At 71.9% G+C, this 112,431-nt stretch carries 113 protein-coding genes and 1 pseudogene (2 of these 114 cut by a window edge); 53 read left to right on the forward strand and 61 right to left on the reverse strand.

The genetic code is table 11. From position 1 onward, the window contains the following. Positions 1-1,925: the 3' portion of a hypothetical protein gene (locus tag KIK06_RS19805; RefSeq protein ID WP_268644648.1), read on the forward strand. The gene continues 418 nt to the left of window position 1, outside the view; only the last 1,925 of its 2,343 coding nucleotides appear in the window; its start codon lies off the left edge, out of view; the stop codon is at positions 1,923-1,925. Positions 1,926-1,955: 30 nt separating this feature from the next. Here the strand turns inward: KIK06_RS19805 and KIK06_RS19810 are convergent, their stop codons facing one another. From KIK06_RS19810 to KIK06_RS19820, 3 genes are all read right to left on the reverse strand, one after another. After that, positions 1,956-2,255, reverse strand: a complete 300-nt coding sequence (locus tag KIK06_RS19810; RefSeq protein WP_017599232.1) for a DUF2516 family protein — start codon at positions 2,253-2,255, stop codon at positions 1,956-1,958. 131 nt (positions 2,256-2,386) lie between these two features. After that, positions 2,387-3,334 (reverse strand): M56 family metallopeptidase, encoded by a 948-nt coding sequence (locus KIK06_RS19815; RefSeq protein WP_017599231.1) that lies wholly within the window; start codon positions 3,332-3,334, stop codon positions 2,387-2,389. A gap of 5 nt (positions 3,335-3,339) precedes the next feature. Beyond that, positions 3,340-3,702, reverse strand: a complete 363-nt coding sequence (locus KIK06_RS19820; RefSeq protein WP_083924217.1) for a BlaI/MecI/CopY family transcriptional regulator — start codon at positions 3,700-3,702, stop codon at positions 3,340-3,342. Between the two features lie 157 nt (positions 3,703-3,859). On the opposite strand from KIK06_RS19820, the gene KIK06_RS19825 reads away from it, so the two are divergent. Beyond that, positions 3,860-4,390: an O-acetyl-ADP-ribose deacetylase gene (locus KIK06_RS19825; protein ID WP_268644649.1), complete on the forward strand. Its 531-nt coding sequence runs from the start codon at positions 3,860-3,862 to the stop codon at positions 4,388-4,390. Positions 4,391-4,424: 34 nt separating this feature from the next. On the opposite strand, the gene KIK06_RS19830 is transcribed toward KIK06_RS19825, so the two are convergent. Then, entirely contained in the window at positions 4,425-5,738 is a 1,314-nt protein-coding gene (locus KIK06_RS19830) for a cryptochrome/photolyase family protein (protein ID WP_268644650.1), read from the reverse strand. Between the two features lie 87 nt (positions 5,739-5,825). On the opposite strand from KIK06_RS19830, the gene KIK06_RS19835 reads away from it, so the two are divergent. From KIK06_RS19835 to KIK06_RS19855, 5 genes are all read left to right on the forward strand, one after another. Further along, positions 5,826-6,803, forward strand: a complete 978-nt coding sequence (locus KIK06_RS19835) for a YbgA family protein (RefSeq protein WP_268644651.1) — start codon at positions 5,826-5,828, stop codon at positions 6,801-6,803. Between the two features lie 188 nt (positions 6,804-6,991). Beyond that, on the forward strand, positions 6,992-7,987 hold the full coding sequence (locus KIK06_RS19840) for an alpha/beta hydrolase (RefSeq protein ID WP_268644652.1): 996 nt from the start codon (positions 6,992-6,994) through the stop codon (positions 7,985-7,987). 109 nt (positions 7,988-8,096) lie between these two features. After that, a complete protein-coding gene (gene mshA, locus KIK06_RS19845; protein ID WP_268644653.1) occupies positions 8,097-9,395 on the forward strand; it encodes a D-inositol-3-phosphate glycosyltransferase in 1,299 nt (432 codons plus the stop codon). A gap of 23 nt (positions 9,396-9,418) precedes the next feature. Continuing rightward, complete coding sequence (locus KIK06_RS19850) at positions 9,419-9,931, forward strand: YbjN domain-containing protein (RefSeq protein WP_268644654.1); 513 nt, start codon at positions 9,419-9,421, stop codon at positions 9,929-9,931. Between the two features lie 289 nt (positions 9,932-10,220). Beyond that, complete coding sequence (locus KIK06_RS19855) at positions 10,221-10,967, forward strand: phosphoglyceromutase (RefSeq protein ID WP_017600632.1); 747 nt, start codon at positions 10,221-10,223, stop codon at positions 10,965-10,967. A 77-nt stretch (positions 10,968-11,044) separates the two neighbouring features. Here the strand turns inward: KIK06_RS19855 and KIK06_RS19860 are convergent, their stop codons facing one another. Beyond that, positions 11,045-11,407, reverse strand: coding sequence for a DsrE family protein (locus tag KIK06_RS19860; RefSeq protein WP_026127969.1), 363 nt, complete (start codon positions 11,405-11,407; stop codon positions 11,045-11,047). Positions 11,408-11,421: 14 nt separating this feature from the next. Beyond that, positions 11,422-12,195 carry a GIDE domain-containing protein gene (locus KIK06_RS19865; protein ID WP_268644655.1) on the reverse strand — a complete coding sequence of 258 codons (774 nt, stop codon included), beginning with the start codon at positions 12,193-12,195 and terminating at the stop codon, positions 11,422-11,424. 197 nt (positions 12,196-12,392) lie between these two features. On the opposite strand from KIK06_RS19865, the gene KIK06_RS19870 reads away from it, so the two are divergent. The 3 genes from KIK06_RS19870 to KIK06_RS19880 all read left to right on the forward strand — a co-directional run bounded on the left by KIK06_RS19870 (position 12,393) and on the right by KIK06_RS19880 (position 14,867). Then, on the forward strand, positions 12,393-12,941 hold the full coding sequence (locus KIK06_RS19870) for an FABP family protein (protein ID WP_268644656.1): 549 nt from the start codon (positions 12,393-12,395) through the stop codon (positions 12,939-12,941). Positions 12,942-13,240: 299 nt separating this feature from the next. Next, positions 13,241-14,269: a CAF17-like 4Fe-4S cluster assembly/insertion protein YgfZ gene (ygfZ, locus tag KIK06_RS19875; RefSeq protein WP_268644657.1), complete on the forward strand. Its 1,029-nt coding sequence runs from the start codon at positions 13,241-13,243 to the stop codon at positions 14,267-14,269. A 109-nt stretch (positions 14,270-14,378) separates the two neighbouring features. After that, positions 14,379-14,867 carry a GNAT family N-acetyltransferase gene (locus KIK06_RS19880; protein ID WP_268644658.1) on the forward strand — a complete coding sequence of 163 codons (489 nt, stop codon included), beginning with the start codon at positions 14,379-14,381 and terminating at the stop codon, positions 14,865-14,867. 112 nt (positions 14,868-14,979) lie between these two features. Here KIK06_RS19880 and KIK06_RS19885 read toward each other — a convergent pair whose 3' ends face one another. The 8 genes from KIK06_RS19885 to KIK06_RS19920 all read right to left on the reverse strand — a co-directional run bounded on the left by KIK06_RS19885 (position 14,980) and on the right by KIK06_RS19920 (position 23,862). Then, on the reverse strand, positions 14,980-15,696 hold the full coding sequence (locus tag KIK06_RS19885) for a type 1 glutamine amidotransferase (protein ID WP_017600626.1): 717 nt from the start codon (positions 15,694-15,696) through the stop codon (positions 14,980-14,982). 11 nt (positions 15,697-15,707) lie between these two features. Continuing rightward, the gene (locus tag KIK06_RS19890) at positions 15,708-16,964 is read right to left on the reverse strand and encodes a MurT ligase domain-containing protein (protein ID WP_026127968.1); all 1,257 of its coding nucleotides are present in this window, start codon (positions 16,962-16,964) and stop codon (positions 15,708-15,710) included. Between the two features lie 85 nt (positions 16,965-17,049). After that, entirely contained in the window at positions 17,050-19,143 is a 2,094-nt protein-coding gene (locus tag KIK06_RS19895; RefSeq protein WP_268646085.1) for a hypothetical protein, read from the reverse strand. A gap of 369 nt (positions 19,144-19,512) precedes the next feature. Beyond that, positions 19,513-19,818 carry a DUF1416 domain-containing protein gene (locus KIK06_RS19900; RefSeq protein WP_017600623.1) on the reverse strand — a complete coding sequence of 102 codons (306 nt, stop codon included), beginning with the start codon at positions 19,816-19,818 and terminating at the stop codon, positions 19,513-19,515. Further along, on the reverse strand, positions 19,815-20,660 hold the full coding sequence (locus KIK06_RS19905; protein WP_017600622.1) for a sulfurtransferase: 846 nt from the start codon (positions 20,658-20,660) through the stop codon (positions 19,815-19,817). Before KIK06_RS19905 ends, KIK06_RS19900 begins: the two co-directional genes overlap by 4 nt. A gap of 557 nt (positions 20,661-21,217) precedes the next feature. Next, entirely contained in the window at positions 21,218-21,598 is a 381-nt protein-coding gene (locus KIK06_RS19910) for a thioredoxin family protein (RefSeq protein WP_017600621.1), read from the reverse strand. Positions 21,599-21,703: 105 nt separating this feature from the next. Continuing rightward, entirely contained in the window at positions 21,704-22,402 is a 699-nt protein-coding gene (locus tag KIK06_RS19915; protein WP_026127966.1) for an LmeA family phospholipid-binding protein, read from the reverse strand. 260 nt (positions 22,403-22,662) lie between these two features. Then, on the reverse strand, positions 22,663-23,862 hold the full coding sequence (locus KIK06_RS19920; protein WP_268644659.1) for a putative quinol monooxygenase: 1,200 nt from the start codon (positions 23,860-23,862) through the stop codon (positions 22,663-22,665). 246 nt (positions 23,863-24,108) lie between these two features. Here KIK06_RS19920 and KIK06_RS19925 point away from each other — a divergent pair, with 246 nt between their 5' ends. Next, on the forward strand, positions 24,109-24,906 hold the full coding sequence (locus KIK06_RS19925; RefSeq protein ID WP_268644660.1) for an HAD family hydrolase: 798 nt from the start codon (positions 24,109-24,111) through the stop codon (positions 24,904-24,906). Positions 24,907-25,436: 530 nt separating this feature from the next. On the opposite strand, the gene KIK06_RS19930 is transcribed toward KIK06_RS19925, so the two are convergent. The 6 genes from KIK06_RS19930 to KIK06_RS19955 all read right to left on the reverse strand — a co-directional run bounded on the left by KIK06_RS19930 (position 25,437) and on the right by KIK06_RS19955 (position 30,115). After that, entirely contained in the window at positions 25,437-26,426 is a 990-nt protein-coding gene (locus tag KIK06_RS19930) for an NAD-dependent epimerase/dehydratase family protein (RefSeq protein WP_017600617.1), read from the reverse strand. A 226-nt stretch (positions 26,427-26,652) separates the two neighbouring features. Next, positions 26,653-26,751 (reverse strand): 30S ribosomal protein bS22, encoded by a 99-nt coding sequence (locus tag KIK06_RS19935; RefSeq protein ID WP_013155353.1) that lies wholly within the window; start codon positions 26,749-26,751, stop codon positions 26,653-26,655. 223 nt (positions 26,752-26,974) lie between these two features. Next, positions 26,975-27,610: a histidine phosphatase family protein gene (locus KIK06_RS19940; RefSeq protein WP_017600616.1), complete on the reverse strand. Its 636-nt coding sequence runs from the start codon at positions 27,608-27,610 to the stop codon at positions 26,975-26,977. Positions 27,611-27,651: 41 nt separating this feature from the next. Further along, positions 27,652-28,947: a glutamate-1-semialdehyde 2,1-aminomutase gene (gene hemL, locus KIK06_RS19945; protein WP_268644661.1), complete on the reverse strand. Its 1,296-nt coding sequence runs from the start codon at positions 28,945-28,947 to the stop codon at positions 27,652-27,654. A 12-nt stretch (positions 28,948-28,959) separates the two neighbouring features. Further along, positions 28,960-29,313: a hypothetical protein gene (locus KIK06_RS19950; RefSeq protein ID WP_268644662.1), complete on the reverse strand. Its 354-nt coding sequence runs from the start codon at positions 29,311-29,313 to the stop codon at positions 28,960-28,962. Positions 29,314-29,452: 139 nt separating this feature from the next. Further along, positions 29,453-30,115, reverse strand: coding sequence for a phosphatase PAP2 family protein (locus KIK06_RS19955; protein ID WP_017600613.1), 663 nt, complete (start codon positions 30,113-30,115; stop codon positions 29,453-29,455). 253 nt (positions 30,116-30,368) lie between these two features. Between KIK06_RS19955 and rraA the strand changes: the two genes are divergently transcribed. Continuing rightward, positions 30,369-30,851 carry a ribonuclease E activity regulator RraA gene (gene rraA, locus KIK06_RS19960; protein ID WP_268644663.1) on the forward strand — a complete coding sequence of 161 codons (483 nt, stop codon included), beginning with the start codon at positions 30,369-30,371 and terminating at the stop codon, positions 30,849-30,851. Positions 30,852-30,924: 73 nt separating this feature from the next. On the opposite strand, the gene KIK06_RS19965 is transcribed toward rraA, so the two are convergent. The 9 genes from KIK06_RS19965 to KIK06_RS20005 form a co-directional block, all read right to left on the reverse strand. After that, positions 30,925-31,710 carry a hypothetical protein gene (locus KIK06_RS19965; RefSeq protein ID WP_268644664.1) on the reverse strand — a complete coding sequence of 262 codons (786 nt, stop codon included), beginning with the start codon at positions 31,708-31,710 and terminating at the stop codon, positions 30,925-30,927. Between the two features lie 166 nt (positions 31,711-31,876). Further along, positions 31,877-32,539: a bifunctional DNA primase/polymerase gene (locus KIK06_RS19970; RefSeq protein WP_026127964.1), complete on the reverse strand. Its 663-nt coding sequence runs from the start codon at positions 32,537-32,539 to the stop codon at positions 31,877-31,879. A gap of 94 nt (positions 32,540-32,633) precedes the next feature. Continuing rightward, positions 32,634-33,632, reverse strand: a complete 999-nt coding sequence (gene hemB / locus KIK06_RS19975; protein ID WP_268644665.1) for a porphobilinogen synthase — start codon at positions 33,630-33,632, stop codon at positions 32,634-32,636. Between the two features lie 36 nt (positions 33,633-33,668). Beyond that, positions 33,669-35,357 carry a uroporphyrinogen-III synthase gene (locus KIK06_RS19980; protein ID WP_026127963.1) on the reverse strand — a complete coding sequence of 563 codons (1,689 nt, stop codon included), beginning with the start codon at positions 35,355-35,357 and terminating at the stop codon, positions 33,669-33,671. Positions 35,358-35,460: 103 nt separating this feature from the next. Further along, positions 35,461-36,420, reverse strand: coding sequence for a hydroxymethylbilane synthase (gene hemC, locus KIK06_RS19985; RefSeq protein ID WP_268644666.1), 960 nt, complete (start codon positions 36,418-36,420; stop codon positions 35,461-35,463). Beyond that, positions 36,417-37,976 carry a glutamyl-tRNA reductase gene (locus tag KIK06_RS19990; protein WP_268644667.1) on the reverse strand — a complete coding sequence of 520 codons (1,560 nt, stop codon included), beginning with the start codon at positions 37,974-37,976 and terminating at the stop codon, positions 36,417-36,419. The genes hemC and KIK06_RS19990 overlap by 4 nt, the downstream gene beginning before the upstream one ends. Before the next feature lie 151 nt (positions 37,977-38,127). Further along, positions 38,128-38,823, reverse strand: coding sequence for a redox-sensing transcriptional repressor Rex (locus KIK06_RS19995; RefSeq protein ID WP_268644668.1), 696 nt, complete (start codon positions 38,821-38,823; stop codon positions 38,128-38,130). A 450-nt stretch (positions 38,824-39,273) separates the two neighbouring features. After that, positions 39,274-39,540 carry a glutaredoxin family protein gene (locus KIK06_RS20000; protein WP_017600605.1) on the reverse strand — a complete coding sequence of 89 codons (267 nt, stop codon included), beginning with the start codon at positions 39,538-39,540 and terminating at the stop codon, positions 39,274-39,276. Between the two features lie 34 nt (positions 39,541-39,574). Continuing rightward, complete coding sequence (locus tag KIK06_RS20005; RefSeq protein ID WP_017600604.1) at positions 39,575-39,832, reverse strand: MoaD/ThiS family protein; 258 nt, start codon at positions 39,830-39,832, stop codon at positions 39,575-39,577. A 110-nt stretch (positions 39,833-39,942) separates the two neighbouring features. On the opposite strand from KIK06_RS20005, the gene KIK06_RS20010 reads away from it, so the two are divergent. The 9 genes and pseudogenes from KIK06_RS20010 (at position 39,943) to KIK06_RS20050 (ending at position 48,281) form a co-directional block, all read left to right on the forward strand. Beyond that, a complete protein-coding gene (locus tag KIK06_RS20010; RefSeq protein ID WP_017600603.1) occupies positions 39,943-40,710 on the forward strand; it encodes a winged helix-turn-helix transcriptional regulator in 768 nt (255 codons plus the stop codon). Between the two features lie 347 nt (positions 40,711-41,057). Next, entirely contained in the window at positions 41,058-42,191 is a 1,134-nt protein-coding gene (locus KIK06_RS20015; protein ID WP_268644669.1) for a hypothetical protein, read from the forward strand. Positions 42,192-42,246: 55 nt separating this feature from the next. After that, a pseudogene (gene mshD / locus KIK06_RS20020) lies at positions 42,247-43,248 on the forward strand (mycothiol synthase); the annotation flags it as partial. A 325-nt stretch (positions 43,249-43,573) separates the two neighbouring features. After that, positions 43,574-44,536: a phosphate ABC transporter permease subunit PstC gene (gene pstC, locus KIK06_RS20025; protein WP_017600601.1), complete on the forward strand. Its 963-nt coding sequence runs from the start codon at positions 43,574-43,576 to the stop codon at positions 44,534-44,536. Then, complete coding sequence (pstA, locus tag KIK06_RS20030) at positions 44,536-45,618, forward strand: phosphate ABC transporter permease PstA (protein ID WP_268644670.1); 1,083 nt, start codon at positions 44,536-44,538, stop codon at positions 45,616-45,618. The genes pstC and pstA overlap by 1 nt, the downstream gene beginning before the upstream one ends. A 55-nt stretch (positions 45,619-45,673) precedes the next feature. Next, positions 45,674-46,453, forward strand: a complete 780-nt coding sequence (gene pstB / locus KIK06_RS20035; protein WP_017600599.1) for a phosphate ABC transporter ATP-binding protein PstB — start codon at positions 45,674-45,676, stop codon at positions 46,451-46,453. A gap of 129 nt (positions 46,454-46,582) precedes the next feature. Beyond that, positions 46,583-47,551 (forward strand): nucleoside hydrolase, encoded by a 969-nt coding sequence (locus tag KIK06_RS20040; RefSeq protein WP_268644671.1) that lies wholly within the window; start codon positions 46,583-46,585, stop codon positions 47,549-47,551. 56 nt (positions 47,552-47,607) lie between these two features. Further along, positions 47,608-47,958, forward strand: a complete 351-nt coding sequence (locus KIK06_RS20045; RefSeq protein ID WP_083924283.1) for a type II toxin-antitoxin system RelE/ParE family toxin — start codon at positions 47,608-47,610, stop codon at positions 47,956-47,958. Then, positions 47,955-48,281 carry a helix-turn-helix domain-containing protein gene (locus KIK06_RS20050; protein ID WP_017600597.1) on the forward strand — a complete coding sequence of 109 codons (327 nt, stop codon included), beginning with the start codon at positions 47,955-47,957 and terminating at the stop codon, positions 48,279-48,281. The genes KIK06_RS20045 and KIK06_RS20050 overlap by 4 nt, the downstream gene beginning before the upstream one ends. Before the next feature lie 57 nt (positions 48,282-48,338). Here KIK06_RS20050 and KIK06_RS20055 read toward each other — a convergent pair whose 3' ends face one another. Continuing rightward, positions 48,339-48,956, reverse strand: coding sequence for a DUF47 domain-containing protein (locus KIK06_RS20055; protein ID WP_017600596.1), 618 nt, complete (start codon positions 48,954-48,956; stop codon positions 48,339-48,341). Between the two features lie 482 nt (positions 48,957-49,438). Between KIK06_RS20055 and KIK06_RS20060 the strand changes: the two genes are divergently transcribed. The 3 genes from KIK06_RS20060 to purM all read left to right on the forward strand — a co-directional run bounded on the left by KIK06_RS20060 (position 49,439) and on the right by purM (position 52,597). Further along, on the forward strand, positions 49,439-49,915 hold the full coding sequence (locus KIK06_RS20060) for a sterol carrier family protein (RefSeq protein ID WP_017600595.1): 477 nt from the start codon (positions 49,439-49,441) through the stop codon (positions 49,913-49,915). Between the two features lie 9 nt (positions 49,916-49,924). Further along, positions 49,925-51,427 carry an amidophosphoribosyltransferase gene (gene purF / locus KIK06_RS20065; protein WP_017600594.1) on the forward strand — a complete coding sequence of 501 codons (1,503 nt, stop codon included), beginning with the start codon at positions 49,925-49,927 and terminating at the stop codon, positions 51,425-51,427. 105 nt (positions 51,428-51,532) lie between these two features. Further along, positions 51,533-52,597: a phosphoribosylformylglycinamidine cyclo-ligase gene (gene purM / locus KIK06_RS20070; protein ID WP_268644672.1), complete on the forward strand. Its 1,065-nt coding sequence runs from the start codon at positions 51,533-51,535 to the stop codon at positions 52,595-52,597. Between the two features lie 160 nt (positions 52,598-52,757). Here purM and KIK06_RS20075 read toward each other — a convergent pair whose 3' ends face one another. Beyond that, on the reverse strand, positions 52,758-52,985 hold the full coding sequence (locus KIK06_RS20075; protein WP_017600593.1) for a DUF3073 domain-containing protein: 228 nt from the start codon (positions 52,983-52,985) through the stop codon (positions 52,758-52,760). 252 nt (positions 52,986-53,237) lie between these two features. On the opposite strand from KIK06_RS20075, the gene KIK06_RS20080 reads away from it, so the two are divergent. The 3 genes from KIK06_RS20080 (at position 53,238) to KIK06_RS20090 (ending at position 56,540) form a co-directional block, all read left to right on the forward strand. Beyond that, positions 53,238-54,071 (forward strand): hypothetical protein, encoded by an 834-nt coding sequence (locus tag KIK06_RS20080; protein WP_026127960.1) that lies wholly within the window; start codon positions 53,238-53,240, stop codon positions 54,069-54,071. Positions 54,072-54,776: 705 nt separating this feature from the next. Then, positions 54,777-54,980: a developmental transcriptional regulator BldC gene (gene bldC, locus KIK06_RS20085; RefSeq protein WP_017600591.1), complete on the forward strand. Its 204-nt coding sequence runs from the start codon at positions 54,777-54,779 to the stop codon at positions 54,978-54,980. 321 nt (positions 54,981-55,301) lie between these two features. Continuing rightward, positions 55,302-56,540, forward strand: a complete 1,239-nt coding sequence (locus KIK06_RS20090) for an FAD-dependent oxidoreductase (RefSeq protein ID WP_268644673.1) — start codon at positions 55,302-55,304, stop codon at positions 56,538-56,540. 54 nt (positions 56,541-56,594) lie between these two features. Here KIK06_RS20090 and KIK06_RS20095 read toward each other — a convergent pair whose 3' ends face one another. The 4 genes from KIK06_RS20095 to KIK06_RS20110 form a co-directional block, all read right to left on the reverse strand. Then, entirely contained in the window at positions 56,595-57,893 is a 1,299-nt protein-coding gene (locus KIK06_RS20095) for a hypothetical protein (RefSeq protein WP_268644674.1), read from the reverse strand. 44 nt (positions 57,894-57,937) lie between these two features. Further along, positions 57,938-58,093: a hypothetical protein gene (locus KIK06_RS20100; protein WP_161630109.1), complete on the reverse strand. Its 156-nt coding sequence runs from the start codon at positions 58,091-58,093 to the stop codon at positions 57,938-57,940. Between the two features lie 192 nt (positions 58,094-58,285). Then, on the reverse strand, positions 58,286-59,542 hold the full coding sequence (locus tag KIK06_RS20105; RefSeq protein ID WP_268644675.1) for an LPXTG cell wall anchor domain-containing protein: 1,257 nt from the start codon (positions 59,540-59,542) through the stop codon (positions 58,286-58,288). A gap of 490 nt (positions 59,543-60,032) precedes the next feature. Continuing rightward, positions 60,033-61,277: an LPXTG cell wall anchor domain-containing protein gene (locus tag KIK06_RS20110; protein ID WP_268644676.1), complete on the reverse strand. Its 1,245-nt coding sequence runs from the start codon at positions 61,275-61,277 to the stop codon at positions 60,033-60,035. 472 nt (positions 61,278-61,749) lie between these two features. On the opposite strand from KIK06_RS20110, the gene KIK06_RS20115 reads away from it, so the two are divergent. The 5 genes from KIK06_RS20115 to KIK06_RS20135 all read left to right on the forward strand — a co-directional run bounded on the left by KIK06_RS20115 (position 61,750) and on the right by KIK06_RS20135 (position 65,154). Then, positions 61,750-62,658: an N-acetylmuramoyl-L-alanine amidase gene (locus KIK06_RS20115; RefSeq protein ID WP_268644677.1), complete on the forward strand. Its 909-nt coding sequence runs from the start codon at positions 61,750-61,752 to the stop codon at positions 62,656-62,658. A gap of 70 nt (positions 62,659-62,728) precedes the next feature. Continuing rightward, entirely contained in the window at positions 62,729-62,986 is a 258-nt protein-coding gene (locus KIK06_RS20120) for a DivIVA domain-containing protein (protein ID WP_268644678.1), read from the forward strand. A 27-nt stretch (positions 62,987-63,013) separates the two neighbouring features. Further along, positions 63,014-63,694, forward strand: coding sequence for a DivIVA domain-containing protein (locus KIK06_RS20125; RefSeq protein ID WP_268644679.1), 681 nt, complete (start codon positions 63,014-63,016; stop codon positions 63,692-63,694). 129 nt (positions 63,695-63,823) lie between these two features. Continuing rightward, complete coding sequence (locus KIK06_RS20130; RefSeq protein WP_442789783.1) at positions 63,824-64,765, forward strand: peptidase M48; 942 nt, start codon at positions 63,824-63,826, stop codon at positions 64,763-64,765. Between the two features lie 128 nt (positions 64,766-64,893). After that, positions 64,894-65,154 carry a DUF6504 family protein gene (locus KIK06_RS20135; RefSeq protein WP_017600580.1) on the forward strand — a complete coding sequence of 87 codons (261 nt, stop codon included), beginning with the start codon at positions 64,894-64,896 and terminating at the stop codon, positions 65,152-65,154. A 550-nt stretch (positions 65,155-65,704) separates the two neighbouring features. Here KIK06_RS20135 and KIK06_RS20140 read toward each other — a convergent pair. Continuing rightward, complete coding sequence (locus KIK06_RS20140) at positions 65,705-66,199, reverse strand: NUDIX hydrolase (protein WP_268644680.1); 495 nt, start codon at positions 66,197-66,199, stop codon at positions 65,705-65,707. 52 nt (positions 66,200-66,251) lie between these two features. Next, positions 66,252-66,836, reverse strand: a complete 585-nt coding sequence (locus tag KIK06_RS20145) for a GNAT family N-acetyltransferase (protein WP_268644681.1) — start codon at positions 66,834-66,836, stop codon at positions 66,252-66,254. Positions 66,837-67,000: 164 nt separating this feature from the next. Here KIK06_RS20145 and KIK06_RS20150 point away from each other — a divergent pair, with 164 nt between their 5' ends. Further along, a complete protein-coding gene (locus tag KIK06_RS20150; protein WP_017600577.1) occupies positions 67,001-67,297 on the forward strand; it encodes an MTH1187 family thiamine-binding protein in 297 nt (98 codons plus the stop codon). Positions 67,298-67,384: 87 nt separating this feature from the next. On the opposite strand, the gene KIK06_RS20155 is transcribed toward KIK06_RS20150, so the two are convergent. From KIK06_RS20155 to KIK06_RS20170, 4 genes are read right to left on the reverse strand one after another with little or no spacing between them, the layout of a single operon-like run. Then, positions 67,385-68,173, reverse strand: coding sequence for a DUF1295 domain-containing protein (locus tag KIK06_RS20155; protein WP_268644682.1), 789 nt, complete (start codon positions 68,171-68,173; stop codon positions 67,385-67,387). Beyond that, entirely contained in the window at positions 68,170-69,420 is a 1,251-nt protein-coding gene (locus KIK06_RS20160) for an SAM-dependent methyltransferase (protein ID WP_268644683.1), read from the reverse strand. Before KIK06_RS20160 ends, KIK06_RS20155 begins: the two co-directional genes overlap by 4 nt. Continuing rightward, positions 69,417-70,181 carry a DUF1365 domain-containing protein gene (locus KIK06_RS20165; RefSeq protein WP_442789829.1) on the reverse strand — a complete coding sequence of 255 codons (765 nt, stop codon included), beginning with the start codon at positions 70,179-70,181 and terminating at the stop codon, positions 69,417-69,419. Before KIK06_RS20165 ends, KIK06_RS20160 begins: the two co-directional genes overlap by 4 nt. Beyond that, positions 70,175-71,455: an NAD(P)/FAD-dependent oxidoreductase gene (locus tag KIK06_RS20170; RefSeq protein ID WP_268644685.1), complete on the reverse strand. Its 1,281-nt coding sequence runs from the start codon at positions 71,453-71,455 to the stop codon at positions 70,175-70,177. Before KIK06_RS20170 ends, KIK06_RS20165 begins: the two co-directional genes overlap by 7 nt. 124 nt (positions 71,456-71,579) lie before the next feature. Here KIK06_RS20170 and KIK06_RS29270 point away from each other — a divergent pair, with 124 nt between their 5' ends. The 3 genes from KIK06_RS29270 to KIK06_RS20180 all read left to right on the forward strand — a co-directional run bounded on the left by KIK06_RS29270 (position 71,580) and on the right by KIK06_RS20180 (position 73,307). Next, positions 71,580-71,810: a hypothetical protein gene (locus KIK06_RS29270; RefSeq protein WP_327084655.1), complete on the forward strand. Its 231-nt coding sequence runs from the start codon at positions 71,580-71,582 to the stop codon at positions 71,808-71,810. 47 nt (positions 71,811-71,857) lie between these two features. Further along, positions 71,858-72,088, forward strand: coding sequence for a hypothetical protein (locus KIK06_RS29275; RefSeq protein WP_327084656.1), 231 nt, complete (start codon positions 71,858-71,860; stop codon positions 72,086-72,088). A 133-nt stretch (positions 72,089-72,221) separates the two neighbouring features. Next, complete coding sequence (locus KIK06_RS20180; protein WP_268644686.1) at positions 72,222-73,307, forward strand: barstar family protein; 1,086 nt, start codon at positions 72,222-72,224, stop codon at positions 73,305-73,307. A 161-nt stretch (positions 73,308-73,468) separates the two neighbouring features. On the opposite strand, the gene KIK06_RS20185 is transcribed toward KIK06_RS20180, so the two are convergent. Next, on the reverse strand, positions 73,469-73,945 hold the full coding sequence (locus KIK06_RS20185) for a GNAT family N-acetyltransferase (protein WP_268644687.1): 477 nt from the start codon (positions 73,943-73,945) through the stop codon (positions 73,469-73,471). Then, positions 73,942-74,460: a hypothetical protein gene (locus KIK06_RS20190; protein ID WP_268644688.1), complete on the reverse strand. Its 519-nt coding sequence runs from the start codon at positions 74,458-74,460 to the stop codon at positions 73,942-73,944. Before KIK06_RS20190 ends, KIK06_RS20185 begins: the two co-directional genes overlap by 4 nt. 70 nt (positions 74,461-74,530) lie before the next feature. Between KIK06_RS20190 and KIK06_RS20195 the strand changes: the two genes are divergently transcribed. Beyond that, on the forward strand, positions 74,531-75,028 hold the full coding sequence (locus KIK06_RS20195) for a hypothetical protein (protein WP_017600568.1): 498 nt from the start codon (positions 74,531-74,533) through the stop codon (positions 75,026-75,028). Positions 75,029-75,344: 316 nt separating this feature from the next. Beyond that, on the forward strand, positions 75,345-75,686 hold the full coding sequence (locus KIK06_RS20200; RefSeq protein ID WP_268644689.1) for a hypothetical protein: 342 nt from the start codon (positions 75,345-75,347) through the stop codon (positions 75,684-75,686). 79 nt (positions 75,687-75,765) lie between these two features. Here KIK06_RS20200 and KIK06_RS20205 read toward each other — a convergent pair whose 3' ends face one another. Then, positions 75,766-76,293: an ATP-binding protein gene (locus KIK06_RS20205; protein ID WP_268644690.1), complete on the reverse strand. Its 528-nt coding sequence runs from the start codon at positions 76,291-76,293 to the stop codon at positions 75,766-75,768. A gap of 186 nt (positions 76,294-76,479) precedes the next feature. Here KIK06_RS20205 and KIK06_RS20210 point away from each other — a divergent pair, with 186 nt between their 5' ends. The 8 genes from KIK06_RS20210 to KIK06_RS20245 all read left to right on the forward strand — a co-directional run bounded on the left by KIK06_RS20210 (position 76,480) and on the right by KIK06_RS20245 (position 81,029). Further along, the gene (locus KIK06_RS20210; RefSeq protein WP_268644691.1) at positions 76,480-77,286 is read left to right on the forward strand and encodes a helix-turn-helix domain-containing protein; all 807 of its coding nucleotides are present in this window, start codon (positions 76,480-76,482) and stop codon (positions 77,284-77,286) included. Further along, positions 77,283-77,456 carry a DUF397 domain-containing protein gene (locus KIK06_RS20215; protein ID WP_268644692.1) on the forward strand — a complete coding sequence of 58 codons (174 nt, stop codon included), beginning with the start codon at positions 77,283-77,285 and terminating at the stop codon, positions 77,454-77,456. Before KIK06_RS20210 ends, KIK06_RS20215 begins: the two co-directional genes overlap by 4 nt. A 332-nt stretch (positions 77,457-77,788) precedes the next feature. Further along, a complete protein-coding gene (locus KIK06_RS20220; RefSeq protein WP_268644693.1) occupies positions 77,789-78,208 on the forward strand; it encodes a hypothetical protein in 420 nt (139 codons plus the stop codon). A gap of 115 nt (positions 78,209-78,323) precedes the next feature. Further along, positions 78,324-78,554 (forward strand): FitA-like ribbon-helix-helix domain-containing protein, encoded by a 231-nt coding sequence (locus tag KIK06_RS20225; protein ID WP_268644694.1) that lies wholly within the window; start codon positions 78,324-78,326, stop codon positions 78,552-78,554. After that, positions 78,551-78,946: a type II toxin-antitoxin system VapC family toxin gene (locus KIK06_RS20230; protein ID WP_268644695.1), complete on the forward strand. Its 396-nt coding sequence runs from the start codon at positions 78,551-78,553 to the stop codon at positions 78,944-78,946. The genes KIK06_RS20225 and KIK06_RS20230 overlap by 4 nt, the downstream gene beginning before the upstream one ends. Positions 78,947-79,077: 131 nt before the next feature. Then, complete coding sequence (locus KIK06_RS20235) at positions 79,078-79,473, forward strand: hypothetical protein (RefSeq protein ID WP_268644696.1); 396 nt, start codon at positions 79,078-79,080, stop codon at positions 79,471-79,473. Positions 79,474-79,502: 29 nt separating this feature from the next. Next, complete coding sequence (locus tag KIK06_RS20240; RefSeq protein ID WP_268644697.1) at positions 79,503-80,135, forward strand: hypothetical protein; 633 nt, start codon at positions 79,503-79,505, stop codon at positions 80,133-80,135. A 63-nt stretch (positions 80,136-80,198) separates the two neighbouring features. Beyond that, positions 80,199-81,029 carry a potassium channel family protein gene (locus KIK06_RS20245; protein WP_268644698.1) on the forward strand — a complete coding sequence of 277 codons (831 nt, stop codon included), beginning with the start codon at positions 80,199-80,201 and terminating at the stop codon, positions 81,027-81,029. Between the two features lie 14 nt (positions 81,030-81,043). On the opposite strand, the gene KIK06_RS20250 is transcribed toward KIK06_RS20245, so the two are convergent. From KIK06_RS20250 to KIK06_RS20275, 6 genes are all read right to left on the reverse strand, one after another. Then, the gene (locus KIK06_RS20250; protein WP_268644699.1) at positions 81,044-81,328 is read right to left on the reverse strand and encodes a putative quinol monooxygenase; all 285 of its coding nucleotides are present in this window, start codon (positions 81,326-81,328) and stop codon (positions 81,044-81,046) included. Between the two features lie 98 nt (positions 81,329-81,426). Then, complete coding sequence (locus tag KIK06_RS20255) at positions 81,427-82,065, reverse strand: class I SAM-dependent methyltransferase (protein WP_268646088.1); 639 nt, start codon at positions 82,063-82,065, stop codon at positions 81,427-81,429. 38 nt (positions 82,066-82,103) lie between these two features. Next, complete coding sequence (locus KIK06_RS20260) at positions 82,104-82,475, reverse strand: STAS domain-containing protein (RefSeq protein WP_026127954.1); 372 nt, start codon at positions 82,473-82,475, stop codon at positions 82,104-82,106. 349 nt (positions 82,476-82,824) lie between these two features. Then, positions 82,825-83,880 carry a methylmalonyl Co-A mutase-associated GTPase MeaB gene (meaB, locus tag KIK06_RS20265; protein ID WP_268644700.1) on the reverse strand — a complete coding sequence of 352 codons (1,056 nt, stop codon included), beginning with the start codon at positions 83,878-83,880 and terminating at the stop codon, positions 82,825-82,827. A 2-nt stretch (positions 83,881-83,882) separates the two neighbouring features. Beyond that, positions 83,883-86,105, reverse strand: coding sequence for a methylmalonyl-CoA mutase (gene scpA, locus KIK06_RS20270; RefSeq protein WP_268644701.1), 2,223 nt, complete (start codon positions 86,103-86,105; stop codon positions 83,883-83,885). Beyond that, positions 86,102-88,045 carry a methylmalonyl-CoA mutase subunit beta gene (locus KIK06_RS20275; protein WP_268644702.1) on the reverse strand — a complete coding sequence of 648 codons (1,944 nt, stop codon included), beginning with the start codon at positions 88,043-88,045 and terminating at the stop codon, positions 86,102-86,104. The genes scpA and KIK06_RS20275 overlap by 4 nt, the downstream gene beginning before the upstream one ends. 281 nt (positions 88,046-88,326) lie before the next feature. On the opposite strand from KIK06_RS20275, the gene KIK06_RS20280 reads away from it, so the two are divergent. Continuing rightward, positions 88,327-89,526, forward strand: a complete 1,200-nt coding sequence (locus KIK06_RS20280) for an alpha/beta hydrolase family protein (RefSeq protein WP_268644703.1) — start codon at positions 88,327-88,329, stop codon at positions 89,524-89,526. On the opposite strand, the gene KIK06_RS20285 is transcribed toward KIK06_RS20280, so the two are convergent. Then, complete coding sequence (locus KIK06_RS20285) at positions 89,429-90,010, reverse strand: DUF6114 domain-containing protein (RefSeq protein ID WP_268644704.1); 582 nt, start codon at positions 90,008-90,010, stop codon at positions 89,429-89,431. The genes KIK06_RS20280 and KIK06_RS20285 overlap by 98 nt on opposite strands. Positions 90,011-90,012: 2 nt before the next feature. Continuing rightward, a complete protein-coding gene (locus KIK06_RS20290; protein WP_268644705.1) occupies positions 90,013-90,636 on the reverse strand; it encodes a DUF6230 family protein in 624 nt (207 codons plus the stop codon). 344 nt (positions 90,637-90,980) lie between these two features. Here KIK06_RS20290 and KIK06_RS20295 point away from each other — a divergent pair, with 344 nt between their 5' ends. Beyond that, positions 90,981-91,805, forward strand: a complete 825-nt coding sequence (locus KIK06_RS20295; RefSeq protein WP_268644706.1) for a hypothetical protein — start codon at positions 90,981-90,983, stop codon at positions 91,803-91,805. Between the two features lie 74 nt (positions 91,806-91,879). On the opposite strand, the gene KIK06_RS20300 is transcribed toward KIK06_RS20295, so the two are convergent. The 7 genes from KIK06_RS20300 to KIK06_RS20330 all read right to left on the reverse strand — a co-directional run bounded on the left by KIK06_RS20300 (position 91,880) and on the right by KIK06_RS20330 (position 105,227). Then, on the reverse strand, positions 91,880-92,281 hold the full coding sequence (locus tag KIK06_RS20300; RefSeq protein ID WP_268644707.1) for a spore-associated protein A: 402 nt from the start codon (positions 92,279-92,281) through the stop codon (positions 91,880-91,882). A gap of 47 nt (positions 92,282-92,328) precedes the next feature. Further along, positions 92,329-93,978 carry a serine/threonine-protein kinase gene (locus KIK06_RS20305; protein WP_268644708.1) on the reverse strand — a complete coding sequence of 550 codons (1,650 nt, stop codon included), beginning with the start codon at positions 93,976-93,978 and terminating at the stop codon, positions 92,329-92,331. A gap of 176 nt (positions 93,979-94,154) precedes the next feature. Next, on the reverse strand, positions 94,155-98,558 hold the full coding sequence (locus KIK06_RS20310) for an FtsK/SpoIIIE domain-containing protein (protein ID WP_268644709.1): 4,404 nt from the start codon (positions 98,556-98,558) through the stop codon (positions 94,155-94,157). An 86-nt stretch (positions 98,559-98,644) separates the two neighbouring features. Further along, positions 98,645-98,944, reverse strand: coding sequence for a WXG100 family type VII secretion target (locus KIK06_RS20315; protein WP_017600546.1), 300 nt, complete (start codon positions 98,942-98,944; stop codon positions 98,645-98,647). Positions 98,945-99,100: 156 nt separating this feature from the next. Beyond that, entirely contained in the window at positions 99,101-99,745 is a 645-nt protein-coding gene (locus tag KIK06_RS20320) for a hypothetical protein (protein ID WP_017600545.1), read from the reverse strand. A gap of 31 nt (positions 99,746-99,776) precedes the next feature. Continuing rightward, on the reverse strand, positions 99,777-100,115 hold the full coding sequence (locus KIK06_RS20325; RefSeq protein ID WP_268644710.1) for a hypothetical protein: 339 nt from the start codon (positions 100,113-100,115) through the stop codon (positions 99,777-99,779). 33 nt (positions 100,116-100,148) lie between these two features. Further along, positions 100,149-105,227, reverse strand: a complete 5,079-nt coding sequence (locus KIK06_RS20330) for a hypothetical protein (protein WP_268644711.1) — start codon at positions 105,225-105,227, stop codon at positions 100,149-100,151. A 253-nt stretch (positions 105,228-105,480) separates the two neighbouring features. Here KIK06_RS20330 and KIK06_RS20335 point away from each other — a divergent pair, with 253 nt between their 5' ends. After that, positions 105,481-106,998: a hypothetical protein gene (locus tag KIK06_RS20335; protein WP_268644712.1), complete on the forward strand. Its 1,518-nt coding sequence runs from the start codon at positions 105,481-105,483 to the stop codon at positions 106,996-106,998. Positions 106,999-107,117: 119 nt separating this feature from the next. On the opposite strand, the gene KIK06_RS20340 is transcribed toward KIK06_RS20335, so the two are convergent. Continuing rightward, entirely contained in the window at positions 107,118-108,584 is a 1,467-nt protein-coding gene (locus tag KIK06_RS20340; protein ID WP_268644713.1) for an outer membrane protein assembly factor BamB family protein, read from the reverse strand. Positions 108,585-108,700: 116 nt separating this feature from the next. Beyond that, positions 108,701-109,321, reverse strand: a complete 621-nt coding sequence (locus KIK06_RS20345; protein WP_268644714.1) for a YigZ family protein — start codon at positions 109,319-109,321, stop codon at positions 108,701-108,703. Positions 109,322-109,412: 91 nt separating this feature from the next. Here KIK06_RS20345 and KIK06_RS20350 point away from each other — a divergent pair, with 91 nt between their 5' ends. The 4 genes from KIK06_RS20350 to KIK06_RS20365 form a co-directional block, all read left to right on the forward strand. Further along, a complete protein-coding gene (locus KIK06_RS20350; RefSeq protein WP_268644715.1) occupies positions 109,413-110,060 on the forward strand; it encodes a helix-turn-helix transcriptional regulator in 648 nt (215 codons plus the stop codon). Positions 110,061-110,092: 32 nt separating this feature from the next. Beyond that, positions 110,093-110,578 carry a DUF3291 domain-containing protein gene (locus tag KIK06_RS20355; protein WP_268644716.1) on the forward strand — a complete coding sequence of 162 codons (486 nt, stop codon included), beginning with the start codon at positions 110,093-110,095 and terminating at the stop codon, positions 110,576-110,578. A gap of 64 nt (positions 110,579-110,642) precedes the next feature. Further along, on the forward strand, positions 110,643-111,272 hold the full coding sequence (locus KIK06_RS20360; RefSeq protein ID WP_017600538.1) for a superoxide dismutase family protein: 630 nt from the start codon (positions 110,643-110,645) through the stop codon (positions 111,270-111,272). 98 nt (positions 111,273-111,370) lie between these two features. Further along, positions 111,371-112,431, forward strand: the 5' portion of a protein-coding gene (locus KIK06_RS20365; RefSeq protein ID WP_268644717.1) for an MFS transporter. 334 nt of this gene lie beyond the right edge of the window; the window shows 1,061 of its 1,395 coding nt (coding positions 1-1,061); its start codon is at positions 111,371-111,373; its stop codon lies off the right edge, out of view.

Raw genomic sequence — 112,431 nt, forward strand, 5'->3', positions numbered from 1 at the left:
CCGCCGGGATCGGGATGGACCTCATCGCGTGGCAGTGCACCGCCCAGGCCCAGACCTGTCTCCGCGCGCGGCCGTGGCTGGGCTTCCTCGCCGACCCCTCCTCCCCCCTGTCGGCCCCGGGTACCGCCCTGCTGCTGGGCGCTCTGCTGCCGATGGCCGTGGTCGTGGTGCTGTGGGTCCTGTCGCGACGCACGGAGAGCGAGTACGAGGTGGTCCGCGGGCCGATCCCACCGGTGACGAGTGACGCGGCGCCGCTCAGCCGGCCCGAGTTCTGGCACAACGGGGAGGTCCTGGCGCGGCTGCGGTCCGCGCACATCGCGATGGCCCTGGGCACCGTGGCCCTCCTGTTGGTGCTCCCGGCACTGAGGTACGACCTGGCCGTGCGCGCCGCCGCGGACGGTCCCGGGCCGGCGGCGTGGCTGGTCGGAACGGTACTGGCGGTACTGCTGGGAACCGTGATGACGGCGAGCACCGCGAGTGTCACGGTGCCGGAGGCCGACACGAAGTGGAACGCGCGCGTCGACCGCGTCTGCCGCATGCTTCGGGACGCCACGATCGCCCTCGGCGTGGGCGTGGCGGTCTACACCGCGTGGCCGCGCTCGGGCTGGGCGGCGTCGGGCCCTCTGCCAGGAGACGGCGCGACGCTCAACGCTCTGTTCACCGCCCAGGGACTGCTGGTGCTGGTGCTGCTGGCGGCATCGGTGGTGCTGTACGTGTCCGACCGGGCGCACGACCGGACGGCCATGTGGGGCATAGCCGGACCCGCGACCGCCGCCCTCGGCGCGCTGCTGGGCGGTGGTTTCTCCGCCGCCCTCGTCTACCAGGGGTCGTTGTGGCTCAGCGGGTGCGACCCGCTGGCGCCGAACGGATCGGCCTGTCTGGAGGTGCGCCCACCGGCGGCCTACTCGTGGCTCCAGCTCGCGTTCGCGCTGGAGGCGGTCATCGCGCTGGCCGTCGTGGCCGTGGTCGCCCTGGAGCTGCGGCGCGCCACCCGAGCCCACCTCCCGGAGGTCACCGAGCAGTACGCCCGCAGCGTGCGCGACCGCCGTACGTGGGAGATCGCCCGCGCGAGGGCGATCGGCCGCATGACCGAGATCCTCCCCGCCGTCATGGCGACCTTCCTGGCACCCGTGGTCCCGTTGGTGGTCCTGGTGCTGTACTCGGCCTTCTCCGGCGACGTCGTGGCGGGGCCGCGGTCGGCCGACACCGCCGTGTCCGGCGGGATCGAGGGGGTCGCGCGGGAGACGGTGGCGGTCCTGGTCAGCATGGGGGCCGTCCTGGGCGGCGCGGCCCTGCTCGGGGTGGCCTGGATCGGCCGCAGCGCCTACCGGGACCGGCCGACGCGCCAGGCGGTGGGCGCGCTGTGGGATGTGGGCACCTTCTGGCCGCGCGTGGCGCACCCCCTGGCCCCGCCCTCCTACGCCGAACGGGCGGTGCCGCAGCTGACCGCCCGGGTGGCGCGGCTGGCGCGGGACGGCACCGACGTGGTCCTGTCGGGGCACTCGCAGGGATCGGTCCTGGCGGCGGCCACGGTCTGGCAGCTGCCGGAGGACTGCGTGGGACGGGTCGCGCTGATCACGCACGGTTCACCGCTCGACCGGCTCTACGCGCGCTACTTCCCCGCCTACTTCGGCCCGTACGCCTTCGCCGACCTGCGGCGCCGGGTGTCGGGCTGGCGGAACCTGTGGCGGGTCACCGACGCCATCGCCGACCCCGTGCGCACGGTGGAGCGTTCGGCCGACGGCCCGGACGTGCCCGGGGTGATCGCCCCGGCCGAGCCGCTGCCGGACCCCCGGAGCTACGACCCGCCCCCGGGGGAGGCCCTGCGTCCGGAGATCCTGGGGCACAGCCGGTACACGGACGACCCCGCCTACGCGGAGTCGCTGTGGAAGGTCCTCAACGACGTGGGCGACCGCCATCCGTGAGCCCGCGCCGCGCGTCGGGTCGCGGGTGGCCTACCAGGGACCATAGGGGCCGTTGTTGCGTCCACCGCTCGCGCCCTTGACCGCCGGGCGCACGTCCAGGAGGAAGACGAGGGTCGCGACCAGGCCGAGGATGACGAACATGCCGCTCCCGGAGAACACGGCCAGGAGGGCGAGGCCGGTGGCGACGCCCGTGAGGATCAGCCAGAGCTTCTTGGTCTGCTTGTCCATCAACTCGAACGCCTGGGCGGGGGTGCGGATCACCTCGATCAGCGCGTACAGACTGGCCACGAAGGTGACCAGGTAGATGGCCTGCCAGATCAGTCCGAACAAAACGCACACTCCCGACGACGTGTCCCGGCGGGTGTTCCGCCCGCTCTCCACGGTAAACGCACCGGCGGCGCCGATCGTGCCCGACCGAGCCCGGGATCACATCCGTCGTGGTGCGGGCGGCCCGGAGGCCGTCAGACCGGGATGTGCCACAGGCAGGTGACCACCGCGAGGAGGAAGGCCGAGCCGCCCATGATGACCGCCCCCGCGTGGTACGGGAGTTCGTCGTCGGGGCGCAGGAGTCGGTTGACGCGGCGGACCACACCGGCCTGGGCGTTCTCGTCCAGGGCGGCCATCGCCCCGGCGGGCACCGGCGCGGGTCCGGCGGCGCCGAAGCGCAGGAGGGCCATCGCGAGCTCGCGCGAGGAACTGGTGCGGCGGGCCTGGTCGTCGGCGCACATCTCGATGAGCAGGGCGACGCTCTCGTAGTAGGTGCGGACCAGGGCGGCGCGCGGGAAGGCGCGCTTGAGCGAGGAGAACGGCAGCAGCACGAGGTCGTGGCGCTGGCGCAGGTGGGCGTGCTCGTGGGCGAGGACGGCGGCCAGTTCCTTGTGGTCGAGGACCGCCAGGGCACCGGCGCTGATGACGACCTGGGAGCGCAGGACGCCGGGCAGGCAGTAGGCGGCGGCGGCCGGGTGGTCCACCACGCGGGCGCCGGGGACGTCGGGGTGCTCGCTGGCCACGAGTTCGAGGAGGTCGTGGTGGCGGCGGCGCACGCGCACGACGTGGATGAAGGAGGAGACCAGTCCGTAGAAGAGGACGAGGGTGAGCACGATGGCCAGGGCCACGGCCACGATGTGGCTGACGCCCTCCAGGCCCCGGGAGAGCTCGGTGATCAGCAACCGCCCGGTGACGATGTCGGTGGCCAGCGCGAGCAGGCCCGCAGCGGCGCCGAGTTCGTAGGTGGACAGCCCGTAGGCGAGCAGCGCGCCGATGGTGGACACGCCCCACGCCAGGCCCAGTGCCTGCCAGGTGATCACGGCGGTGTAGGGGCCGCGCGAGGGCCACTTGGCCCGGTGGAGGGCCGCCATGGCGAGGACGCAGCCGACCGCGACGAGTGAGAGGAGGGCGGCACTGACCATTCGGACTAGTTCCTTGGCTGCTCGATTTCCGCGAGTGCGCGCCGGAGCGCTTCAGCCTCCTGGCCGTCCATGGACTGGACGAAGGCGGCCAGGGCGGCGTCACGGTCTCCCGTCTGCCCGAGAGCGTCGAACATCAGCTCGGACACGTACGCCTCACGGCTGGCTGCCGGACGGTACCGCCACGCACGACCCTCACGTGCCCGGGTGACGACCTTCTTCTTGGCCAGTCGGTCGAGCACGGTCATGACGGTCGTGTGTGCGAGGTCGCGCTCGGCGAGCGCCTTGCCGACCTCGCGAACCGTCATGGGTTCGTTCTGCGCCCACAGTACATCCATCACCGCGCGTTCGAGTTCGCCAAGCCGAGTCATACCGTCGAGTCTACCGGCGCTAGTACTACACAGTGTCGTACCCCCGGGTTAAATCCTGGTTACCCGTGGGGATGGGGCTTTCCGGCACACCGCGCCCCGCTCCGCGAGGATGGGAGCGGCCCGGGGAGGAGCCCCCAGGACCGGGAAGGAAACCAACATGAGCAGCACTCATCACACTCGCCTCAGCGTCATCAGGGGCGACATCACCGAGCAGCGGGTCGACGCGATCGTCAACGCCGCCAACAGCTCCCTCCTGGGCGGGGGCGGGGTCGACGGAGCCGTCCACAGGAAGGGCGGCGAGGCCATCCTGGAGGAGTGCCGCCGACTGCGCGCCGCCCACTACGGCGGCGGCCTGCCGACCGGACGGGCGGTGGCGACGACCGCGGGGCTCCTGCCCGCGCGCTGGGTGATCCACACGGTCGGCCCGGTGTACAGCGCGTCGGAGGACCGGAGCGCGCTGCTCGCGTCGTGCTTCACGGAGTCGCTGGGCGTGGCGCACGAGCTCGGCGCGGAGTCGGTGGCCTTCCCCGCCATCTCCACGGGCGTCTTCCGGTGGCCGATGGACGACGCCGCGCGGATCGCGGCGGAGGCGATCCACGGGTCGGAGGTACGGGTGCCGGAGGTCCGTCTCGTGCTGTTCGACGACCGCGCCCTGGCCGCCTTCCGACGGGCCTTCGGCACGACCTGACGCGCCCGCCGCGGGCGGTCGGCCGTCCGCGGTGTCACCGGCCCGGGTCGGCGATCGGCGGCGGGTAGCCCTCCGGCGGTTCGGTCTCCCGCCAGGGCGTGAGCGCCCGCCGCCCCGGGAGGCCCCGCAGCTCCGGGACGTGGCGGCGGACGTAGTCGCCCTCCGGGTCGAACCGCCGGGCCTGGCGCAGCGGGTTGAACGGGCGGTTCGGCCTGGTGTCGTTCCCGGTCCCGGCGACCCACTGCCAGTTCCCGTAGTCGTCGGCGACGTCCCCGTCCACGAGGTGGGCGTGGAAGTGCTCGGCGCCCGCCCTCCAGTGCACGCGCAGGGTCCGGGTGAGGAAGGCGGCGGTGATCATGCGCGTCCGGTTGTGCATGAACCCCTCCCGGAGGAGCTGGCGCATACCCGCGTCCACGATCGGCACCCCGGTCATCCCCCGCCGCCAGGCGTCCAGGGCGTCCGGATCCTCGCGCCACCCCCGGTCCCGCGGCCGGTAGTCGCGCACGGGGAGGTCGGGGAAGGCGCGAGCCACCTGGTGGTGGAAGTCCCGCCAGGCGAGCTGGCGGACGAACTCCTCGGCTCCGGCCCCCGCGTCCGCCGCCTCGGCGGCCTCGACGAGTTCCAGGGGCGACAGACAGCCGAACCGCAGGTCGGCGGAGAGACCGGAGGTGGCCGCGGCGGGCAGGTCGTCGCGGCGTCGCGCGTACCGGGGCAGCCCCCGGTCCAGCCAGGCGCGCAGCCGCCCGCGCGCCGCCTCCTCGCCTCCGGTCAGACGGCAGGGGGCCGGCGCGCCCACCCCAGCCCCGGCCAGGCCCTCGGGGACCACGCCGGGCTCGACATCTCCGGGAAGGCGCACCTCGCCCGGGTCGGGAAGGACGGCCCTGCGTTCGTGTTCGGCCCAGGCACGCCAGTACGGGGTGAACACCTTGTAGTGGTCGCCGCCCGCGGGGGTGACCTCGCCCGGGGGGACCACCGTCAACCCGGGAAGGGCGCGCACGGACAGGCCCGCCCCGCGCAGCAGGTCCTCCCGCCGGACCGCGCACCGGCTGACCCCCGCGCTCAGGAACACCGCCTCGGCCCCGGTCCGCTCGGCCAGCTCCCGGACGCGTTCGGCCGTGTCCCCCTCGCGGACGACCAGGTCGCCGCCGCGTGCGCGCAGCGCGGCGCGCAGAGCGGTGAGCGCCTCGGCCAGGTAGCCGCAGCGGTTGCGGGCGGAGCGCTCCACGATCCGCGGGTCGACCACGAACAGGGGCAGCACGGTGTCCCCGGCGCCGACGGCGGCCGTGAGCGCCGGATGGTCGTGGACGCGCAGGTCCTGGGTGAACAGCACGATGGTCGGCGGCACCAATCCCCCTCGCCCACGGCAACGAACGCCCTACCGACAGTACTGTGACCTCGACGGGGATTCGGCCGGATCCCGGGGTAGGAAGACCGTATGCGACCAGCGCACGAGCCGACGACCGCCACGAGACCTCTGGTGGGGGTGTCGAGCTGTCTGCTCGGCGCGCCCGTCCGCTACAACGGAGGGCACTCCCGATCCCGGTTCCTCACCGACGAGCTCGACCACCACGTGGACTGGCTTCCCGTCTGCCCGGAGGCGGAGATCGGCCTGGGCGTCCCGCGCCCCACGCTGCGGCTCCAGCGGCGCGACGGCGCCGACCGGGTGGTCTCCAGCAAGGACGGCGCCGACCACACCGACGACCTGGCGGCCGTCGCCGACCACCACGTCCTCCAGCTGCGCCGAGCGGACGGCTACATCCTCAAGAACAAGTCGCCCAGTTGCGGCCTGCTCGCCCTGCCGGTGTTCTCCACCGAGGGGAACCGCGTCGACGGGAAGGGCCGGGGCGCCTTCGCCGAGCGCCTGACCCGACTCCTGCCGCACCTGCCGGTCGAGGAGCAGGGCCGCCTGTCGGACGCCGCGCTGCGGGAGCACTTCGTCCAGCGCGTCTTCGCGCACGCCCGGCTGCGTGCACTGCTGGAGTCGGAGTGGCAGCCGCGGGACCTCGTGGCCTTTCACACCCGCCACAAGCTCCAGCTGATGTCGCACTCTCCCGAGGGATACCGGAGGACGGGGCGGATCGTGGCACGGGCGGGGTCGGCGGACCGGGAGGAGACCGCCGCCGCCTACGCGTCGGCCTTCCACAGCGCGATGGCTGTGCGGACGACCCGGGGCAAGCACGCCAACACGCTCCAGCACGCGTTCGGGATGCTCAGCCCGCTCCTGGACGACACGCGCCGGCACGACCTGCTGACCGCGATCGAGGACTACCGGGCGGAACTGGTGCCGCTCAGCCTGCCCGTCACACTCCTTCGGCACCACTGCGCGGCGGAGGATGTGGACTGGGCGCGCGAGCAGACCTACCTGCGCCCCTACCCGGACGACCTCCGGTTGCGGCACGCCCTGGCGGTCTGAGCCCGGGACGCCGAGGGCCACGACCGCACGGGCACGACACTGGGTGCGGGACCTCAGGAACGGGGATCGTGGGGCTCAAGCGACAATCTCCACACACAAAGCCCCCGGTCGACTACAGTGAGTCACATTCCGTATCGCTCCGCCCCGCTGGGAGCGGATACCGGTTGCCCCGACCCTGAGGTTTCGGTGTGTTCGCGTCTTTCTCCCGACGAGCCGTCGTGTTCGTCTCCTCGTGCACGGTCGTCGTCTCCGCCGCGGTCCTGGCCACCGCCCCGCCCGGAGGGCTCCCCGAACGGCTCGGTCACCACCTGTTCGGGGCCGACCCCGAGGTCAGCGCTGGCGAGATCCGATTCCCGCCCGCCCAGGGGGTGACCACCCCCGCACCGATCCCCGAGCCCGGCCAGGTCGCCGTCTGCGACGAGCCGGGCCGGGACGAGGTGGTCACCCTGCCCGACGCCGACGCCCCCGGAGGCGGGCGCCCGGTGTGGATCCGCCGTCCGCCCGGCCCCGACAGCGCCGACCGGCCCGTTCTGTACCTGCTGCACGGTTCCGCCTCCACGCACCGGACGCTGATGGACGAGAACGTCGGCGAACTCCTGGACGAGCAGATGTGCCGCACGGGGGTCGAGTTCGTCATCGCCGCGCCCCACGGGCAGGTGGCCTCGGGAGCCACCACCGAGTGGGGTGACGCCGCGGACGGCTCCTTCGCCCTGGAGTCCTTCGTCACCGGTGCGGTGATCCGCGCGGTGGAGGGTGACCGCGTTCGGCCGCGGAGGTTGCGCGCCCTCGGCGGGTTCTCCATGGGCGGCTACGGCGCCGCGGCCACCGCGCTGCGCAACCCCGACCTCTACGGCCAGGTGGCGAGCTGGGGCGGATACTTCCGGGTGGACGACCCGTACGGTGTGTTCGGAGGCGACACCGCGGACCACGCCCCCGACCGGCTGCTGGGCTCGACGGAGGTGCGCGACCTCAGGTTCGCGCTCGTGGAGGGTGAGGACGATCACACACCACTCCAGGAGGGAAGCATCCAGGGAGAGGCGGCGCGCTTCGCCGACCTGCTCACCGAGCGCGGTATGACGGTCGCCACCTTCCACCCGCGTGGCGGCCACGACTTCCGGACCTGGACCCGCGCGTTCCCCGACACCGTCGACTTCCTGGTGTCGGGCTGGTCCGCCACGCCCTGAGCGGGAGGGCCTCTTATAGCAGGGCCCTCGGACATTCCGCGTGGGAACAGTGTGTACCTTCGTCGCTGTTGACGACAGCGGCTGTACACACGATCGGAGAGGACCACCGGTGTCCGGAAACGCTCCCGAGGGCGAGCAGACGGCGACTCCGTCCCGCGTCGCGACCGTCAGTCTGCACACCTCGCCACTGGATCAGCCGGGCACGGGTGACGCCGGAGGACTGAACGTGTACGTGGTCGAGGTGGCCCGGCGCATGGCCGAGCGGGGCGTGGCCGTCGACGTGTTCACCCGGGCCACCGGACCGGACCTGCCACCGGTCGTCGAACTCGTCCCAGGGGTGAACGTCCGTCACGTGCCCGCCGGGCCCTACGGCCACCTGGACAAGAACGCGCTCGCCGACCACCTGTGTCCGTTCATCTTCGGGATGCTCCGCGCGGAGGCCCAGGGAGAACCGGGCCACTACGACCTCGTGCACGGCCACTACTGGCTCTCCGGCCGGGCGGGCGTCGTGGCCGCCCGCCGCTGGGGGGTGCCGTTCGTGCAGTCGATGCACACCATGGCACGGGTCAAGAACGCGTTCCTGGCCGAGGGGGACACCCCGGAACCGGAGGCCCGAGTGCGCGGTGAGGACCAGCTCGTGCGCCAGGCGGACCGACTCATCGCCAACACCGACGACGAGGCGCACCAGCTCCGCGAGCACTACGGCGCACGCGAGCCCCAGCTCAGTGTGATCCCTCCCGGCGTCGACCTGGAGATCTTCACACCGGGGTCGCGGCGCGACGCGCTGCGCCGCATCGGTCTGGCCCCCGACACCGAGCTCCTCCTCTTCGTGGGGCGCGTACAGCGCCTCAAGGCCCCCGACGTGCTCATCCGAGCCGCCGCCCGACTCCTGGAGCGCGACCCCTCACTGCGCTCGCGCCTGGTGGTCGGCGTGGTCGGCGGTCTGTCCGGCGGCGGGACACGCGAACCCGGCCTGCTGACCGACCTGGCGCACTCCCTGGGCGTGGCCGACGTGGTCAGGGTCGAACCGCCGCAGGACCGTGTGCGGTTGGCCGACTACTACCGCGCGGCCACGGCGACGGTCGTCCCGTCCTACTCCGAGTCCTTCGGCCTGGTCGCGGTCGAGTCGCAGGCCTGCGGCACACCGGTGGTCGCCTCGCGTGTGGGCGGCCTGACCACGGCGGTGGCGGACGGGTCCTCCGGCGTCCTGGTGGAGGGCCACGACCCCGACGACTACGCCGCCGAGCTGCACCGGCTGATCACCCAGCCGGCATGGCGTGCCAAGCTGGCCTTGGCGGCCCCCCGACACGCCGCCACACTGGGCTGGTCTCGGACGGTGGACGAACTACTGGACGTATACCGGTCGAGCACCGCTCCGAGCCCGCTGCCGCTGGCCGCGTGCCGGTGACGGACCGAAGGAAAGGATGGGACGTGGGAACGGATTCGGCGCGCGAGACCGCGGCCGGGGCGATCGCCGAGGCGGTGGCCGAGGCCGGGCTGGAGATGGAGCGTCCGCGCGAGGGCTCCTTCCTCGTCACCCTGCCGGGGACGGCCAAGCTCAAGACACTGGTGTGGTTGGAGGTCGGAGCGCACAGCCTGACCCTGACGTCGTTCTTCTGCCGCCAGCCGGACGAGAACCACGCGGAGTTCTACCAGTGGCTGATGCACAGGAACTCCGACATGTACGGGATGGCGTTCGCCGCCGACGACGTCGGTGACGTGTACCTGCGCGGACGCCTGCCGCTGAAGGGGATCACGCCGGACGAGGTCGACCGGCTGCTGGGATGCGCGCTCACGTACACGGACGAGAACTTCAACGCGGCACTGGAGCGCGGGTTCGCGTCGGCGATCCGCAAGGAGTGGCGCTGGCGGGCCGAGCGCGGTCACGACATGCGCAACCTGAAGGCGTTCGCGCACCTGGCGGAACCCGGCCACCACGAGTAGCAGTGCCTTCTTCGGGCCTCCGCTCCGCTTCGGCCCGTGTTCGAGCGCCCTCAGGGCAGGGATTCTTCATCCTCGGCGGCGCCTGACGCTCGTTCCTCGCTACGCGGCTCGCCTCGCCCACCCGTCACCCTCCACCACCCTCAACGGACGCCTCCGGCGCAGCCCCATCCATAAGAACCCCGCCGACGCCCGAACGACGAGCCCCCTGGGGTGACCGGCCCGGGAAACGACATCCGGCAGGTATGGGGCGCCCCCGGGGCGGGTGACCGGGATGGATACGCTTGGTGCCATGGGAACTCTGGTACTGCTGCGACACGGTGAGAGTGTCTGGAACGCGAAGGGCCTGTTCACCGGATGGGTGGATGTGGACCTGTCCGCCACGGGCGAGGACGAGGCCCGCCGCGGCGGGGAGCTGCTGAAGGCGGCCGGGATCACCCCGGACATCCTGCACACCTCCCTCCTCAAGCGCGCCATCCGCACCGCGAACCTCGCGTTGGAGACCGCCGACCTGCACTGGCTGCCGGTCCGGCGCACCTGGCGCCTCAACGAGCGCCACTACGGCGCCCTCCAGGGCAAGGACAAGGCGCAGACGCGCGACGAGTACGGCGACGAGCAGTTCATGGTCTGGCGCCGCTCCTACGACACCCCGCCACCGCCGATCGCCGACGACGACCCCTACTCCCAGGCGGGTGACCAGCGCTACGCCGACCTCCCGCAGGAGCTGCTGCCGCGCACCGAGTGCCTCAAGGACGTCCTGGACCGCGCGCTGCCGTACTGGTACGACTCCATCGTCCCCGACCTGGCCGCGGGCAAGACCGTACTGGTCGCGGCACACGGCAACTCGCTGCGCGCGCTGGTCAAGCACCTGGACGGGATCAGCGACGCCGACATCGCCGGGCTGAACATCCCCACCGGGATCCCGCTGCGCTACGACCTCGACGAGCACTTCAAGCCCACCAACCCTGGCGGCACCTACCTGGACCCGGAGGCCGCCAAGGCCGCGATCCAGGCCGTGGCGAACCAGGGCAAGAAGTAGCCCCGGCTCCCGTTCGTTCCGTGCCCGTGCCACCGGCGGTGGCGCGGGCACCGTCATGTGCGGGGTCTCCGGCCCGGTCAGTAGACGAGCGCCTGGACGCCGTCTCCCAAGGTCTCCTCGACGAACGTGGGCGCGCCGGCGATGCGCACACCCTCGATCAGGTCCTCCTGCTCCAGATTCCGCCGCGCGGCGCACTGCGTGCACACGGTGACCCGCCCCGCCGCCAGCACGGCGGCCAGGAGTTCGGCGAGGGGAGCGGCGTGCGGGAGTTCGAAGTCGTCCGCGCGTCCGGGGACGGCGAACCACGCCGACTCCCCCGTCAGCCACAGCGAGACCTCCACCCCACTGGCGAGGGCCGCCGCGGCGACCGTGAACGCCTGGTTGCACCGCTCGGGGGCGTCATCCCCCGCGGTGACCTTGATCACCATCGATCGAGCCATGGGCGCCAGCTTACTCAGATCCCGAGAGCGATCAGCACCACACCCGCCACGGTGCAGGCCACGAGGGCGGCCGAGAAGCCGATCGCCTCCCTGCGCCGGGGGGAGAGGCGCACCGGCTGGTCGTCGACACCGTGTTCAACGGTGAGCCGGCCACCCTCCGGGGCCGTGATGACCACCCGCCCGTCCCGCGTCTGGACCTGACCGGTGACGCGCACTCGGGCGCCCCTGCGGATCACCCATTCGCGGTACTCGAACTCGATGGTCTCACCGCGAAAGACGCCCGAGATCCTGCCTCGCACGCGGGGCAGGAGGTCGTCGGCCGCGGCGGCCACGCCGGGCTGGGGACGCCCCACCACGCGCTGCAGGCACAGCTCGGCGTCACGGGGGTCACTGCCGGAGGGGTCGACGAAGACCCGGTCCGCGTCCTCGGACGCGCCTTCGGCGACCAGGCCGAACAGCTCCTCGGAGCCGTACTCGGCGATGGGGTCGCAGGCCCGCTCGCGCACCGCGCTGTCGCCCCGGTCACGGGTGAGCGGCCAGTAGTGACGCAGCACCTCGTGGCCGTGCCACACGCACTCAGCCCCGGCCAGTCCGGAGGCGATGGGCCCGGCGGGACCGGGAGCCGCGACGCCGGTCAGGGTGATCCTGCGCCCGATCCGCGCGGCCAGGGCGCTCGGGCGCAGGCGGGCCAGGCCGCGCTGACGCAGCCAGCGCCGCACGGCGACGACGGTCAGCGGGAGGAGGACCACCCCGGCGACGAGCAGCACCGAACCGATCACCAGTAACACAGGCCACCCTTTCGGAGAATGCGTCGGAGGTCCAGTTCCGCGGCGGGCGTGACACCCCGTGGCCACACCGCGTCGGTGACAATCTTTACCAGTTCTTCGGGAAACCGGGGCCAATTGGGCGTGACCGGACCGATGCGCGAGGGTGGCCGGAGCGGGCTGTCACCGCCACCCTCCGGACACGGCTACGCTCGGGAGGCATGGACGCTGATGTACACCCCGATCTGGCGAAACTGTCCTTCCTGATCGGCCGTTGGGAGGGCGTCGGCGTCGCCGGATACGCCGACGTGGAGGAGTTCCAGTTCGGCCAGGAGATCGAGTTCGCCCACACGGCGGGACTGCCGTACCTGACCTTCTCCAGCAAGGCGTGGCGGATGAACGCCGACGGAACGCTGGGCGAGCTGGTCACGGAGGAGCAGGCCTACTGGCGTGCGCGCCCGGAGCCCGCCAAGGACGACGGGGGCCCCACCGAGGGCGAGGAGGTCATCCACCTGGAGGCGCTGTACGTGCACCCGGAGGGCTTCACCGAGGTGTACGTGGGCAACGTGTTCGCCAACCGGGTGGAGATGTCGACCGACGCGGTGGTGCACACCGAGACCGGGATCGACGCCACGGCCTCGCACCGGCTGTACGGCCTGTTCGGCGACGACCGGGAGACACTGGGATATGCCTGGGACCTGGCCGCGCGCGGCCACAAGCTGCGGCCGTACATGTCGGCGCAGCTGAAGAGGATCGACCAGAAGCAGTAGCAGACCCCGGGCCGTCTCCCGCCGGGGGGCGGGGCCGGTCGGACGAGTTCCGGCAGCCCGGGGTCCGGGTGTCCGTCTGGGATTCGCTGCGAGCGACGTCGCGCGAACACGCGGCGTCGCCCTAGCGGACGGCCACCTCGCCAGTCCTAGAGTCAACCATTTCTCGGACCACCTCCTTTCTTGCGTGCCTCGAAGGTACGTCGCCCGCGACGTGTGGGGCAAATGTTTTTTCTGCGAACGTAACCGCAGGTCAAAGACACATTGCCGGTGGACTCGGCGGGGCGGCTAGTCTCGGCTTTATGACATCGCCGCTGCTGACCACACCGGGCGCCGTGACCGCCGAGTCGATCGACGCGGGCGTCGCCGCGCACTACGGTGACCCCGCACACGAAGGCCGCGCCATCGAACGCTCCAGCGCGTGGGTGGACCGGAGCAACCGGGGCGTGGTCCGGGTGAGCGGACCGGATCGCCTGGGGTGGCTCAACGACCTGACGAGCCAGCTCACGCGCGACCTGCCGCCCGGCACCGCCACCGAGGCGCTGGTCCTGGACACGCGGGGCCACCTGCGGCACCACCTGTCACTGGTGGACGACGGTGAGGCCACCTGGATCCACACCGAGCCGGGGGGCGGTCCGGGGCTGGCCGCCTTCCTGGACTCGATGCGGTTCATGCTGCGCGTGGAGGTCGCCGACCTCAGCGACTCCCACTCCGTGCTGACCGTGCTCGGCCCGAAACGCGCCCAGGCCGTCGACGACGCCGATGACGTGCTCGACGGGGTCGTCCAGCGAAGGACCGAGGACGAGACCGACCTGTTCCTGCCCGCCGAGCGCCTGGTCGAGGCCGCCGAGGCGCTGACGACGGCTGGCGCCCGCCCGGCGGGCATGTGGGCCTACGAGGCGCACCGGATCGCCGCGCACCGGGTCCGGCCGGGGGTGGACACCGACGACCGCACGATCCCGCACGAGGTGGACTGGGTGGACCGCGCGGTGCACCTGGAGAAGGGCTGCTACCCGGGCCAGGAGACGGTCGCCCGGGTGCACAATCTGGGCCGACCGCCGCGCCGTCTGGTGCTGCTGCACCTGGACGGGACCGCCGAGCGGCTACCCGAGGTGGGCGCGGCGATCGAGCTGGAGGGACGCGCCGTGGGCCGGGTGGGTTCGTCGGCGCGCCACCACGAACTGGGCCCGATCGCCCTGGGCGTGGTGAAGCGGGCCGCGCCGGCCGACGCCGACTTCGTGGTCGAGGGCATCGCGGCGGGCCAGGAGGTCGTGGTGGACCCGGACACCGGCGCCAACGCTCAGATCAACCTGCGCCGCCGCCCCCGGTAGCGGCCGGGAAACCGTGCCCCGCGACGGTGATGGGGCACGCTCCTGGTGACGGCGGGGCCGCCCGAAAACCGATGGCCGCGGGACAGGTCGGAGCGCCAGACTGGGGGGCATGCACATCCGCGCCGCCGCCCCCGCCGACTGGCCCGCCATCTGGCCCTTCTTCCAACGGATCGTCTCGGCGGGTGAGACGTTCACCTTCCCCACGGATCTCGGGGAGGACGACGGACGCGACTGGTGGCTGCTGCCCGAACCCGATCGGACGGTGGTCGCCGTGGACGGGACCGGGACGGTCCTGGGCACGGCGAAGATGAACAGGAACCACCAGGGAAACGCCGGCCACGTCGCCAGTGCCAGCTACATGGTCGACCCCGCCCATGAGGGCGGCGGGGTGGGTCGTGCCCTGTGCGAGTACACACTGGAGTGGGCGCGCGCGGCGGGTTACCGGGCCATGCAGTTCAACGCGGTCGTGGCGACCAACACGCGCGCGGTGCGGTTGTACACGTCGCTCGGGTTCGACGTCCTGGGCACGCTGCCCGAGGGGTTCGCCCACCCCGAGCACGGCTACGTCGGCCTGCACATCATGCACCGGCGGTTGTGACCGGGGGTTCCTCGGACCGCGGGTATCGCGGCCCCCGCGACGGATGATCCGATCGCGGGGGCCGCGGGGCCGCGGGGCGCTCGATCGCGCAACTCGCCTCCCGCCTTCGGCGTCAGGCGTTCAGGGCCGCGGCGAGGCGCTCCTCGTGCAGGCGCTCCCCCCAGGACGGGGGCAGCTGGGGCAGCTGGCCCACACGCCAGCGCAGCAGCAGGTCGGCCAGCGCGGGGTTGCGCGGCAGCGCCGGGCCGTGCAGGTAGGTGCCCAGCACCTGCCCCTGGTAGGCGCCCTCGGTGCGGTCGTCGTTGCCGATGCCGCGCACCGTGGTGGACAGCGGGCGGGCGGACGGGCCGATGGCGGTGCGGCCCTGGTGGTTCTCGAAACCGGTGATACGGCCCACCCCGAGGGAGGGGTCGACGTCGGCGACGATCTCACCGACGGCGCGGGTCTGGCCGCGGCCGCTGCGGATGTCGAGGATGCCGACACCGGGCAGCGGGTTGGCCTCGTCGTCGCCGTAGCTCTCGCCGATGATCTGGTACCCGGCGCAGACGGCGAAGACGCAGGCGCCGCGGGCGGCGGCACGGGCCAGGCCGCCGTCGGCGCGCAGCCGCTCGGCCGCCAGGATCTGCGGGCGGTCCTCACCGCCGCCGAGCAGGTAGATGTCGCCCTGCTCGGGCACCGAGTCGCTGGAGTGGACGTGCACGATCTCGGTGCGGATGCCGCGCAGTTCGGCGCGGCGGCGCAGGATGAGGGCGTTGCCCTGGTCTCCGTAGGTGCTCAGCAGGTCGGGGTAGATCCACACGATCCGCAGGGCGCTGCTGGTGTCCGTCATGAGTCTCTCCCCTACTGGACGCGGCCGTAGGCCGTGCGGATCTGCTGGAAGGCGGTGTAGTTGGCGATGACGTCGACCTTGGTGATGCCGGGCTGCTCCGCCTTGAGGCGGCCCAGGACCTCGTCGACGCGATCAGCGGTCTCGAAGGCCACGCCGTCGGTCTCCAGGCGCAGCGCGAGGTCGGTGCGGCGCTCACCCATGACGAACACGCGGCGTCCGCGCAGCACGGTGTAGTCCACGTCCCACAGCCACGACGTGTCCTTGCCGTCGGGGATCTGCGCGTTGACGGAGAGGATCACCGGGACCCGGGGCGGGTCGAGGACGGCGAAGGACTCCAGCCACCCGGCGGGGTTCTTGGCGAGCAGCAGGCGCACCTCCACGCCCATGGTGACCACGGAGGTGTAGCGGCCCGCGACGGAGGTGATCTCACGCAGCCGCTCGACGGTGCGCATCGGGTGGATGCCGTACCCGGCCGCGGTGGCGGCGGCGATCGCGGCGTTGGAGCGGTTGGCGTCACCGGGCAGGTTGAGCTGGAGCCGGACCCGCTGTCCGTCGGGGCACACGAGTGAGTCGGTCTCGTTCTCCACCCCCCAGGTGGTCTGGGGCCGGGCCAGGCCGCACTCCGGGCACTCCCAGTACGGGTCGACGTCGCGCTTGAGGTGGCCGCCGCACTCGGGGCAGCACCAGGAGTCCTCCTTCCAGCGCTGACCGGCCGACACCCAGGTGGCGTTCGGCGCCCCCAGCCCCGCCCAGGCGACGAGGGGGTCGTCGGCGTTGGCGATGACGTGCGTGTTGGTCTCGCCGAGTGCGGTGCGCCACTTCTTGGCCAGGAGGTTGATCTCCGAGGCGCGGTCCATCTGGTCGCGGCTCAGGTTCATCAGGACGACGAAGGCGGGGTTGGTCGCGCGCAGGACCTGCGGGAGGTACTTCTCGTCGACCTCCAGCACGCCGTTGACGGCGGATCCGTTGCTGGACAACGCGGTGATGTGCCCCGTGGGCATGTTCGCGCCGAACTCGTTGGTGGCGACCTCGCCGAGCTCGCGCAGGGCCTGCGAGATGAGCTTGGTGGTGGTCGTCTTGCCGTTGGTGGCGCTGACCAGGGCCAGGCGACGCCCTTGGGCGAGCTTGGCGAGCAGGTCGGGCTCGACCTTGAGCGCGACCCGGCCACCGATCACGGAGCCGTCTCCGCGTCCGGTCGCGCGCGACAGACTGGCCGCACTCCTACCCAGTACCGATGCCAGTTGGGCGCGCAGGGGAAGCTCGCTCATCAATTCTCCAGGTCGCTGGATCGCCCGCGCCGGTACGTGGTGGTCGCGGGTGACGTGTCGGGCCAAGACTATTGTCCACCTCCGGTCAGACCCGCCAGTCCAGGCGCTCGGGGGGTGGGCCCAGGTTGGGCGGTACCCGTTCGGGCGCCTCCCCGCCGGTGACCACTCCGCCGTGGAAGGGGTCGGACGGGTTCGGCGCCGTCTCCCGGTCGGCCGGGGAGCGGTCGCCCGGCACGATCCGTGGCCGACGGCTGTCGGAGCGGTCGCCCGGCTCGGCGGCCCGTGCTTCCGCGTCGGACACCGCGTCCGCGCCGTGACCGGTGGTACGGGAGTCCGCCACCGTGGCCAGAGTGGCTGTGGACAGGGTGAGGATACCCGGGTTGGTGTCGGTGAGAACAGGCCCCTCGTCGCCCAGGACCAGCGCTGCCGTGCACGGCAGCCGCCGCAGTGATCCGGCGTCCAGGCCGATGGGGCGCAACGACCCGTCGCTCTCCGTAGCGGGCTCGGTGGGCGTGTCGATCTCCTCGGCCTGCGCGGTGGCCCTCCCCCACGCCGTGGCTGATCTCACATGGCGAACGAGGTCGAGGGGGGCGATCCCGGAGGCGGCGTCGCGGATCATCGCGCCCGACTCGGTGTGCGGGGAGGGGAAGAACCGGTCGTCGGTCTCCGCCTCGGTCTCCGGGTCCGGGTGGGGTTCGGTGACCGCGGCCCCGACCGCCTCACCGATGACCTCACTCAGACGGTGCACCTCGGCCCCGGTGCCCGGGCGCGCGGCCACCCCGGGCACAGAGGTCACCGCGCGCGCGACGGCGTCCGCCGACCCGCCGCGCTGGCGCATGACCACCGGCAGGCAGGTGGGGTCGGAGAACCGGTTGAGGGCGGCCGGGACGGGGGTACGGAACATCAGCACGATCTCCACGCCTCCGTCGGCGGCGGCCCGCAGGATCTGGTCCACCTCGCCCTCGGGCAGGGTCTCGGCCCCGCAGACCACGACCGTGCGGGTGCGGTTCGGGCGCGCCCGGCCCCGCTCGCCATGCGGCGGCTCCGCTTCCCCCCGCGGCCCGTCCTCCAGGAGTTCGCTGAGCGCGGCCACCGTGTAGGTGCCGTACACCCGGGCCGCGGCCTCACCGGAGGCCCTGTCCGTGGAGATGATCTTGACCTGCGCGTACGTGCCGTCCTCGACCCGGGTCCCGACCCCCTCGAACGGGCTCAGCCGCCGTTCCAGTTCCCAGGCCCGTTCCCAGGCGCCGGGGGTGTCGGCACAGCGCTCACGCACCCGGGCGCGCTGGCCGGCGGACAACCGCACGAGCGCCGGATCGTCCTCGGCGTCGTCTCCCTCCGGTGTGCACAGGGCGCGCAGGCCGCCGATGAGCTCCGCGATCCCGGCGCGCGGGCCGAGCACCTCGAGCAGGCGCAGGAGGAGGGTCTCGTCCGCGTCGACGTCCTCGGGGGTCCCCGACGCGGCGGCGACGGCGGACAGCACGCGGGCGCGCTGGCCCGCGTCGAGGTTGGTCCCGAGCGTCATCCGGGGCAGATCGGCGGGGAGCACCCACCGGCGTGGGGCCACGGCGCACCGTCGGGCGAGCCGGATCAGCTCCCGGGCGACCGCCCTGCCGGTGAGGTCGACGACGGTGAGGTCCCCGCCCTCCCGCAGCCGTGCGACGCCGATCGTGGTGAGCAGGGCGGACCACCCGGCGTCGGTGCCGCCGACCACGACGACGGCCTCCCGGTCGGCCGGGACGGTGACCCCGTACCAGCGCGGCTGCGCCTCGTAGGCGCGACTCGCGGCCCGCCACTCGGCGTACCGCCGCGCGTGCTCGCGCTGGCGCTCGTGCAGGGCGCGGTCGCGCTCCTCCCGTTCGGCCGCGAGCCTCTCCTTGGCCTTGGCCAGGCGTTGCGCGATGACCTGGCGGCTCTGCACCAGCGCGAAACCCACCGGGGCGGCGACGGCCGCGCAGGCGAACACGCCGCCCAGGGCCAGCGTCGCGGGCAGGATCCGCTGTGACCACAGGGCGAGGAGGAGGACGACGAGCAGGGCCAGCCCACCCAGCACCGCGTACAGGGGGCGGTTGGTCCGGGCTTCACTGTCGCGCTGACCGGCGATCCACTCCTCGCTGAGGGTCCGCTGTTCGCCGGGCGCCGGTCGGCGCGGAGCCGGACCGGGATGCGGTAGGAGCACGGCGTGCCGCCAGCCGAGGTAGGTCCTCCCGGCTTCTCCTCGGGATGAGCCGTCTGACCGTGGGTTGGGCACCGTCCGAACACCTCCTGACCGGCCTCGGTGAGGACTCCGGGCGTACCCGGAGTGGGGCATGAGGCCGTCACCAGCCCGCCGAACCAAGTCAAGCAGGCCGCACGACTGCCTGCCAGACTCTTCGTATCCCCTGTGGACAACCGGCGTGCCGCCCCCGGACACGGCGGAGCGCCGGCCCAGACGGTCGTCTCCGTCAGAACCGGCGCTCCGCGCACACGCTGGCCGGGTTCACGCCCCGCGGCCTGGCCCGACCCACACGGTCGGCTCCGCCCACGGCGGCCGTACCCCGGACGTGGGTCAGGCCTGCACCTGCAGGTCGATGACCTTGCCGACCTCGGCGTTCACCGCGTACTCGCCGGTGAAGCCCTGGGAGGCCAGGACCCGCACCTTCCAGGCTCCGTCGGCCGCGAAGAAGCGGAAGGTGCCCTCGTCTCCGGTGGCCACCTCGCCCACGAAGTCGTCGGAGTCGTTCAGGAGTCGGGCGTAGGCACCGCGCAGGGGCTTGCCGTCACGGGTCACCGTGCCCTGGATGACCGCCTGGTCACCCGCGTCAACGTCGGCGAGGGCCACGCCCCCGACCGGAGCTCCGCAGCTGTCGCTCACTTGGCCTCCGCCTCTCCGAGCTCGACCGGAACGCCCACCAGGGAGCCGTACTCGGTCCAGGAACCGTCGTAGTTCTTCACGTTCTCCAGCCCCACGATCTCGTGGAGGGCGAACCAGGTGTGCGAGGAGCGCTCGCCGATACGGCAGTAGGCGATGATCTCCTTGTCGAGGTCCACACCGGCCTCGGTGTAGAGCTCACGCAGCTCGTCGGCCGTCTTGAACGTGCCGTCCTCGTTGGCGGTCTTCGCCCACGGGATGTTGCGCGCGGTCGGGATGTGGCCGGGGCGCTGGGAGGTCTCCTGCGGCAGGTGCGCCGGAGCCAGCAGCTTGCCGGTGAACTCGTCGGGCGAGCGGACGTCGACCAGGTCCTTGGCGCCGATCGCGGCGACGACCTCGTCGCGGAAGGCCCGGATGGAGTGGTCCTGCTCCTTGGCCTTGTACTCGGTGGCGGCCCGCTCGGGGACCTCCTTGACGAGCTCGCGCGAGTCCAGCTCCCACTTCTTGCGGCCGCCGTCCAGGAGACGGACGTTCTCGTGGCCGTACAGCTTGAAGTACCAGTAGGCGTAGGCGGCGAACCAGTTGTTGTTGCCGCCGTACAGGATCACCTGGTGGTCGTTGGCGATGCCCTTGTCGGACAGCAGCTTCTCGAACCCGGTGCGGTCGACGAAGTCACGGCGGACCGGGTCCTGGAGGTCCTTCTTCCAGTCGATCTTGACCGCGCCGGGGATGTGGCCCCCGTCGTAGGCGGACGTGTCCTCGTCGACCTCGACGAGGACCACGTTCTCATCGTCCAGGTGAGCCTCCACCCAGTCGGCGTCCACAAGGACGTCGGAGCGGCTCATGGGGAACCTCCTGTGATTCGTGATGCGGTGTCGCGTGTGCTGGTCGGAACCCTCCGGGCGCACGGGGCCCGGAGAGCGGGGGTCAGACGATCAGTGTGCGGGCGGACGCGGCGTGCCCGGCCCCGAGCCGGCACGGCCGACCGGGGACACGGTGCGCTGGGCAGATACTCGGCGTTCGCTCCCGCCCGGCTCCGGACCGGGTCCCGGCGGACGCCGGATACGACGACGGAGCCGCGGATGGCGGGAGAGCGAGGTGTCGGGGCGGTGTGCCGCCCGCGAGGGCCGACCTGCATGGCGTGGAGTCCCCTACTGCGTGCACGGAGAATGGACCGGTCGCACGGAGGGAGCGAGGGCCGGGAGGCCCGTCCGCCCTAGGGACACAGACAGAGCGCGGCGGCGACGTGGCAGTAGTCCACTGCCCGTCGCTTCGTCAAAAACGCGCTCGTCAAGGAAGTCACGTCGTAGACGCTACAGGTCAATCGAGGTGTTTGTCACGGGTGTGCTGGGTCACAGAAGGTCGCGTCAGCCCCGCTGAGGCGGCCGGGGGGCGCGCGGCCTCAGAGGATCACCGAGCCGAGCGCGGCGATCACGTCGGCCTTGCGGGGCTGTCCGCCGGCGCCGCGCACGACCTCGCCGGAGGCGTCGAGGACGAGGACGGTGGGGGTGCCCCGCAGTCCCAGGCGGCGCACGAGGTCGAGTCTGGACTCGGCGTCCACCTCCACGTGCGCCACCCCCTCGACCATGCCCGCGACATCGTCGAGGATGCGCCGGGTGGCCCGGCACGGCTGGCAGAAGGCCGTGGAGAACTGCACGAGCGTGGCCCGCTCGCCCGGGTCGGCGCCCAGGTCCTCGGGGCCGAGCACCTGCCCGTCCCAGGGACGCGCGGCGTCGCCGCGGGCGCCGTCCCGTCGGCCGTGGTCGTTCACGGGTCCCTCCATGTGTGGAGCGGCACGGGTCCGTCTCCTGGAACGGTCACTTCAGGGGGTCGCCGTTCGGGCGCCCCAACACGGGCCGAAGCGAGGCGGGGCCCGAAGCGAGCACGATCAGACGGCCTCGGAGCCCATCAGCGGAACGTCCTGGCCCACGCCGGTGATCCGCAGACCGTTGGAGGTGGCCTCCATGTCGGTGACGGTCAGGCCGAAGGGGAGCTCGGGCGCCTGGACACTGAAGCTGAGCATGCCCTCGACCATGGAGCCGACGTCGATCGGCGTGTCCCCCAGCTGGACGTCGACGGGGGTGAGTCGCACGGTGTCGCCCTCGACGGTGAACTCGCCGCCCGCCGACACGGACGTGCTCAGACCCAGCTCAGGAAGGGCCAGCTCGCCGATGATGCGCGGTTCCCCGCCCTCGGTGGTGACCGTCATGCCCTCGGGCAGGTGGGCGCTGAAGTAGGAGTAGGGGACCACGAAGGACCCGTCGACCGTCCCGGCGACGACGTCGGGCTGGTCGAGCAGCTCGGACAGGGGTGCGCGGACGTCGCTCGCGGACGCCTCGATCTGCTCGACGGTCACCCCGGCCATGGCGGCGCTGTCCGCGGTGATCGTGATCTGCGAGTAGTCACCGGTGACGGCCTGGGGGAGGAACGCCCACCCCCCGATGGCCACGTCGGGCTCCTCGGCCATATCCAGCCGCTCGGCCATTCGCTCCGAGACCATGTCCTCCGCGACGCCGCGCAGCGCCACGTCCGCGACCACCGCCACGACTCCCAGGAGCAACAACAGGACGACGAGGAACTTACGCATGAGTCCCAGCACACTTTCTTTCGCTCAGGCGCGCCTGTCGGCCGGTTCGTCCCGCCGGTCTAGGTCACACGCCAACGGCACCCGACGGGGCCGGTCATGAAAAACCTGTAGAGAAGGGTACTTCACCCGGAATGCGACGTCGTGGGCTTCGTGATGGTTCTCCGACGTCCGCCGACGACACCGGTTCGAGACTTCGCACGGCAGGGCGCCGCGCGGCGCTCCGGGGTGAAGCGGCTCAGGACGTGTTCGGCGGACACACCCTAGCGGGGCATCAGCATCGCGGCGAGGCCGTCGCTGGCCGAGGCGCCGGAGAGGGAGAGTTCGATCACGTTGGTGGCCACCACGTGGCCGGCGCTCAGCTGGGCGAACTCCAGGGTGTGCGGCTGCCGCTCGTGTTCCTCGCGGGCGAGCTCGTCGCGGTAGATCGCGTAGACGATCCGCTGGAGGGGCGCGTTGGGCACCGTGTGGCACGCGAAGAGGAGGGTGTCCGGCTCCTGGTCGGCGACCTGGTCGACGATGGCGTCGGCGATCTGGTCGAATCCGCGCTCCTGCCCCTCGGCGAGGGTGTAGATCGTGATGACGCCGCGCAGCCGGGACGGCTGGCGCGACGGTGGGGCGTCGTGGCGGTCGTCTACGGGCGCGGGGTTGCGACGCCTGCGGCGCACGGGTTCCTCCTGGGGTTCGGCGTAGGACTCGAAGGGCTCGTCGGCGTCGTCGTAGCCGTCGTAGGGGCCCTCGTCGTAGGAGTCCCCGTCATCGTAGGGCTCCTCGTCGTCGTAGGGCTCCTCATCGTCGAACCGGTCGCGGCGGCGCGGGCTCGCGGCCAGCGCGGAGGCACCCCAGAGGGCGGCGACGGAACCGAGCATCAGAAGCGGCCCCAGGACGCCCAGGCCCATGCGGCCCACGACCACGCTGAGCACGGCCGCCAGGGCGACCAGGCCGAGCACCGTCAGGTCCGGGTGCGGACGGCTCCGGCCGGAGCGACGCAGGACGCCGACGACCGCGCAGACGAGGAGGACCAGGACCAGGATGTGGGCCCCGCCGACGAGCCACCGGGGGATGATGTCGTAGTGGTCGGCGAAGGCGGGATAGGAGCGCCCGAACTGACTTCTCACACGGTCGACGAACAGCACCACCATCGGAACGATGGTGAAGGCGCTGAGGAACAGGCGTGAGGTGAACCGGCCGCGCGAGGACCGGACGCCGTACTCGACCGCGCCCCAGGCCATGTACAGCGGTCCCAGGAGACTGACGCCGATCTGGTGGAGCCGGAAGGTGAGCGCACCGAAGTCGAGGATCGCGCCCAGCACGGCGGCGCTGAGGCCGACGGCGAGGCCGAGGGCGGCGACCAGCCAACCGACCCTGGCGATGCTGGGGCGGCGCTGGGCGTACGCGGCGAGAGCCGCCGTGGCGCTCCAGGCCACCAACGCGCTTGTGAATGCCAGTCCTACCGTCACCATCCCGACAATGATGCTGCACGTTCACGGGTGGATGTGCACGTCACGAAAGCGAAGGGGTCAGTGTGGGGGAAGATCCCGCAGAGTGGGAGCGCAACCCACCCATCACGATGTGACCTTCATCACCAGAATTGTGCCAGAGGCCCAGTGACCACACGCGACTCACCGGTGCCCGTAGGCTCAAACCAGCGGGGAGCGTCACCCCGGACATCGGAGGGCCGCCTCCCCCAGCCGAGCCAGGAGAGAACCGTGCCGTACGACGCGCCGCGCCCGCCCTCGGCGGGGCCGGGAGCCGCCTTCTTCGACGTGGACAACACCCTGATGCGGGGCGCGTCGATCTACCACTTCGCACGGGGCCTGGCGTCCCGGGACCTGTTCACCACGCGCGACCTGCTGCGGTTCGCGTGGGGGCAGACGGTGTTCCGGGTGACCGGCGCCGAACAGCCCGACCACATCAACGCGGCGCGTGAGGCCGCCCTGGCGTTCGTCGCCGGGCACGACGTGGGTGACCTGGTCGCGCTCTGCGAGGAGATCTACGACGACTCCATGGCCGACCGCATCTGGGAGGGGACCCGCAGACTCGTCCAGCGCCACCTGGACGCCGGACAGCCCGTGTGGCTAGTGACGGCCACGCCGGTCGAACTGGCCCAGATCATCCGCAGGCGCCTGGGGCTGACCGGGGCGCTGGGCACCGAGGCCGAGAGCGTCGACGGTGTGTACACGGGGCGGCTCAACGGCGACCTGATGCACGGGCCCGCCAAGGCGGTGGCGGTACGTGCCCTCGCCCGGAGTGAGGGGTGGGACCTGGCGGCCTGCTCGGCCTACAGCGACTCCTCCAACGACCTCCCGCTGCTGTCCCTGGTCGGCCACCCGCACGCGGTCAACCCCGATGGTGACCTACGCAGGTACGCGCGCACGCACCAGTGGCCGGTGCACGACTTCCGCAGACACAGAAAGGCGCTGAAGGTGGCCGTGCCCGCGGCCGTGGCGGGCGCCGTCGCCGGGGGTGTGGCGGTACGGGCGGTTCGGCACCGACGCCGGGCCTGAGGTCCGCCACCCGGAGAGGTCACCCCGGCTCAGCGGAGGACCAGGGCAAACACAGTTCAGGCGCCGACAGGGTGCTGCAAGACGAGTCGAGCCGCGAGCGAGGAACGAGCGACAGGCGAAGACGAGGATGAAGCATCCCTGTCTTCAGGGCGCCAGAACACGGTCCGAAGCGAAGCGGAGGACCAGGGCAAACACAGTTCAGGCGCCGACAGGGTGCTGCAAGACGAGTCGAGCCGCGAGCGAGGAACGAGCGACAGGCGAAGACGAGGATGAAGCATCCCTGTCTTCAGGGCGCCAGAACACGGTCCGAAGCGAAGCGGAGGACCAGGGCAAACACAGCTCAGGCGCCGGCGGGGTTGCGCACGACGGGTCGAGCCGCGAGCGAGGAACGAGCGTGGATCGGACTGCGCCGTAGGCGTCCGTTGAGGGCGGTGGCGGGCGACGGGCGGGCGAGGACGAGGAACCCCTGCCTCCTCGGGCGCCCGGACACGGGCCGAGGCGAAGCGGCGGCCCGAGGAGAACGCGGAGCCTCAGCGGCCCAGTGTCGCCCGGGCGAGGGCGAGGACGTGGACGGGGCGCAGCCCGGGGCCGCGCGGCGGCTGGGCGGAGGCGCGGGACGAGGCGTAGGACTCGAAGGCCTGCGCCGAGCTGTAGGAGGGCGACCAGCGCAGGACGCGCTCCAGGGGGGCGGTGTCCCAGCGAGAGGCGTTCAGACCGGCACGGACGGTATGCGCGGCGTTGGCGCTCGCGTAGGCGATCCGACCGTTCCGGGCCAGGCCGCGCAGCACCCTGAGCCCGGAGGCGGGCACCGGGAGACGTTGGCCGCCGACCCTGTGCAGGCAGTGCGAGAGCGGCACGGAGTCCTTGCCCGTGACGTCGAAGAAGCCCGTCTCCTCGCTCAACGCCATCCGCACGAGCGCCTCGGCGCCGTCGTCCTCGTGGAGGAAGCGGACACGCGGGTCGTGACCGAGAACGGTGGGGACGACGCGGGAGTCGAGATAACGGGTGAGGGGGGTGTCCGTGGAGGGGCCGATGAGGTTGGCGAACCGCAGGACCGCCACGGACAGGTCGGGGCGGCGCCGTTGGAGACCCCGGGTGTGCCGCTCGATCTCCGCGGCGTCGTCGGCGTCGAGGGTGGCGCTGGAGCGCACCACGAGCCGTCGCACGGACGCGGAGCGCTGGGCGGCGGTCAGGACACGCATCGTGCCCAGCAGGTGGTCCTCCCGGTGGGGGCCGCGGTCGGCGTCCAACCCCAGGTGGAGGACGAGGTCGGCGCCGGAGTCGGCGACGATCTGGGGGAGGCTCTCGTCGTGCAGGTCGACGTGGGCGTACTCCCGGCGCGAACGACCTTCGCCGGACGCCTCAGATCCCTCCGAGGAGTAGGCCGACCACCCCGCGCCGGAGGGCGGAGCGGAGTCCACCCCGATGACCCGGTGCACGCTGGGCGCCCCCGCCAGGGTCTGCGCGACCCCGGCTGCCATGGGGCTGGAGACCCCGGTGACGAGTACGACACGAGCCATGGCGACACGTTCCTTGGAAGACGGGAGTCGAGATTCCGGGAGGTCAACGACCGTTCACACAGAGGTGAAACGGAGGTCGTGGACCCGTGAACCACAACAGTGGCCCGCCCGGAAAATTCCTGCGCGCCGTTTCGGCGCCCACGAGAGGAAGTAGTGTCTCCGCGTCCGAGGGCGCGCTCTGGGCCCGCCCACGCCCGCGGAGAGACGACGTTCGCCGCGACCGGCCCTACTTCTTGTTGCGACGCGCCACACGCGTGCGCTTGAGCAGCTTGCGGTGCTTCTTCTTCGCCATCCGCTTACGACGCTTCTTGATGACGGAACCCATGGGATCACCTTCTCGCTGACTAGAGTGCCGGACATGCCGCACCAGTGGTCGGTGCCTACCGGCGTGGAGCTCGGATGCGGTCGCCGTGCCCGCGGGGCACCGACCGGTGCTGGGCGCGGGATGGCCCCGTGCGGCCGGGGCGAACCCCGGTGAGGCCGCCGTCTGAGGCGTACGCCCACCGCACCCGAAGCCCCAGCTTACCGGTACGGGCACGCGGTCAGGGTCACGCCCCCGGAAGAGCCATACCGTCCGTGTACAGCTCGGCGGCCGGTTCTGCGTAGCTGACGCTGGTCAACCGCTGGTCAGCGAAGGTCAGCGACGTGACGCTGGCCAGGTTGCACTCGCGCCTGTCCGGTCGGTGCCACAGGCGCTTGTTCTCGGCGGCCCGGCGGGCCATCCAGATCGGCAGCTGGTGGCTGACGCACACCGCCTCCCGGCCCCACGCGGCCTGGCGGGCGACCTTGATGGCCTCGACCATCCGGGCGACGATCTGGGTGTACGGCTCCCCCCAGGACGGGCGGAACGGGTTGTACATGCGCCGGATCACCCGGGGGTCGCGTACCGAGCGGGCCGACAGCGACATGCCCTGGAACCGGTTGGCGGACTCGATGAGCCGGTCGTCCAGGGTGACGGGCAGGTCGAGCCGCTTCTGGAGGGGGACCGCGGTCTCCTGTGTGCGGTCCAGGGGCGAGGAGAACAGGGCGGCCACGTCGTGTCCCTCGAACCACTCGGCGGCCAGTTCGGCCATCTGCTGGCCGCGGTCGCTGAGATGGAAGTCGGGCAGTCTGCCGTACAGGATCCTGTCGGGGTTGTACACCTCGCCGTGGCGGAGTAGGTGCACGACGGTGGTCGTCGTCATCGTGGTCGTCCTTTACGTACTGAACTCGTGGGCGCGCCGGGCTAGCCCTGGGCCTCCGCGGCGGCACGGGCCGCGCGGGGCAGCGCCGAGACCACGCGGTCGATCGCGGCGTCGTCGTGGGCGGAGGAGAAGAACCACGCCTCGAAGGCCGCGGGCGGCAGATAGACGCCCTGGTCGAGCATGGCGTGGAAGAAGGCGGCGAACGCCGCGGTGTCGGTGGTGCGCGCGGTGTCGAAGTCGTGGACGTCCTGGTCGGTGAAGAACACCGTGAAGAGGTTGCCGCCGCCCTGGACCCGGTGCGGTACGCCGGCCTCGCTGAGCGCCTTGGAGACCTCGGACTCGACCTGGGCCGAGACGCGGTCGATGTGGGCGTAGACCGCGGGGGTGGCGCCGCGCAGCGTGGCGATCCCGGCCGCGGTGGCCAGCGGGTTCCCGGAGAGGGTGCCCGCCTGGTAGACGGGCCCCTCGGGCGCGAGGCGGTCCATGACGTCGGCGCGGCCGCCGAAGGCGGCGGCGGGCAGGCCGCCGCCCATGACCTTGCCGAAGGTCATGAGGTCGGGGGCGACGCCCTCCAGGCCGTACCAGCCGGACGAGCTGACACGGAAGCCGGTGAGGACCTCGTCGAGGATCAGGAGGGCGCCGTTGGCGTGCGCGATCTCCCTGAGACGGGCGTTGAACCCGGCCTTGGGCGGGACGACGCCCATGTTGGCGGGGCAGGCCTCGGCGATGACGCAGGCGATGTCGTCGCCGTGCTCGGCGAAGGCCCGCTCGACGGCGTCGATGTCGTTGTAGGGCAGCACGAGGGTGTCGGCGGCACTGGCGCCGGTCACTCCCGGGGAGTCGGGAAGGGCGAAGGTGGCCAGACCCGATCCGGCCGCGGCCAGGAGGGCGTCCACGTGACCGTGGTAGTTGCCCGCGAACTTGACGATCTTGCCGCGCCCGGTGAAGCCGCGCGCGAGTCGGATCGCGGACATGGTGGCCTCGGTGCCGGAGTTGACCAGGCGGACCTTCTCCACCGGGGTGCGATCGACGATGAGTTCGGCGAGTTCGACCTCTCCGGGGGTGGGGGCGCCGTAGGAGGTCCCGGCGTCGACCGCGGAGTGGAGGGCCGCCACGACGGAGGGGTTCGCGTGGCCGAGGACGAGCGGACCCCAGGAGCACACGAGGTCGACGTACTGGCGCCCCTCGCTGTCGGTGAGGTAGGGACCCTCGCCCTTGACGAAGAAGGGCGGGGTGCCGCCGACGGCGCCGAAGGCGCGCACGGGCGAGTTCACACCACCGGGGACGACGGCGGTGGCTCGCTGGAAGAGCTCTGCGGAAGTCTGTTGAGTACCCACGTCACCAGTGTGTCAGCTGCGTCCGGTCCGGTGACCGTGACCCGCCCCGCATCGCACCCGGTGATGCCGCTGCTCAGGGGCGGAGGAGGGATCGGACCAGCGCGTGGACGCGGGTCGCGGGATCGCCGTCGGGGTGGAGCCGCCCGGCGCGTTCGCGCGAAAGGACCAGCGGACGGTGTCACGCATGAGGTCGAGCGCGTCCAGGACGTTCGACCTGTCTGAGGCGTTGGCGCCGAAGATCCCCACGACGGCGGTGGCCTCCCGGTCGGCCTCCTCGGGACGGGCGTCGTCGTAGACCGGGGTGAGGAGGAGTCGCCGCTCCTCGCGGATGGACTCGTGGTTTCCCACGCGCGAACTCAGCGGCATGGCGGATCCTCCCCTCACGATCGGATGGCCTCACGCCTTCCTACGCGGAAGAACCGCACCCCCTGAACGTGCCGCACGGACCCGAACACGCGTGCCCGGATCCGGCGGCCGGATCCGGGCACGCGGCGCGGCGCGGGGCTCAGACGCCTGCGAGGGTGCGGTCGCGGGTGTGGTCCTCGTGGTCAGGCAGAACCCGCGCCTCGGCGCGCAGCAGCGGGCGCAGGGGGTCGATCCGTTCAAGCCGTTCGACGAGCAGGGTCAGCGGGCGGGCCAGGGCGAGCGAGACCAGGGTGGCCACGAGCGCGCCGACGAGGAGGCCGACGGTCACGTCGTGGGGGTAGTGGACGCCGACGACGACACGGGAGAAGGCCTCGACCGCCGCGAAGACGGCGACCACGACGGCGATACGGCGCCAGGCGATGACGAGGGCGGCGGCGCAGGCTCCCGCGATGGCGGCGTGATTGCTCGGAAAGGACCAGTCACCGGCGGGCGGGCAGGTGGCGACGGCGGGTAGGTCGGGCATCGCCTGGCAGGGGCGCTGCTGCTCGACCACCTCCTTGAGCGAGCGGCTGACCAGGTAGGCGATGACCGTGGCGACGGGGGCGAACAGCGCCAGGCCGACCGTGCGCGCGTCGATGGAGCGCGCCCTCCACCACGAGGCGATGAACAGCAGCGCGAACGCTCCGAGGAACAGTTCGGTGCCCACGTCGAAGGCGTGCCGCGTCCAGGGGTCGAGTTCCGCGACCGCGCCGACCACGGCACGCGACCACGCGGCGCTGATGGCGAGGATCTCCGAGACCATCTCTCTCCAAGGGGTCGATCGGGGAAGAACCGCACGCTCGGGGGAAAGCTGGACAGCCGAAAAGCATCCAACAGGTGACGGGATTCCCACGGGAGGGTGAAGGGAAGGCCCTTATCTTGTCATCGAACGCGACCGATTCGCGCCCTCTGAGACATGACATCGACGAAGGAGCCGGGCGATCCCAACCGAAGAGGGCGTCCTACCAGTGAGTAGCTTTGGTGGCGTACATCTTTCTCCACCCACTGGAGTCGGCATGACCACGAACTTCACCACCGCGGACCTCATCGACGACCACGGCGACACCCTGCGCAGCTGCTCCACGCAGTTCCGGCGGTTCGGCGGCCGAGCCCGTTTCTCCGGGCCCGTCCGCACTGTCACGTGCCACGAGGACAACGGCCTGGTCAAGCAGGTCCTCAACACCCCGGGCGACGGCGCGGTGCTGGTCGTGGACGGCGGCGGCTCCCTGCGCTCGGCCCTGATGGGCGACATGATCGCCGAAGCCGCCGTGGCCAACGGCTGGGCGGGGGTGGTGATCCACGGCGCCGTCCGCGACACCGTCGCGTTGGGCGGGCTCGACCTGGGTGTGAAGGCCCTGGGCTCCAACCCTCGCAAGTCCGCCAAGGACGCCGCCGGTCGGCTGGACGTTCCGGTCACCTTCGGGGACGTCACCTTCGTGCCCGGCGAGTGGCTCTACAGCGACGAGGACGGGATCGTCGTCAACGCTGAGCGCGTGTAGGCGCGCGGGGCGGGTGGCGGCGCCCGACACGGGCGGCGGGGCGCCGCCCGGTCACCGATGGCGGGGCGCCCCCTCAGAGCACGGACACCGACGCGAGGATCGCTTCGAGGTCGGCGGTGGTGACCTCGTCCTCGGTGGGCGCGCTCCCCTCGTCGACCACCACGGACACGACCGCGAACGCGGGCGCTCCGGTGTCGACGATCAGCATCGAGAGGTCCAGGCCGGTGGTGAAGCGCATGTCGAGGCGCGAGGTGTCGGGGCTCCCCGGCACCTCGTGGGCGCCGTCCTCGCGGTCCTCGGAGCCCTCGACGAACGGGCTGTAGGCCCTACGCACCATGATCGCCGCGTCGACACTGGTGGTGGTCTGGCCGCCCGCCCCCGTCACGGAGAGCGTGGTCACGGACACGTACGCGACGATCGTGCCGTCGGCGCGCGTCAGGGCGTACGCCGTCTCGGAGCCGTCCATCCGCAACGACATGTCCTCGGGCAGTGACTCCAACGGCGCCCATCCCGCGGGGAGTCCGAAGGAGACCCCCTCCACGTCCACGGTCGAGCCGTCCGGGAACACGCCGCCGGGCTCGGCGAAGCCGTCGGCCGCCTCGGCCTCGGCGTCCTCCTCCGCGCCGTCCACGACGGCCGGGGCCCCGCCCGCGCGGCTCTCTCGCGCCGCCTCCGCCGAGGCGGACAGATCCGCCGCGGCCCGGACGCCGCCGAGCGCGAACCCGCCACCGGCCGCGGTCAGCAGCACGACGACCGCGCCACTGGCGACGAGCCACGTCGGCGCCGCGCGCCCGCGGCGCGGAGGGGGTGCCGCGAAGGCCGGCCGGGGCGGCGGGGACGCCTGGAATGGATCGGGCACCGGGGCGGACGGGGTGCGCGGGGCGGGTGGAGGGGAGGAAGGGGTCTTTCCGTTCACCCGGACGAACCTACGCCATGACCCGCTTTCCCCGGCGACGCCGCCCGTGTCAGGCCCGTCGGGCCGGTTCCGGACACCGGACCGGCCCTCCCTCGGAACACCGGTCGGGTCAGCGACCGCCCCTGGCGAACTCCTCGCTCGCGTCCGCGAGGATGTCGAGCACCGCGATCGGGTCCGGCAGCGGGACGGACCCGCCCTCGTCGTAGGGTGCCCGGATCCAGGTCACCCGGCCACCGGAGGGCAGCGCCGACGGCGCGCCCAGGACGAAACTGTCGCGGCAGTGCCACCGCAGGCCGGGGGTCTCCTCCACCGTTTCGGGGACGCAGTCCAGATGGCACGACCACCACTCGTCCTCGTCGACCGGTGAGCGCGTCGCCACGAAGAACAGGTACCGCGAGGACTCCACCGCCGCGACCGGCCCCGCGGGGACGCCCGCGTGGCTCATCCGCGCCAGAGCCATCACACCGGCCTCGCGCGGGACGTCGAACACGTCGAAGACCCGACCGGTCGGCAGGATCACGTTCGCCTCGGGAGAGGCGGTCCACCACCGGCGGATGGTGTCGGTGTCGGTGCTCGCCTCCACACCCCACGCCATGGTGACCGGATGCGCCGCGGGGTCGGGGCAGCCCATCCGGTCACACGTGCACGCCCGGTCCGCACCGGGCGCGGCCCCGCGCACGACCGGCCAGCCCAGCCGTGCGTAGCGGAGCGCGGACTCCATCATGTTCTCGGTCGTGTGCCGCCGTTTGCGTCGATACAGCACACCTGTCATGGAGCCCCCCGGTGGTCGTACGTGTCCAGACGCGGCCGATGGCTGGTGGCCCGACGCCCGGCGGCCGCGACCGGAGGCGAAAGGACCCGGTCCGTCACCGCAGCAAGCGCGCCGCCTCGGTCGCCCAGTACGTGAGGATCTGCTCGGCCCCCGCCCTGCGGTAGGAGGTGAGCGTCTCGACGATGACCCGCTCCCGGTCGAGCCAACCGCGCTCCGCCGCCGCCTCGATCATCGCGTATTCGCCGCTGACCTGGTAGGCCGACACGGGCACCGGTGAGGACTCGGCGACTTTGGCGACGATGTCGAGGTAGGCCAGTCCCGGTTTGACCATCACCATGTCGGCGCCCTCGGCGATGTCCAGGGTGACCTCGCGCAGCGCCTCGCGCGCGTTGGCCGGGTCCTGCTGGTAACCGGAGCGGTCACCGAACTGGGGCGCGCCCTCCGCGGCCTCCCGGAACGGCCCGTAGAAGGCGGACGCGTACTTGGCCGCGTAGGCGAGGATCGGCACCCCCGTGTGCCCGGCGCCGTCGAGACCGGCTCGGATCGCCGCGACCTGACCGTCCATCATCCCGCTGGGCGCCACCACTGCGGCGCCCGCCTCGGCCTGGGCCGCCGCGATGGACGCGTACCGCTCCAGGGTGAGGTCGTTGTCCACCTGGCCGTCGGTCATCAGCGGGCCGCAGTGGCCGTGCGAGGTGTACTCGCACAGGCACAGGTCCGCCATGACCACGATGTCGTCGCCGACCTCGGAGGCCAGGTCCCGCAGGGCCGCCTGCACGATCCCGTCCGGGTCGTCGGCGGCCGAACCCCGTTCGTCCTTCTCCTCGGGGATGCCGAACAGCATGAGCCCGCCGACACCCGCCTCGGCCGCGGCGACGGCGGCCTCGCGCAGGCTGTCGCGCGTGTGCTGCACCTGGCCCGGCATCGAGGAGATCGGCGCCGGATCGGTCAGCCCCTCCTTGACGAACATCGGCAGGACGAGGTTCTCCGGGAGCACGCGGGTCTGCGCGACGAGGCGGCGCAGCGCGGCGCCCCGGCGCAGTCGACGCGGCCGGGCCTCGGGGAACGCGGCGTCGTGGCCGAAGAGGGGCATGTGGGGACTCCCAGGTGGTCGGCGGATGTGGGCGGCTCAGAGCTTGCGGCGGCGGCCGCGGCGCTTCTGGCTCGGCTTCAGAACGGGCTTGCCCGCCTCGATCGCCTCACGCCGCTTGGCGGCACCGTACTCCGAAAGCGCCTCCACGAGGGCCGAAACGGAGGGTTTGGCCGCGACGACGTCGACGCGCAGACCGAACTCGATCGCGGTCTTCTCCGTCTCCGGGCCGATGACGGCGATGGCGGTCGTGTTGTGCGGCTTGCCCGCGATACCCACGAGGTTGCGCACGGTGGAGGAGGACGTGAACAGCACGGCGTCGAACCCGCCGCCCTTGATCGCCTCGCGGATCGGCGCGGGCGGCGGGGCGGCGCGCACGGTGCGGTAGGCCGTGACGTCGTCGACCTCCCACCCGAGGTCGCCGAGCCCCGCCGACAGGGTCTCGGTGGCGATGTCGGCGCGCGGCAGCAGGACCCGCTCGATGGGGTCGATCTCGGCGTCGTAGGGCGGCCACACCGACACGAGTCCGGCGCTGGACTGCACGTCGTCGGGCGGCAGCAGGTCGGGCTGGATTCCGAAGTCGCGCACCGCCCGTGCCGTGCTGTCGCCCACCGCGGCGACCTTCACCCCGGCGAAGGCGCGCGCGTCGAGCCCGTAGGACTCCAACCGCTCGCGGATCGCCTTCACCGCGTTGACCGAGGTGAACGCCACCCACTGGTAGCGGCCGGTGACCAGGCCCCGGACGGCGCGCTCCATCTGCTGCGGCGTGCGCGGCGGCTCCACGGAGATCGTGGGGACCTCCTCGGGCACGGCGCCGTGGCCGCGCAGCTGCTCGGACAGGGCGGCGGCCTGCTCCTTGGTACGCGGCACGAGCACGCGCCAGCCGAACAGCGACTGGGTCTCGTACCACGACAGCTTGCCCTGGCGACCCACCGGCGTCCCGACGACCATCAGTGCGGGGGCCGTGAGGTGGTGGCCCTTGGCGTCCTTGGCCTTGAGCTCGGCGACGAGCCGGTTGAGCGTCGAGGTGACCGTGGTCTGCCGGGTCGTGCCGCCCGCGCGCACGACCGCCACGGGCGTCGTCGGCGGGCGCCCGCCCGCGATGAGGGTCTTGCACAGCACGTCGATCCCGGGCCCCTGGTGCGCGGCGGCCTCCCCGGGGGGCGCGTCGGCGCCCAGGATGACCAGTGTGGCTTCGCTCGCCGCCGCTTCGTGCCAGTCGACCTCCGCGCCGCCGTGGTCGCGTGCGTTGAGCACCCGAACCTCGGGGTTGCCATCGCCCAGCAGGGGAATGCCCGCGAAGGTCGGCACGGAGGTCACCGCGGAGATCCCGGGGACCACGTCGACGTCGATCCCGGCCTGGTGGCAGGCGGCGACCAGTTCACCGCCCCGGCACCCGAAGAACGGGTCACCGGAGTACAGGCGCACCACGCGCTGGCCCTCGCGGGCGCGCGTGACGGCGAGGGCGTTGACGTCGCCGCCGCACTCGTCGGCCTGGATCACGGACACGTCGTCGGAGCAGTGCGTGAGCAGCCCCTCACGGAAACCGGCGAGCTCCTCCCGGGCCGGTTCGTTGAGGGTGATGACCACATCGGCGCGGCGGAGCATGTCGGCGCCGCGCAGCGTCAGCAGGTCGGCGCTGCCGGGGCCGGAACCGACCAGCGCCACGTGTCCGGACCGCGTTGCGGCGCGCGATTCCTCAGGCTGGGGGTTGGCGTTGGCGTTCACGTACTGGCTCCTCGTGTGTGGGTCGCCTGCTCCCGGAGGCACGGGGTTCCGGGTGGTGGCGGCGCGGCGGGACCGTGCGTGCGGGCGGCCCGCCGACTGGCTCCTACTGTGTCTCGTCCCTCTCGGTGAAGGCCGCGGCGACGATGCCGTCGGCGCCCTCGACGATCATCTCCCGTGCCAGGTCCCGGCCGAGGTCCGCGGCGGCCGCCACGTCCTCGGGCGAGTCGAGGCCGATCACGCGCTCCCGGCGCACGGCCTCGGTCCCGTCGGTGGCGACCACCGCGGCGCGCAGCCGGAGCCGGCCGTTCCCGTACTGGGCGTAGGCGCCGACCGGCGCGGCGCACCCGGCCTCCAGCTCGGCCAACACGGTCCGCTCCGCGACGACCTCGGCGCGGGTGGGCGCGTGGTCGACGGCGGCGAGGTGGGCGAGGTCTCCCGCGGCGCGTTCGGTGGAGCACTCGACGGCGAGGGCGCCCTGACCGGGCGCGGGCAGGACCTGTTCGGGTTCGAAGACCTCGGTGACGTCGTCGAGGCGGCCGACGCGGCCCAGTCCGGCGTAGGCCAGGACCACCGCGTCGACCTCGCCGGCGGTGATCTTGCCCAGGCGGGTCTCGGCGTTGCCGCGGATCGGCACGAAGGTGAGGTCGGGGCGGAGCGCGGCGAGCTGGGCGGCGCGGCGTGGCGAGCCCGTGCCCACGCGCGCGCCCGCCGGCAGGTCGGCGAACTTGAGGCCGTCGCGGGCGCACAGCGCGTCGCGCGGGTCGTCGCGCTCGGGGATGGCCACGAGCGTGAGACCGTCGGCGGGCGCGGTGGGCAGGTCCTTGAGCGAGTGGACGGCGAAGTCGATCGTCCCGGCCTCCAGCTCGTCGCGCAGGGCGTTGACGAACACGCCGGTGCCGCCGAGCTGGGTCAGCTGAGCCTTGGTGACGTCGCCGAAGCTGGTGATGAGCACCAGCTCGATCGCCTGCCCGGTGCGCTCGGTGATCGCGTCCGCGACCATCTGGGACTGGGTGGTCGCCATGGTGCTGCGGCGGGTGCCGAGCTTGGCGGTGGTACCGGTCATGCCTTCTCCTGGGCGGAGCGCTCCGCGTGGGTCGGGCCCGTGGGGGCGGCGAGCGCCCCCGGGGCCTGGGGGTCGAGGTCGAACAGTTCCCGGAGGGCCACCTCGTAGGACTCTCCGTCCGGCGCCTTGGCCAGCTCCTTGACCCGCACGGTGGGCCGGTGCAGGAGCTTGTCGGCGACCCGGCGCATGGCCCGGGTGATCTCCTCGCGCGCCTTGGGGCCGAGGTCGTCGGGCAGGCGGCCGTGCAGGCGGGTCAGCTCCGCCTCGACGACGTCCTGCGCCTGGGCACGCAGGGCGACCACGGTCGGGGTCACCTGGTTGGCGCGGCGGACGGCGCCGAACTCGGCGACCTCCTCCTCCACGATCCCCCGGACGAGGGTGAGGGAACCGGAGCGGTCGGTGCCGCCTCCGGCGCCGCCGGCGGCTGCCTGACGCAGGTCCTCGATGTCGACCAGGTGCGTTCCGGGCAGGTCCCGCACGGCGGGGTCGATGTCGCGGGGCAGGGCGAGGTCGAGGAAGACCAGGGGTCTGTCGCGCCCCTCGGCGGCCGGGGCGACGGTGTCGGCGGCGAGCACGACCCCCTGGGCGCCGGTGCAGGAGATGACCAGGTCGACGTCGGCGAGGGCGGTCGCGGCCTCCTCGAAGGGCACCGCGACGGCGTCGACGGCGTCGTAGGCCTCGGTGAGGCACTCGGCGAGGCGGGCGGCGCGCTCGTGGGTGCGGTTGGCGACCACCACACGGCCGGCCCCCTGGCGGGCGACGGTGTTGGCGGACAGAGCGCTCATGGATCCCGCGCCGAGGACCAGGACGCGGACACCGGCCAGCGACGCGGGGGCGGGCCGGGCGACCTCGGCGTCGGAGGCGGCGGGGACGTCGGAGTCGGCGGACACCGCGAAGGCGGTACCGGAACCCGCGGGGGCGGCGGTGGCGCCGGACATGGGGCAGCCCGGCGGGGCGGCGGCTCCCTCGGCGGGGGTGGTGCTCTCGACGGTGACCCCGGAGGGCTCCGGGGTGACGGTCGCGCCGAGGGGGCGCAGGGCCTCGCCGAGTCCGAAGCTGACCATGTCGGCTCCGGCGTGGTCGAGGTGGGTCTCGGTGTGGGCGCGCTTGCCCACGCGCAGGGCGCGCTGGCCGAGGTCGTTGAGCACCCGGCCGACGGTGGCGTGCTCCTGGCCCTCCTTGAGGGCGTCGCGGACCTGGCCGAGGATCTGGCCCTCGCCGACGACCATGGAGTCCAGGCCGCAGGTGACGGAGAAGAGGTGCTGGACGGCACGGTCCTCGTAGTGCACGTACAAGTGCTCGGAGAGTTCGCCCAGCGGGACGCCGGTGTGCCAGGAGAGGAGTTCGGTGATGGCCGCGACCCCGCCGTGGAAGGTCGCGACGTCGGCGTAGACCTCCGTGCGGTTGCAGGTGGAGACCACCATGACCTCGTTCACGGAGTCGGAGCCGAGCATGTCGCCGACCGCCTTGGTCCGCGTCTCGCCGTTCAGTGCGACGCGTTCGAGCAGCGCCACCGGCGAACTCCGGTGGCTCAACCCCACGGCCAGGACACTCATCCGCTCTCTCCCATGCGTCCTATGCGGGCCTACACAGCTTCTCTCCATACTCGGGCACGGGTCACCTTCATGTGTGCGGACCCTCCCGAGACGCGGCGCACGCTCGCTCATCGCCGCCGCTGATGCGGGCCTCACGGCCTTGGTGTCGGTCTCACGTCAGTTCCAGTCCCGCCGCCCGCGCCTCGCGACCGTCGCCGTCGGCCCTGCGCTGCGCGTGGAAGGCCAGGATCTGGAGTTCGATGGACAAGTCGACCTTACGCACATCGACACCGTCCGGCACATTGAGCACCACGGGCGCGAAGTTGAGGATGCTGGTCACCCCCGCCTCGACGAACCGGCTCGCCACGCCTTGGGCGGACGCCGCCGGTGTCGCGATGACCCCGATGGACACACCCTTGGAACGCACAACCTCTTCCAGGCTGTCAATATGCCGCACCTGGATGGACGCCACGCTCTGTCCGACCACCCCGGGGTCGGCGTCGAGCAGGGCCGCGATACGGAACCCGCGTGAGCCGAAGCCCCCGTAGTTGGCCAGTGCGCGTCCCAGGTTGCCGATGCCGACGATGGCCACGGACCAGTCCTGGGTGAGACCAAGCTCACGCGATATCTGGTACACGAGGTACTCGACCTCGTACCCCACGCCGCGCGTCCCGTACGACCCGAGGTGGGACAGGTCCTTGCGGAGTTTGGCGGAGTTCACACCGGCGGCCGTGGCGAGCGCCTCGGAGGAGACGGTGAGGATCCCGCGGTCCTGGAGTGCCTGGAGCGCGCGGAGGTAGACCGGCAGTCGGGCGACGGTGGCTTCGGGGATTCCCCTCTCCCGGGGCCGAGGTGGACGACTGGTCACAGGCGGGCGCTCCTGAGCGGCTGTGGTGCGGACGGGGTGCGGGCCGTGAGCGGCGCGCCGTGGGGGCCGGTGCGTCGTCCTTCCCCGACTGGTCTGTCGTCCACAGATTACGTGCTTGTGAAAGCACGCACAAAGTGGGGTGCCCTGTGAGGCGGGTTCCATAAGTTCCCACCCGCGGCGGACACGGGCCCCGCGGCGAGGGGCGGGAACTCCGCGGCATTCCCCCACACGAGGTCACGGCGGCGAACGGTGGTACGGGGAGGCGGATTCCGCGTTGTGCGCGTCCTCCACGCCCCCTTCGGGGAAGGCCTCCCCCGACCTCCGAACCGGTATGGCCAAGACCCCCATTCCGGACATCCGACGGGAATCCGATGGGAAGATTTGTTGCGTCCCGTTCTCGTTATCCCGAGAAGTCGCGTCCGTTCCCCCGCGGAGTGGTTCTGCGACGGCTCACGCGCTCAGCGCGGAGCGCAGACGCCCCTCCGAGACCCGCCAGAAGTCGTGCCGGCGCCCGTCGACGAAGGTCACCGGGATCTTGTCCCAGTACTCCTCGCGCTCGACCCCGCTCACCTCGTCGAGCCGTACCTCGGCCCGGGTCGCCCCGAGGTCGTCGGCGACCCGTTCGACGATCGCCCACGCCTCCTCGCACAGGTGGCATTCCGGCTTGCCGAGAACGACGACGCGCGCACGCCGCGCCCATTCTGGTGTTTCGTCCATGTCTCCTCCGTGTTCCGAACCGTTTTCGACGACCTCACCCGCCCGCGAACGGCGGTAGGACCTCGATCACAGTGCCGTCCGTGACGGTGACCTCGCCGTGCGCCCGCCGACCGACCGGCCGTTCGTCGACCAGGAGCGACGAAGCCCCGAGAACACGCTGGAAGCGGTCGTCCGGGTGCAGCCGACACGCCGCCTCCAGGGCCTCTCCGAGGGTCCCCGCCTCGACGTGTTCCTCGGCCGTTCCGGCCGCTTCCTTGGCCGCGGCCCAGTACCTGATAGTGCACTTCGCCATCTGTTGATTATCCTTGGTGTTGCTCGGAGGCGACGTATTCGACAAATCTTCACCGGGGGCAAAGGCGCCTTCGATCGTCCGCATCACGCGGGTTTGACGAGAAGAGACGCATGAGCCATCTGCTGCTACTGACGAACTCGAACGAACCGTCCGACCACGTGCTGCCCGCTCTCGGACTCCTCCTGCACTCGGTGCGGGTGGCGCCCGCGGAGGCCGGCGCGCTCCTGGCCTCCGGTGGCAACGGAAGCTCCAGTGCTCCCGTCGACGCCATTCTGGTCGATGCGCGAACCGACCTGGCAGCCGCCCGGAACTTCTGCCGTCTGCTCGACACCACGGGGCTGGACTGCCCGCTGCTGGTCGTCCTGACCGAGGGCGGCGTCGCGGCGCTGACCCCGGACTGGCAGGTCAACGACTTCATCCTGACCACCGCCGGGCCCGCCGAGGTCGAAGCGCGGCTCCGCCTGGCCGTGGGGGCGTCCGACACCGGCGCCGACGACCCGGATGAGATCCGCCGCGGTGACCTGGTGATCGACGAGGCGACCTACATCGCCCGTCTGCGGGGCCGCATCCTGGACCTGACCTTCAAGGAGTTCGAACTCCTCAAGTTCCTGGCCCAGCACCCCGGCCGCGTGTTCACGCGGGCGCAGCTGCTCCAGGAGGTGTGGGGCTACGACTACTTCGGCGGCACCCGCACCATCGACGTCCACGTCCGGCGCCTGCGCGCCAAGCTCGGCTCGGAGTACGAGTCGCTCATCGGCACCGTGCGCAACGTGGGTTACCGCTTCGTTCCGGACCCGGTCGCCAAGGCCACGTCCGGGCAGGGCGAGGCCGCGGAGTCGCTGCCCGCCGCCCGGACCCCGGAGAACAGCGGGACGTAGGGCGGCCGCCGGAAGGCGGGGGAGGACGCGCGGGGAGCACGGTCGGCATGGCCGGGATCGAAGGGGTCCCGGTCGCCGGTCCCGTGCGCCCGAGAACCCGTGTCCTGGAACGGTCGAGGGCGGTGAAGGGCGCCGAAGCGGGGAACCGAAGCCGAGAGCCGGAGCGGGAACCGTCACTCACCGTCACCACCAGTGTGAATTCGGGTGCTCATGACACTCGTCTTCCGGGCTCGCACGGCCTAGGATTCGTGGGGTAACCCGAGTCGGGTGAGGGCTGGCGCGGTGCCACTCCCCGGGCCGGGTGCGTCCCACCGTTCCGGCGCGCCACGTAGGAGTGAATCGCACCGATGCCCACCCCCACCGCGAGATTCCCGCTCACCGCGCACCCCCGGCACCTGAGCGTCGCGCTCGGCGCCGCCTTCGTGGGGTCCAGCCTCGTCGCCGTGATGGCTCCGGCCTACGCCGACCCCTCCCCCTCCCCGGAGCCCGGCACCGGCACGCCCTCGGTCACCGTCGTGTTCCGGCACTCCGCCAGTGAGGTGGACCTCGGATCGGCGGTGCCGGCCAACACCGTGACCGCCACCAACACGGGTGACCTCGCCGTCTGCCTGATCGGTCTGTCCGTCGACACCCCCGGGTTCCGCGTCGACGGGTTCGAACCGCGACGACTGGCCCCGGGCGAACCCCTTCCGGCGGGACAGGTCAACGGCGCTCCCCGGGAGTCGGTCGACGTCGTCGCCACCCTCACCTACGGCCTCCCCGACGAGCAGGACGGGTGCGCCGAACCCGGCACTCCGACCAGCGCCGTCACCGGCGCGTGGTCGATCACCGTGATCGACCCCCGCCCCACACCGAGCCCCTCCCCGAGCCCGGACCCCACCGAACCCCCGTCGCCCAGCCCCGATCCGACCGAGTCCCCCACCCCCTCTCCCTCTCCCACGCCGAGCCCGAGCCCCAGCCCCACGCCGAGCCCCAGCGCGACACCGAGTCCCTCCCCGAGCCCGAGCCCCACGCCGAGCCCCAGCCCCACGCCGAATCCCACCGGGTCCCCGTCGCCCGACCCTTCTCCCACGTCCACCGACGACGGGCGGGAGGACTCGGACGGCGGTTCCGGCGGCGACGGCCGGTCGGACTCCACCCCCACCCCGCGGGACACGTCCTCGCCGCGGACCCCCCGCCCCGGAGTGAGCTCACCGCCGACCACCGGCGGCGACGTTCCGACCATCCCCAGCGGTGCGGCCGACCTGCCCGACCTCTCCCCCGGCGGCGAGGACCTCGCCGACCTGCCGATGGTCACCCCGTCCGAGGACGACATGGACGAGACCGAGGTGGCCGCCGACCACTCCGACCTGCGTCCGTCGATGGCGCCGTCGATCCTGCTGGCCGCCGTCCTCCTGGCCCTGCTGCTCGCCACACCCCTGGCGCCCGCGCGCCGTGTCCGGACCGGAGCCCGCTACCAGGGCAAGCGCCGCCGTCCCTGACCCGTTCCACCGTTCCGCCACGCCCGGCTCGGCCCCGTGAACGAACCGTCGTAGGCTTTCGACCATGAGCACCCCGCACGTCACCGACGACCTCGACACGGACCTGGCCGACCAGATCCTGGCCCTCGCCGAGGCCGCCCGCCGCGAGGACGGCGTCGCCCCCCTGTCGGAACACACCATCCTCCGCGTCCGGCACGGCGCTCCCGCGGGCAGCAGCCGGTTCCACGTGGTCACCCAGGACGACCGGGTCGTGGGCTTCGCGTTCGTCGAGCGCGTCGAGGGCGAACCCGACTCCGGCGAACTCGTGGTCGACCCGGCCCACCGCGGCCGTGGACACGGCACCGCCCTCCTGCGCTCGGTCCGCGACGACGCCGGACCCGACGGGGTGCGCGTCTGGGCGCACGGCCGCACCCCGCAGGCGGTGTCGGTGGCCGAGGGGGACGGTTGGCGCGCCGTCCGCGAACTGCACAAGATGCGCATGCCGCTGCGTGACCTTCCCGCCGACGTGCCGGGCGGACCCCGCACCGCGCCCGAACTGCCCGAGGCCGAACTCAGGCCCGAGGTCGCCGACCGGGTCCGGGTGGGCGCCTTCGTCGTCGGCCAGGACGAGGAGGCGTGGCTGCGCGCCAACGCCCGCGCCTTCGCCGACCACCCCGAGCAGGGCCAGCTCACCCTCGACGACCTGCTCCAGCGCGAGGTCGAGGACTGGTTCGACCCCCACGGCTTCTTCCTCGCGACCGCCGCCGACGGTTCGGTCGCCGCGTTCCACTGGACCAAGACGCACGCCGACGGAGCCGGGCTCACCGACGGCGAACCGGTCGGTGAGGTCTACGTCGTGGGCGTGGACCCCGACTGGCAGGGGACGGGGCTGGGCCGCACACTCACCCTGACCGGTCTGCACCACCTGCGCGACGCCGGGCTGCCGTGGGTGCACCTGTACGTGGACGGCGACAACGAGGCCGCCGTGCGGCTCTACGCCTCCCTCGGGTTCGAGGTGTGGGACACGGACGTGATGTACGCGCCGCCGTCGGAGGCCGTCGAGCCCGGGTCCTCCTGAGGTGCGACACATCACATTCACCACCTGAACCCCTTGAGGCCACGGGAGTGCGACATGTCGTTCATCTCCCGTTCACCTTCTCTGGGATAACTGGTCACCTGCCGCGCCTACCTTCACACTCGGCGCGGAAGGGCCAAACCGCGCGTGGTGACCGTGACAACACGGTCACCGACCGGCTACCTCTGAGTCGTGGCGGACTGAATCGAAGGATCGCAGCCACCCGACCCGGATCCACGGCACCCGGAGCCGCCGCGCGACCCACGCGCGCCGATCCGGCACGGCCCAGGTGACCAGCCCTGAACCCTTTCCGAACCGGAGCCAATCCATGACGACCACGGACGCGCCCCAGGCGGCACCGCCGCCCACGGGAAAGCGCCGGATCGGCGACGCCGTCTTCGCCGGGCTCGCCCGAGGCTCGGGCCTCCTCATTCTGCTGATCCTCGCCGGGGTCGCCGCCTTCCTGATCATCCAGGCCTGGCCCTCGCTCGCCGCCAACACGACGGGCTTCCTCACCACCCAGGAGTGGGACGCCAACGTCCGGGAGAACCCCGCGTTCGGCGTCGCGGCTCTGGCGTTCGGCACCGTCCTCGCGGCCGCCATCGCGCTGCTGCTGGCCACCCCCGTGGCCGTCGGGATCGCGCTGTTCATCGTCTACTACGCGCCCCGCAGGGTCGCCTCCGTGCTCGGCTACCTGGTCGACCTGCTCGCCGCCATCCCCAGCGTCGTCTACGGCCTGTGGGGGATCGGGTTCCTCGCGCCGCAACTCGTCCCGGTCTTCCGCGGCCTGACGGAGTACCTGGGCTGGATCCCGCTGTTCTCCGGCCCCGCCTCCACCTCCGGCCGGACGATCCTCACCGCCTCCGTCGTGCTGGCGGTCATGATCCTGCCGATCATCACCGCGATGTCGCGCGACGTGTTCAAGCAGGTTCCGCAGGGCCACCGCGAGGCCGCGCTCGCCATGGGCGCCACCCGCTGGGAGATGATCCGGCTGGCCGTGCTGCCCTTCGGCCGCTCCGGTGTCGTCGGCGGCGCGATGCTCGGTCTGGGCCGCGCCCTGGGCGAGACCATGGCCGTGGCGATGATCCTGTCGCCGTCGCTCGCGATCTCCTTCGACCTGCTCCAGAGCGGCAACCAGACCATCGCCGCGCACATCGCGCTCCAGTACCCGGAGGCCACCGGGTACGGCGTGTCCGCGCTGATCGCCGCCGGTCTGGTCCTGTTCGCGATCACCCTCGCCGTCAACATGGGCGCCCGCTACATCGTGGCGCGGGGCAGCAAGGAGGCCTGATGAGCACGACGACCACGCAGCCCCCCGGACCCGAGGCCGGGTCGGCCGAGGCCTCTCTCCGGCACGCGTCCCTGCCCCGCTACTTCCCCGCCGCCCTGCTCGCGTCCTGCGCCGCCGTGGTGTCCGGGTTCCTCCTGGCCTTCTCCTCGTTCGGTGTCATGCCGTGGGCGCTGCTGACCGCGGTGTCCTACGTGGTGATCACCGTGACCGCCTCCGCGCGCGTCGAGGGCGGCCGCAAGGCCGTGGACCGGTTCGTCACGTCGCTGGTGTACGGGTGCTTCCTGCTCGCGCTGGCGCCCCTGGTGTCGGTCCTGTGGACCGTGCTCCAGAACGGCTTCGGCCGGTTCGACGGGTACTTCCTGTCGGTGTCGATGAACGGCGTCCTGCCGAGCATGGACGCGGGCGGCGTCTACCACGCGATCGTCGGCACGCTGGCGATCACCGGGATGGCCACGCTCATCTCCGTGCCGATCGGCGTCATGACCGCCGTGTACCTGGTGGAGTACGCCGAGGGCCGGATCAAGCGCCTCATCACCTTCTTCGTGGACGTCATGACGGGCATCCCGTCGATCGTCGCCGGCCTGTTCGTCGTCGCCCTGTGGATGGTGCTGTTCGGCCCCGGACACACCAACGGAGCCGCGGGCGCCATCTCCCTCTCCGTGCTGATGATCCCCGTCGTGGTCCGCTCCAGTGAGGAGATGCTCCGCCTGGTCCCGCGTGACCTGCGCGAGGCCTCCTACGCGCTGGGCGTGCCCAAGTGGCGGACGATCACCAAGGTGGTCCTGCCCACCTCGGCCGCCGGACTGACCACCGGGATCATGCTCGCCATCGCGCGCGTTATCGGTGAGACGGCGCCGCTGATCCTCACGGCGGGCTCCTCGGCGGTGTCGATCAACTGGAACCTGTTCGACGGCCAGATGATGAGCCTCCCGGTCTTCATCTACTCACAGGTCCGCATGGGCGGTGCCGTCAACTACGAGCGGGCCTGGGCCGCGGCGCTGACGCTGATCCTCACGGTGATGCTGCTGTTCTTCCTGGCCCGGATGATCGGACGCGCGTTCGCGCCGAAGTCCGCCCGCTGACCCATACCAACCGCCCCGCGCACCGCGCGTCGAGCTCACTCACGAGGAACATCCAGTGGCCAAACGAATCGACGTCTCCGGACTCCACGTCTACTACGGCGACTTCCTCGCCGTGGAGGACGTGTCCATGACCATCGAGCCGCGGTCGGTGACGGCGTTCATCGGGTCGTCCGGCTGCGGCAAGTCCACCTTCCTGCGCACCCTCAACCGCATGCATGAGGTGACTCCGGGCGCGTACGCGCGGGGCAAGGTGCTCCTGGACGACATGGACATCTACGGCCCCGACGTGGACCCCGTACTGGTCCGCAGCGAGGTCGGCATGGTCTTCCAGAAGGCCAACCCGTTCCCGACGATGTCGATCTACGACAACGTCATCGCGGGCGCCAGGCTGAACAACAGGCGGATGAGCCGCTCCGAGGCGGACGACCTGGTGGAGGAGTCGCTGCGCGGCGCCAACCTGTGGGAGGAGGTCAAGGACCGGCTGAACAAGCCCGGTTCGGGCCTCTCCGGCGGCCAGCAGCAGCGCCTGTGCATCGCGCGCGCCACGGCGGTCAAGCCGTCCGTCCTGCTCATGGACGAGCCCTGCTCCGCGCTGGACCCGATCTCGACGCTGGCGATCGAGGACCTCATTCACCAGTTGAAGGAGGACTACACGATCGTGATCGTCACCCACAACATGCAGCAGGCGGCGCGCGTGTCCGACCGGACCGCGTTCTTCAACCTGTCCGGTCCGGGCAAGCCCGGCAAGCTCATCGAGATGGGCGAGACCAACCAGATGTTCACCCGGCCGGAGAAGAAGGAGACGGAGAACTACATCACCGGCCGGTTCGGGTAACCGGAACTCCCACGTCTCCCCGGCGGGAGCGGTGATCGACCAGGGGGCCGGTCCGGGTGGCCGACCGCCTCCGAAACCGGGTGAAAACCGGTGTAGATTACCCGTCTGACCTCGGACAAGGGAGACTCCGTGCCCACACCTTTGGTGATCGACACCGACACTGCGCAGGACGACTGCGTCGCCCTCCTCGTGGGGTTGCTCGACCCGGCGGCCGACCTGCGGGCGATCACCATGGTCGCGGGCAACGTCGGCTTCGACCAGCAGGTGCGCAACGCCTTCCTCACCCTCAACGTCGCCGGTCGGCTCGGCGAGGTGCCCGTGCACCTGGGCTGCCGGGCACCGCTGACCCGCGCGTGGGTCAGCGCGGAGAACGTGCACGGCGACGGTTCCGGCGGCCTGCGCATGGACCAGTCCGGGCTGGAACCGGAGTCCGAGCACGCCGTGGACGCCCTGGTCCGGCTGGCCGCCGAGCACCCCGGGGAGCTGTCGATCGTGGCGATCGGCCCCCTGACCAACATCGCCATGGCCGTGGCCAAGGACCCCGACTTCGCCCGCAACGTCGGCTCGCTGTACGTGATGGGCGGGTCCAACAACGGGCGCGGCAACATCACCGCCGCCGCGGAGTTCAACTTCTACGTGGACCCCGAGGCCGCCAAGGCCGTGTTCGCGGCCGGGTTCGACGTGACGGTCGTCCCCTGGGACCCGCTGACGCTGCGCCAGGCCGTCTTCGGGCAGGAGCGCCTGGACCGGATCGAGGCCATCGGTACACCGCTCTCCGACTTCTTCACGGACGTGTGCGCGGCGACCCTGGAGTTCGACCGCAGCGTGGGCATCGACGGCACCACGCACCCCGACTCCCTCACCGCCGCCGTGCTGCTCCACCCGGAGCTGGTCCGCCGTTGCGCGCGCTACCACGTGGACGTGGAGACGGCGGGCGAGCTGACCCGCGGATACTCGGCCATGTCCTGGGGCGTGCACGGCCTGGAGCCGAACGCCACGGTCGTGGAGGAGATCGACGCCGAGGGCTTCCACGCCTACCTCAGCGGCGTCCTGGCCACCGAGACCGTCCCGGCCCGGAAGATCACCCGTTCGGTGTAGGGCGCCCTCGCCGCCATCACGCTCAGTACCAGCCCAACTCCTATAGCATCGATGCTATGGCTTGGGGTACGATTGAACTGGAACCTGAAGTGGAACGATGGCTTGGGGGTCTGTCCGACGAGGAATGGGCTCAGGCTTTGTTTCATCTGGACCTGCTTGAATGCCGTGGTGTCAGCCTGGGATTCCCCTACACGAGTCAGTTGGATGGCAAACTACGGGAGCTACGGTTCTATTGCGGCGGGCGCCGGGTACGCGTCACCTACTACATCGCGGCCGGGCGGCGAATCATCATGCTGACCGTGTTCCACAAGACCCGAGCCCGGGAGTCAGCCGAGGTCCGACGTGCTCTCCGCGCGATGCACGACTGTGTCAACGCTGGCCACACGGTCGATGAGGAGTCACCATGAACACTCCCCCGAGGAGAACCCTGTCCGATCTGAAGTCTTCTGAGCGGTTCGACCGCCCCGCGGTACGAGAGGCCTACGAACTCACCCGTCTGCGCTTCGAGCTGGCTGAAACGGTTCGGCTTCGCCGCGAGGAACTCGGCTGGTCCCAATCGGAACTCGGCCGCCGCGCGGGGATGCCCCAGTCCAGTGTCGCCCGTTTCGAACACGGCGGCACGCAGCCCACGCTTCCCACGCTGGAGCGTCTCGCAGATGCTCTGGGACTCGTCCTGCATGTGTGCATGGAAAACCCCGAGACACGGGATCGCGGCCTCAGCCACGTGTAGAACACGACAGGACGCTCCACATCCGGACCGGGGCGCCGACACGGCGCCCCGGAGGGGTCAGCCGTTCTTGACGACGATCGTCTCCACCGTGTTCGCCACGTGCTCGAACGCGTCCGCCGCGGTCTCCAGCTCCTCGATCACGTCCTTGAGCTTGAGCACCGTCAGCGCGTCGTACTCCCCGCTGAACAGCTTGGCGAGAAGCTTGCGGTAGATCCGGTCGGCCTGGTTCTCCAGCTGGTTGATCTCGATCCAGTACCGGGTCAGGTCCTGCAGCGTCCGCAGTCGCGGCATCGCCTCCGCGGTCAGCTCGGCGGCGCGCTCCAGGACCTCGATCTGGTCGATGATGCCCTTGGGCAGCCGCTCCAGTCCATAGAGTCCGATCAGGTCGACGGCGGCCTCCATCGAGTCCATGACGTCGTCCAGGTTCGAGGCCAGACGGTAGATGTCCTCCCGGTGGATCGGCGGTGCCGAGCTCTTGTTGAGCCGCCGCATGATCGCGTGGGTGGCGTCGTCACCAGCGTGCTCACAGGCACGCATCTTCTCGCCGATGGCCTCCCGGTCGGCCCCGTCACTCATCAGCTCCACCAGCAGGCGGGCCGCGATGACCAGGTTGTTCGCCGAGTCGGTGAACATCTCGTAGTAACTGTCATCACGCGGGCGCAGGCGCAGGCGCACGTCGTTCTCCCGATGGTGCGGTGGTCTTCCTTCGTGGATGGTAAGTGTGCTGGCCAGCCGGTTGGCTCGGCGGCCTCGCGTGGTGCGGGCCCGGAGAGCGGCGGTCGGGGAGGCGGCCGGACCGGTTCACCCTTCGTTCACCTGTTCAGTATCGGTGCGCGGAACTCCATCCTGCGGGCGTTCCATCGCATTCCTCCCAGTCTCAGTGACATCGGGACGGTTCGGGACGCTACCGTGTCACGCCCCCTCTGGCCAGCGGTGCGCTGAGACAGGAATCACCCAAGTGTGCGGAGATCGGCGGACAGGTCCACTGGAATCCCCCGATGTCCACCATCGGTCCATTCCCCAGACATGACAAGTATCCCTGTGATTCACAGATCCGATACCCCTCTGTGCCCACCCTCTCTCTCCGTCCCCCGCCCGTCACCCTCCACCACCCTCGACGGACGCCTCCGGCTCGGCGCCTTCCCTAGGCTGCTTCCATGCCTTCCGCTCTGACCGCGAGCGCCGTACGGCGGCTCCGCACGGCCCTGGACGACCAACTCCACGCCTTGGGGGATCCCCCCTTCGAGGGCTCCGACGAGGAGGCCGCCGAGGCCTGCGCCCGCGCCGTCCTGCGCGCTGACACCCCCCAGCGCGCGGCGGTCAAGGCCGCCGTACGCGCCACCCTGGCCGTGCTGGCCGACCGCGCCCCGGGCAACAGTCTGGAGGTGCGCGTCCCCCCGCACGGGGCCGTCCAGGCGGTCGAGGGCCCCCGGCACACGAGGGGGACCCCACCCGGTGTCGTGGAGACCGACCCCCTCACCTGGCTGCGCCTCGCGACCGGCCGGACCGCCTGGGACGAGGCGGTCGCGGAGCGCTCCCTCCAGGCCAGCGGCGCCCGGTCGGACCTGTCCCCATGGCTCCCCCTGTGGTCCGACCATCCCCCGGGTGGTGCCGAGCCGACGGGCAGGCACTAAGCTGTGAGTGTGTCGTACTCCGACGGCCGGCTCTCCATGGACCTCGATCCGCTCGAACGCGGCCCGCAGGACGCCTGCGGTGTTTTCGGGGTCTGGGCACCCGGCGAAGAAGTCAGCAAGCTCACCTACTTCGGTCTCTACGCTCTGCAGCACCGCGGACAGGAATCCGCGGGCATCGCGCTGAGCGACGGGGAGCGGATCGTCGTCTACAAGGACATGGGGCTCGTCTCCCAGGTCTTCAACGAGGCGACGCTCGAATCCCTGAACGGCCACCTCGCGATCGGCCACTGCCGCTACTCCACCACCGGCTCACCGGTGTGGGAGAACGCACAGCCGACCTTCTACTCGGCGCGTGAGGGCGGCCTGGCGCTCGGCCACAACGGCAACCTCATCAACACGCCGGAGCTGTCGGCGATGCTGCCGGACTCCCGGCGGGGCGCCACCACGGACACCGAGGTGCTCACCAACCTGTTGGCCGACTACGCCAACAGCGACTCCGAGCGCACCATGGAGGACGCCGCGCTGGCCCTCCTGCCCAAGGTACAGGGCGCCTTCTCCCTGGTCTTCATGGACGAGAACACCCTGTACGCGGCGCGCGACCCACAGGGCATCCGCCCGTTCGTGCTCGGCCGCCTGGGTGAGTCGTCCAACGCCGGCGGGTGGGTCGTGGCGAGTGAGACCGCCGCCCTCGACATCGTCGGCGCCACCCTGGTCCGCGAGATCGAGCCCGGCGAGTTCCTGACCATCGACGAACGCGGGGTCCGCTCCCGTCGCTTCGCCCCCGCCCGGCGCAAGGGCTGCCTGTTCGAGTACGTCTACCTGGCCCGTCCCGACACCACGATCGCCGGGCGCAACGTCAACTCCACCCGCGTCGAGGTGGGCCGCCGCCTGGCCAAGGAGCACCCGGTCGAGGCCGACCTGGTCATCCCGGTGCCCGAGTCCGGCACTCCCGCCGCCGTGGGATACGCCGAGGCCAGCGGCATCCCGTTCGCCCAGGGCCTGGTGAAGAACTCCTACGTCGGGCGCACGTTCATCCAACCCAGCCAGACCCTGCGCCAGCTCGGCATCCGCCTCAAGCTCAACCCGCTGCGCGAGGTCATCGAGGGCCGCCGCCTCGTGGTCGTGGACGACTCCATCGTCCGCGGCAACACCCAGCGCGCCCTGGTGCGGATGCTGCGCGACGCGGGAGCCGCCGAGGTGCACGTTCGCATCTCCAGTCCGCCCGTGCTGTGGCCGTGCTACTACGGCGTCGACTTCGCCACGCGTGCCGAACTCATCGCCGCGAACCTCACGGTGGACGAGATCGCGGAGTCGGTCGGCGCCGACTCGCTGGCCTACGTCGACCTCGACGAGCTCATCGCCGCCTCCGAGGTGCCCAAGAACGAGCTGTGCCGCGCCTGCTTCGACGGCGTGTACCCGATCGAGGTCGCCGACGACGCACGCGGCAAGTACCTGCTGGAGAAGTCCTGCGGGACTTCCGAGGGCACCGGTCTCGCCACGAGCGACACCTGATCGAGGCACGGCGGACGGGGGGTTCGCCGTGCCCGGGTTCCGGCGTGCCCTGATCGGGTCCGCCGTGCCCGCACCACCACCGAACACAGCACGAGGAGATCTCGCGTGGCAGCCGAGAGCACAGGGGCGAAGGGCGCGTACGCGGCCGCGGGCGTCGACATCGCCGCGGGTGAGCGCGCCGTCGACCTGATGAAGAGTCACGTGGCGCGGACCCGCCGACCCGAGCAGGTCACCGACGCGAGCGGCTTCGCGGGTCTGTTCCGCCTGGACACGGGCAAGTACAAGGACCCGGTCCTGGCGACCTCCACCGACGGCGTGGGCACCAAGGTGATGCTCGCCCAGCAGTTCGACAAGCACGACACCATCGGCGTCGACCTGGTGGCGATGGTCGTCGACGACCTGGTGGTCAGCGGCGCCGAGCCCCTGTTCATGACCGACTACATCGCCTGCGGCTCGGTCGTCCCGGAGCGCGTCGCCGAGATCGTCGGCGGTATCGCGGAGGGCTGCCACCAGGCCGGGTGCGCGCTGATCGGCGGGGAGACCGCCGAGCACCCCGGCGCCATGGAGCCCGACGAGTACGACCTCGCCGGCGCTGGCACGGGCGTGGTCGAGGGTGACGCCATCCTCGGCCCGGACCGGGTCCGCGAGGGTGACGTGGTCATCGCGATGGCCTCGTCCGGACCGCACTCCAACGGGTACTCGCTGGTCCGCAACGTCGTGGAACGAGCCGGCCTCGACCTGCACGCGCACGTCCCGGAGCTGGACGGCGTCCTGGGTGAGGTCCTGCTCACCCCGACCCGTGTGTACGCCAAGGACTGCGTCGCGCTCACGGCGGCCGTCGAGGTGCACGCCTACTCGCACATCACCGGCGGCGGCCTGGCCGCGAACCTGTCCCGGTCGCTGCCCGAGCACCTGGACGCGGAGCTCGACCGCTCCACCTGGGCGCCCGCGCCCGTGTTCGGCTACCTGGCCGACCAGGGGGACGTGGCGCGGGACGACATGGAGGCCACCTTCAACATGGGTGTGGGCATGGTGGCGATCGTCGCGGCGGAGGACGCCGAACGCGCCCTCGGTGTCCTGGCCGAGCGGGATGTCCCGGCCTGGCGACTGGGCGAGGTGACGGCCGGTTCCGGCCGGGCCCGCTTGAGCGGCGAGTACCGGAGCGCGTGAGAGAAGCGTTGCGCACCGGATCCGAACATAGCCGGTGCGAACCACGAGCGTGGTTCGCACCGGCTATATCCACCTGTCCACCGTGGCCCCCGCTCGGGGGACCGGTGGGTGGCACAGGCCTGCGGTTGTTGTCCGAGCGACCTGTCAGTCCCGGAAACGACTACTTGTCGGAGTCCGAGTACTTGTCGGCAAGATCCGCGTAACGGTCGATCAGCTCGTCGTGAGGATCCGCGTAGGGGTCGTCCGGACCCGACGATCCGGAGGGAGACCCCTCGTCCTCAGCGACACCCAGCTCCGACCGCAGCCGATCAAGATCGGTCCCGCCGGTGCTGTACTTGAGCTTCCGGGCGACCTTCTGCTGCTTGGCCTTGGCTCGGCCGCGCCCCATTGGCTCGACCCCCTCAACGATTGGGTTCCGACGAACCCCAGATCACTTACTAACCCGCGGTAACGGGCTGACGGCCGTCAAACGCGACTGACGACCGGCGTCAGCGTACGTACACGTACAACCGTACCTGGTCGCACCCCACCCTGCCTACGCCACCCGGGTGTGACGGGTGTGGCCCGCGTCCGAACGACCGTTCCGACGAGGGTTTCCGGGGTGGGTGTCACCCACAGCGATGTGTGCCACGATGCGATCGTGCTGCCCTACACCGCTTACCTCCGGGTCTATCAGCCGATCGACGCGTTCTCTCCGAGTGACCGACGGTACTGGGAGGAGTACGCGGACTCCCCCGACCGGCCACGGAGGGTCAACGCGCTGGCCGCCGAACACGCGGAGAGCCTGGGCAGGCTCATCACCACTCCCCCCGTGGTGGCCCCGACGGAGGAGAGCCGGAACGCCTACCTGCGCAGGGTGGACGGGCGGCTGTACGTATGCCCGTGGCAGACCCGGCTGCGTTCGTGGCGGGCGTTCACGGAGTTCACGAACACGACCTCGGTCCTGGTGAGCGGCGCGTTCGTCCCCGAGCACGAAGCGGACCGGGCCGAGGAGGGCTACCGGGAGTGGCGCGAGTCGGGCGCCGAGGCGCGCCCGGGCATCCTGTCGAGCAACTGGACGATCCCGGTGCCGTGGTTCGTGCCCTTCGAGTCCGCGGAACGGTGCCTGGTGCTGTCGACGGACACCACCCGCACGCTGTTCTACCTGACGCGCGTGTCACAGGCGAGGCGACGGCTGGACCACACGGTGGCGGTACTGCGGGAGCGGCTCGGCGAGCACGCGGTGTCCTCGTCGACGGAGCAGCTGGTGGACTGGTTGGCGCTGACCGCGCACCCGAACGCGCTGCTGGAACTCGACTACGGCGGCATGCCGCACCTGTTGAGCGACGACGCGCTGCGCGGGGACCACTCGGTCGCGGAGGTCTCCGAGGCCGTGGAGGCCCTCGCGACCGGCGACACGGAGCGTGTGATGGGGCTGCGCGAGCGGCTCCTCCGGCGCTGGAGGTCGGTGCGCGCCCTGGAGCACGCCAACTGAGAGTCACGGGTTGGTCAGTTTTTCGTGGACACCACACCCGCGAATGTCGTCATCTGAGATCGTGACGCACGGCACGCCACGCCGGACACCAACCTGGTACGCCAGGTTTCTTCCCGGGCGGGGACAGGCTTTCCGCACGTGACAACGGTGCGAGCCAGGACGTCATCCCCGCACACCACCAAGCCCGATGAAACTGGGCATAACGCCCGTTAGGGATCAGCGTAGACTGTAGCCGGACCATCACTGAACGCACTCTGAGTAACGACGAAACCCTTGCCACGCGGGAGATCCACGCGATCCGCCCCTTGGCCGGGACGGGCGGAGACCCGCCCCCGCCCCCACGACCCACATCCACCCACACAGCGACTGAACAGGAACGCCAGTCCACCTCCCCCAGCCCGAACCACTGTTTTCGGTCAGGACCACGTAGCAGTTCGGACGCTCCGGATCGAGAAAAACGAGGCCGGAGAACGAAGTTTTGACCGAATACGCCACATGCCACTAAACGTGTCGCTAGAATCACTTAGCGTGACGCGGCCACGGGCGGCTTTCTTGGCCTCCCACGCGCAAAGTTGCTTGGAGTGGTCGCGCTATCACCTCGGGTGATGCCAATATGGACCCAGTGGAAATATTGGACATCCGGGCCAAGCGCCAGGAATAAGGCTCAAGGATCGGCACACAGATCCAGGAGGAGAGGCCGTACACATGTCAACTCGCACGCCCGAGGCGGAGCCCCTGTTGACCCCCGCCGAGGTTGCCACCATGTTCCGCGTGGACCCCAAGACCGTGACACGCTGGGCCAAGGCGGGCAAGCTGACCTCGATCCGCACCTTGGGCGGACACCGCCGCTACCGCGAGACTGAGGTCCGCGCCCTGCTGGCCGGAATCCCCAACCAGCGTACGGAGTGATCTCCCCGGTCTGTGCCGATTCCGGGGGGAACGGCCGGGCACACTCCGGCTACTGACATTGACACAGGCGACGGGCGGGTTTCCGGGGGACGGGCCCGCCCGTCCCCTCCACCACCCTCAACCGACGCCTCCGGCGCAGTCCCCATCCCACGTCCCCTCCACCACCCTCAACCGACGCCTCCGGCGCAGTCCCCATCCCACGTCCCCTCCACCACCCTCAACCGACGCCTCCCACTTCGTCGCCCTCCCCCGCCGAACTCCCGGGTGGGTTCGTTCCCGACTCCCCGCCAACGGGTATCCCGGGGGTGAGGAGCGACGACCATGCGCGAACTGACCACCCAGTGCTGTGTCATCGGCGGCGGCCCGGCCGGGATGACCCTCGGCCTCCTGCTCGCCCGGCAGGGCGTGGACGTGATCGTCCTGGAGAAGCACGCCGACTTCCTGCGCGACTTCCGAGGCGACACCATCCACCCCTCCACCCAGGAACTGATGTACCAGCTCGGCTGGGACGAGGACTTCCACCGCCTCCCCCACGCGCGGCTGGAGCGGATCACGATCGACCTCCGGGGAGGGCCCGTCACCTTCGCCGACTTCCGGCGGCTGCCCGTGCACCACCCCTACGTGGCGTTCATGCCCCAGTGGGACTTCCTCGACTTCCTCGCCGAGAAGGGACGCGAGTTCCCGTCCTTCCGGCTGCTGATGTCCACGCCGGGGACCGAACTCGTGGTGTCCGACGACGGGGTCACCGGCGTGCGCGCCTCAGGCGAGGGCGGCGATCTGGAGATCTCCGCCGACCTCGTGGTCGCGGCCGACGGGCGGCACTCGGCCATCCGTGAGCAGGCCGGGCTCGTCCCCGTCGCCTCCTCCCCGCCGATGGACGTCCTGTGGCTGCGAGTCTCACGCAGGCCCACCGACTCCGTGCCCTTCTTCACCGCGAGCGGTCGCGGACTCGTGTCCATCAACCGGGGCGACTACTGGCAGTTGGCGTACCTGATCCGCCCCGGCGGGTTCGCGGACGTCCGCCGCGAGGGGCTGACCGCCCTGTGGGAGGGGATCACCGATCTCGCCCCCGACCTGGCGGACCGGGTGGAGGAGATCGCCTCCTGGGACGACGTGCACCACCTCGCGGTCCGCGTCGACCGGCTGCGGCGCTGGCACCGGCCGGGGCTGCTGTGCATCGGCGACAGCGCGCACGCGATGTCCCCCGCCGGTGGGGTGGGAATCAACCTGGCGGTGCAGGACGCCGTCGCCACCGCCAACATCGTGGGGCCCCGGCTGGCGGCGGGCGCGCTGGACGAGAGCGACCTCGCCCGGGTGCAGGCGCGGCGGATGTGGCCGACCCGGGTCACCCAGGCGCTCCAGATCGCGATCGGACGTCGGCTGTTCCCCCGCGACGACGCGCGGAGGGTGCTGAACACGCCCCTCGGGAGCGACGGAGCACGCGTCCCCGCGTTCGTGCGCCTGTTCCGGTGGTTCCCGTCGCTGAGCCGCGTGACGGGCCGCCTCGTCGGTATCGGCGTGCGGCCGGAGCGCGTCGAACCGGAGCGGGTCCGGGTGTGACCCCGGGCGGCCGGACGCGGCGACGCCACGCCGCGACCGCCCTCAGGTCCTCGGTCAGTCCCCGATCCGGTCGTCCATCGCGGTGGTCCGTTTCCTGGCGAGGAAGGTCGCGGTCGTACCGCCGCCGACGGCGACCACCGCCGCGACCACGAGCGCGGCCAGCGAACCGCCCGTCGTCGCCAACCGGCGGTCGGACGGGTCCTCGGTCGGGGTGGGCTTCGGGGAGGGGGTCGGGGTGGCGCTGGACGTGGGGTCCGGGGTGGGGTCCGGAGTGGGGGAGGCGGCCGGGTCGTGGGTCGATCCGAGGACCCGCGTCTCGGCGAAGTCCACGACCAGGCGGTCGCCGTCCTCCTCATCCGCTTCGCCGACCTGCACCCACACGGTCAGCCATGACCGGACGCCCCGGCCGTCCCAGCCCTCGTCCCCGTCCTCGAAGGTGGCCTCGTTGATCGCGATGCCGACGCTGACCCCGACCTCCTCGATCACGGAGCCGTCGGCGTCCAGGAAGGCCACGCTGTCGTCGACCACGTAGCCGTTCTCGGTGTCCTCCACGCCCTCCAGTTCGACGCCGGAGGCGGTCAGGTTCCCGTACTCCAGGGACGCCTCCGTCCGGCCGTCGAACCCGGCGGAGGCGGTCGACACCACGTCGGAGAGGCTGAAACCGACCGTGTCGGCCGTGCCGGACAGGGGATCGGAGTCGGTCTCGTCCAGGCGCACCGCACCGTCACCGCTCGTCGAGGGGCTCGCTGACGGCTCCGCTCCGGCTGTCGGGGACCCCATGTCCGGCGCTGTCCCGTCGCCGCTGCGCGCCCCGTCCGGAAGCCCGGAGGGGGTGTCCGAGGGACCCGCGGTGGGGTCGGCCGCGGTGGGGGTGGCCTCTGGGGCGGGGAAGGCCGTGGCCTCCGGTTCACCCGTCGTGTCGGAGCCGTCGTCGGCGTTCCCGTCGGGGTCCGCGGCGGTACTCACCGGTGACCACCCCTCCGGGGCCTCGACCAGCCCGAGGTCGACGAGGTCGGCCGCGCCCAGGCGGACGGTCGCCGAGTCCAGGGTGGTCGTGGCGTGGGCGCCGTCGGCGTCGACGGACGCGCCCGCCTCACCGGTGACCACCGCGTAGTCGGCGAGTGGACCCAGCAGGACCCCCGTGGCGGCGGTGTCCTCGATGTCGTCGCCGAAGCTGGTGGCCGTCGCGTGCCCGGCGAGGAGATCGCCGCCGGCCACCCTCGCCTGGGCGGTGCCCCAGACGAGCGCGTCCGCGCCCGCGGGGGCCGCGAACGCCGCGCCGAACACGCCCAGCCCGGCGAACAGGGCACCGGCTCCGAGGAGTCGGCGAGCGGTCAACTTGGGGGGAGTCACCACGACACTCCTGTCGTTTCAGGGGGATGCCGGTCCCGGCTCCTTCACGAGGCCACCGTGCGGGCGGTGGTCGGTGGGGGCCGGTCGGCCGGGGGGAGGGAGCCGGGGACGGGGGTCGGTTCGACCGGGGGCCGACCGTACCAGGAGCGGAACCGGGCCACGCGCCGTGCCGGAGCCACCCGCTCGGTGGTCCCGGTCACGTGTCCGCTCCACCGCACCGGATACGGCATCTCGTCGTCCTCGCTTCCTCGACGACCGGACAACGGTGGAAGCGCGCGGGAAGTTCCGCACCGCCGACCGTACGACGCGAAGGGGCCCCGGGGGCGTCGTCGCCCCGGGGCCCCAGGCCCGGATCAGCCGATCCGGCGCCTCGTCGACTCTCGCCGCTGCGCTCAGCCCTCGCTGGACTCGTCGGCGGCGGCCGCGGTCTTCCTGCGGCGCGCGAAGAAGGCGGCCAGGCCACCACCGGCCGCGACCGCGGCACCCGCCGCGATCAGCCCGACCACCGGGGAACCGGTCTGGGCCAGCGGCTCCACGCTGCGAGGGTCGGGCTTGCTCTCGGGCACGTCGCGCTCGGTCGGCGGATTCTTGTCGTCGCCCTCCTCACCGGAGCCGTCCTGGCCGTCGTCGGTGTCGGTGTTGTCGCCGCCATTACCGTCACCGTCGTCGACGACCACCTCGGCGACGCTGGCCATCGTCTCACCCAGCGGATACGTGACCACGAAGTATTCGGGGACCGAGATGTTGAGGACACCCGCAGTGTAGGCGTCGTGCCACAGGAGGTCCTCCTCCTGGGAGGAGTCGACCTCCCAGAAGTCCTCCTCGGAGGTGACGCTGACCGACGCGTCGACACTGTTGACGTTCTCGGTGACGGTGCCCGGAACGACGGAATGCGTGACCTCGCCGCCCCAGGTCTGGGTGGTGGTGATGGTCACGTCGGTGATCGTGACGTCGAGGACGACCTCGTCACCGCCGTCGGTGAGCTCGGAGTTGGTCTCGTCGAGCGTGACCACCTCGTTCTCACCACCGGCTCCGGCGGCCTCGGGCTCCTGGGTCTGCTCCGCCTCCGGAGCGGACTCCTCGGAGGAACCGTCACCCGGCTCGCTCTCGTCGGAGCCCTCATTGGACTCAGGCGTCGGCGACGGCGACGGAGCCTCCCCGTCACCCTCCGAGCCCTCACCCTCGGAACCGTCGGTGTCGGTTTCACCCTCGGACGGGGCGTCGGACGGCGCCTCCGAAGGCTCTCCGGTCTCCCCGTCGTCCTCGCCGGTGGCGTCCTCGCCGTCCTCTTCCTCCGAGTCGTCCAGGACGCCTTCGAGGTCACCGACGGTGAACTGGATTCGGGCGCTGTTCACCACGGTCGTGGCCGTCGCGCCGTTGAGGTCGGCGTGCGCGCTGGTCTCAGCGTCGATCGTCAGATAATCGCCGACCGCACCCGAGAAGGCGTTGCTGCGGCTGGAGGGCGCGTTGTCCACGACGCCGGTGTTGGTCCAGCCGTAGCCACCGGCGATATCAGCGTAGGCCCAGGTGTACCGGTACTGATCGGCGTTCACGGGAACGGCGGTGGCGACGGTGAGCGCGCCGAGGGCCGCGAAGGTGGCGCCGGCCTGCATGACACGACGCGCCGAGAAACGGGCAGTGTTCTTCAAGTCAATCCTCTTCGGATCGTCCCAGCCCGCACTGTCGGGCTGGCCTGGTCACGCGTTCCGGCACCGTGATGGTGAAGGGAGTCGGAACGCGAAACGAAACCAGGATGCTGATGGGGGACCGGAGGCGCACCAGAGCCAGGGAGCCTCCGCGAGAACAGGGGGTCGTGGCGACTCCGACATGCGCGGACACGAGCCATCCAGACAGGGACCACATCCTGTTCCTTCACACCAATGATACTTCGCCTGAATAGTCTGATTCACCCGAAAAAACATCACAGAATGGTCACATTAAGCATTTTTATGCCTTCTGCAACCATTCGTGTCGCCTTCTTTAATTCTTTGCGGAATGAGTAAACCTGACGCCGTGGCGCGCGTCGCGCGATAAACGCATCACCCGTGGCGACGCGAAGGGGCCCCGGGGGCGTCGTCGCCCCGGGGCCCCAGGCCCGGATCAGCCGATCCGACGCCTCGTCGACTCTCGCCGCTGCGCTCAGCCCTCGCTGGACTCGTCGGCGGCGGCCGCGGTCTTCCTGCGGCGCGCGAAGAAGGCGGCCAGGCCACCACCGGCCGCGACCGCGGCACCCGCCGCGATCAGCCCGACCACCGGGGAACCGGTCTGGGCCAGCGGCTCGACGCTGCGCTGCTTGGGCTTCTCCTCAGGCACCTCGCGTTCGGCGGGCGGGTTCTTGTCGTCACCACTGTTGCCGTTGTCGTCACCGTTGCCGTCGCCGTCACCGTCGGTGCCCTCGTACATCTCCTCGGTGACGCTGGCGATGGCCTCACCGAGGGGGTACTCGAACTCGAGGACCCCGGCCACGGAGACGGACACGCCACCGGCCGTGTAGGCGTCATACCAGTGGAGGCCCTCCTCCTCGACCTCCCAGGTCTGCTCGGAGTGGCCGACCCCGATCGACGACGCGTGGGTGCTGACGTCCACGGTGAGGTCACCGGGCTCGAAGGAGTGCGTGACCTCACCGCCCCAGGTCTGGGTGGTGGTGACGGTCATCCCGGTGATCGTGGCGTCCAGAACGAGCTCCTCGCCGCTCGCGGTGAGCTCGGTGTTCTCCTCGTCGAGCTGGACGGACTCGTTCGCGTCACCGGTGGCGCCCGGAGAGGACTCCGGGATGGCCGTCGGCTCCGGCGCGGGCTCCTGGGAGTCGGAGTCGCTCGGGGCGGGTTCGTCGGACGGCTGGCCGCCGGGCTCGGTGGGCTGGTCGCTCGGGGCGTCGGCGTCCCCGTCGTTCTCCGGGGCACCGGAGCCGCCGTCTCCTGTGGCACCGTCCCCCTCGGAGTCGCCGTTGCCGCGATCCGGCCCCTCCGGGGGCTCAGGACTCGCGGGGTCCGACGGCTCCACGGGCTCCTCCGGCTCAGAGTCCTCGTCGTCCTCGTTCTCGTCGAGGATACGTTCAAGGTCGTCGGCGGTGACCTGGATCCGGGCGCTGTTGACCACGGTGGTGGCCTGCGCACCGGAGGCGTCGACGGTCGCACTGGTCTCGGCGTCGATCGTCAGGTAATCCTCGACCGCACCGGAGAAGGAGTTGCTGGCCGAGTCCTCGAAAGCGACGGCGGTGGACGCCACACCGTGACCGTCGGCGATGTCGGCGTAGGCCCAGCCGTACTGGTAGACCCCGGCGTTCGCGGGAACGGCGGTGGCGACGGTGAGCGCGCCGAGGGCGGCGAAGGTGGCGCCGCCCTGCACGATGCGGCGCGCCGCGAAACGGGCAGTGTTCTTCAAGTCAATCCTCTTCGGATCGTCCCAACCCGCACTGTCGGGCTGGCCTGGTCGCACGTTCCGTCAGCACGGAGAAGGAAGGACTCGAACCGCGAAACAGAACCAGGAGACTATGGGGGACTGAAGGTGGCCAGAGACAGGGGCGCCTTCGAGTGAACGGGGGTCGCGGCGGATTCGACCTGCGCGGACACGAGCCACCTGGACAGGGACCACGCCCCATTCCTCCACACCAAGGATACTCCAACCAAATAGCCCAATTCACCCGAAACGCCATTACGGAATGGTCACATTAGGCGCATTGACACCCTTCGTAACCATTCCTGTCGTCTTTTCAGATTCTTTGTGGAGTGTGTAAACCTGCCACCGCGACACGCGTCCCAACAATGGGTGCGTCGCTCGCGAACCGCCCCGCGCCGGAGTTCACGGCCCCCGCCTCTTGGTTCCCTCACCCCGCCGAGCCGCTACGTTGTGGGGCATGCCCACCTCCGTTCCCCCTGGGCCCGCCGTCCGGCACCGCCTCGCGCTGTCCCTGACCGCCCTGGCCCTGCTCCTCACGCCCGCGTGCTCGGCGGTCTCCGACGCCGCGTCGGGCGACGGACCCACCGCCGCACCTCCGCTCCCCGCCCCTGAGGACGGTGACGGCAACGGAGCCACGGACACCGACGGCGGCGACAGCACCGGCGGTGACGGCTCCCCCGCGGACACGCCGGCGGGCGGAGGGCCGCTGAGCAGCCGGGTGGTCGTCATCGACCCCGGGCACAACGGCGGCAACGCCGAGGCCCCCGACGAGATCAACGCCCAGGTTCCCGCGGGCCCCGGGGAGAAGTCCTGCGACACGGTGGGGGCGCAGACCGCCGACGGCTACGCGGAGCACGAGTTCAACTGGGCCCTGTCCCTGCTCGTGCGCGACCGCCTGGAGGCCGACGGCGCCACGGTCGTCCTCACCCGGGACGACAACGAGGGTGTCGGTCCCTGCATCGACGAGCGGGCGCGGATCGGCAACCAGGTCGACGCGGACGCGGCCGTGTCCATCCACGCCGACGGAGGGCCGGAGTCCGGACGCGGGTTCCACGTGATCACGCCCGGCGAGGTCCCCGACTTCACCGACGACATCGTGGAACCGTCCCGTCTTCTGGCCGAGGACCTGCGCCGCGAGTACCGGGACGGCACCGGCATGCCCTACGCCGACTACCTCGCCGACGAGGGCCTGGACGAGCGGACGGACCTCGGCGGGCTGAACATGTCCGACGTTCCCAAGGTCTTCCTGGAGGCGGGGAACATGCGCAACCCCGAGGACGCCGACCTTCTCAGCGACCCCCGGTGGCGGGAGGACGCGGCGGACGCGGTCGCCCGCGGGGTGGCCATGTACCTCCTGCGGAGCTGACCGGCCGACGGCGTCCGCCACTGACCGTCTCTCCCTGGCGCGGGCCCGGGCGTCTGGGCATAATGCGGGGATGACCTCCCCCGACTCCCGCCCCGAGTTCGACGTCGTCCTGCGCGGCTACCACCGCACGCAGGTGGACGAGGCCGTCGGCCGCGCGCGTGCCGCGCTCTCCGGCGACCCCTCCCCCACCCCGATCACCGCCGGGCAGCTGCGCGCCACCCTGTTCGACGTGGTGCTACGCGGCTACGACCGCGCCCAGGTGGAGGCGTACTTCCAGCAGCTCACGGACGACCTCGCGGAGATCGAATCACGGAATACCCAGGGATAACCCTCTGAGAACCTCCTGAACTGCACAATGGGGACCATGCCTCTGACACCGGCGGACATCCGCAACAAGAAGTTCCACACGGTGCGTCTGCGCCCGGGGTACCACGAGGAGGACGTCGACGATCTCCTCGACCGTATCGAGGCCACTCTGGTGGCCCTGGAGGGTGGACCCCGGAGTGGTCCGCTGCTGACCGCCGACGACGTGCGCAACTCTCGGTTCCGGACCACCCGGTTGAGCCCCGGATACCGGGAGGACGAGGTGGACGACTTCCTCGACATCGTCGCCGCGGACCTGGCCGGACGCGGTCTCGGCGGCCCCGGTGGCCACGGCGGTCCGCCACCGCTGCCGACCCACCCCTCCCCCGAGGCGGCCTACGGCCACGGCGGCCACGAACCGGCCGCTCCCCAGGAGAGGCGACGTGAGCACCGGCCACGGCTCACCGCCGCCCACATCAGGGAGCAGCAGTTCGCCACGACCCGGCTGACCACGGGCTACAACGAACAGGAGGTGGACGACTTCCTGGACCGGGCCGAGTTCACGATGGACGTCATCCAGCAGGGCCGCCCGGAGCGGGCGACGCTCACCTCCGCCGAGGTCGAGAGGGTCCAGTTCGCCACGACCCGCGCCCGGCCGGGGTACGACCCGGCACAGGTGGACCGGTTCCTGGACATCCTCGCCGAGGAGCTCCGAAGGCACGAGGAGCGCTGAGCGCACACTCGGTGACCGGACACGCCGTCCCCCGGCAACCCCATACCCAGGGCAGCGAAAAGTAATATTCCGTTACAGGGAGTGGCGAGCTTCCGCTGTTCACGGATCCGCGGCCCGAGGGGAGGCGGGATGCCACACGCGACGCCCCAGGGCGGCGGTGCGCCCGCCCGTGCGTCCCGCGGGGCACCGTACTGCTCGCCGTCGGTGGCGCCGGGGTTCGCGCACGCGTGCGCGAACGGCGTCCGCGCGGTCGGGATGTGCGGGCACGGGGCCGAGGAGCCCGACGAGGAGTTCGTCCCGACCAGGGCGCACCCGTGGGAGACACCCCTGCTGGTGGTGTGCGTACTGGTGGGGGTGGCGCTGGTCGCGGCCGCCGTCCACACCCTGTGGACGGCGACGGGGTCGTGGGCCTGGACGGCGATCGCCGCGGCCGCGATACCCGCCGCGTGTTGGACGGTACGGGGCCTGCGGTACGCCCGCGAACGCGCGGAGTCGGTGAAGATCTCACCGACGCAGTTCCCCGAGGCCTACCGGTCGGTGGTGACGATGTCCTCCGCGATGGGCCTGGCCCGACCGCCGGAGGCCTACGTCCGGCCGACGCGCGGCCGGATCGTCACGGACGCCGCCGCGCACGGCCTGCGGCGGTACCTCGTCCTGCCGCAGGAGCTGTTCGGCCCCGACGGTCGGCCACGCGATCCGGACGTGCTGGCGTTCCTCGTGGCGCACCAGTTCGGGCACGTGGCCGCCGGGCACACGTCGTTCTGGCGGAGGGTGGCGACACTGGGCGCGGAGCTCGTGCCGGGTCTGGGGACGGCACTGGCGCGGACCATGGAGTACACCGCCGACAACCACGCGTACGCACACCACCCGGAGGGTGTGCACGCCGTCCGGTTCCTCGCGGCGGGTCCCGACCTGTACACGCGGGTGAACATGGGCGAGATGGCCGACCGGGCGCGGACGGACCGCGGGGGTTCGCTGCTGCTGTACCACCTGCTGACCCGGCGCCCGAGCAACACGCGGCGGATGGCGGCGCTGCGGGACCGAAGGAGACGCGGCCGGGTGCTCCTGTGACAGATGTTTCCGTTCGGGGGTGGAGGCAGCGGTGGTGGCTCTGAGGTGGGACGACATCGTCCGAAGCCGGTGAGGTCCTCCCGCCGAGAACTTGACTTGTTCGAACTCATGTTCGATAAACTGTACGCGTGAGTCTTCTGAACGAACGGATCGACGTCCGCTCCACCGACGACGGGCACCCCGCCCGGTTCACGTGGCGCGGTCACACCTTCCGCGTGCGCAGGATCATCGGCGACTGGCCCGCCCGCCCGGAGCGGCCCGGCGTCCCCGCCACGCAGACGCACCTGCTGCGGGTCTCGGCGGAGTCGGAGTCCGGCGAGCCCAACATCATCGACATCACCCGCGACGTGTCCTCCGACCACTGGACGATGCGCCGCAGATGGCACTAGGCGGTGTTTTTTGGGTCCTCCGCTTCGCTTCGGACCGTGTTCGGGCACCCTCAAGGCAGGGATTCTTCATCCTCGTCCTCGCCTGTCGCTCGTTCCTCGCTCGCGGCTCGACTCGTCTTGCACAACCCTGCCGGCGCCCGAACGACACCCCCTCGGGTGACCGTTCCAAGAAACAGGCCCTAGGTCGTGTTCCGCGAACACGTACTCCGCCGCGCGACGAGCGGCATCCGCGGAACACGCCCCCGGCGGTGTCCTTCGGGGCCTCCGCCGCGCCCCGTCCCGCCCACGGACGTCCACGGCGCGGCGCCCACCGTTCGCAATCCCGGACGGCACCCCGGACGACCGCCCCGAAGAACGGAACCCGGGCCGGTGTGACCGCCCTTCCCGCCGTCCGGGGGAAGGGCGGTCGCACGTTCGGGGACGGCACCGGCGGAACGGAACGCGCGGCCCCCGGAGCGCGGGCGTTCGGGGGGCAGTTGGGGGCGGAAGACGGCGCCGAGTGTGGTCATGGGAGCGTTCCTACCGCCCGGCCCCGGCCGCGCGACGGGGTTCAGCGCGCCCGGGAACCGGAGGGGGCGAGGTGGAAGTAGGGCTCGGCCCGGTCCTCACGGGCCCAGGTGATCCGGTCCAGGATGCGCCGGGGCATCTCCGGCAGGTCGGCCACGGGGAACCACCGCACGTCCATCGACTCGTCCCCGGAGGCGTCCGGTTCGCCGCCGACGTAGCGGCAGCGGAAGGAGATGTCGAGCATCTGCACCACGTCGCCGTTGGGGTAGGTGTAGGGCTCCTGGGCGACGACGCTGGTCATGCGCTCGACCTCGACCGTCAGTCCCGTCTCCTCCCACACCTCGCGGACGGCGGTCACGGCGGGCTGCTCGCCCGGTTCGAGGATGCCGCCGGGGGTGCACCAGCGGCCGTCGTCGAGGCGCTGGTGCAGGAGTACGCGGTCGTCGTCGCCGAGGACCACCGCCGTCACCCCGGTGAGCGGCAGGAGTCCGTGGCCGACGTGGCGGCGCAGTTCCAGGATGAAGTCCGGGACGGGCATGGTCGGCAGCCTATCGGTGACGGGGTGCGCGCGCCGGGCTCGCGGCCGGGTGTCAGCGGGATCGCGCCGCGCGCAGGTCGGCGTACTCGTGGGCGAGGATCGACATGAGGACGGCGTCGTGCCACTCGCCGTCCCAGTACAGGTGGTCGCGCCAGACGCCCTCGCGGACGAAGCCCGAGCGGGCGTAGGACCTCTGGGCGCCCGTGTTGAAGTCGAACACCTGGAGCGCCACCCGGTGCAGGCCCGCCACGGTGAAGGCGTACTCCAGGACGAGGTCGGTGGCCTCGGTGCCGTAGCCGTTGCCGGTGAGGGACATGTCGTTGAGGGCGATGCGGTAGTCCACGCCGCCGTTGTCGGCGTCGAGGTCGATGAGCGCGCAGCCGCCGACGCAGCGGCCGTCCTCGTTCCGGAGGATCACCCAGTCGGCGCGGTCGGCGTGGGACGGGCGCGAACGGGCCCAGTCGCGGACCTGCCGCTCGGTGAACGTGGTGTGGGTGCCGGTCAGGCGGCGCACGTCGGGGTCCAGGTCGGTGAGGACCGGGACGAGGTGCTCGCCCGTCCGCTCGTCGAGGGGTTCGAGGCGGACCCGGTCGCCGATGAGGGCGGGCTGGTCGCGGAAGACGTCGGAGGGCACCATGCCCGGGATCCAACCACGGGGCCGGAGCCCGGGCCAACCGGTTTTCCGGGGTGCCGGGTCACCGCCGGAGGGGTTCCCGTGTCGCGGATCGCACTGTGGGGCGGGGGACTCGGTTACCGTACCCGTGGCACCGACAGCGACCCCGACACAGCCAAGGAGTGCCCATGCTCGTCGCGTTCTCAGTGAGCCCCCTGGGTGAGGGGGAGTCCGTGGCGGAGTCCGTCGCCAGGGCGGTCAAGGTCGTCCGCGACAGCGGGCTCCCCAACCGCACCGACGCGATGTTCACCACCGTGGAGGGTGAGTGGGACGAGGTGATGGACGTGGTCAAGCGCGCGGTGGAGGCGGCCGGCGAGGGCGCCGCCCGGACCTCCCTCGTGCTCAAGGCCGACATCCGACCGGGCGTCGAGGGGGCGCTCGACGGGAAGGTGGCGGCCGTCGAGGAGCACCTCCGCGACATGTGACCGGGGAACGCCGGGCGGGCGACGGAAACATCACGGAGGTCAGGTCACGGGCCCGTTGACGTGCGTCGACCGCCGCCCCGCCGGCGGTCACCTCCGCCGGGGCGGCCGGGGCAGGAAGGCACTGGTCCGGTCGGCGTACTCGGTCCAGCCGGGCCGGTCCGACATGTACTCGTCCAGCAGCCGCTGCCCCGACCCCCGGGTAAGCAGGTAGGTCATCACCGCCAGGGAGGGCAGCGTCAGCAGCGCCCACCAGGACCCGCAGGCGACCAGGAACAGCCCCCACCACACGCAGGCGTCCCCGAAGTAGTTGGGGTGGCGGGTCCACGCCCACAGACCCCGGTCCATGATCCGGCCCCGGTTGGCCGGGTCGGCCTTGAACCGGCGCAGCTGGGCGTCGCCGACCGCCTCGAAGGCGAACCCGAACAGCCACAGGGCCGCGCCCGCGAACGCGACCGGGCCGAGCTGCGACGACGTGTGCGCGGACACCTGGACGGGGAGGGAGATCAGCCAGATCAGGCCGCCCTGGAGCAGGTACACCATCCGCAGGGCGTAGGCGTCGCGGCTGCCCGGCGCGCGGGACAGGAGGCGGTCGTAGCGGGGGTCCTCCCCGTGGCCGAGGGCGCGCGTGCCGATGTGGGCGGCGAGCCGGACACCCCACACGGCCGTGAGCGCGAACAGCAGCCAGGCGCGGGCGGGGTCGGCGGTCGCGAGCAGGGCGCTGATCCCCGCGACCGCGACGAAGCCGATCCCCCATGCCACGTCGATGACGCTGTGCCGTCCCACCCGTCTGCCGATGACGAAGGCGCCCAGGACCAGGGCCAACAGGGCCGCCGCGGTGGCGGCCAGGTTCACTCCGAGCGCGGCCACGGCCGTCACGCCCTCCGCTCCATGACGAACTGCTCGACGTCGAGCATCCCCGCCCGGAACCCCGCCTCGCAGTAGGAGAGGTAGAAGGTCCACATGCGGCGGAAGACGTCGTCGAAACCGAGCGCGGCGACCCGGTCGGCCGCGCCCTCGAAGGCCTCGCGCCACAGGCGGAGGGTGTCGGCGTAGTCGGCGCCGAACGCCGTCCGGTCGACGATCTCCAGGGAGGTGCGTTCCCGCAGCTCCCGCTCGATCACCGTCGCCGAGGGGATCAGCCCGCCGGGGAAGACGTACTTGTGCATCCAGGTGTAGGAGCCGCGCGAGGCGCGCATCATGGCGTGCCCCATGGTGATGCTCTGGAGTCCGACCCGTCCGCCGGGGCGCGTCAGGCGGCCGAGCGCGGTGAAGTAGACGGGCCAGTAGAGGTCGCCGACGGCCTCGATCATCTCCACGCTGACCACCGCGTCGTAGGCGCCGGTGACGTCCCGGTAGTCGCACAGCTCGACGGTGACCAGGTCGGACAGGCCGGCGGCGGCGACGCGCTCGCGGGCCAGGTCACGCTGCTCGGCCGAGAGCGTGACCGAGGTGACCCGCGCGCCGCGCCGGGCCGCGCGCAGGGCGAGTTCGCCCCACCCGGTGCCGATCTCCAGCAGCTCCGTGCCCGACGTGACCCCGGCCCCGTCCAGGAGGCGGTCGATCTTGCGTCCCTGGGCCCCGGCGAGGGTGGCGCGGGTGCGCGGCTCGTCGGGGGCGAACAGGGCGCTGGAGTAGGTCATGGTCGGGTCGAGGAAGGTGGCGAACAGGTCGTTCGACTGGTCGTAGTGGTGGCTGACGTGCCGCTTGGCGCCGCCGCGCGTGTTGCGCTCCGAGGCGGGGCGCCGGGGAAGGGTGACGTGCCGGAGCGGCTGGAGGGGGCGCGGCACGAGGTCCTCGTAGACGCGCGCGAGCGCGGTGAGCAGCCCGACCAGGTCGGGGGAGTCCCACTCGCCCGCCATGTAGGACTCGCCGAGGCCGATGAGGCCGTCGGCGGCCAGTCGGCGGTGGAAGGCGTCCGGATCGCGCAGGAGGAGGACGGGGGCCTCGCCGCCACCGGTGGGCTCGCCGTCACCGACGTGCACGTGGACGCCGAACCGCTCGGACACCCGTCTGGTCAGGAGGCGGGCCAGACGGGCGCGCACCCCGGCGGCGGGAACCCGCGCCACGTCGGGCCAGCGCTGGGCGTCCACGGTCGGGGGCGGCGGTGTGCTGATCGTGTTCATGGTGTGTGTCCTGCCTGTTCGTGGGATGCGTGGTCGTCGGACGCGCGGGGCTGGCGGGACTGGACCGGGAGGCCTCGGAGGTAGAGGCCGATCCCCTGGATCCGGATCCGCAGCGCGTCGGTCAGGGGCGCGACGGGGTGGCGCAGGGCCAGCCGTGCCAGCGACGCGGCGTTGACGGGCCGGTGCGTGCCGCGGACGGAGGCGGTGAGGGGCGGCCGCCCCTCGCGGTGCAGGGCGACGGTGAGGGCGAGACGGCTCCCCGGGGACGGGAGGCTGAGGCGGTAGCGGCCCTCGACCCGGTTGAAGGGGGACACGTGGAAGACCTTGTCCGCCTCCGCGCGGCCCCGCGCGTCGGTCTCCAGGAGGTAGCGGTGGCGGCCTCCGTAGGTGTTGTGCACCTCGGCGACCACGCACCGGAGGGAGCCGTCGCGGCCGTGGCACCAGTAGACGGTGAGCGGGTTGAAGACGTGGCCGAGCACCCGAGCATGGGCGAGCATCAGGACCCGGCCGCCGCCGAGGTCGACACCGTGCCCGGCGAGGAAGGCCTCGAGGTCGGCGCGCAGGGTCGGCGCCGAGCCGGCGCCGTGGTCGGCGGCGCGGAAGTCGCACCACAGCCGCAGGGGCCACCGGGGGCGCGGGACGTCGTCGAGGTCGACGAGCCAGTAATAGGTGCCGTACGCGAAGGCGTTGCGCACCGGTTCGGCGCGTACGTGGCGGACGGTGGCCTCGTACAGGGCCGGAACCGGGACCGTGTTCACCAGCGCACCCCCAGGCTCGCGGCCGCCACGACGCCCGAGCGGCACCCGTCCTCGTGGAACCCCCAGCCGTGGTGGGCGCCCGCGAAGGCCACCAGGCCGTCGTTCAGCTCCCCCAGTCGGCGCTGCGCGGCCACGGACTCCGGGGTGTAGACGGGATGGGCGTAGTCCATCCCGGCGATGACGGCGTCGGGTTTGACCGCGCCGTCGTCGTTGAGCGTGACGACGTACTGTTCCGCGCCGTCCAGGCGCTGGAGCCGGTTCATGTGGTAGCTGACGCGCACCGGGTCGCCGTCGGGGTCGCACGAGGCCAGGCGGTGGTTCCAGCTCGACCACGTGCCGCTGTCGCGCGGGAGCACGGAGGTGTCGGTGTGCAGCAGGGTGCGGTTGCGGGAGTAGCGGAAGGCGCCGAGCACCTCGCGCTCGGTGGGGGTGGGCGCCTCCAACAGTTCCAGTGCCTGGTCGGCGTGGGTGGCGACGACCGCCGCGTCGTAGTCCTCCTCCTCGCCGTTCACCCGCAGCCGGACCCCCGAGCGGGTCCGCGCCAGGGAGGTGACCCGCGCTCCGGTGCGGACGCTGTGCAGGTTCTCGACCAGCCGCTCCACGTAGACGCGTGAGCCTCCCGAGACCGTCCGCCACTCGGGCGAGCCCCACACGCCGAGCATGCCGTGGTTGGCGAGGAAGGCGAAGAGGTAGCGGGCGGGGTAGTCCAGCGCGGTGCCCGACGGGCACGACCAGACCGCCGACACCAGCGGCAGCAGGAAGTGCGCGACGAAGTAGGGGCGGAAGCGGTGGGCGCGGACGAAGTCGCCGAGCGTGGGCTCCCGGGGTCCGACGTGGTGCCGCACGCGCAGGACGCGCCGGGCGGCGCGGTGGAAGCGGGGGATCTCGGTGAGCATGTGCGCGAAGGCGGGACCGCGCCCGGAGCGGCCGGGCAGCAGGGCGAGCGGGCCGCGCGCGCCCGCGTACTCCAGGCCGCAGCCGTCGCAGCTGACGGACATGCTCATCTCGGTGGGCCGGGTGGCCACGCCGAGTTCGTCGAACAGCCGCAGCAGCCGGGGGTAGGTGCGGCGGTTGTGCACGATGAAGCCGCTGTCGACCCAGGTCCCGGGGGCGGGGCCGACCCGGTGCGTGTGCGCGTGTCCGCCCGGGCGGTCGTCCGCCTCCAGCAGCGTGACCTGGAAGTCGTGGCGCAGCACGTGGGCCGCCGTCAGTCCGGCGACGCCCGCGCCGATGACCGCGACCCGCCTGCGCGCGGATGTGTTCTGGCCGGTGACCATGCGTCCTCTCCGCTCGTCCTCTCATGGGGTGTGGGGGATTCGGAGCGACCACCGTGGTCGGATTGCCCGTCATCGGTCACGAAACGGCGGCGGAGGTGTCCGCGGGCCGGGCTATCTTTCCGGCATGGACGAGCTGGAGTTTCCCCCGATGCTGGCCGACCTCGTGCGGGTCACCGGCCGCCTGGTGGCCGACCTGGAGCTGTTCGAGCGGTTCGGGCACCCGGACGAGACCGCGCAGTGGTTCCGGGCCTGGACCGACAGCGACGAGGCCGACGGCCGGGAGTTCCGCCTGTTCGCGATGGAGGGGGCGGCGGGCTCGTCGGTCTGTGGCTGGTCCGCGAGGGGCGGCCCCTGACCGAACAGCCCGTCGTCTTCGTCGGCTCCGAGGGGGAGCTGGCGGTCATGGCCCCCGACCTCGGTTCCTACCTGTGGCTGCTGGCGCACGGGGTCCACCCCTTCGTGGCCCTGGGGGAGGAGCCCTGTCCCACCGGCACCAGCCCCGAGGTCGTCGCGGTGGCCGAGCGGCACGCCCCGGGCGCGCGTCGCGGCCCGGAGGAGATCCTCGAACTGGCCCGGGAGGAGTTCCCGCGTTTCCGGGAGCACGTGGACGCCCAGGACGCGAACCGCCGGTAGGAGCGGGCGTGTGCCGTGGCTCCCACCGCACGGGAGGTCCTGGCCGCGATCGCGGCCAGGAGCGGGTCCCGGGACACCCTCGAACGCGCCCTCCCGCCGCCGGCGTGACACCCGGTGCGGCATGATTCCCGTCGTGCGTGGGAATGGAGACCGCCGCCGACACGGGCGGTACGAACTGGCGGAGACGGAGCACGGCCACGTCTGGGGCGTGTGCGCGGAGGTGGACGGGCTGTTCGGGGAACCCCGGCGCGGGACGTACGAACTGTTCGGCTGGGGACCGGAGGGCGCCGGGGCACACGGCTGGGTCGGGGACCGGGTGTGGCTGGTGCCGGAGGACGAGGAGCTCGGTCCCTGGCTCCTGGAGGACGCGGAGAGCCTCGGGCGGCACTCCGGGGCGGGCGGTCTCGTGCTCACCGGGCTGGACGACCACGAGGGCCCGCCCGAGGGGTACAGGGGCGCCGTCCGGGTGCACGACCAGCACCGGTGGCTGGGCTCCTGCCGGGAGTTCGCCCGTGTCCTGCCGCCCGAGCGGGCGGCGCCCCCGCTCGTCCTGCGGGGACTCGCCCCGGGTGACCGGCTGCGGGCGGCGTTGGCGAAGGGCACCCGGCGGGCTCTGGACCTGGAGGAGGCCGCCCTGGCGGTACGGGACGACCGGGGCGAGCCGCTCACCGAACGGCTGCTGTGGGCCCGGGTCGTCGACTGGTGGCCGCACGCCCACGGGACGGACCTGATCGACCTGGCGCTCGACGGGGAGTCGTTCACCCCCGTCCCCGAGCACGCACGGCCCCTCTGGGAGCGGTGGTTCACCGGGCCGCCGGATGCGTCCGGGGCCTGGAGCGGCCTCGGCACCCGGGAGCGGTGGGCCTGGCTCGACCTCGTCCGGGAGCGGGGCTGCCGACAGGCCGACCAGGACCGGCCCGCCGGTCACACCTACGAACTCGACGGCCGGTGCGTCACCGACGAACCGGGGCTCTACCTGGCGCTCGGCGAGGCGGTGAACGGACCCGGGGGGTACTTCGGCGGCTGCCTGGACGCCATCGTCGACTGTCTGCGCGGCGGCCTCGGCCGCACCGCCCCCGCGACCCTGCTGTGGCGGGACGCCGCGACCGCACGCGAGCACCTGTCCCGGGCCCTGGGACCGGACGGTCGACCCTACGACCTGTTCGCCGAGGTACTCGACGTCCTGGCCGAGGGCGGCACGCGCGTCGTCCTCGCCTGATCCGGGTCCGGCTCACCAAGACGCGTCCTCAGACCCGGGCGCCTCGCGGCCGCGCGGGAGGGCCTGGCCGCGATCGCGGCCAGGAGCGAGTCCGGGACGCCCTCGAACGCGCCCTCCCGCCGCCGGCGTGACCGGGACCCCGGCCAGCCGCTCGCCGTCGGCTACGCGTCCCCGTCCGCGGCGACCGGGAGCGTGTAGCGCAGCTTCTCCTTCGCGCGCGCCCCGAGCCGGTCGTAGAAGCGGATCGCGTCCTCGTTCCAGACCGGGGTCTGCCACTGCACCTCGGTGAGGCCGAGCCCGCGTGCCGTGTCCGCGACCGCGTCCATGATCCGCGCGCCGAGCCCCGCCCCCCGGGTCCCGTCGCGCAGGAAGAGGCAGTCCATGTGCAGGTACTCGCACCCGTCCCAGGTGGAGACCTCCGGGGAGCAGGTCGCGTACCCGACGACCTCGCCGTCGGCGTCCTCCGCCACGAGGCAGTGCAGGCGGGGTTCGGCCCGGCCGAAGAGGAGGGCGCCGAGCCGTTCGGCGAGGTCCGGGGCGGGCGGCGGGGCCTTCTCGTAGGCGGCGTGCTCGGCCGCCAGCGCGGCGACGCGCGGCAGGTCCTCGGGGCGGGCGCGCCGCACGTTCGCCGCGCTCACCGGGACGCGCCCTCGATGACGTCCTCCGACCACGTGGTGAGCCGGTCGGACACGTCCCCCTCGCCGTCGAGGACGTGCCAGGCGAACACGTCGCGCTCGTGCGCCAGGATCTCGGCCTCCCAGACGCAGGGCGCCAGCCCCACGCGCCCCGGCCGGAGCAGGTCGGGGCGTCCGGCCGGACCGGTGAAGATCGCCAGGTCGGACATGTGGCCCTCGATCCAGCTGTGGACGAGGACGTAGTCGCCGTCGCCGCCCGCGTGCGCGATGACCACGGCCAGCCCGAGGGAGCCCCGGGACTCGCCGAGGGACAGGTGGCCCTCCGCGATCCGCAGCGCCTCGTCCTCGTCCCCGTCCGTCACGGTGCGCCCGGGCGCCTCCAGGGCGTAGGCCTTGACGAGGTGGCCGCTGATCTCGCTGGTGCCCAGGAACCGCATGGTGCGTTCGTGGTGGTCCTCGGAGAGGGCGAGGAGTGCCTTGGCGTCGACTGCTTCGGGGAGGTCCGCGTGTTCGCTCATCCCGTCATTATGGTGACCCCCGCCGACCGTCCTGAGGCGGGATGTCCCTACGGGGCGGTAGCTTTCGGCCATGCCCGATCTCGCCTTCCCCCCGATGCTGGCCGACCTCGCCCGGATCGGGGCCACCGGCCCACCCGAGTTCGAGATGTACGAGCGGTTCGAGGATCCCGACGACACCGCGTGGTGGTACCGGCAGTGGACCGGCAACGATGAGGCCGACGGGAGCGAGTTCCGCTTCTTCGGGATGGAGGGCGCGGGCGGTTACGTCGGCCTGTGGCTGGTCCGGGAGGGGCGGCCCCTGACGGAGCAGCCCGTGGTGTACCTCGGGTCGGAGGGGCAGACCGCGGTGATGGCCGCGGACCTGGCGTCCTTCCTGTGGCTGCTGGCCCAGGGGATCGGACCGTGCGAGGTCGCCTACGACGAGGAGCCCGAGGGCGTCGATCCCGACGCGGTGGCGATCGCCGAGCGCCACGCCCCGGACTCGCGGCGGCCGTGGCGGGAGATCCTCCGGCTGGCCGGGGAGGAGTTCCCCGACTTCGAGGGGTACGTCGACGACCAGTGCCGCTGAGCGGACGGTCGCAGCGACAGGCGCGACGAGCCGTCCGGCCGCTGTGCGAGCGCGGCCCGCGGGCGGGTGAGCCGGGTGAATTCTCCTCTGGACGGAGGGCGTTCCGAAGAACCGGCCGGGGGTGGCCACTATCGGCCCCGGTGAAACGGACTACCCCGGATGGCGCCCGGGCATCCATCCGTACGGCTGCTGTCGGATGCAGCCGTTCCGATGTGCGATCGGGTGAAGAATTCCGACGGCGTGAATGTGATCAGGACAGCTGGTCGCGGTCGGATTTTCTCTTCCCCCGTTCCTCCACCCCGAGCCGAGGAGAGATATGAAGAAGAAGCTGTTGCTCGTGGCCGCGCTCGCGGCCCTGGTCACCGGATGCGCTCCCGCTGCCGCACAGGCCCCTTCGGACGCCGAGCGCATCGCCGAACTCGAACGGCGTGTGGACGAACTGGAGCGTGAGATCTTCCCGATTCGCTTCGCCACCTACGAGGACGGTTATGACGACGGGGAGGCCAGCGCGTCCGAACATATGGCCTTCGTTCCGAATCCTTGCTCCGGAATCCCGGACCATGCGTACCAGGAAGGTGCCTCTGAGGAGTACAAGCGAGGGTACGACGACGGATTCGCGGACAAGTGGACGGAGTACTGCGGCCCCGAGAACCCGTAAAAGCGATCCGAACGCCTCTGACGGGGCCAGTTGACGAGGGCCGTTCGCCCCTCCCCCTCCGGCAGGGGCGGACGGCGGTCTAGACGACCGCCAGGAGTCCGGGGGCGACGTCCCGCTCCAGGAGCACGCGGACGGTCAGCGGCCCGCCCGCCGAACCGCTCCAGTCCCAGTACGACGCCAGGGCGTCGACGATGCGGAGTCCGAATCCGCCGCCCCGCAGCGGGTCCCCTCCCTCCTCGATCCGGGGCACCGGGATCGTCGGGCCGGGGCGGGGACCGTTGTCGGTGACGGTCAGGATGAGGACGTGGCGGCGGCGCTCGACCACCACCGTCACGGCCCCGCCGGGGTCGCCGGACCGGGTGTGCCGGTGGGCGTTGGTCACCAGTTCGCTGGCCACCGCGACCAGAGGGAAGGCCGCGTTGGGCGTGGTGCGGGCGATCTGGTGCGCCCACACGCGGGCGATACGGACGTGGCCCGGGTCGTGGCCGAGCACGATCCCGCACCGGTGGGGATCGGCGAAGCTCAGCCGCCGGGGCGGTGGGACGATCGCGGTGCGCTGGCGGGGGACGCCCGTCGCGGGCTCGCGTCGCGGAGTAGCCTCGTTCATGTTCGTACCTGTCGTCCTGAGAGCGCGGGTGTGAACCGGGTCCCGGGGCCGTTGAAGCGATCGCCGGGACTTCCTCGTTCCTCAGGCTGTGGCAGGGGCCGGACGCGAGGAAAGCGGTTCTACGGGATGGCGGGGATCTGGGGACTTCCGTACGTACGCGTACGCGTTCACTGACAGGCTGTACGCATGGACGAACCCCAAAAGCCGGAGTGGGTCAGGTTCGGTCAGCGGGTGAAGCGGCTGCGTAGGCGGCAGGGGCTTTCGCTCAACGAACTCGCCAGGAGGACGGACTGGTCGGCGTCCTACCTCGGCAAGATCGAGAACGCGACAAGAGCCCCGAACGGGGACGTGGTGACCGCGCTGGATCGTGCGCTGCGTACGAACGGCGCCCTGCTCCGCGAGTGGGGGGACGTGCTCAAGGCGAGGACGGAGCCCGAGTGGTACCGGCAGTCGCGTGACTACGAGAAGCGCGCCCGGGAGATCCGCTTCTTCCATCCCCTGGTCGTTCCGGGCTTCTTCCAGACTTCCGAGTACGCACGGCTGCTCATCTCACAGTCGGTCCCGGGCGCGTCGGAGGACCACATCCAGAACGTCATCCGTACCCGGGCATCGTGGCGCGCGGACCTGAGAACCGACGCTGGCCTGGCCCTCAACGTCATCCTGGCCGAGACCGCGCTCTCGCTGCCGATGCCAGCCGAGGTCATGGGTGAGCAGATCGAGCGGCTCGTCCAGGAATCCGAACGGGCCAACATCACCGTCCAGATCCTCCCGGCGGGGGTACCCGACCTCGCCTGGATCAATGGACCATTCAGGTTGATATACATCGGGGACGAGCAGGCCGTCCTGTGCGTGGAGCACCCGGTTGGGGAGCTCCTCTTCGCCGACACCCGTGAGATCCGCAACCTGGAGGCGGTCTTCGGCAGGCTCCAGGCGTGGGCACTCCCCCCGGACTCCTCAGCGCGGAAGTTGAAAGAGATGAGGCAGGCACTGTGAACAGCTGGCACAAGTCGAGCTACAGCATGCGCGATCAGAGCTGCGTGGAGGTCAACGAAACCCCCCAGACCGTCCTGATCCGTGACACCCAGAACAGAGAACTCGGGCACCTCACGTTCGGTGCCGCCGAGTGGACCTCCCTCGTGGACTCCCTCAGGCGGCACGGCTGAGCACCACACGCACCATGGGGCGCCCCTCCGTTCGGAGGAGGCGCCCCTTTCGCTTTCACGGGCACTCCGCGCAGCACACCAATTCAGGCAAACATCACCAATAAAACTATCGCGACAAAACGGGCTGGTTCTTCTCCCCACCCGCCCTGAACTGGCACAACAAGAAACCTGGTTCTCCCGGCCCACCTTTCCCACCGAAAATTTCGCTCCTCCCCCCGAACTCCCCTAATCTGTGTCCCAACCACAACCGCACACACGAAGACCCCGCGACGTTTGAAAGACATCCGGGGCCGTGGCCAGCAACTCAACTCTTTAACCGAAAGATTGCCGACATGGCCTATTCTATCCCTGCCCTCCTGCGCCCAACCCTGGAGATCCTGAGGGCCCTCCTCTCCCCCGCGCGCGGGCGCCACTCCGCTGCCGCCGCCCGCCGTCGCCGCTCCACCCGGGTCCGCCGCTACGCGCCGATGCCCGCTCCGGAGCAGGCCGCCGCCCCGGCTTCCCGACCCGCTCCCCGGCTGACCCCGCCGCCCGCGCCGGTCCCGGCCGACGATGTCGCCCTCGTGCGCCCCTACTACACCGCCCACGAACGCGACCTCTCCCGCGCCCAGCACGGGGCCGCCGCCCGCCTGCGCTCCTGGGGAGCCAGCCCCGACCCGATCCCCGCGCCCCGGACGATCCCCGAGGGCGATCTCCTCGCGCCCGACCATCCCTCGTTCACCGCCCGGAACCGGACGGCGGTGGCCGTCTGATGCGCACCGCCACCGAGGAACCCCGCCCGCTCGTGTTCTGGGAGCACCGCGTCTACCCCGGCGGCCTCGCCCGCCTTTGAATGCATCATGCTTCCAATGGAGATGGAATGCTTTCATGACTGCTCTCACCATCCGCGACATGCCGGAAGAAGTCGTCAGGGAGATGAGGATCCGCGCCGCCAAGGCCGGGCAGTCCCTCCAGGCGTACGCCCGCACCGTGCTCACCCGTGACGTCTCCAAGCCCACCCTGGCCGACGCCGTGGAGGCCGCCCGTCGTACCGCTCAGTCTGACGTCACCGTCTCCGACGTCCTGACCGCCATCGATGAGGGGCGAGCCGGACGTTGATCGTCACAGACCACTCAGCGCTCGTCGAGATGCTGACAGCGGTCGGCCCGGTCGGTTCGGCTGTGGCCGACCGGGTGGCCGAAGACGACCTCCTGTGTGCCCCGTACCTTCTCGACACCGAGGTCATGTCGGCACTCCTCGGCATGGCTCGCGGCGGGAAGATCACGCCGGACCAGGCGGACGCGGCGATACTCGCCTATGGACGGCTACCGATCGACCGATACGACGCGCTTCCCCTGTGGCCCCGTGTGAAGGTGCTCCGCGCGAACCTGTCCGCCTACGACGCCACCTATGTGGCACTGGCCGAAGCCCTGGGAGGCACGCTGGTCACCAGCGATGCCCGCATAGCCCGCAGCGGTGCGGCCCGATGCCCGATCGAGGTCTTCGACTAGGACGAACGCGAACCCGCGCCGGGGTCCGGCCACATCCGGCCTGACTATCGACCCTGCTCGAGGCGGGCGACTACCCTCGGGTGCGCACCACGGCCCCATGCCTCCCGCGTCACCGTTCCCCGAGGAGCCCCGTGAACTCCATCCCTCTCCCGTTCCTGGTGGGCCCGGTCCTGACCTCGCTCACGGGTATCGGCATCATCGTCTGCGGCCTCATGGCCCCGGTGGGCCGCAAGGGCCTCACTCTGACCAGCGGCGCTCTCGTCCTGGTCAGCGGGGCCACCGACCTGATTCTCGCGCTCTGGTCCATCCCGATCCACTCGTTCATCGGCCCGTATCTCGGCTTCAACGCGGCCGGTCTCGTGATCGATTTCATCTCCTACCTGTCCTTCGCCCTGTTCGGCGCCGGGATCATCCTCCTGGTGTTCGCCGCCACGCGCCGCCACGCGAAACCCGCCGTCAGCCCCGCACCAGGTGCACCGCGACCGCCCCAGGGCCCCCACCAGACCGGTCCCGTGGTCAAGCGCTGACCTCACCGACAACGACAGCGGAGCCAATCATGATCTACCTCGTTCTCAGCATCCTGTTCACCATCGCGGCGCACCTCGTACCCGGCGTCATCGCGCTGGTGCGCGCCGCCGGGTCACCCAGCGGCAAGGGGCTCATCTTCGCTGGCGGTGGACTGCTCGCCCTGTGCGGGGTTGCCATCATCGGGTGGCGAATCTGGTACGACTTCGCCATCTTGGCTCCGTTCGGGAACACGGTCGCCGGGGGACCGATGCCGTACATGGGGCTGGTCGCCACCTACAACATCGTCCGCCCCGTCCTGGTGACCATCGCGATCGGTCTGCTGCTGTTCGCCGTGCTCAGCGCGCGCGGCAAGGGTCAGCCCACCGCCCCGGCACCGCACGGATTCCCGCAGCACCAGCCCGCCCAAGGCCACCACGTCCCACCGCACCACCCGGGCCACCCGGGTCAGCCGGGCCACCCGGGTCAGCCGTACGGTCACCAGGCCCCGGGCGCTCCCCAGCAGCGGTTCCAGGCGCCCCAGCAACCCCAGCCGCCGCAGGCACCGACCGGCCCCCAGCACCCCGGTCAGCCTCAGGCCCCCTCAGGTCCCCAACGGCCCCAGGGACCCACGGGACCCACGGGACCCCAGCCGCCACAGGGTCCCCAACCCGGCCAGCGGTAAGAGCAACCCCATCGCGACCTGCGCGTTTCCCCGAGTCCATCCGAGGCTGATCGAATCATGACCGTGGACGAACCCCAGACACGCACCGACGCCCGCAGCCCCGAACGTCTCGAACGGTGGCAGAACGCCACCGAGTGGCCCCTGCTCGCCCTGGCCGTGGGCTTCCTGGCCGCCTACGCCTGGCCGATCCTCGACGCCGACCTGTCCGAACAGTGGCAGGACGTCTGCTCCGCCGCCGCGTGGGTGGTCTGGTTCGCGTTCACCGTCGACTACGCCGCCCGCCTGTACCTGGCCCCGGACCGGTGGGCGTTCGTCCGCGCCAACCTCCTCGACCTGGCCGTCTGCCTGCTGCCGATGCTGCGCCCCCTGCGGCTGGTGCGGCTGCTCAGCGTGGTGTCCATCCTGCACCGGAAGCTGTCGGTGTCCGCGCGCGGGAACGTGGTGCTCTACACCGCCACGCTCACCGTGATCATCCTGCTCGTGGCCTCGCTCGCCGTCCTGAAGGCCGAGCGCGACGCCCCGGGCGCCAACATCACCACCATCGGCGACGCCTCCTGGTGGACCCTGGTGACGATCTCCACGGTCGGCTACGGCGACCACTACCCGGTGACGGACACGGGACGGCTGATCGCGATCTGCCTGTTCATCGTGGGCATCGCCCTGCTCGGTGTCATCACCGGCGTCCTGGCCTCCTGGTTCGTCAAGACCATCGAGGGTGAGAAGAGGGACGCCGAGGACGCTCTCACGAGGGTGGAGCTGCGCGAACTCCGGTCGCTGGTCGTCGACCTCAAGGCCGAACTCGACCGCACCCGGGCCGGGAACGGGCGGGTGGACGAAGGCGGGAACGGTCAGGTGACCGGACGCGTCACCGAACCGGCCGACCGCTCCGACTGAGCGGTGGCCCGGTGTCAGGGAGCCCCGACGGAGGAGACGACGTACCGGGCCACCGAGGCCGACACGATCTCCTCCTCCTGGTCCTCGGCGGGTCCGGAACCCCGGAAGCGCTCCAGGTCGGCCTCGGACTCCCACCGTTCGTAGATGTTGATCCTCGCGGGGTCGAGCAGGTCCGGGGAGAGCGCGAAGTCCAGGCACCCCGGCGCGGAACGAGCCTGTTCCACGACCGCGGAGCAGCCCCGGAGGTAGGCGTCGCGGTCCGACGCATCCACAGTGATGCTTCCGGCGATGATGAGCACGGTCGTCGTCCTCTCGGTAGGGGGTGGCCGGTCGCGGCCAGCTTAGGGAGGAGGGACGACGATCCGCCCGGTCCCGGGCACACGCGTCCCCGGTGCCCCTACTCCGGACGGGTGTACACCAGCGAGTACCGCCACATGAGCAGACGGCGCAGGTGCGCTCCGGGCAGGTGCCGTGCGGCGGTGGCGCCGATCTCCCGCAGGCTCGTCTCCGGGTCGCGCATGGGCATCCTCTCGGCACCGTCACAGATCCGCGCCAGGTCGGGTGTGCCCGTCGCGAGTCGGGCCGCGCGCAGCCCCAGACCGATCGCCCACTGCGGCCCGAGCGCGACCAGGCCGGCGGCGAGGTCTCCCCACCCCTCCTCGCGGTAGAGGCCGAGGACGGCCAGGGCCCCGCCGGGTTCCAGGAGGGAGGACAGCCGTTCGAGGGTCGGGCCGAGGGGCATGTGGTGCACGCTGGCGATGGCGCTGACGAAGCCGTACCCCTCGGGGGCGAGCTCGGCCTCCTCCAGACGGGCGTGCTGGTAGCGCACGGGCAGGCGGGGCGGCGTCCGTTCGCGGGCGAGCCCGACCATGTCCGCCGACGCGTCCACGGCGTCGACGGTCAGGCCGCGCTGGGCCAGCGCCCGGGCAAACCGCCCGTCACCGCACCCGACGTCGAGGGCGCGGCTCCGGCCAGAGGGCACCTGGCGGAGGAGATGACCGTGATAGTGGCTGTTGTGGTCCCACGACAGATCGATGGGACTGGAGGGCAGGAGTCGGGTCACGCTCCCGAAGACTACCCAGCCTGACGCTTGGCCTCCAGGGCGTCCATGGCGGCGATGGCGGTGGCCACGGTCTGGTGGACCGGGACCTGGCGGTGCAGGCCGACCAGGCGGACGACCTTGGTGACGCGCTCGTTCAACGCGGCCAGCGCGAGGGAGCCGCCCTGTTCACGGACGGTTCGGTAGGCGTTGATGATGACGTTGAGTCCGCTGGAGTCCATGAAGTCCAGGGCGGACAGGTCCAGGATCAGGAACGACCCGTGGTCGTCGATCGCGGACTCGATGTGCTGCTGGAGGTCGGCGGCGGTCGCGATGTCGAGCTCACCCTCGATCGCGACGATGACACTGCGGCTGTCTACTCGCGTGCTCAGTCCAAGCCTGTGCACGATCACTCCTCCCGGCCCCACGTCGGATGGCGGGGGTCCCTTCGTCTCACCATACGCAGACTGGCGGACCGCGCCGTCGGCGATCGGCCCCACTCCCACAGAGCCGACCACCGAGGGGACGAAGCTGGCGCGTCCGCGAGTCTGGTAAGTCGTTGGACACACACGGTATAGGCGAACGGGCCGTTCGGGAATGCCATCGGAGAAGAAATTTTCGCCTCTTGGGCACGAACCCGGTCCGGCAGGCCCGTTTTCGCCCGTTGACACCGTGTTATTTCACGACATGAGAGCCGGTTTTTCCGCCCGTGAAAAGCCCGTGGCCGGCGTCACACTACCCACCGTCACTTTCGGTTCACTCGTCCGAGGAACGCTCACTCCGTGTGATCGTTCGCGTGAAGGACTCGACGAGTCCACGCGCCGCCAGGGTCGCGGTGGTCTCCCCGGAGCGTACCTCCTCCTCCAACCGCGGGATGAGCTCGCTCACCCCCGGATCGCGCAGGAACGTGTCCATCACCTGGTCGCGCACCTGGTCCCACATCCAGCTGACCCGCTGGCGGCTGCGGCGCTCCTCCAGCCCGCCGCCGCGCTCCAGCACGGCGCGGTGCTCGACCACGGTCTCCCACACCTCGTCCAGCCCGTCCCCGGTCAGGGCGCTGCACGTCAGCACGGGCGGGCGCCAGTCGGGGTGCACCGGCTGGAGCAGGCGCATCGCGCGGGACAGTTCCCGGGCGGCCCGGCGCGCGTCGTCGGCGTGCGGTCCGTCGGCCTTGTTCACCGCGACCACGTCGACCAGCTCCAGGACCCCCTTCTTGATGCCCTGCAGCTGGTCGCCCGTGCGCGCGAGGGTGAGGAAGAGAAAGCAGTCGACCATCGCGGCCACGGTGACCTCGGACTGGCCGACGCCGACCGTCTCCACCAGCACCACGTCGAACCCGGCGGCCTCCATGAGCAGCATGGTCTCCCGGGTGGCCCGGGCGACCCCGCCCAGCGTGCCCGCCGTCGGCGAGGGGCGGATGAACGCGTTGGGGTCCACCGACAGGTGGGCCATCCGCGTCTTGTCACCGAGGATGCTGCCGCCGGTCCGGGTGGAGGAGGGGTCGACCGCCAGCACCGCCACCCGGTGACCGGCCGCGGTGAGCCGCCCGCCGAGCGCGTCGATGAAGGTGGACTTGCCGACCCCGGGCACCCCGGTGATCCCGACCCGCCGCGCCTTGCCCGTGTGCGGGAGCAACCGGACCAGCAGCTCCTGGGCAGCCCGCGCGTGGTCGGGGCGGCGGGACTCCACGAGGGTGATCGCCCTCGCCAGGGTCGGCCGATGCCCGGCCAGCACCCCCTCGGCCAGGGCGTCCACGTCCACCGGTCGGCGTCCACGGCCGCGCGTCGTGGCGGCCGTGCCGTCATCGGCCACTCTCACTCCCCTTCCCGATGGTCGAGCCGCTCCTCCAGTTGGTCGAGCAGGTCGATCGCGGCCTCCGCGATCACCGTCCCCGGCGGGAAGATCGCGGACGCGCCCATCTCCCGCAACGGCTCGAAGTCCGCCGGGGGGATCACGCCGCCGACGACGATCATGATGTCCTCGCGGTCGAGCTTGGCCAGCTCCTCCCGCAGCGCCGGGACCAGCGTGAGGTGCCCGGCCGCGAGCGAGGACACCCCGACCACGTGGACGTCGGCCTCCACGGCCTGGACCGCCACCTCGGCGGGGGTCTGGAACAGCGGGCCGACATCGACGTCGAAGCCCAGGTCGGCGAAGGCGGTCGCGATGACCTTCTGCCCCCGGTCGTGCCCGTCCTGGCCCATCTTGGCGACCAGGATGCGGGGGCGGCGCCCCTCGGTCTCGGCGAACTCGTCGACACGGGCGCCGACCCGCTCCATCAGCCCCGCCGCGTCGCCGCTTCCGGCGGCCTCGTCCCTGTACACACCCTGGATGGTACGGATCTGACCGGAGTGACGGCTGAACACCTTCTCCATCGCGTCGGAGATCTCCCCCACGGTGGCCTTGGCGCGGGCCGCGTCCACGGCGGCGGCGAGGAGGTTGTTGGTGAGCGACTCGTCGGCGACGGACTCGCGCCCGGCGGCTTCGGTGAGCGCGTCCAGGGCGGCGCGCACGGCCGTCTCGTCGCGCTCCTCCCGCAGGCGGCGGAGCTTGTCGAGCTGCTGGGCGCGCACCTCGGCGTTGTCGACCTTGAGCACGTCGATCTCGTCGTGGGTGTCGGGCCGGTACTTGTTGACGCCGATCACCGGCTGACGCCCCGAGTCGATCCGCGCCTGGGTGCGCGCGGCGGCCTCCTCGATGCGCATCTTGGGCAGACCGGCGTCGATGGCCGCGGCCATGCCGCCCGCCTTCTCGACCTCCTGGATGTGCGCCCACGCCTTGGCGGCCAGCTCCTGGGTGAGCCGTTCGACGTAGTAGCTGCCGCCCCACGGGTCGACCACCCGCGTGGTGCCGGACTCCTGCTGCAACAGCAGTTGCGTGTTGCGGGCGATGCGCGCGGAGAAGTCGGTGGGCAGGGCGAGCGCCTCGTCGAGGGCGTTGGTGTGCAGGGACTGGGTGTGCCCCTGGGTCGCGGCCATCGCCTCCACGCAGGTGCGGGCGACGTTGTTGAACACGTCCTGGGCGGTGAGCGACCACCCCGAGGTCTGGGAGTGGGTGCGCAGGCTCAGCGACTTGTCCTTGACCGCCCCCAGGTCCCTGACCAGGCGCGCCCACAGCAGGCGGGCGGCGCGCAGCTTGGCGACCTCCATGAAGAAGTTCATGCCGATCGCCCAGAAGAACGACAGGCGCGGCGCGAACCGGTCGACGTCCAGGCCGGAGCGCTGACCGGCGCGGATGTACTCCACGCCGTCGGCGAGCGTGTAGGCCAGCTCCAGGTCGGCCGTGGCCCCGGCCTCCTGCATGTGGTAGCCGGAGATGGAGATGGAGTTGAACCGCGGCATCCGCTGCGAGGTGTAGGCGAAGATGTCGGAGATGATCCGCATCGACGGCCGCGGCGGGTAGATGTAGGTGTTGCGGACCATGAACTCCTTGAGGATGTCGTTCTGGATGGTCCCCGACAGCTGCTCGGGGGACACACCCTGCTCCTCGGCGGCGACGATGTACAGCGCCAGGACGGGCAGCACCGCGCCGTTCATGGTCATGGACACGCTCATGCGGTCCAACGGGATGCCGTCGAACAGCTGGCGCATGTCGTAGATGGAGTCGATCGCCACCCCGGCCATGCCGACGTCACCGGCCACGCGGGGGTGGTCGGAGTCGTAGCCGCGGTGGGTGGCCAGGTCGAAGGCGACGGACAGGCCCTTCTGGCCGGCCGCCAGGTTGCGCCGGTAGAAGGCGTTGGACGCCTCGGCGGTGGAGAAGCCCGCGTACTGGCGGATGGTCCAGGGCTGGTTGACGTACATGGTGGGGTAGGGCCCGCGCAGGTACGGGGGGATGCCCGGTAGGCCGCCGACGAAGTCCAGGCCCGCCCGGTCGGCGGGGGTGTACAGCGGCTTGACCGCGATGCCCTCGGGGGTCTCCCACTCCAGGGCGTCGACCGCCTCGCCGCCGCGCTCCTGGACGGCCTCGCGCCAGGCGGCGGCTCCGTCACCGGTGAACTCGGGCGGCTCGGGGGCCACCCGGGAGAAGTCGGGGATCATGCGTTCTCCCCCTCGGAGGTCGCGGGTCGGGTCGGGGTCGGGGGATCGGTGAGCAGGACGTCCAGCAGGTCGGTGAGCAGGGCGACCGCGTCACAGCCCTGGTGGGCGAAGACGTCCACCCCGGCCTCGCGGTAGGTGTCCCGGGGTGATCCGGCGAGCAGGACGCGGCGGGCGCCCGCCCCCTTCAGCGCGCGGGCGGTGGCCTCGGCGTGCTCGGCGTAGACCTTGTCCGACGAGCAGATGACCGCGACCCGGCAGCCGGAGGCGGCGAAGGCGCGCGCGGCCGTGTCGGCGTCGTCGAGCGGGCCGGGCCGCTCGACCGCGACGCCGCCCGCCGCGAGCAGGTTCGCGGCGAACGAGGCGCGGGCGGTGTGCGCGGCGACCGGGCCGAGCGTGGCCAGGAATGCGGTCGGCCGGTGTCCGGTGTCGCCGGTCTGGGCGTCGCCGCGGTCGCGCAGGGCCTCGAACTCCTGGGCGTAGCGCCGGACGGGGAACCCCTTCGACCGGTGCGGGCCGACGGGCAGGCGCACCGGATCGGCGGGCCGGACCAGCGGCGCCTCGTCGAGGTCGGGGAACTCGCTGACGCCGGTCAGCGGTGCGCGCCGGTGCGCGATGTCGATCCGGCGGCGCTCCCACACCTCGTCGACGCGCTCGCGCAGCAGTCCGCTGGCGAGGGCGTCGGCGGCGCCGCCCTCGGCCTCCAACTCCTGGAAGAACGCCCAGCCGGCGCGGTAGAGGTCGCGGGTGAGCGCCTCGACGTAGAAGGAGCCGCCCGCCGGGTCGATGACCTGGGCCAGGTGGGACTCCTCGATGAGCAGTGACTGCGTGTTGCGGGCGATCCGGCGCGCGAAGTCGTCGGGCAGGCCCACGGCGGAGTCGAAGGGGGCCACGGTGACCGCGTCGGCGCCCCCGACCCCGGCGGCGAAGCACGCGACGGTGGTGCGCAGCATGTTGACGTGCGGGTCCCGGCGGGTGGTCATGGCCTCGGAGGTGGTGACGTGCAGGCGCATGGCGCGCTGGTCGGCGGCCAGACCGCAGGCGGCCAGGACCTGGTTCCACATGGCGCGGACGGCGCGGAGCTTGGCGATGACCGTGAACTGGTCGGCGTTGGCGGCCAGGCGGAACTCGATCCGGCGCGCGGCGTCGGCCGGGTCCATCCCGGCCTCGTGCAGGGCGCGCAGGTAGGCGGTGCCGGCGGCGATCGCGGAACCGAGTTCCTGGGCCTCGGAGCCGCCCGCCTCGTGCGCGAGTGTGCCGTCGGCGATCAGCAGGCCGAGTCCGGGACGGCCCGCCGCGCACTCGACCGCGAATCGGACGGGGCCTTCGAGGTCGGGCCGCTCCCCCGCCCGGGCGGCGGTGGTCAACGGGTCGATGCCCAGGTGGGAGATGATCCGGCCGTCGGGGACCCCGGCGTCGGCGTGCGCCTCCAACAGGGCCCGGGCGGCGTCGGCGTAGTCGGCTCCGGGGTCCAGGACCACGGGTGCCAGGTCGAGGTAGACGTCGGTGAGGGCCTCGCCGAGCGACGCGGTCGGCAGGGCGTCGCCGCCGACTCCGACCCACAGGGAGGCGACGCCGTTCATCAGGTCGGCGTGCAGGCGCCGTGCGAGGGTCTTCGGGTCGGTGTCGGTGTGGCGGGCACGGATGTCCCACCCGTCCGTGGCCGCCCCCTCGGGGCGGTAGCCCCGGGTGAAGGGCGGCTGTCCGGGATAGCCCTGGCCCGTGGGGGCCGGCTCCTCGGTGTAGAGCGGGTCGATCTCGAACCCGTCGTAGGTGGGGGTGGCGAGCACCCCTTCGGGGGTGTCGACGAGCCGTTCCTCGGCGACACCGCTCTTGCGCAGCACTCCCGCGACGAGTTCACGCCACCGCTCGCGGGTGGCTTCGGGGAACCCCTCGGCCAGGTTGGGGGCAGGGTCACTGCCCCCTCTCTCAGCAACGTCCATAATAGAAAATGTTAGAGAATGGCGTTCGGCCCGGCCCCGCCGGGGTGTGGTGCGTGGCACCCGGGCACCGCCACGGAGCTTTCCCGTCCCCTGGCCACCCACTGTATGACACGGGTCACATCACGCCCGGGCGCGGCCCCGTCCGCCCCTCCCGGAACCCCCGTCGTGGCCAGCGGCGCGCCTGCCCGGGTCAGCGGGGTGTGCGGACCTAACCTGGCGGTTGGACGCACCCGGCGGCCAGGGAAAGCAGGTGACCGCCGGTACCGACGGCGGGTGGGCGGATGCGGCTTCGACTCTTCGACGACGACCAGTTCGACTACGAGGCGCTGCTCGCGCTCGGGGCGGCCTACCGCCGTGCCGCCGACGTCGGGGAGGTCCTCGCGACGGCGGCCCGGATCACTCCGGGCGGTGACGCCGAGGCGTGGTTCACCGCGTGGACCGATCTGGCACGCCGGGTCCGCTGGGAGGCCGAGGGGTCCGACGCCCGGGGGCGGCGGGTCAGCGCCGGAGAGGGCTACCTCCGAGCCGCCAAGTACTTCGCCACCGCGCTGGTGGGTGTCGACGCGACCGAGGACCCCGGACGGCTCGTCCCGGTGTTCCACGAGCACCGGGACTGCTTCGAACGCTTCGGCGCCGCCTCCGCGCCTCCCGCGGAACGCGTCGCCATCCCCTACGAGGGCGACATCATGCCCGGATTCCTGTTCAGTCCGCCCGACCGCTCCGGGCCGCTGCCGACGGTCATCGTCAACAACGGCAGCGACGGGGCGATCACCGACGTGTGGTCGCTCGTGGGCGCGGGCGCCGTCGCGCGCGGCCACCGCGTGCTGCTGTTCGACGGGCCGGGTCAGCAGTCGATGCTGTTCCTGCGCGAGGTGCCGTTCCGCCACGACTGGGAGCACGTCATCACCCCGGTCGTCGACTTCCTCCTCGACCGGCCCGACGTCGACCCGGAGCGGATCGCCCTGGTCGGCATCAGCCAGGGCGGATACTGGGTGCCCCGGGCGCTGGCGTTCGAGCACCGGATCGCCGCCGCCGTCGCGGACCCGGGCGTGACGGACGTGTCGACCTCGTGGTGGCGGCACATACCCCGGGAGATGCGCGAACTGTGGGAGGCGGGCGAGCGCGACTCCTTCGACCGGTACATGCGGGAGGGCATCGCCGCCGACCCCGCCAGCGCCGCGATCTGGCGGTGGCGGTCCAAGCCGTACGGCGATCTCTCCCCGTTCGACCTGTTCACGGAGCTCGACCGGTACACACTCGCACCGGTCGTGGACCGCATCACCACACCGCTGCTGATCACCGCGCCCGACGGCGAGGTCTTCTGGCCGGGGCAGTCCGAACAGCTCCACGACGCGCTGCCCGGCCCCAGCGAGTTGGTGCGGTTCACCACCGACGAAGGAGCCAGTCTGCACTGTGAGCCGGCCGGTCGCGCCGTGTTCGAGCAGAGAGTCTTCGACTGGATCGACGAACGGCTGACCTGAGGCGCGCGGACCAGCCGCCCCGGGCCCGTCCGGCGGGCGCGTCGGCGCCGCCCCGACCGCCCTGACGCGGGTCCGCCGTCCAGGCGAGGACGAGTGACCCGCCGATGACCCCGAGCAGCATGCCGAGGAGGAAGCCGCCGAAGTTCGAGGTCGTGAACGAGGCCAGGGCGAGCAGGGTCCCGACAGCGCCGTGGAAGGCGTGGTGGTCGGGCCGCGCCCAGCTCAGCAGCCCGTTGACGATCGACAGGGCACCGATGAGGTAGTGCGAGGAACCGGCGAGCGCCGCGAGGAGGAGCAGGTCGGCGGGGAGCGCGAGCGTCTGCGCGGTGGGGGCGGCCAGGATCTCGGCCCCCGCCACGACGAGGAACAGGCCGCCCCAGAAGGGGCGGCTCCACCGCCAGTGGCGGAATCCGCGCACGGCCGCCCGGAGGCGGCGGCGGAGTCCGCGCGAGACGGTACGCGGGACGGCCAGGGGGTCGGGCATGGTCAGAAGCACTCCGGTACGTCGAACCCGACGGCGAAGTGCGTGTCGGGCAGGCGCAGGTGCGCGGCCGTGATCGCCCTGAGCTTCGACCGGAGGTCGACGAGGAGGAGGGTGTCGGCCTGTTGGCCGAACCCTCCGGGCGGTCCCTGGCCGCCGACCGCCTTGTCCAGGGTGCTGGCGTCCCGGCCGATCTCGACGTTCGTGAACTCCACGTCGGCGGTGAACTCCTCCGCGTCGAACACCACCGAGCTGCCCGTGATCGGCTCGTCGTGGCCCGCGGTGATACGGACCGTGACCGGGCCGAGCGGCGTCTCGAGCAGCGTCGACTGGCACAGGCCGTGGATCTCCACCGACTCCATGGTGGTGACGGCGACCGGGAGGCTGGTGCCGTCGATGGTCTGGTCGAAGGAGCCGAACTGGGTGAATCCCCGGGCGTCCAGGACGTCGGCGGAGACCTTGATCGTGTCCCCCGACACGGCGAAGGCGGCGGCGAGCAGCCCCTGATAACCCATCGTGGCGAGCAGCCCCGCCGCCCCGAGGCCGGGTAGAGCGACCAACGCGAACCTGCGCCACCGGGTACGGCCGCGCGGCGTTCCCTCCGGCACCCCGTCGGGCGCGTCCGCCATATCCCCGCACCCCCAACGGGCCGTGTCCGCTACGCGGCGGCGACAGATCCCCGCTCTGGCGCCGACGCGTCCTCGTGGCGCATCACGTGCGCCTGCTCGACCCTACCCCGATGAGAACCGTGGGCAACTCCACGGACACCGTGAGTCGCGAAGCCGTGGGCGGGGAACACCACGGCACCGGAGGGACGACCGGCTCCCGCTCATCCGCCGCCTGGGACGATCCAGGTCAGCGCGGGTCCGTCCCACCTGTACCGGAGGAAGCTGTCGTCGTAGGGTGGAGAAGAACCGTCTGTGCCCGGGCCGCACGGGCGCCCGGGCCGGGTCTCGGACCGGAGGTGGGCACGATGTCCACGCGCACGCGCAACTGGTTCCGGGTGGCCGCCATGGCCGTCGCCCCGGTGATCCTGCTGGCCGTGCTCCTGTACCACCCCTTCCTGGTGGGCGCCACTCTGTCCTCGGATGTCGTGGTGCAGACGATGGAGGCCGACTCGATGCGGTGGGCCATGGCACACCTGCTGACGGTCGGGGCCCTCGCCCTGTTCGTCCTGGCCTTCCAGGGGCTCCGCAGCCGGCTGAGGGAGGCGGGCGAGCAGCAGTGGAGCTTCTTCGCGCTCCCCCTGGTCATCGTGGCCGGGGTGCTCGTCGCCGCGCTGGCGGGGATGGAGGTGGCCGTCGCGACGGCGATCCCGACGGGCGCCGACACCCTGGCGCTGGTGCAGGCCCTGCAGCCGTGGTTGCTGACGCTGCTGGCGGGCGGCACCGTCGCCTTCCTGCTCGGGTCGCTGGCGTTCGCCGCGGGCGTCGTTCGGGCTGAGATCATGGGCCGGTCGATGACGATCGTGGTGGCGGTCGCCCTGGCCGTGATGGGCCTGGCGGCGGTGACTCCGTTCTTCGGCGCCTTCTACGTGATCGGCCTCGCCGCGATCGTCGCGTTCTGGCCGTTGGCCTGGACGATCGTGCGGACCGAGATCGTGTCGGGGGCCGAGTCGGAGGCGGAGACCGGACCGGAGGCGGAGGCCGAGGAAGCCGAACCGAAGGCGGGAGCCGAGCCGCAGGCGGAGGCCGAGGAGGGCGAGCGGCCCACCACCCCGCGCCCCCGTGCCGCCGCGGAGGAGCGCAAGGGCACCTTCCGGAGCTTCGGACGGCACGGCCCGCGCACCCACCACTGACGTCGCTCCGGCCCTCCTCGGACCGGTCGCCCGAACACGGGCCGAAGCGAAGCGGCAGGCCCCAAAAACTCCGCCTAGCTGCAGAACGTCCCGTTGCGCACGACCCAGTTGTCCTGGATCGAGCCGCCCCAGTCCACGCACTGGCCCGCCGCCGACAGGTACACCGGCCCGGCGTAGGTCTGCCACTGCCCCGGGTCGGTCTGCCACGACGTGCCAGAGCTGAGCTTGAGCGCGGCGTCCATGCTGATCGCGCTGCCCGTGCTGTTCCGGACGGTGACGACGCAGTTCTTCCCCTCCGAGGAGTTGTAGGTGACGAACACCGTGCCTCCGGAGACGTCGGCGCTGCCGAGCACGCCGTACCCGTCCCCGCACTGGCCGCCGTAGCTCGCGGCGGTGGCGGGGGCCGGGGCGGCGAGGGCCACGGTCGCGGCGAGGGCCAGCGCGACTGCGGCCCCGCGTACGAGGGTCCTGTGCATTGCTCTCCTGTCCTTCCTGGCGTTCCCGTCCGTGCGTGTTCGCCCGCCTACCACGGCGGGGTCCCGCTGCCGCTGGTGCGGTGCTGCTCGACCAGCCGAGTGATGGTGATCGTGCCGTCCTCGGCCGTGGTGTAGGTGACCTGCGCCTCGATGGTGCGGCCACCGCTGTTGACGTAGCCGGTCAGCGCCCGGGGGCTGGACGCGACCGTCCCGGAGGCCCCGTTGGCGACCCCTCCGCCCTGGCTCTGGCAGAAGCTCCAGGCGCACGTCACGTCGGCCCCGTCGAGGAGTGCGTACCGGGCGGAACCGCCTTCCGGTCGGAAGGCGACCACGTGGTCGCCGGAGGGGCGTTCACCGCCCGCGCTCACCCCGGAGCCGACCGTGGCCATGGCGGTGGTCGTCTCCCCGCCGCCGTCGGCGTCGTCGGCGTCGCCCTCCTCGCTCTCGGAGGGTTCGTCGGACGGGGAGGCGGACGGGTCCTCGGAGGGTGGGGCGTCTTCGGTGGGCTCCTCGCCCACCGGGCCGGGGCGGCGGGTGTCGCCTTCCTCCCCGGCCTCGCCCTCCTCGGCCGGCTGGTCGGGGGCGTCCTCGAACCAGGCCGCGACGGGCAGCGCGTCCCAGTTCCGCGCGACGGCCACACCGCCAAAGCCCAGGCCCGCGAGGACCACGAGCGCCGCCGCCCCGGCGCCGACGAGGCGCAGGACGCGGCGCCCGGCCCCCGAACCCTTCTCCGGCGCCACGGTGAACGCGCGCTCGGGGGCGGTCTGCACCCCGGTCCAGTTGTTGTCGACCAGGGCGGCCATGGCCCCGCCCGCCGACGAGGCGTCGGGGAGGGGGGCGATCGCACGCCCGGGGTTGCCGACCGCGATCACGCCGTTGACCAGCTCCATCGCGGTCGGGCGGTCCTCCGCCTCCTTGCTCAGGGCGCGGGCGGCCAGGTCGGCGAGGGGGCCGGTGAACCCGGCGGTGTCGGGATCGCCGCTGATCACCCGGTGCGCCACGGCGGCGGGGTCGCCCGAACCGAACGGAGGACGGCCGGTCGCGGCGTAGGAGACGAGCGCGCCCCAGGCGAAGACGTCGTCTGCGGTGCTGGCGGGCCTGCCCTGGTAGTGGTCGGGGCTGATCCACCCGGGCGACCCCATGACGGCGCCGGTGCGGGTGAGCGCGGTCTGGTCGACCGCGCGGGCCACGCCGAAGTCCAGGACCCGGGGCCCCTCGGGCGAGAGGACGATGTTGGCGGGCTTGAGGTCGCGGTGGATGACCCCGGCCGCGTGGATCTGCGCGAGGGCCTCGGCGACGCCGGCGGCCAGACCGAGGAGGAGCCGTTCGTCCAGGGCGCCGTGTTTGCGCATGTAGGCGCTGAGGGTGAGGCCCCGCACGAGCGGGGTGACCAGCCAGGGGCGTTCGGCGTCGGTGTCGGCCGCGAGCAGCGGCACGGCGCAGGCGCCGCCGACCTGGCGCAGCAGGTCGACCTCACGTGTGAAGCGGGCACGGAACTCGGGGTCGGCGGCGTACTCGGCGTGGATGAGCTTGACGGCGACCAGCTCGCCGAGCTGGTCCTGCGCGGCGTACACGACGCCCATACCGCCCGACCCCAGGCGGGAGACCAACCGGTAGGGGCCGATCCGCGTCGGGTCGGAGGGCGTCAGGTCGCTGGCCGTCGTGGGCAGGTTGACGGACGAGGGGGTTGCGCTCACTGGGGACGGGTCCTGGTTCGGATGAGGCGAGTGGAGAGGGGAACGGCACCCGGGGCAGGGGTGGGCCGGGAGGGTCGTGCCGGTATTCGGATAGTAGAGCGTCCCGGACCGGCGCCGGCACGGGAGGCCGGTCGGTCACGGTTCGGGGGGCGGGGCTCCCCCGGGCCCTGCCGCGCTCACGGGTGGGGCACCTTGATCTGCTGGATACGGCCGTCACCGAGGTGCAGGTAGGCGGTGCCGGGCGTCAGCCGGGGGCTGGACACGCCCTTGGGCAGCCGCAGGCCCAGCACTTCGCCGTCGGCCTGGCTCTGCGGCGACAGCAGCGCCCCCACGCGGTTGCGCTTGAGGTGGACGTGCCAGCCGTTGAACCCGCCCTGGAGCGTCTCGTTGGTGCCCGCGGCGACGATGCCCCACCCCGGGCCGACCATGCCACGGGCGATGCGCGTGAACTCCTTGCCCAGGTCGCTGTTGAGCAGCAGGTCCGCGTCGTCGACCACCACCACCGCCGTGTCCGCCTCGAACCTGCCCAGCGCCTCGTGCAGCTGCGACAGCTTCGGCTCGGCCGCGTCGATGACGGCCCGCACGCCCGGACGGGTGCGCAGGTCCGTCAGGCGCGAGCCGCGCGGGGTCACGAGCAGCAGCTCGGTCCCGGCCTCCAGCAGGGACATGGCCATGGTGGTGAGCATGCTGGAGCGGCCCGACTGCGGCGGCCCGCTGACCAGGAAGGTCGGGATACGCGAGAGGTCGGCGCTGACCGCGGACAGCTCGTTGCCGCCCACGCCCAACAGAGCGGAGAGCGGCCGGGCGGGCTCGGTGCGGTACCGGGCCATGTCCGCGTAGCCGATCTGGTCGGGCAGGACGTCCACGCGGAAGGGCCGCGGTCCGTCCCCGGCCTGGGGGCGGCGGGCCACGTAGTCGGCGATGCGCCCCACCTCCGCCGCCTGCGCGGCGCCCTGGAGGTTCCTGGTCAGGAGCGCGATCTGCACCTCCATGGAGTCGCCCGCGCGGAAGGCCCGGCCGTCCGGGACCTCCTCGGGCAGGTCCCGGTGGTTGAGCCCCGCCGCGCCGTAGTCGCCGCGGTCGTTGCAGCGCAGGACCAGGAGCTCCTCGGTGGTGGAGGAGTACTTGGTCCGGGTGAGGACCCGGTCGCCGGTGGCGATGACGTGCAGACCCACGCCCGCGCCGTCGCGCATGAGGGTGGTGACGTCCTCCACGAGGGCGCCGTAGTTGTACTCGCCGAAGGTCTGCTCGAAGGCGTCCAGTCGGTCGATGAACAGCACGATGTGGGCCGGGCGCTCGGCGGCGGGCACGGCCGCGCGCAGCTCCTCCAGGTCGGCGGCCCCGTGCGCGGCCAGCAGCTTCTGCCTGCGGTCGAGTTCCTCACCGATCAGGCCGAGCAGGCGCACGACCCGCTCGCTCTGGGTGCGCTGGGCGACGGCCCCGCAGTGCGGCAGCCGCTCCAGCGGCAGCAGGGCGCCGTTGCCGCAGTCCAGGCCGTACATGTGCACGTCGGTGGGGTGGTGGGCCAGTGCGAGGGAGGCGGCGATCGTCCGCAGGGTCTGGGAGCGGCCGGAACGGCCGGAGCCCATGACGTGCAGGTGCCCGGTCTTGGCCAGGTCGAGCGTGTACGGGAACTGGCGCTGCTGGGAGGGGACGTCGATCAGTCCGACCGGCGCTGGCCGGATCCGTCCGGGCTCGGCGGCGGGCGGACGGCCGCGCAGGAGTTCGGACAGGGTGAGCCCGGTGGGCAGCGCGGGCAGCCACGGGCTGGGCTGGCGGCGCGCCCCCATCCGCTCGGCGGCCTCCTTCACCGCGGAGACCAGGACGGTCAGGTCGGTGACCTCCACGTCGCCGGTCTCCGTCGTGGACTCGGCCGCGGTCGGCGCGGGCAGGGCCAGGTCCGACCACTTGACCGGGTGGACGACCGGGTCGGAGGCGTCGGCCACGGCCACGACGCGGCGGCCGCCGACCCGTCCGGACTGGAACGGCAGCAGGGAGGCGTGACCGAGCCGGGCGTAGGCGCGGCCGGGCGTGTCGATACCGATGTGCGCGGACTCCTGCGCGTCGATGACGTCGCGGCTCTCGCTCTCGTCGGTCATCCGCAGGGCGATGCGCAGGTTGGTGTTGGCGCGGATGTCGTTGGTGACCACTCCGCCGGGGCGCTGGGTGGCCAACACCAGGTGGATGCCGAGCGAACGGCCCCGCTGGGCGATGTTGACCAGGCCCTTGACGAAGTCGGGCAGCTCGCGCGCCATGGACGCGAACTCGTCGATGACCAGCATCAGCCGGGGCATCTGCGGCATGCGCGGATCGCGGTCGAGCAGTTCGAGGTAGTCCTCGATGTCCTTGGCCCCGGCCTTGGCCAGGATGTGCTCGCGGCGGTGCAGTTCGGCGCCGAGGGAGACGAGCGCCCGGCCGACCAGGTGGGTGTCCAGGTCGGTGACCATGCCGACGGTGTGCGGCAGGTCGACGCAGTCCTTGAACGCGCTGCCGCCCTTGTAGTCGACGAGCACGAAGGACATCGATTCGGGGCGGTTGACCGCCGCCAGCGAGGCCACGAGGGTCTGGAGCAGCTCGGACTTACCGGAACCGGTGGTACCGGCGATGAGCGCGTGCGGGCCGTCGCGGCGGATGTCCACGGCGAAGGGGCCGTCCAGGCCCAGGCCCAGAGTGGCGACGGTACTGCGGCCGCCGCCCGCCCAGTGCGCGGCGATGGCCTCGCCGTTCGGCGGTTCCAGGCCGATGACGTCGAGCAGCCGGGCGCTGCGCGGCAGTGATCCGCCGCCCTCGCCGACGCTGCTGTCGCGCATGGGAGCCAGGGCGCGGCCCAGGCGGTCGGCCCACGCGGCGGAGGGGACGTCGGGGCGCACGTCCTCGACGTTGTCGTAGGAGGTCCGGCGCAGCCGCATGCCGTGCGGGGTGATGCTGACGACCGCCTGGCACTCCTCGGGCAGCAGGCGCTCGTCGGCGTCCAGGCACAGGACGTAGATCCCGGCCTCGGGACCCTCGCGCAGGAGCTGCACCACGCCCGGGAGGGAGCGGATGCGGCGGGCGCCGTCGAGCACGACCACGATCGCGGGATCGTCCCCCGCCCCGTCCCGGCGCGCCTTGGTGCGCGACTCCAGGATGACGAGGAGTTCGGAGATGCGGCGGGCGCAGGTGGTGGCGTCGATGCCCATCCGGCTCAGGGAGAGCTGCGGCGTCTCCGAGCGCAGGTGCGGCAGGTAGCGGGTCCACCGCCAGCGGTTGTGGTCCCCCTCCATGGACAGCAGGTACAGGTGCAGCTCGGCCGGGCTGTGCAGGGTGGTGAGCTGGGCGACGAGCCAGCGCTCCAGGGCTTGGGCGCCCTCACCGCTCCCGGCCACGCCCACGACGCCGTTGTCCTTCACCGACACGCTCACGGGCACGTCGCGCATGTCCCACGTGACGTCCCTGCGGTGCTCGTCCTTGGTCGGATCGGTGAGCACCACCTGGGAGGGGATGCTCCCGGTACCCACGCGCAGCTGGGTGAAGTCGTCGTCGGTCTGGCGCCGCTCCCACAGGCGTGAGCGCGGGCCGGTCGCCAGCAGGAGGACGGCGGCGGGGTCGGGGCAGGTGTCACGGAAGCGGCGCTGTTCGGCGACGAGGGCGTCGCGGGCGTCCTTGGTGACGCGTTCGGTCTTCTCCTCGAACTCCGCGAGCTGCTTCTCGTAGCGCACCTTGCTGGTGCGGCGCTGCATGATCTGCGTGAAGGCCACCGAGATCGGCGCGAGAAGGCCGAAGAGCAGCATCTGCGGGCGGTTCATGACGAGCGCGCCGCCGACCGCCATGGTGATCGGGATGAGGATCATCAGGAGCAGCTGCGCGATCGGCCGGTCCGGCGGCTCGGGCGGGCTGGGCAGCTTGAACTTCGTCTTGGTCGGGGCGGGGTGCAGCCGGGGCGGCCGGTTGTAGTCCAGACCGGTCCCGTCCTCGGAGGGCACCACGGAGGCGTCCGCCCGGTGGTTGGGCCACACCTCGAACAGGGTCCCGCCGAGGGTGAGCTGCTCGCCCTGCGGCCATTCGGCGCCGGGGTCGACGGGGTCGCCCTCCAGCGCGCACCCCGAGCCGCCGCTCGTGGACAGGATGGTGACGGTGCCGTCGGGCATGACCCGGATCCGCGCCCAGTACCCGTCGGCGTCCACGGTCAGCACGGCGACCTCGTCGTCCCCGACGAGGTAGTCGCCCGGGTCCAGGCGCGCGACGCGTCCGGCGTCGGGCCCGGAGACCACCCGGACCTCCACCACGCCGGGCGGCTCCCCCTTGACCTCGGCCGGCGCGCCCACCCCGATGACCGAGCCGTCCAGGACACCGGCGTCGGCGAGGGTCGTCCCCGGCGTGAGCGGCCGGTCCCCGACGAAGAGCGGCACCTCCTGCCCCGGCGCCCGGGGCACGGTACGCACGACCGGATCGATCACCTCGGCCAGCTGGTGCACCGTGGCGCTCGGGTCGGCGTCGACGAGGACGTCCAGCCGCAGCGCGGAGGAGGCCACGGGGGCCGAGCCGTCCGGCCCGTGCCCGGACGGGCCGGTGGCGGGTGTCGCGGTGAAGAGGAGGCGCACGGTGGGTACTGCTTCCGGTCGTTCGTCGTCGGGGGATGGAGGTGGGGGGCGGTCCGCGACCGCCCCCGTCCACGTGTCGGGCGGGGTCAGCCGTTGCGGAGGCCCTCGCCGAGCTTGTCGTCGGTCTCGCTGAAGGTGGTGCCGACCTGCTTGACGTACTTGGCGATGCCTTCCAGGCCCTGGTTCACGCTCTCGAACCCGGACTGGAACTCCTCGAAGAACGGACGGAAGTGCTTCTCCGCCGCGGGGGTGCTGTACCCGTCGGCGATGAGGCCGTCGATGCGGCCCTTGATGCCTTCCAGCCGCTCCTGGAACTCGTTGAAGTCCTGGGTGAGGGAGCCCGAGGCCTCATCGGTCTTGTCGCTGTCGACGTTGTACGCGGGCATGTGTCTCTCCTCGTGTGTCGGATCTCGTGCCGGACGAAGTCCGTCGGACCGGCCGGCTCCCCAGCGGAGACCGCGGGCGCGCCCGCGCCGGTCCATTGTCGTGGATATGGCGGTGAACATGGTCATCGGACCCGATCACCGCCGGGTCTGCCCAGTTCAGGAGCTTGGGGTCGCTTCCTCCCAGAACCGGGCGGTACCGGTGATGGCGTCGAAGAGGTCCAGGACCTCCTCGGCCTCCCGGGAGTTGGGGCTGGTGCAGCTGACCATGACGCGTTTGTCCAGGCCGGGGACCTCGAACGCGGTGTGCATCGCCACCGACCGGACGATGGCGTCGTCCATGTCGTGGTCGGTGACGCCGAACACGCGTCCGCACAGTCCGAGCCCGGTGTGGGTCAGGTCGGCGGCGACCTTGCGCAGCCAGGTGCCCTCGCGGGCGGTCGCGGAGCCCGAGTAGACGTTCTCGACCATGCGGACGGGTTCCAGGGCCTGGTCACCGCGCCCGGAGGGGAAGACGAAGACGCACACGGTCGCCATGAAGAAGCCGTCGTCGTACTCCTCGAAGACGCCCGCGGCGGACAGCAGACCGGCCCCGACGGCGTCGTTGGTGACCTGGGCGATGTCGCTGAACAGGTCGTTGAGGGCGCTCATCTCCTCGGGCCGGTTGCCGTACTGCTCCACGGCCTGGGCGCGCATACGGGCGAGCGCGTCGCCGGAGAGGTCGTACTGCTTCCAGTGACCGGGGATGTCGATGTCGAACCCGATCACGTACTCCGGGACGTCCTCCTCGAAGAGGTAGGGCATGGCGGTGTGTCTCCTCGTCGCTCGCGGTCCGTCAGACGGCGACCGGGCCGGGGCCCGGCGGCGGGGGCGGCGTGTCGTTCTTGTTCTCCGAGAGGCTCTTGCCCAGCTCCTCGTCGGCCTCCGTGAAGGTGTCGATGACGGGTGTGAGGGCCTGGAGCAGGGCGCCGAGGTCCTCGGCCTGGCGCTCGTAGTTCTTCTTGCAGTCCTCGCCGTACTCCTTGGCCTTGTCGACCACCTTGGCGGGGCCGATGTCCTCGGCCTTCTCCTCCGGACTCTTGACGTCCTCGTTGGCGAAGGCGTTCTGGATGCGGATGAGGGACCGCTCCATCTCGTGGAGCGCGTCGATGTCGATCTTGACGATCCTGGCCATGGGTGCTTCTCCTTCCTCGGGCGCCGGTCGGTCCTAGCCCCGGTCGGTCAGTCCGTCCCAGAGTTCGCCCGGGGTCCGGTGGGTGATCTCCTCGTGGAGTTCGTTCCGCTGTTGCACCAGGGACTCCCTCTGGTTCTCCGCGGCCTCCCGGAGGGCCTCCAGCCGCTCCAGTTCCTCCGGACCGGCGCCGTTGTTCCTGGCGTTCTCGAGCTGGCTGTCGATCTCCGGAATGAACACGTCGTTGAGGAAATCGATGCTCTTCTTGACATCGTTCAGTTCCCCGGCGGTGTCGACCTGCTCCTCGTACATCGCGTCCATGGTGTCGTCGCGCCACATGTTGCGCGCCGCCTGGTGGGACATCTCCAGGCCGAAGGGGGCGACACCAGGCGGCAGATCCGACATGTCGCCCATCCTGGCCTCGGCCAACCCCTTGGGAACCGACGTCCCCAACTGCGTGAACGCCTGGACGACGTCGGCGGTCTGGATGCCCGCCACTCCGGGCTCCCCGATCCACAGGTGTTCAGCGGCCAACCCGCCGAGGACGTTGAGGACGTTCTTGACGAACGTCTCGCCTGTCTGGACGAGTGTGGTCCGCATCGAGTTCAGTTCCGAGCGCACCGGAGGGTCGCCGTCGCCGGAGGCGTCGTCTCCCCGGCGGTCGTTCCCGGGGGAGCCGTCGGCGTCCGACCGACCGTCGCCGGACTCCGGACGCGTGGAGCCGTCGGTGTCGGTGGTGTCGGTGGTGTCGGTGGTGTCCCTGCGTGCGTCGGGCGCGTCGGAGTCCTGGCGCGGGGTCGGAGCGGACGCGTCCCGACCCGGCGCGGGCGCACCCCCGCCGGACCCCGGTCGGGGCGCATCCGTCCCGGTGTCCGGCCGGGCGGTGGGGATGTCCACGATCTGGACGTCCTGGCGCTCGACGGTGCCGAGCAAACGGGGGGTGGCGGTGGTGACCCGGACCTGGTCCTCGGTGATCCGCAGTTCGGGGCTGTCGTCCCCGCTCGTGACCCGCACCCCGCGCCGACTGTCGCGGACCGTCGTCCCGTTCCCGTCACTCACCTCATTGCGGCCGGACCTCGTCTGGTTGCCGTTGACATCACCGTTCCTGTACTCGACATCGTCCGGGTTGCGCGTGATGTGCGGTGTGCGCGACATGTCGTCGGGCGAGCGGACGATGATCTCGTTGTCCGGGTGGGTGGACGCGGCCATGCTCCCGTCGGAGGTGGTCTCCACACGCCAGCCCGGCGGGACGCGCCCCGCGTCGCCCGCGGTCTCGCCCATGCGGAGCGGGACGGACTCGGGGGTGTCCGGACTCGGTCCGCGCATGGTGGTGCCGTCGGGGCGCACGTCGATCGTGCGACCGCCGCCGTCCCGGACGGTCTGGTTGGAGCCCTTCGGCACGTCCGCGGTGACCTCGTCGCCCCTCGTGCGGACGGTGACTCCGGAATCGGTGGCGACGTGACCCTCCGAGCCCGAGTGCCCGGCGACGGGGTCGCCGGACGGGGTCCTCGTCTCCGCGCCTCCGTGGCCGTCGGAGGTGACCTCCGTGCGCAGCGTGCCGTCACCGACGTGGGAGCCCCGCTCGGTGCTGCCCGCGTGGACGCCGCCGGAGGCGTCGGCGGTCACTCCATCGGGGCCGGATCCGATCCGGTGGAGGTCGGTGGACATATCGGTGGAGACCTTGCCGCCGGGCTCGCCGGGCTGCCGGTTGGTGACCTGGAGCCGGTCCCCGCGGGCGTCCGGGGGCGCGCTGACCGAGACCTCGCCGCCGCGCGAAGCGGTGACGGACCAGCCCCGTGGGTGGTCCGGGTGTCCGGACGGGATGTCCGCACGCACCGTCGGGTCGGAACCCGACGTGACCGTGATCCGGTTCCCGCCCATGTCCATGGTGAACGAGGACGGGTCGTCGCTGGCGTGCGCGGACGACCCACTCGCCCCCGGGTTCGGGCTCAGCGACGGGTACTCGCCCAGAGCCCGGCCGTCCATCCCGTAGGAGCGCGCCGAACCATCCGGACCGCGGACCTCGATCGTGTCCGACGACATCCTGTCCCCGGACACCGGATCCACCCGTCCCGGACGGATCCACACTCCCGAACCGTCCGGGTTCACCACCTGGCCCGGCCAGGCCTGGGTGCCGCCGACCTGCGCGTGCCCGTCCGCGCCCAGGGTCGCGTGCGGGGTGGCCGTCGGGTTGTCGGTGCGGATCTCGGCGCTGCCGTCCTCGCGTACCCGTCCCCCGGAGCCCGCGCCGACCGCCGTGCCCCGGCCGTCGCGGCCCTGCCGCATATCGACTCCCCGGGACTCGTCGGTGACCCGGACCGAGTCCGGCCCCGCCTCGACGCGGCTTCCGTTCGCGTCCAGGGTGGCGGTGTCGGTTCCCCGGTCGTAGCCGTGCGTGGCGCCGTCCCCGGTGTCGACCCGGTAGCCGTCGCTGCCGACCTGCGCGGTCCGCCCGGACCGGGGGTCGGTCACGGTCGTACGCGGTGTGGCGCCGGGCTCGCCCTCAGGGCGGTTGACGCGCGGGCCGTCGTTGAAGCGCAGGTCGACGGCGCCGTCTCCGTTGTGGGTGATCTGGGCGGCGCCGTCACGGGACTGGTTGACCGTGAGGCCGTCGTCCGTGCGGATGGTGGCGCCGTCCCGACCGCGGTAGGCGGAGACGTCGCCGTCCCGGGTCGGGACGCGCACCTCGCCCGGGTGGTCGGCGTGTCCCGGGCGATCGGAGCCGCCGGAACCATTGGAGCTGTAGGAGGGTCCCCGCTCACCGTCGGGGCTGGTGAGGTCGATGGTGCCGGGCTGGCCGCGCTCGCCGTTGGAGACGCTGACCGAGGCGCCGTCCGCGTTCGTGACCTGGAAACCGTTGTCCTGACGCTGGACCGAGGTGCCGTTGACGGTCACGTCGTCGGGGCTGACGGTCATCGTGTAGTCGCCGTCGCCCGTGGGGTAGCGGTAGGTGACGTTCGGCTGCCCGTCGGGGCCCTCGACGGTGCGGTACTCGCCCCGGGCGCCCTCGACGTCGATCCGTTCCCCGGCGGGGGCCGGGGTGTCGGGGGTGGGCGTGTCCTCGGGCCCGGACGTGTCCGGATTCGGGCCGTCCGTCGTCGGCCCGCTGTCCGACGTGGTCGCGTCCGAGGGTCTGGTGGTGTCCGGGTTCGGGGTGGGGCGGTCTGGCTCGTGCGCGGCCGCCGGGTCGTCGGTGTCGGTGGTTCCGTCGCCCGAGGCCCGGGGAGTCGGGGAGGTCGTGTCCCCGGGCGTGTCGGCGTCGCGCTGGCCGGACGAGTCCGGGTCCGGGTCCCCGATCCGGTTCTGCGAGCGCGCCGGGAAGTCGCCGCCGCCGTTGCCCGCCGGGGCGTTCCTGGTCACGGCCACGCCGCCCTCGCCCAGGTCGTCGTACTGGTCGGGGTCGGGTGCGTCGGGCATGCGCGGCTGCGCGGTGTCACCGGAAACGGAGCCCGGGTCACCGTCCGTTCGGGAGGAGGAACCGTCGCCGCCGCTGGACTGGCTGGTCGACGTGTCGCCACCCGACTGGGTGGAACCCGTGTCGCCGCCGTCGGTGTGGGTCGGTCCGGTGTCCCCGGCGGTCTGGGCCGAAGTGGTGTCGGCCGCCTGCGTGGTCTGCGTGTCACCACTGGTCTGGGCCGGGGCCGCGTCCCCGGAGGAGCCCGGGCCCTCGGCCTGGAAGGGCTGCGGGTCGGCACCCGTCTGGGGCGGAGCCGCGCCGTCGGCGCCCGTCGGCGAAACCGAGCCGTCTCCCGAGCCCGGCGTGGCCGGATCGTCCCCGGAACGCGGCGCACCCGCGTCGTTCGCGGCCGTCGGATCGTTCCCGCCACCGTCGGTGGAGCCGCCACCGCCGGAACCGTCGCCGCCCGGAGCGGTGTCCACATCGATGTCGGGGGTATCGATGTCGGGAGTGTTGTCGCCGCCGCCCGAACCCGTGGTCGTGGTGCCGGACGAGCCGGAGCCGCTCGACGAGTGGCTCAGGTCCCACTCGGTCTTGCCCGCGCTGACCCCGGCAGCGGGGAAGTTGGTCGCGGCGGCGCCGATCAGCTCGTTCGTGAGGTTGATATCCTCCCAGCTCGTGCCCCCGGCCATCTGGACCGCGATCGAGGAGCCCATACCGACGGCGGTGTCCTTCGTTCCGGTGGCGACGAAGTCGGCGCCCACCCGGAGTGCGCGGTTCCCGTTGATCGTCGACGACACCGAGGACTTCGCTCTGCCGACGTTCGTCGTCACCGTCTGGACCGCCCGGTTGTTGCGAACCGCGTTGGCGGTGGTCCTGACGCCCCGGCGCACGGGACCGGAGGCCCGGCTAGCGAAGGGGCCCGCGACCCGGGAGACGGCCCGGCCGCCGCGCAGGAGCACACCGCCCGGGATCAGCGACATGGCGTCGAGTCCGAGGGTGAGGACGGTCTCCATGTTGAAGCCGAGCTTGCCCTCGCGGTGCAGCGTGGCGGCGCTGATGGAGAGCGCTGCGATGGCGAGCGCGATGCCCAGACCGGGGATGAAGATCGCGGCGATACCGGCGACCACCATGATCGCGGCGTAGATGAGGGGGTTCTCCTCCACCCACGTGACGATCGCGTCCAACCAGCCCCAGAGCTTGTTCGGGTCGCCCTGCTTGGCGTCCTCCAGGGCGTTCTTGGCGGTCTCGGCGGCCTCGTCCAGGTCGTCGGTGACCCGCCTGAGCCGGACGACGTACTCCTCACGCAGCGGGTCGTCCCCGCCCTCGCCCTCCTTCCAGGTGTCCCGCTCGTCGTCCGCCAGACCGTCGTAGGCGCCCGCCGCGAGGATGGCGACGGTCTCGCTCTTCTCCCTCGCCGCGTCCAGCGCGTCCGCCCACGTCTCCAGGGCCTTGTAGCCCTTCTCGTAGGCGGTGTGCGCCTTGTCCAGGTGCGAGGGGAGTTCCTCGACGAGCTCCTTGAGCGCCTTGATCGTCTCGCCCTCGCCCAGCTTGTCTCCCTCAAGCCTGCGCAGGTCGGTGGCGGCCTGGTCCGCGGCGTCCGCCAGGCGCTCGTAGAAGGTCTTGAGGGAGCGGGCCTCGTAGCTGTTCCACGGAACGGGGTCCCCGGGTTGGTCGAGGAGGTTCCAGCGGAGGTGCTCGCGGGGGTTCGTCGCCACGTTCCGTGATACTCGCTTTCCGGGTTCGAACACGGCGCGGTTCGAGGGAGGACACACGGGACCGGGTGTGACGCGCCGGGGGACTTCGAGGGCCAGTGCCTCGGAAGGGGTGCGAATTCGACATCATAGACTCACACGTCCCAGAGTGAACAGATGCCTCCAGAGCGAGTGCGGTTCCCCGAGCCCGGCGGAATCTTCTGGGACGGCCTCCTCGAAACCCCCCGACCAGCGACGTCATCCACAGGAGAGAGCAGTGACCCTGATCGCGGCGGCACGACCCCCGGCGCCTCCGTCGGCCACCACGCGGGCGCTGCGCGGCGTCTCGGCCCTCGTCACCGGTACCGCCCTCGCCTCGGTCCTCCTCGCGGCGGTCGCCGCCCCCGCACACGCGGACACCGCGACCGGCGGCACCACGGGGACCGACACGACGACCGGCACCGGGGCGGCGACCTACGACATCTGTCCGGAGGTGTACTACTACGTCGTCCCCGAGGGCTCACCCGGACTGGAGGCCATCGCCGACCTGATCCTGGGCGACCCCGAGCGCGCCGACGAGATCTACGAGCTCAACGCCGGACGCGCCCAGGCCGACGGCGGCGCCCTCGGCGAGGACCGCGCGGTACTCCCCGGATGGCGGCTCGTGGTCCCCTTCGACTCCGGCGGCGAGGGTGTGTACACGGGCCTGGACCCCCTGTGCGTCGTCGCCGTCGACCAGGCCAACGCCCTGGGCGTCGCCCCGCCGAGCCCGCCCCCGCCACCGCCCGCCTACACCCCGCCGCCCACCGAGGAGCCCACGGAGCAGGTCACCGACCTCACCCCCGAGGAGGACGAGCCGAAGATCGACCCCAAGCTCCTCGGCGCGGGCGCGGCCGGTCTGATCCTGCTGACCCTGCTCACGCTCTTCTGGCAGCCGGTCCTCGCCGCCGTCGCCTGGCCGTTCCGCAAGCTCTCCGCGCTGCCGTGGCGCACGCCGAAGAAGCCCCGCGCCGCCCGTGCGGCCTCCGCCGCCAAGGAGCGCCGCGCCGCGACCGAGATGATCGCCGCGGACCCCGACGCCGCCGGCCGCGCGGGAGCGGCCCACGCCGACCTGCTCGCCGCCGCGACGGACGGCCCCGTCCGCCCCGTCGCCCTGCTGACCTCGTCCACGGAGACCACCGCCGTCGTACCCGCCGGGTCGACACCGCCGTCGATGTCCTGGCGGGTCGTGGACGCCACCACCTGGCGCCAGGGCGGCGGTCGCGGTCCGGCCACCCCCGTCCACTTCGGCACGGCCACGCTGACCTCCGTGGAGACGGCGGTCCAGGGCGTGCTGGTGTGCCTGGGCAGGCAGCAGGGCACGGACATGCTCGTCCACGTGGACTTCACCCGCCTGCGCGGCCTGCTGGCGGTCGGCGGCGACGAACGGCTGGCGGCGGACACGGTGCGCGTGGTCGCCGACCAGCTGCACGCCGCGGGACTGACCGTCCGTGTGCTCAAGCCCGGCCGCCCGCTGCACGCGCTGGTCCCGAACACCATCCCGACCGTGGTCGCGCCCGACCCCGTCCAGGGCGTGGAGCCCGGCCCCGAACGGCCGGAGGTGGTGTTCGTGCCGCGCGCCCTCGGTCCCGCCGACGAGCACGTCCTGACCAACCTGCCGCCGCACGTGATCGTGGTCGCCGCCGGTACTTCGCGTACCGCACGCTGGCAGTGGGAGGCGCACGAGGACGGCACGGTGGACACCGGAGCGCTCGGGCTCAGAGTCGTCGTCCGGATGCCCGAGCGGCGGTCCTGACCGCTCAGCGGGATGCGCAGCGTGCGCCACGGGCACGCGCTTGAGGACCTCGACGTCACGGGCGCGCGTGACCACGTACCGGCCGTGCCGGGTGAGGACCGGTTCCGCGGAGCGGGGTGTCAGCTGGGGTCGTCCGTCGGCGAGGGGTCCTCCGTCGGCTCCGACGAGGGCTCCTCGTCCGGCGGCGGACCGTAGACGAAGCGCTGCCGGTCCCACACGAGGATGGCGTGACCGCTCTCGTTCACCGCCTCGACGTAGGCGGGCGGGTCCTCGGCGACCACGTCCATCGTGTCCGCCTCCAGGACCAGCTGTTCGCCTCCGCCGTCGCTGCTCCTGGAGTCGGCGTAGACGAGTCCGTCGTGCGTGAACGCGGGGGCGATGGACACGTCGTCCTCCTCCAGGCCCCACAGGACCTCACCCCGCGCGAGGTCGACGGCGACCAGGGTCGCCTCACCGCTCGCCTGGGGGAGCAACAGGGTGCCCGTGGCGTCGTCGTAGAGGCTGCCCGCCCCCTCCGCCGGGTCGAAGGGCTCACCGACCGGGTTGGGGCCGGGCTCCTCCAGGGCCCACAGGAGAGCGCCGTCCTCGCGGTCGTAGGCGGCGAGCGTGGACGGCTCCTCACGCCCCGCCCAGCGCACGATCAGGACGTCTCCGCCCGACTCACCGCCCTCGGCGCCCTCGTCCGACTCCCCGGGCAGCGTGTAACGGCCGAGCACGCTCGGAACCGGGGCCGGGGCGGAGGCGGACCGCCCCAGGTCCTCGTCGACCCCGCTGATCGACCACAGCTCCTCGCCGGGCGAGTCCTCGTCCAGCGAGGCGGCGCGCAGGACGGGACCGCCGGGGGCCACCAGCACCCCGCCGTCCCACGCGGTCACGGGGACGCCCGCCACGGGCACGTCCTCGTCCGCGCGGTCACCGCCGTCCGCGGCGTCCCCGTCCGGTTCCCCGGTGGCCTCCTCGTCGGGCTCCGCGGAGGGCTCCACGTCCTCCGGCGCCGGCGCGTCGAACGCGTACTCCCACAGCGTCGCGCCGTCGACGTCCAGGACCGCGTACTCGCCCCCGGGGTCGTCGAAACTCCACTCGTCCGGGTAGCGCACGGCGACGCCGTCGAGGTAGGCGTCACCCTCCTCCGCGGGCTCCCACACCCGTTCCCCACGCGCGTCGAGGACGTAGGGGCCGTCGTCGTCGGTCATCCGCATGACGGGGGCGCCCGCCTGGTCGGTGTCGAAGCCGCGGAACCTCGCCTCGCCCTCCCAGAGGGTGTCCCCGGTGGCCGCGTCGTGCAGCAGGTGCCGGTCCGCGCCGCCCGAGCTGATGAGGAAGGCCGTCCCGACGGGGCTGATCCGCACTCCGAGGGGGTCGTCGAGGATGTCGGGGACGTCGGCCTCCTCCCCGTGGAGGAAGCGCAGGACCTCACCGTCGACCCCCGGCGGGGCGGCGCCGTCGAACGCGGTCGGCAGCGGCGTGGGCTCGCCCGTGGGCTCGGGGGCGGGCGGCTCCTCGGGGTCGGCGTCGGTGGTGCAGCCCGCGACCAGCAGCACCACGAGACCACAGGACAGCACCTGGGGCGCGCGTGAGCTGCGCATGAACGTGACTCCCCACGAACGATGACGTATACGGCAAATCCTAAGCGGCGCCCGATCGCACCGGCACGGTCGGGCGGCGACTCGTTACGGAGGTGTAAACGTCGTTTGCCGCCGGATCAGGGGTCCACCTCGACGATCGTGGCACCTTGGACCTCGTATTCCGCCCGTCCACCCGTCAGTTCGGCGAGACGGACACCGAAGTCGGGCAGATCGGCCTCGGGCAGGGCCACCTCGATCCGTACCCGGTCCTCGTAGGCGACGTCGCGCACCACCAGCGACGAGTCGCGCAGGTCGCTCTCCAGGCGTCCGCCGAGCACGTAGTCGGCGAACACGTCCACGACCAGCAGTCTCCGCCGTTCCAGGACCCCGAACTCGTCCACGGCGGCGGACACGGCGTTGCCGTAGGCGCGGATGAGACCGCCCGCGCCGAGCTTCACCCCGCCGAAGTAGCGGGTGACCACGGCGACCGTGTCGGTGAGGCGCCGGTGCCGCAGGACCTCCAGCATGGGCACCCCGGCGGTTCCCCCAGGCTCCCCGTCGTCGCTGGACCGCTGGACTCCGCCGTCCTCGCCCAGGACGTAGGCGGTGCAGTTGTGGTTGGCGTTCCAGTGCTCCCTGCGCCGCTCGGCGATGAAGGCGCGGGCCGCGTCCTCGCTGTCCACCCTGGCCAGCGCGCAGATGAACCGGGACTTGCGGATCTCGGTCTCGTGCTCGCCGCCGCGTCTGATCGTTCGCATGTCGCCTGTTCGGCAGGGGTCGTGGGTCGCCTCCAGTCTGCCACCACCGGCGACCCCGCCGCCGGTCGGGCGCGGGTCGCACAATGGACGCATGGACCACACCTCGCTCGACGCCGCCCACGCCCTCGCCGACCCCGTCCGCCGTCGGCTGTACGAGTACGTCGCCGCCTCCGACGGCGACGTCAGCCGGGGCCGGGCCGCCGAGGCCCTGGGGCTCCAGCGCACGCTGGCCGCCCACCACCTGGACCGGCTGGTCGACGCGGGGCTGCTGGAGGTGACCCGCCGCAAGGTGAGCGGGCGCGAGGGCCCCGGGTCGGGTCGCCCGGCCAAGCTCTACCGCCGCTCGGGGCGGGAGCTGTCCCTGCATCTGCCGCCCCGTGACTACGAACTCGCCGCGCGCGTGCTGGCGGAGGCGGTGGACCGGCACGGCGCGGAGGACGCCCTGCACGCGGCGGCCAGGGCGGAGGGCAAGCGGGTCGGCGCGGAGGGCGGGGACACCCCGCTCCCCGAGTTCCTGCGTGAGCGCGGCTACGAGCCGGAGGACGCCGAGGACGGCCTCCGGCTGCGCAACTGCCCGTTCCACTCGCTCGCCCGGGAGTTCCCGCCCCTGGCCTGCGGGCTGAACCTGGAGCTGCTGCGCGGAGCGCTGGAGGCTCGGGGGGAGGACGGCGGGCGCGCTCGGATGGCCCCGGTTCCGGGCCGGTGCTGCGTGGTCGTTTCCAAAAACAATGGAGATTGACATAGAAGTCGGGGCCGTGGTGTGCTGGCCCCATGGACAACCCCACCCCCGCCCCCGCGTACCAGCTCGCCCAACTGAACATCGCCGTCCTCCGCGCGCCGCTCGACGACCCGTCGATGAAGGACTTCACCGACGCGCTCGACCCGATCAACGCCCTCGCCGACGCCTCCCCCGGTTTCGTCTGGCGGTTCATCGAGGACGGCGAGAAGGACGCCACCAACCTGCGCCCGTTCGGCGAGGACCTCCTGCTCAACTTCTCCGTGTGGGAGGACGTCGACGCGCTGTGGGACTTCACCTACCGCAGCGACCACCTGGACTTCCTCCGCAGGCGGCGCGAGTGGTTCGAGCGCATGCGCGAGGCCTTCGTGGTGCTGTGGTGGATCCCGACCGGTACGCTCCCCACAGTCGGCGAGGCCAAGCGACGGCTCGACCTGCTGCGGACGAACGGCCCCTCCCCCGAGGCCTTCGACCTCAGGACCCCGTTCCCGGCCCCGACGCACCACGACCAGCACGCCTAGTTATACAAGGGACACCTTGGGTAACGTTGCGGTCGACCACAGCGATCACACCGGGAGTCCCGTCATGCGCACGACACCGCTCACCGTCGGTCTGGTACTGACCGCGCTCATCGCCACCGGATGCGCCGACGGCGGCTCCGGCACCGAGGGGAACGGTGGCGGCGACACCACCGCCACCGACGCGCCGACCCTCCAGCCCACGGCCTCCCCCAGTGTCACCGCGTCGATCTTCATGCCGCCCGGCGAGAGCGAGGCCGCCATCACCTACGACGAGACCGCCGTTCCCCAGGGCGCGACCTCCGACATCCAGGTCCGCGTCCAGGACGGCGAGACGTACGTGCAGTTCACCGGCACCGGTCTGGAGCCCAACCGGGACTTCGGCGCCCACGTGCACACCCAGCCCTGCGGCGACGACCCCGCGGCGGCGGGCCCGCACTACCAGAACGAGGTGGACCCGGCCGCGGGCGAGGGCGAACCGTCGACCGACCCCGCCTACGCCAACCCCGAGAACGAGGTGTGGCTCGACTTCACCAGCGACGACACCGGCAACGGGTTCGCGTCCGCCACCGTCCCATGGGAGTTCCGCGAGGGTGAGGCCAACTCGGTCGTGCTCCACGAGCACCACACGAGCACGGAGGCGGGCGAGGCGGGCAGCGCCGGTGACCGCCTCGCCTGCGTGACCGTGGAGTTCTAGCCCGGCCGACGTGCCGTCCCGGCACGTTCGCTGGCCGCGGAGCCCGGTCCGACCCGACCATGGCCGGACCGACGTTCCCGGACCCCGCGAGGTACAGCGTGACCGCGACCACCCACCCAGCCCCACCCGACCTGAGCGCACGACGACGGTGGACGGTCCTGTCCGTCTGCTGTCTGAGCATGTTCCTGGTGGGGCTGGACACCACCATCGTCAACGTGGGCCTGCCCGCGATCGGACACGGCCTGGACGTCGGGACCCGCGGCCTCGAATGGGCCGTGGACTCCTACACACTCGTCCTGGCCGGCCTCCTGATCTCCTCTGGAGCCCTGGCGGACCGCTTCGGGCGCCGACGGGTGTTCCAGATCGGGTTGGCCGTCTTCGGCGCGTCCTCGCTCGCCTGCGCGCTCGCCCCGTCGCTGGGCGCCCTCGTGGCGGCCCGCGCCGTGCAGGGGGTCGGCGCCTCGATGCTCAGCCCGGTGGCCCTGGCGATCGTGGTGAACGCGATGCCCGACCCGAGGGAGCGGGCGCGGGCGATCGGTGTCTGGGCGTCGGTCTTCGGGCTGAGCATGGCCGCCGGACCCGTCATGGGCGGCGCGCTCGTGGAGGCGCTCGGCTGGCGTTCGCTGTTCTGGATCAACGCTCCCGTCGTGGTCGCCGCCCTCGCGCTCAGCGCGGTGTTCGTTCCGGAGTCCCAGGCCCGGCGGCCCCGGCGCCTCGACGTCCCGGGCCAGGTCCTGCTGACCGCGGTCATCGCGCTCTCGGTCGGGGTCCTCATCGAGGGGCCGCACGTCGGCTGGACGTCGCCCCCGATGCTGGCGGCGTACGCCTGCGCCGCGGCGGTGACGGTCGGCTTCGTGCGGGTCGAGTCCCGACGACGCGAACCGCTCATCGACCCGCGCCTGCTCGGTCGCCCGGTGTTCGGCGGCGCGGTCCTCGGCGCCGTCGCCGTCTTCGTCGCCCTGAACGCGACCCTGCTGCTCAACACCCTCCACCTGCAGCAGGCCCGGGGGTGGACGGCGCTGGACGCCGGGTTGACGGTCCTGCCCCTGGCCGCCGGGGCGACCGTCTGCGCACCCCTGTCCGGATACCTGGTCAGCCGGTTCGGGCCGCGCCCTCCGCTGTTCCTGGCCGGGGGCTTCATCGCGGCGGGCGGACTCTG

Source organism: Nocardiopsis sp. EMB25, from assembly GCF_026797795.1.
In the GTDB taxonomy this organism is placed as follows: Bacteria; Actinomycetota; Actinomycetes; order Streptosporangiales; family Streptosporangiaceae; genus Nocardiopsis; species Nocardiopsis lucentensis.

What these genes read in the sequence shown, in the direction of transcription:
- KIK06_RS19815 (WP_017599231.1), bottom strand. Translation starts at nt 3,334, where the DNA reads ATGGTCAGTGCCGCCCTCCTCTCACTCGTCGCGGTCGGCTGCGTCCTC.
- KIK06_RS19820 (WP_083924217.1), bottom strand. Translation starts at nt 3,702, where the DNA reads ATGACTCGGCTTGGCGAACTCGAACGCGCGGTGATGGATGTACTGTGG.
- KIK06_RS19825 (WP_268644649.1), top strand. Translation starts at nt 3,860, where the DNA reads ATGAGCAGCACTCATCACACTCGCCTCAGCGTCATCAGGGGCGACATC.
- KIK06_RS19835 (WP_268644651.1), top strand. Translation starts at nt 5,826, where the DNA reads ATGCGACCAGCGCACGAGCCGACGACCGCCACGAGACCTCTGGTGGGG.
- KIK06_RS19855 (WP_017600632.1), top strand. Translation starts at nt 10,221, where the DNA reads ATGGGAACTCTGGTACTGCTGCGACACGGTGAGAGTGTCTGGAACGCG.
- KIK06_RS19860 (WP_026127969.1), bottom strand. Translation starts at nt 11,407, where the DNA reads ATGGCTCGATCGATGGTGATCAAGGTCACCGCGGGGGATGACGCCCCC.
- KIK06_RS19870 (WP_268644656.1), top strand. Translation starts at nt 12,393, where the DNA reads ATGGACGCTGATGTACACCCCGATCTGGCGAAACTGTCCTTCCTGATC.
- ygfZ (WP_268644657.1), top strand. Translation starts at nt 13,241, where the DNA reads ATGACATCGCCGCTGCTGACCACACCGGGCGCCGTGACCGCCGAGTCG.
- KIK06_RS19880 (WP_268644658.1), top strand. Translation starts at nt 14,379, where the DNA reads ATGCACATCCGCGCCGCCGCCCCCGCCGACTGGCCCGCCATCTGGCCC.
- KIK06_RS19885 (WP_017600626.1), bottom strand. Translation starts at nt 15,696, where the DNA reads ATGACGGACACCAGCAGCGCCCTGCGGATCGTGTGGATCTACCCCGAC.
- KIK06_RS19890 (WP_026127968.1), bottom strand. Translation starts at nt 16,964, where the DNA reads ATGAGCGAGCTTCCCCTGCGCGCCCAACTGGCATCGGTACTGGGTAGG.
- KIK06_RS19905 (WP_017600622.1), bottom strand. Translation starts at nt 20,660, where the DNA reads ATGAGCCGCTCCGACGTCCTTGTGGACGCCGACTGGGTGGAGGCTCAC.
- KIK06_RS19910 (WP_017600621.1), bottom strand. Translation starts at nt 21,598, where the DNA reads ATGGAGGGACCCGTGAACGACCACGGCCGACGGGACGGCGCCCGCGGC.
- KIK06_RS19915 (WP_026127966.1), bottom strand. Translation starts at nt 22,402, where the DNA reads ATGCGTAAGTTCCTCGTCGTCCTGTTGTTGCTCCTGGGAGTCGTGGCG.
- KIK06_RS19920 (WP_268644659.1), bottom strand. Translation starts at nt 23,862, where the DNA reads ATGGTGACGGTAGGACTGGCATTCACAAGCGCGTTGGTGGCCTGGAGC.
- KIK06_RS19930 (WP_017600617.1), bottom strand. Translation starts at nt 26,426, where the DNA reads ATGGCTCGTGTCGTACTCGTCACCGGGGTCTCCAGCCCCATGGCAGCC.
- KIK06_RS19935 (WP_013155353.1), bottom strand. Translation starts at nt 26,751, where the DNA reads ATGGGTTCCGTCATCAAGAAGCGTCGTAAGCGGATGGCGAAGAAGAAG.
- KIK06_RS19940 (WP_017600616.1), bottom strand. Translation starts at nt 27,610, where the DNA reads ATGACGACGACCACCGTCGTGCACCTACTCCGCCACGGCGAGGTGTAC.
- KIK06_RS19950 (WP_268644662.1), bottom strand. Translation starts at nt 29,313, where the DNA reads ATGCCGCTGAGTTCGCGCGTGGGAAACCACGAGTCCATCCGCGAGGAG.
- KIK06_RS19955 (WP_017600613.1), bottom strand. Translation starts at nt 30,115, where the DNA reads ATGGTCTCGGAGATCCTCGCCATCAGCGCCGCGTGGTCGCGTGCCGTG.
- rraA (WP_268644663.1), top strand. Translation starts at nt 30,369, where the DNA reads ATGACCACGAACTTCACCACCGCGGACCTCATCGACGACCACGGCGAC.
- KIK06_RS19970 (WP_026127964.1), bottom strand. Translation starts at nt 32,539, where the DNA reads ATGACAGGTGTGCTGTATCGACGCAAACGGCGGCACACGACCGAGAAC.
- hemB (WP_268644665.1), bottom strand. Translation starts at nt 33,632, where the DNA reads ATGCCCCTCTTCGGCCACGACGCCGCGTTCCCCGAGGCCCGGCCGCGT.
- hemC (WP_268644666.1), bottom strand. Translation starts at nt 36,420, where the DNA reads ATGACCGGTACCACCGCCAAGCTCGGCACCCGCCGCAGCACCATGGCG.
- KIK06_RS19990 (WP_268644667.1), bottom strand. Translation starts at nt 37,976, where the DNA reads ATGAGTGTCCTGGCCGTGGGGTTGAGCCACCGGAGTTCGCCGGTGGCG.
- KIK06_RS20000 (WP_017600605.1), bottom strand. Translation starts at nt 39,540, where the DNA reads ATGGACGAAACACCAGAATGGGCGCGGCGTGCGCGCGTCGTCGTTCTC.
- KIK06_RS20005 (WP_017600604.1), bottom strand. Translation starts at nt 39,832, where the DNA reads ATGGCGAAGTGCACTATCAGGTACTGGGCCGCGGCCAAGGAAGCGGCC.
- KIK06_RS20010 (WP_017600603.1), top strand. Translation starts at nt 39,943, where the DNA reads ATGAGCCATCTGCTGCTACTGACGAACTCGAACGAACCGTCCGACCAC.
- KIK06_RS20015 (WP_268644669.1), top strand. Translation starts at nt 41,058, where the DNA reads ATGCCCACCCCCACCGCGAGATTCCCGCTCACCGCGCACCCCCGGCAC.
- pstC (WP_017600601.1), top strand. Translation starts at nt 43,574, where the DNA reads ATGACGACCACGGACGCGCCCCAGGCGGCACCGCCGCCCACGGGAAAG.
- pstA (WP_268644670.1), top strand. Translation starts at nt 44,536, where the DNA reads ATGAGCACGACGACCACGCAGCCCCCCGGACCCGAGGCCGGGTCGGCC.
- KIK06_RS20045 (WP_083924283.1), top strand. Translation starts at nt 47,608, where the DNA reads ATGGCTTGGGGTACGATTGAACTGGAACCTGAAGTGGAACGATGGCTT.
- KIK06_RS20050 (WP_017600597.1), top strand. Translation starts at nt 47,955, where the DNA reads ATGAACACTCCCCCGAGGAGAACCCTGTCCGATCTGAAGTCTTCTGAG.
- KIK06_RS20060 (WP_017600595.1), top strand. Translation starts at nt 49,439, where the DNA reads ATGCCTTCCGCTCTGACCGCGAGCGCCGTACGGCGGCTCCGCACGGCC.
- KIK06_RS20075 (WP_017600593.1), bottom strand. Translation starts at nt 52,985, where the DNA reads ATGGGGCGCGGCCGAGCCAAGGCCAAGCAGCAGAAGGTCGCCCGGAAG.
- bldC (WP_017600591.1), top strand. Translation starts at nt 54,777, where the DNA reads ATGTCAACTCGCACGCCCGAGGCGGAGCCCCTGTTGACCCCCGCCGAG.
- KIK06_RS20090 (WP_268644673.1), top strand. Translation starts at nt 55,302, where the DNA reads ATGCGCGAACTGACCACCCAGTGCTGTGTCATCGGCGGCGGCCCGGCC.
- KIK06_RS20115 (WP_268644677.1), top strand. Translation starts at nt 61,750, where the DNA reads ATGCCCACCTCCGTTCCCCCTGGGCCCGCCGTCCGGCACCGCCTCGCG.
- KIK06_RS20120 (WP_268644678.1), top strand. Translation starts at nt 62,729, where the DNA reads ATGACCTCCCCCGACTCCCGCCCCGAGTTCGACGTCGTCCTGCGCGGC.
- KIK06_RS20125 (WP_268644679.1), top strand. Translation starts at nt 63,014, where the DNA reads ATGGGGACCATGCCTCTGACACCGGCGGACATCCGCAACAAGAAGTTC.
- KIK06_RS20130 (WP_442789783.1), top strand. Translation starts at nt 63,824, where the DNA reads ATGCCACACGCGACGCCCCAGGGCGGCGGTGCGCCCGCCCGTGCGTCC.
- KIK06_RS20140 (WP_268644680.1), bottom strand. Translation starts at nt 66,199, where the DNA reads ATGCCCGTCCCGGACTTCATCCTGGAACTGCGCCGCCACGTCGGCCAC.
- KIK06_RS20145 (WP_268644681.1), bottom strand. Translation starts at nt 66,836, where the DNA reads ATGGTGCCCTCCGACGTCTTCCGCGACCAGCCCGCCCTCATCGGCGAC.
- KIK06_RS20150 (WP_017600577.1), top strand. Translation starts at nt 67,001, where the DNA reads ATGCTCGTCGCGTTCTCAGTGAGCCCCCTGGGTGAGGGGGAGTCCGTG.
- KIK06_RS20160 (WP_268644683.1), bottom strand. Translation starts at nt 69,420, where the DNA reads ATGAACACGATCAGCACACCGCCGCCCCCGACCGTGGACGCCCAGCGC.
- KIK06_RS20170 (WP_268644685.1), bottom strand. Translation starts at nt 71,455, where the DNA reads ATGGTCACCGGCCAGAACACATCCGCGCGCAGGCGGGTCGCGGTCATC.
- KIK06_RS29270 (WP_327084655.1), top strand. Translation starts at nt 71,580, where the DNA reads ATGGACGAGCTGGAGTTTCCCCCGATGCTGGCCGACCTCGTGCGGGTC.
- KIK06_RS29275 (WP_327084656.1), top strand. Translation starts at nt 71,858, where the DNA reads ATGGCCCCCGACCTCGGTTCCTACCTGTGGCTGCTGGCGCACGGGGTC.
- KIK06_RS20190 (WP_268644688.1), bottom strand. Translation starts at nt 74,460, where the DNA reads ATGAGCGAACACGCGGACCTCCCCGAAGCAGTCGACGCCAAGGCACTC.
- KIK06_RS20195 (WP_017600568.1), top strand. Translation starts at nt 74,531, where the DNA reads ATGCCCGATCTCGCCTTCCCCCCGATGCTGGCCGACCTCGCCCGGATC.
- KIK06_RS20200 (WP_268644689.1), top strand. Translation starts at nt 75,345, where the DNA reads ATGAAGAAGAAGCTGTTGCTCGTGGCCGCGCTCGCGGCCCTGGTCACC.
- KIK06_RS20205 (WP_268644690.1), bottom strand. Translation starts at nt 76,293, where the DNA reads ATGAACGAGGCTACTCCGCGACGCGAGCCCGCGACGGGCGTCCCCCGC.
- KIK06_RS20210 (WP_268644691.1), top strand. Translation starts at nt 76,480, where the DNA reads ATGGACGAACCCCAAAAGCCGGAGTGGGTCAGGTTCGGTCAGCGGGTG.
- KIK06_RS20220 (WP_268644693.1), top strand. Translation starts at nt 77,789, where the DNA reads ATGGCCTATTCTATCCCTGCCCTCCTGCGCCCAACCCTGGAGATCCTG.
- KIK06_RS20225 (WP_268644694.1), top strand. Translation starts at nt 78,324, where the DNA reads ATGACTGCTCTCACCATCCGCGACATGCCGGAAGAAGTCGTCAGGGAG.
- KIK06_RS20240 (WP_268644697.1), top strand. Translation starts at nt 79,503, where the DNA reads ATGATCTACCTCGTTCTCAGCATCCTGTTCACCATCGCGGCGCACCTC.
- scpA (WP_268644701.1), bottom strand. Translation starts at nt 86,105, where the DNA reads ATGATCCCCGACTTCTCCCGGGTGGCCCCCGAGCCGCCCGAGTTCACC.
- KIK06_RS20275 (WP_268644702.1), bottom strand. Translation starts at nt 88,045, where the DNA reads ATGGACGTTGCTGAGAGAGGGGGCAGTGACCCTGCCCCCAACCTGGCC.
- KIK06_RS20280 (WP_268644703.1), top strand. Translation starts at nt 88,327, where the DNA reads ATGCGGCTTCGACTCTTCGACGACGACCAGTTCGACTACGAGGCGCTG.
- KIK06_RS20285 (WP_268644704.1), bottom strand. Translation starts at nt 90,010, where the DNA reads ATGCCCGACCCCCTGGCCGTCCCGCGTACCGTCTCGCGCGGACTCCGC.
- KIK06_RS20290 (WP_268644705.1), bottom strand. Translation starts at nt 90,636, where the DNA reads ATGGCGGACGCGCCCGACGGGGTGCCGGAGGGAACGCCGCGCGGCCGT.
- KIK06_RS20295 (WP_268644706.1), top strand. Translation starts at nt 90,981, where the DNA reads ATGTCCACGCGCACGCGCAACTGGTTCCGGGTGGCCGCCATGGCCGTC.
- KIK06_RS20300 (WP_268644707.1), bottom strand. Translation starts at nt 92,281, where the DNA reads ATGCACAGGACCCTCGTACGCGGGGCCGCAGTCGCGCTGGCCCTCGCC.
- KIK06_RS20315 (WP_017600546.1), bottom strand. Translation starts at nt 98,944, where the DNA reads ATGCCCGCGTACAACGTCGACAGCGACAAGACCGATGAGGCCTCGGGC.
- KIK06_RS20320 (WP_017600545.1), bottom strand. Translation starts at nt 99,745, where the DNA reads ATGCCCTACCTCTTCGAGGAGGACGTCCCGGAGTACGTGATCGGGTTC.
- KIK06_RS20325 (WP_268644710.1), bottom strand. Translation starts at nt 100,115, where the DNA reads ATGGCCAGGATCGTCAAGATCGACATCGACGCGCTCCACGAGATGGAG.
- KIK06_RS20340 (WP_268644713.1), bottom strand. Translation starts at nt 108,584, where the DNA reads ATGCGCAGCTCACGCGCGCCCCAGGTGCTGTCCTGTGGTCTCGTGGTG.
- KIK06_RS20345 (WP_268644714.1), bottom strand. Translation starts at nt 109,321, where the DNA reads ATGCGAACGATCAGACGCGGCGGCGAGCACGAGACCGAGATCCGCAAG.
- KIK06_RS20350 (WP_268644715.1), top strand. Translation starts at nt 109,413, where the DNA reads ATGGACCACACCTCGCTCGACGCCGCCCACGCCCTCGCCGACCCCGTC.
- KIK06_RS20355 (WP_268644716.1), top strand. Translation starts at nt 110,093, where the DNA reads ATGGACAACCCCACCCCCGCCCCCGCGTACCAGCTCGCCCAACTGAAC.
- KIK06_RS20360 (WP_017600538.1), top strand. Translation starts at nt 110,643, where the DNA reads ATGCGCACGACACCGCTCACCGTCGGTCTGGTACTGACCGCGCTCATC.